At 70.5% G+C, this 115,343-nt stretch carries 84 protein-coding genes and 1 pseudogene (1 of these 85 running past the window's edge); 43 read left to right on the forward strand and 42 right to left on the reverse strand.

From position 1 onward, the window contains the following. Positions 1–123: 123 nt before the first annotated feature. The 4 genes from AB0G04_RS19280 to AB0G04_RS19295 are packed head-to-tail and all read right to left on the reverse strand — an operon-like array spanning position 124 to position 5,099. Positions 124–1,026, reverse strand: coding sequence for a substrate-binding domain-containing protein (locus AB0G04_RS19280; RefSeq protein WP_360983985.1), 903 nt, complete (start codon positions 1,024–1,026; stop codon positions 124–126). A gap of 52 nt (positions 1,027–1,078) precedes the next feature. Next, a complete protein-coding gene (locus AB0G04_RS19285) occupies positions 1,079–2,560 on the reverse strand; it encodes an FGGY family carbohydrate kinase (RefSeq protein WP_360983988.1) in 1,482 nt (493 codons plus the stop codon). Further along, positions 2,557–3,561 carry an ABC transporter permease gene (locus AB0G04_RS19290; RefSeq protein ID WP_360983991.1) on the reverse strand — a complete coding sequence of 335 codons (1,005 nt, stop codon included), beginning with the start codon at positions 3,559–3,561 and terminating at the stop codon, positions 2,557–2,559. Before AB0G04_RS19290 ends, AB0G04_RS19285 begins: the two co-directional genes overlap by 4 nt. Next, a complete protein-coding gene (locus tag AB0G04_RS19295; protein ID WP_360983994.1) occupies positions 3,558–5,099 on the reverse strand; it encodes a sugar ABC transporter ATP-binding protein in 1,542 nt (513 codons plus the stop codon). Before AB0G04_RS19295 ends, AB0G04_RS19290 begins: the two co-directional genes overlap by 4 nt. Before the next feature lie 129 nt (positions 5,100–5,228). On the opposite strand from AB0G04_RS19295, the gene AB0G04_RS19300 reads away from it, so the two are divergent. The 5 genes from AB0G04_RS19300 (at position 5,229) to AB0G04_RS19320 (ending at position 11,019) form a co-directional block, all read left to right on the forward strand. Beyond that, positions 5,229–5,744 carry a flavin reductase family protein gene (locus tag AB0G04_RS19300; protein ID WP_360983997.1) on the forward strand — a complete coding sequence of 172 codons (516 nt, stop codon included), beginning with the start codon at positions 5,229–5,231 and terminating at the stop codon, positions 5,742–5,744. 107 nt (positions 5,745–5,851) lie between these two features. Further along, entirely contained in the window at positions 5,852–6,574 is a 723-nt protein-coding gene (locus AB0G04_RS19305; protein WP_360984000.1) for a class I SAM-dependent methyltransferase, read from the forward strand. Beyond that, entirely contained in the window at positions 6,571–6,915 is a 345-nt protein-coding gene (locus tag AB0G04_RS19310; RefSeq protein WP_360984003.1) for a hypothetical protein, read from the forward strand. Before AB0G04_RS19305 ends, AB0G04_RS19310 begins: the two co-directional genes overlap by 4 nt. Further along, a complete protein-coding gene (locus tag AB0G04_RS19315; RefSeq protein ID WP_360984006.1) occupies positions 6,915–7,703 on the forward strand; it encodes a nitroreductase family protein in 789 nt (262 codons plus the stop codon). The genes AB0G04_RS19310 and AB0G04_RS19315 overlap by 1 nt, the downstream gene beginning before the upstream one ends. A 292-nt stretch (positions 7,704–7,995) precedes the next feature. Continuing rightward, positions 7,996–11,019 (forward strand): BTAD domain-containing putative transcriptional regulator, encoded by a 3,024-nt coding sequence (locus tag AB0G04_RS19320; RefSeq protein ID WP_360984009.1) that lies wholly within the window; start codon positions 7,996–7,998, stop codon positions 11,017–11,019. Positions 11,020–11,154: 135 nt separating this feature from the next. Here the strand turns inward: AB0G04_RS19320 and AB0G04_RS19325 are convergent, their stop codons facing one another. From AB0G04_RS19325 to AB0G04_RS19335, 3 genes are all read right to left on the reverse strand, one after another. Then, positions 11,155–11,310 carry a hypothetical protein gene (locus tag AB0G04_RS19325; RefSeq protein ID WP_109597081.1) on the reverse strand — a complete coding sequence of 52 codons (156 nt, stop codon included), beginning with the start codon at positions 11,308–11,310 and terminating at the stop codon, positions 11,155–11,157. Positions 11,311–11,484: 174 nt separating this feature from the next. Continuing rightward, positions 11,485–12,006, reverse strand: coding sequence for a DUF4262 domain-containing protein (locus AB0G04_RS19330; protein WP_360984013.1), 522 nt, complete (start codon positions 12,004–12,006; stop codon positions 11,485–11,487). A 279-nt stretch (positions 12,007–12,285) separates the two neighbouring features. After that, positions 12,286–12,624 (reverse strand): hypothetical protein, encoded by a 339-nt coding sequence (locus tag AB0G04_RS19335; protein WP_360984016.1) that lies wholly within the window; start codon positions 12,622–12,624, stop codon positions 12,286–12,288. Positions 12,625–12,738: 114 nt separating this feature from the next. Between AB0G04_RS19335 and AB0G04_RS19340 the strand changes: the two genes are divergently transcribed. The 5 genes from AB0G04_RS19340 (at position 12,739) to AB0G04_RS19360 (ending at position 19,120) form a co-directional block, all read left to right on the forward strand. Then, positions 12,739–13,212 (forward strand): MarR family winged helix-turn-helix transcriptional regulator, encoded by a 474-nt coding sequence (locus AB0G04_RS19340; protein ID WP_360984019.1) that lies wholly within the window; start codon positions 12,739–12,741, stop codon positions 13,210–13,212. A 153-nt stretch (positions 13,213–13,365) separates the two neighbouring features. Beyond that, positions 13,366–14,025 (forward strand): nitroreductase, encoded by a 660-nt coding sequence (locus AB0G04_RS19345; protein WP_360984647.1) that lies wholly within the window; start codon positions 13,366–13,368, stop codon positions 14,023–14,025. A 99-nt stretch (positions 14,026–14,124) separates the two neighbouring features. Next, positions 14,125–14,886, forward strand: coding sequence for an MBL fold metallo-hydrolase (locus AB0G04_RS19350; RefSeq protein WP_360984022.1), 762 nt, complete (start codon positions 14,125–14,127; stop codon positions 14,884–14,886). A 20-nt stretch (positions 14,887–14,906) separates the two neighbouring features. After that, positions 14,907–15,869, forward strand: coding sequence for a LacI family DNA-binding transcriptional regulator (locus tag AB0G04_RS19355; protein WP_360984025.1), 963 nt, complete (start codon positions 14,907–14,909; stop codon positions 15,867–15,869). A gap of 239 nt (positions 15,870–16,108) precedes the next feature. After that, on the forward strand, positions 16,109–19,120 hold the full coding sequence (locus AB0G04_RS19360; protein WP_360984028.1) for a BTAD domain-containing putative transcriptional regulator: 3,012 nt from the start codon (positions 16,109–16,111) through the stop codon (positions 19,118–19,120). Here the strand turns inward: AB0G04_RS19360 and AB0G04_RS19365 are convergent. The 4 genes from AB0G04_RS19365 to AB0G04_RS19380 all read right to left on the reverse strand — a co-directional run bounded on the left by AB0G04_RS19365 (position 19,083) and on the right by AB0G04_RS19380 (position 30,528). Continuing rightward, entirely contained in the window at positions 19,083–19,577 is a 495-nt protein-coding gene (locus tag AB0G04_RS19365) for a hypothetical protein (protein ID WP_360984031.1), read from the reverse strand. The two genes, AB0G04_RS19360 and AB0G04_RS19365, sit on opposite strands and share 38 nt — an antisense overlap. A 41-nt stretch (positions 19,578–19,618) precedes the next feature. Continuing rightward, positions 19,619–22,963: a TIR domain-containing protein gene (locus AB0G04_RS19370; RefSeq protein WP_360984034.1), complete on the reverse strand. Its 3,345-nt coding sequence runs from the start codon at positions 22,961–22,963 to the stop codon at positions 19,619–19,621. Between the two features lie 127 nt (positions 22,964–23,090). After that, positions 23,091–23,849 carry a hypothetical protein gene (locus tag AB0G04_RS19375; RefSeq protein ID WP_360984037.1) on the reverse strand — a complete coding sequence of 253 codons (759 nt, stop codon included), beginning with the start codon at positions 23,847–23,849 and terminating at the stop codon, positions 23,091–23,093. 28 nt (positions 23,850–23,877) lie between these two features. Then, entirely contained in the window at positions 23,878–30,528 is a 6,651-nt protein-coding gene (locus AB0G04_RS19380) for an RHS repeat-associated core domain-containing protein (RefSeq protein WP_360984040.1), read from the reverse strand. On the opposite strand from AB0G04_RS19380, the gene AB0G04_RS19385 reads away from it, so the two are divergent. Further along, positions 30,515–30,796 carry a hypothetical protein gene (locus tag AB0G04_RS19385; RefSeq protein WP_360984043.1) on the forward strand — a complete coding sequence of 94 codons (282 nt, stop codon included), beginning with the start codon at positions 30,515–30,517 and terminating at the stop codon, positions 30,794–30,796. The genes AB0G04_RS19380 and AB0G04_RS19385 overlap by 14 nt on opposite strands. Before the next feature lie 102 nt (positions 30,797–30,898). On the opposite strand, the gene AB0G04_RS19390 is transcribed toward AB0G04_RS19385, so the two are convergent. After that, positions 30,899–36,943, reverse strand: coding sequence for a LamG-like jellyroll fold domain-containing protein (locus AB0G04_RS19390; protein WP_360984046.1), 6,045 nt, complete (start codon positions 36,941–36,943; stop codon positions 30,899–30,901). A gap of 487 nt (positions 36,944–37,430) precedes the next feature. Here AB0G04_RS19390 and AB0G04_RS19395 point away from each other — a divergent pair, with 487 nt between their 5' ends. From AB0G04_RS19395 to AB0G04_RS19415, 5 genes are read left to right on the forward strand one after another with little or no spacing between them, the layout of a single operon-like run. Further along, positions 37,431–37,931 (forward strand): hypothetical protein, encoded by a 501-nt coding sequence (locus AB0G04_RS19395; RefSeq protein ID WP_360984049.1) that lies wholly within the window; start codon positions 37,431–37,433, stop codon positions 37,929–37,931. Then, positions 37,931–39,298 (forward strand): hypothetical protein, encoded by a 1,368-nt coding sequence (locus AB0G04_RS19400; RefSeq protein WP_360984052.1) that lies wholly within the window; start codon positions 37,931–37,933, stop codon positions 39,296–39,298. Before AB0G04_RS19395 ends, AB0G04_RS19400 begins: the two co-directional genes overlap by 1 nt. Continuing rightward, the gene (locus AB0G04_RS19405) at positions 39,295–40,593 is read left to right on the forward strand and encodes a VWA domain-containing protein (RefSeq protein ID WP_360984055.1); all 1,299 of its coding nucleotides are present in this window, start codon (positions 39,295–39,297) and stop codon (positions 40,591–40,593) included. Before AB0G04_RS19400 ends, AB0G04_RS19405 begins: the two co-directional genes overlap by 4 nt. A gap of 25 nt (positions 40,594–40,618) precedes the next feature. After that, positions 40,619–41,731, forward strand: a complete 1,113-nt coding sequence (locus AB0G04_RS19410) for an AAA family ATPase (RefSeq protein WP_360984058.1) — start codon at positions 40,619–40,621, stop codon at positions 41,729–41,731. A gap of 29 nt (positions 41,732–41,760) precedes the next feature. Then, complete coding sequence (locus AB0G04_RS19415) at positions 41,761–44,538, forward strand: DUF5682 family protein (protein WP_360984650.1); 2,778 nt, start codon at positions 41,761–41,763, stop codon at positions 44,536–44,538. A 215-nt stretch (positions 44,539–44,753) separates the two neighbouring features. Here the strand turns inward: AB0G04_RS19415 and AB0G04_RS19420 are convergent, their stop codons facing one another. Together AB0G04_RS19420 and AB0G04_RS19425 are read right to left on the reverse strand one after the other, a co-directional pair. After that, positions 44,754–47,411, reverse strand: coding sequence for an alpha-amylase family glycosyl hydrolase (locus tag AB0G04_RS19420; RefSeq protein ID WP_360984061.1), 2,658 nt, complete (start codon positions 47,409–47,411; stop codon positions 44,754–44,756). Between the two features lie 246 nt (positions 47,412–47,657). Continuing rightward, positions 47,658–48,332, reverse strand: coding sequence for a TetR family transcriptional regulator (locus tag AB0G04_RS19425; protein WP_360984064.1), 675 nt, complete (start codon positions 48,330–48,332; stop codon positions 47,658–47,660). Positions 48,333–48,410: 78 nt separating this feature from the next. Here AB0G04_RS19425 and AB0G04_RS19430 point away from each other — a divergent pair, with 78 nt between their 5' ends. After that, complete coding sequence (locus tag AB0G04_RS19430; protein ID WP_360984067.1) at positions 48,411–49,865, forward strand: DHA2 family efflux MFS transporter permease subunit; 1,455 nt, start codon at positions 48,411–48,413, stop codon at positions 49,863–49,865. Here the strand turns inward: AB0G04_RS19430 and AB0G04_RS19435 are convergent. After that, positions 49,781–50,479, reverse strand: coding sequence for a nicotinamide mononucleotide transporter family protein (locus AB0G04_RS19435; protein WP_360984071.1), 699 nt, complete (start codon positions 50,477–50,479; stop codon positions 49,781–49,783). The genes AB0G04_RS19430 and AB0G04_RS19435 overlap by 85 nt on opposite strands. 151 nt (positions 50,480–50,630) lie before the next feature. On the opposite strand from AB0G04_RS19435, the gene AB0G04_RS19440 reads away from it, so the two are divergent. From AB0G04_RS19440 to AB0G04_RS19450, 3 genes are all read left to right on the forward strand, one after another. Beyond that, positions 50,631–53,657 carry an FtsX-like permease family protein gene (locus AB0G04_RS19440; RefSeq protein ID WP_360984074.1) on the forward strand — a complete coding sequence of 1,009 codons (3,027 nt, stop codon included), beginning with the start codon at positions 50,631–50,633 and terminating at the stop codon, positions 53,655–53,657. Beyond that, the gene (locus tag AB0G04_RS19445) at positions 53,654–56,647 is read left to right on the forward strand and encodes an FtsX-like permease family protein (RefSeq protein ID WP_360984077.1); all 2,994 of its coding nucleotides are present in this window, start codon (positions 53,654–53,656) and stop codon (positions 56,645–56,647) included. Before AB0G04_RS19440 ends, AB0G04_RS19445 begins: the two co-directional genes overlap by 4 nt. A gap of 279 nt (positions 56,648–56,926) precedes the next feature. Beyond that, positions 56,927–57,580 carry an ATP-binding cassette domain-containing protein gene (locus tag AB0G04_RS19450; RefSeq protein WP_360984080.1) on the forward strand — a complete coding sequence of 218 codons (654 nt, stop codon included), beginning with the start codon at positions 56,927–56,929 and terminating at the stop codon, positions 57,578–57,580. 274 nt (positions 57,581–57,854) lie between these two features. Here AB0G04_RS19450 and AB0G04_RS19455 read toward each other — a convergent pair. Further along, positions 57,855–58,800 (reverse strand): annotated as a pseudogene (locus tag AB0G04_RS19455) (ATP-binding cassette domain-containing protein). On the opposite strand from AB0G04_RS19455, the gene AB0G04_RS19460 reads away from it, so the two are divergent. The 3 genes from AB0G04_RS19460 to AB0G04_RS19470 all read left to right on the forward strand — a co-directional run bounded on the left by AB0G04_RS19460 (position 58,765) and on the right by AB0G04_RS19470 (position 63,593). Continuing rightward, the gene (locus tag AB0G04_RS19460; RefSeq protein ID WP_360984082.1) at positions 58,765–59,703 is read left to right on the forward strand and encodes a ribose-phosphate pyrophosphokinase; all 939 of its coding nucleotides are present in this window, start codon (positions 58,765–58,767) and stop codon (positions 59,701–59,703) included. The pseudogene AB0G04_RS19455 and the gene AB0G04_RS19460 overlap by 36 nt on opposite strands. Positions 59,704–59,761: 58 nt before the next feature. After that, positions 59,762–61,783, forward strand: coding sequence for a response regulator (locus tag AB0G04_RS19465; RefSeq protein WP_360984085.1), 2,022 nt, complete (start codon positions 59,762–59,764; stop codon positions 61,781–61,783). A gap of 136 nt (positions 61,784–61,919) precedes the next feature. Beyond that, positions 61,920–63,593, forward strand: a complete 1,674-nt coding sequence (locus AB0G04_RS19470) for a protein kinase (RefSeq protein ID WP_360984088.1) — start codon at positions 61,920–61,922, stop codon at positions 63,591–63,593. Between the two features lie 25 nt (positions 63,594–63,618). On the opposite strand, the gene AB0G04_RS19475 is transcribed toward AB0G04_RS19470, so the two are convergent. Further along, positions 63,619–63,960 carry a PLD nuclease N-terminal domain-containing protein gene (locus tag AB0G04_RS19475; RefSeq protein ID WP_360984091.1) on the reverse strand — a complete coding sequence of 114 codons (342 nt, stop codon included), beginning with the start codon at positions 63,958–63,960 and terminating at the stop codon, positions 63,619–63,621. Between the two features lie 63 nt (positions 63,961–64,023). Next, complete coding sequence (locus tag AB0G04_RS19480; protein WP_360984094.1) at positions 64,024–64,797, reverse strand: SGNH/GDSL hydrolase family protein; 774 nt, start codon at positions 64,795–64,797, stop codon at positions 64,024–64,026. Between the two features lie 244 nt (positions 64,798–65,041). On the opposite strand from AB0G04_RS19480, the gene AB0G04_RS19485 reads away from it, so the two are divergent. Continuing rightward, complete coding sequence (locus AB0G04_RS19485) at positions 65,042–65,416, forward strand: hypothetical protein (RefSeq protein ID WP_360984097.1); 375 nt, start codon at positions 65,042–65,044, stop codon at positions 65,414–65,416. Positions 65,417–65,538: 122 nt separating this feature from the next. Here AB0G04_RS19485 and AB0G04_RS19490 read toward each other — a convergent pair whose 3' ends face one another. Continuing rightward, a complete protein-coding gene (locus AB0G04_RS19490; protein WP_360984100.1) occupies positions 65,539–66,108 on the reverse strand; it encodes a CGNR zinc finger domain-containing protein in 570 nt (189 codons plus the stop codon). 92 nt (positions 66,109–66,200) lie between these two features. Here AB0G04_RS19490 and AB0G04_RS19495 point away from each other — a divergent pair, with 92 nt between their 5' ends. The 3 genes from AB0G04_RS19495 (at position 66,201) to AB0G04_RS19505 (ending at position 67,572) form a co-directional block, all read left to right on the forward strand. Continuing rightward, positions 66,201–67,034 carry an SDR family NAD(P)-dependent oxidoreductase gene (locus tag AB0G04_RS19495; RefSeq protein WP_360984103.1) on the forward strand — a complete coding sequence of 278 codons (834 nt, stop codon included), beginning with the start codon at positions 66,201–66,203 and terminating at the stop codon, positions 67,032–67,034. 75 nt (positions 67,035–67,109) lie between these two features. Next, positions 67,110–67,325, forward strand: coding sequence for a DUF2795 domain-containing protein (locus tag AB0G04_RS19500; RefSeq protein WP_360984106.1), 216 nt, complete (start codon positions 67,110–67,112; stop codon positions 67,323–67,325). A 76-nt stretch (positions 67,326–67,401) separates the two neighbouring features. Further along, on the forward strand, positions 67,402–67,572 hold the full coding sequence (locus AB0G04_RS19505) for a hypothetical protein (RefSeq protein WP_360984109.1): 171 nt from the start codon (positions 67,402–67,404) through the stop codon (positions 67,570–67,572). 134 nt (positions 67,573–67,706) lie between these two features. On the opposite strand, the gene AB0G04_RS19510 is transcribed toward AB0G04_RS19505, so the two are convergent. Beyond that, complete coding sequence (locus tag AB0G04_RS19510) at positions 67,707–68,726, reverse strand: LacI family DNA-binding transcriptional regulator (RefSeq protein WP_360984112.1); 1,020 nt, start codon at positions 68,724–68,726, stop codon at positions 67,707–67,709. Positions 68,727–68,860: 134 nt separating this feature from the next. Here AB0G04_RS19510 and AB0G04_RS19515 point away from each other — a divergent pair, with 134 nt between their 5' ends. The 5 genes from AB0G04_RS19515 to AB0G04_RS19535 are packed head-to-tail and all read left to right on the forward strand — an operon-like array spanning position 68,861 to position 75,943. Beyond that, complete coding sequence (locus AB0G04_RS19515) at positions 68,861–70,831, forward strand: beta-galactosidase (RefSeq protein ID WP_360984115.1); 1,971 nt, start codon at positions 68,861–68,863, stop codon at positions 70,829–70,831. Beyond that, positions 70,828–71,691 (forward strand): sugar ABC transporter permease, encoded by an 864-nt coding sequence (locus tag AB0G04_RS19520; RefSeq protein WP_360984118.1) that lies wholly within the window; start codon positions 70,828–70,830, stop codon positions 71,689–71,691. The genes AB0G04_RS19515 and AB0G04_RS19520 overlap by 4 nt, the downstream gene beginning before the upstream one ends. Next, on the forward strand, positions 71,688–72,521 hold the full coding sequence (locus tag AB0G04_RS19525; protein ID WP_360984121.1) for a carbohydrate ABC transporter permease: 834 nt from the start codon (positions 71,688–71,690) through the stop codon (positions 72,519–72,521). Before AB0G04_RS19520 ends, AB0G04_RS19525 begins: the two co-directional genes overlap by 4 nt. A 39-nt stretch (positions 72,522–72,560) precedes the next feature. Then, positions 72,561–73,877, forward strand: coding sequence for an extracellular solute-binding protein (locus AB0G04_RS19530; RefSeq protein WP_360984123.1), 1,317 nt, complete (start codon positions 72,561–72,563; stop codon positions 73,875–73,877). Next, positions 73,874–75,943: an alpha-galactosidase gene (locus AB0G04_RS19535; protein WP_360984126.1), complete on the forward strand. Its 2,070-nt coding sequence runs from the start codon at positions 73,874–73,876 to the stop codon at positions 75,941–75,943. Before AB0G04_RS19530 ends, AB0G04_RS19535 begins: the two co-directional genes overlap by 4 nt. A 63-nt stretch (positions 75,944–76,006) precedes the next feature. Here AB0G04_RS19535 and AB0G04_RS19540 read toward each other — a convergent pair whose 3' ends face one another. From AB0G04_RS19540 to AB0G04_RS19550, 3 genes are read right to left on the reverse strand one after another with little or no spacing between them, the layout of a single operon-like run. Then, on the reverse strand, positions 76,007–76,750 hold the full coding sequence (locus AB0G04_RS19540; protein ID WP_360984129.1) for a ferredoxin reductase: 744 nt from the start codon (positions 76,748–76,750) through the stop codon (positions 76,007–76,009). After that, positions 76,720–77,319, reverse strand: coding sequence for a sulfite oxidase-like oxidoreductase (locus AB0G04_RS19545; protein ID WP_360984132.1), 600 nt, complete (start codon positions 77,317–77,319; stop codon positions 76,720–76,722). The genes AB0G04_RS19540 and AB0G04_RS19545 overlap by 31 nt, the downstream gene beginning before the upstream one ends. Positions 77,320–77,356: 37 nt before the next feature. After that, complete coding sequence (locus AB0G04_RS19550) at positions 77,357–79,096, reverse strand: S8 family serine peptidase (protein WP_360984135.1); 1,740 nt, start codon at positions 79,094–79,096, stop codon at positions 77,357–77,359. 125 nt (positions 79,097–79,221) lie between these two features. Between AB0G04_RS19550 and AB0G04_RS19555 the strand changes: the two genes are divergently transcribed. After that, a complete protein-coding gene (locus AB0G04_RS19555) occupies positions 79,222–79,656 on the forward strand; it encodes a nitroreductase family deazaflavin-dependent oxidoreductase (protein ID WP_360984138.1) in 435 nt (144 codons plus the stop codon). On the opposite strand, the gene AB0G04_RS19560 is transcribed toward AB0G04_RS19555, so the two are convergent. The 7 genes from AB0G04_RS19560 to AB0G04_RS19590 form a co-directional block, all read right to left on the reverse strand. Next, the gene (locus AB0G04_RS19560; protein ID WP_360984141.1) at positions 79,653–80,837 is read right to left on the reverse strand and encodes an adenylosuccinate synthetase; all 1,185 of its coding nucleotides are present in this window, start codon (positions 80,835–80,837) and stop codon (positions 79,653–79,655) included. The genes AB0G04_RS19555 and AB0G04_RS19560 overlap by 4 nt on opposite strands. Then, positions 80,834–81,790: a hypothetical protein gene (locus AB0G04_RS19565; protein WP_360984144.1), complete on the reverse strand. Its 957-nt coding sequence runs from the start codon at positions 81,788–81,790 to the stop codon at positions 80,834–80,836. Before AB0G04_RS19565 ends, AB0G04_RS19560 begins: the two co-directional genes overlap by 4 nt. 9 nt (positions 81,791–81,799) lie before the next feature. Further along, positions 81,800–82,828: a molecular chaperone DnaJ gene (locus tag AB0G04_RS19570; RefSeq protein ID WP_360984147.1), complete on the reverse strand. Its 1,029-nt coding sequence runs from the start codon at positions 82,826–82,828 to the stop codon at positions 81,800–81,802. Positions 82,829–83,023: 195 nt separating this feature from the next. Continuing rightward, on the reverse strand, positions 83,024–83,437 hold the full coding sequence (locus AB0G04_RS19575; protein ID WP_360984150.1) for a PIN domain-containing protein: 414 nt from the start codon (positions 83,435–83,437) through the stop codon (positions 83,024–83,026). Continuing rightward, on the reverse strand, positions 83,434–83,655 hold the full coding sequence (locus AB0G04_RS19580) for a type II toxin-antitoxin system VapB family antitoxin (RefSeq protein WP_360984153.1): 222 nt from the start codon (positions 83,653–83,655) through the stop codon (positions 83,434–83,436). The genes AB0G04_RS19575 and AB0G04_RS19580 overlap by 4 nt, the downstream gene beginning before the upstream one ends. Before the next feature lie 123 nt (positions 83,656–83,778). Next, positions 83,779–84,528, reverse strand: coding sequence for an NUDIX domain-containing protein (locus AB0G04_RS19585; protein WP_360984156.1), 750 nt, complete (start codon positions 84,526–84,528; stop codon positions 83,779–83,781). Positions 84,529–84,695: 167 nt separating this feature from the next. After that, entirely contained in the window at positions 84,696–84,986 is a 291-nt protein-coding gene (locus tag AB0G04_RS19590) for a DUF1540 domain-containing protein (RefSeq protein WP_106323506.1), read from the reverse strand. A 327-nt stretch (positions 84,987–85,313) separates the two neighbouring features. Between AB0G04_RS19590 and AB0G04_RS19595 the strand changes: the two genes are divergently transcribed. Next, a complete protein-coding gene (locus AB0G04_RS19595; protein ID WP_360984160.1) occupies positions 85,314–86,018 on the forward strand; it encodes a hypothetical protein in 705 nt (234 codons plus the stop codon). 147 nt (positions 86,019–86,165) lie between these two features. Here the strand turns inward: AB0G04_RS19595 and AB0G04_RS19600 are convergent, their stop codons facing one another. Then, the gene (locus AB0G04_RS19600; RefSeq protein WP_360984163.1) at positions 86,166–88,373 is read right to left on the reverse strand and encodes an IPT/TIG domain-containing protein; all 2,208 of its coding nucleotides are present in this window, start codon (positions 88,371–88,373) and stop codon (positions 86,166–86,168) included. 368 nt (positions 88,374–88,741) lie between these two features. Then, the gene (locus AB0G04_RS19605; protein WP_360984166.1) at positions 88,742–89,353 is read right to left on the reverse strand and encodes a hypothetical protein; all 612 of its coding nucleotides are present in this window, start codon (positions 89,351–89,353) and stop codon (positions 88,742–88,744) included. 533 nt (positions 89,354–89,886) lie between these two features. Here AB0G04_RS19605 and AB0G04_RS19610 point away from each other — a divergent pair. From AB0G04_RS19610 to AB0G04_RS19625, 4 genes are all read left to right on the forward strand, one after another. Continuing rightward, the gene (locus tag AB0G04_RS19610; protein ID WP_360984169.1) at positions 89,887–90,444 is read left to right on the forward strand and encodes a DUF4142 domain-containing protein; all 558 of its coding nucleotides are present in this window, start codon (positions 89,887–89,889) and stop codon (positions 90,442–90,444) included. Positions 90,445–90,622: 178 nt separating this feature from the next. Continuing rightward, the gene (locus AB0G04_RS19615) at positions 90,623–92,491 is read left to right on the forward strand and encodes a S8 family peptidase (RefSeq protein WP_360984172.1); all 1,869 of its coding nucleotides are present in this window, start codon (positions 90,623–90,625) and stop codon (positions 92,489–92,491) included. A 124-nt stretch (positions 92,492–92,615) separates the two neighbouring features. Next, on the forward strand, positions 92,616–94,898 hold the full coding sequence (locus AB0G04_RS19620; RefSeq protein WP_360984175.1) for a S8 family serine peptidase: 2,283 nt from the start codon (positions 92,616–92,618) through the stop codon (positions 94,896–94,898). Positions 94,899–95,002: 104 nt separating this feature from the next. After that, a complete protein-coding gene (locus AB0G04_RS19625; protein WP_360984178.1) occupies positions 95,003–96,886 on the forward strand; it encodes a S8 family peptidase in 1,884 nt (627 codons plus the stop codon). Positions 96,887–96,913: 27 nt separating this feature from the next. Here AB0G04_RS19625 and AB0G04_RS19630 read toward each other — a convergent pair whose 3' ends face one another. Next, positions 96,914–97,642, reverse strand: coding sequence for a hypothetical protein (locus tag AB0G04_RS19630; RefSeq protein ID WP_360984181.1), 729 nt, complete (start codon positions 97,640–97,642; stop codon positions 96,914–96,916). A gap of 384 nt (positions 97,643–98,026) precedes the next feature. Here AB0G04_RS19630 and AB0G04_RS19635 point away from each other — a divergent pair, with 384 nt between their 5' ends. Beyond that, complete coding sequence (locus tag AB0G04_RS19635; RefSeq protein ID WP_360984184.1) at positions 98,027–98,320, forward strand: hypothetical protein; 294 nt, start codon at positions 98,027–98,029, stop codon at positions 98,318–98,320. Positions 98,321–98,380: 60 nt separating this feature from the next. On the opposite strand, the gene AB0G04_RS19640 is transcribed toward AB0G04_RS19635, so the two are convergent. The 6 genes from AB0G04_RS19640 to AB0G04_RS19665 form a co-directional block, all read right to left on the reverse strand. Then, positions 98,381–99,142, reverse strand: coding sequence for a class I SAM-dependent methyltransferase (locus AB0G04_RS19640; RefSeq protein WP_360984187.1), 762 nt, complete (start codon positions 99,140–99,142; stop codon positions 98,381–98,383). A gap of 32 nt (positions 99,143–99,174) precedes the next feature. After that, positions 99,175–100,338 carry a VWA domain-containing protein gene (locus AB0G04_RS19645; RefSeq protein ID WP_360984190.1) on the reverse strand — a complete coding sequence of 388 codons (1,164 nt, stop codon included), beginning with the start codon at positions 100,336–100,338 and terminating at the stop codon, positions 99,175–99,177. A gap of 111 nt (positions 100,339–100,449) precedes the next feature. Continuing rightward, positions 100,450–102,822, reverse strand: a complete 2,373-nt coding sequence (locus AB0G04_RS19650) for a DUF5682 family protein (RefSeq protein ID WP_360984192.1) — start codon at positions 102,820–102,822, stop codon at positions 100,450–100,452. After that, on the reverse strand, positions 102,815–103,876 hold the full coding sequence (locus AB0G04_RS19655; protein WP_360984195.1) for an AAA family ATPase: 1,062 nt from the start codon (positions 103,874–103,876) through the stop codon (positions 102,815–102,817). The genes AB0G04_RS19650 and AB0G04_RS19655 overlap by 8 nt, the downstream gene beginning before the upstream one ends. After that, on the reverse strand, positions 103,873–106,767 hold the full coding sequence (locus AB0G04_RS19660) for an SWIM zinc finger family protein (protein ID WP_360984198.1): 2,895 nt from the start codon (positions 106,765–106,767) through the stop codon (positions 103,873–103,875). Before AB0G04_RS19660 ends, AB0G04_RS19655 begins: the two co-directional genes overlap by 4 nt. A gap of 303 nt (positions 106,768–107,070) precedes the next feature. After that, positions 107,071–107,976 (reverse strand): EamA family transporter, encoded by a 906-nt coding sequence (locus AB0G04_RS19665; RefSeq protein ID WP_360984201.1) that lies wholly within the window; start codon positions 107,974–107,976, stop codon positions 107,071–107,073. Positions 107,977–108,058: 82 nt separating this feature from the next. Between AB0G04_RS19665 and AB0G04_RS19670 the strand changes: the two genes are divergently transcribed. Next, positions 108,059–108,541, forward strand: coding sequence for a MarR family transcriptional regulator (locus AB0G04_RS19670; RefSeq protein ID WP_360984204.1), 483 nt, complete (start codon positions 108,059–108,061; stop codon positions 108,539–108,541). On the opposite strand, the gene AB0G04_RS19675 is transcribed toward AB0G04_RS19670, so the two are convergent. Beyond that, positions 108,515–109,528, reverse strand: a complete 1,014-nt coding sequence (locus AB0G04_RS19675; RefSeq protein ID WP_360984207.1) for a glutathione S-transferase C-terminal domain-containing protein — start codon at positions 109,526–109,528, stop codon at positions 108,515–108,517. The two genes, AB0G04_RS19670 and AB0G04_RS19675, sit on opposite strands and share 27 nt — an antisense overlap. A gap of 526 nt (positions 109,529–110,054) precedes the next feature. Here AB0G04_RS19675 and AB0G04_RS19680 point away from each other — a divergent pair. From AB0G04_RS19680 to AB0G04_RS19690, 3 genes are read left to right on the forward strand one after another with little or no spacing between them, the layout of a single operon-like run. Beyond that, positions 110,055–110,741, forward strand: a complete 687-nt coding sequence (locus AB0G04_RS19680; protein ID WP_360984210.1) for a response regulator transcription factor — start codon at positions 110,055–110,057, stop codon at positions 110,739–110,741. Continuing rightward, positions 110,734–112,089, forward strand: a complete 1,356-nt coding sequence (locus AB0G04_RS19685; RefSeq protein WP_360984213.1) for an ATP-binding protein — start codon at positions 110,734–110,736, stop codon at positions 112,087–112,089. Before AB0G04_RS19680 ends, AB0G04_RS19685 begins: the two co-directional genes overlap by 8 nt. Before the next feature lie 35 nt (positions 112,090–112,124). Continuing rightward, the gene (locus AB0G04_RS19690; protein WP_360984216.1) at positions 112,125–112,589 is read left to right on the forward strand and encodes a hypothetical protein; all 465 of its coding nucleotides are present in this window, start codon (positions 112,125–112,127) and stop codon (positions 112,587–112,589) included. A gap of 6 nt (positions 112,590–112,595) precedes the next feature. Here the strand turns inward: AB0G04_RS19690 and AB0G04_RS19695 are convergent, their stop codons facing one another. Next, entirely contained in the window at positions 112,596–113,366 is a 771-nt protein-coding gene (locus AB0G04_RS19695; protein WP_360984219.1) for a DUF5995 family protein, read from the reverse strand. A gap of 176 nt (positions 113,367–113,542) precedes the next feature. Beyond that, on the reverse strand, positions 113,543–115,343 hold the 3' portion of the coding sequence (locus tag AB0G04_RS19700; protein ID WP_360984222.1) for an AAA family ATPase. The gene runs 1,010 nt beyond the window's last position; only the last 1,801 of its 2,811 coding nucleotides appear in the window; its start codon lies beyond the right edge, outside the window — the gene reads right to left on this strand; its stop codon occupies positions 113,543–113,545.

The raw sequence follows: 115,343 nt of genomic DNA on the forward strand, positions 1-115,343 counted from the left end.
GTTTAAAGGGGGTTTCACCTCCCTTGGGGGGGCGCGCCCCCCCCCCGCCCCCGGGCCCCCCCCCCCCCCGCGGGGGGGGGGGCCACCGGCGGCGGTTCAGGGTGGCTGACCCGCACCGCGGCACTACGACGTTCGGCCGACCAGGGTGCCCGGCACGGTGTACTCCCGCTGGGCCGGCTGTGTGCCCTTCAGCATGTCCTCGACCAGCGTCGCGGTCCGTTCCGCGATCGCACTCCAGTCCTGCTTCACGGTGGCACGGAACGGCCCGCCCGTCTTGATCGCGGCCAGCGCGAAATCCTGACCGTCCACGCCGACGACCGCGAGATCGACACGTTTTGCCTGTTCAGCGGCCTGTGCCGCACCCAGGGCCGGTTCGTCCCAGGCCGCCCAGATGCCGTCGAGCCCGTCCTGCCCCGGATGGGCGGTCAACAGGTCGTCGGTCACCTTGCGGGCGGCTTCCACCGGACCGGGTACGGCGACGTGCTCGCTGGCCACCACGGTGATTCCCGCGGCGGTGAACGCCTCCCGGGCGGCGGCGGTGCGGGCCCGTACGCCGGGATGCGGGTCATGGGTGAGCATCGCGATCCGGCCACCACCGCCGATCGCCGCCACCAAGGCATCCGCGCTCTTGCGGCCGAGGTCGGCGTTGTCGCTGGTCACGTTCGCGGCGATTCCGTCGGCGACCGCGGCGTCGATCGAGAACACCGGCACCGAGGAGCTGCGAGCGGCCTCCAGTCCGAGGCCCATCTGCTGCGGATCACCCATGCCGAGAACGATCGCGTCCACCTTCTGGTTGGCGGCGTTCTGCATCTTGCTGTTCAAGGCGCTGAAGTCACCGGCGGTGTCGGAGACGGTCACCTTCCAGCCGCGCTTCTCGCCCGCCTCCTGGAACTTCCCGACAACCTCCTTGGTGGCGGCGTTGGCGAGATAGGGGGTGAGGACCGCGATGACCGGCTTGTCGTCGCCGGCCTGCGCGGTGCAGCCGGTAGCGGTCAGCGCCACGACGCCGGCCAGCAGATATCTCATCAGGTGCACGTTTTCTCCTGTCGGTACGACAACGGCGCGCGACGGTGTTCCGCTACGCGGGAGGGGTGGGACGCGCCGCGCTGCGGAGGGCGCCGAAGACGTCCGGCAGCGCCTGATACAGGGCCGCGTATGCCGGGCGAAGTGCCGCGTACCGTGCCGCGTCGGGCCCCGGCTGCACCGTCCGGCCGATGCCCCGGGCCGCCAGCGGAACAGGCGCCCGGCCGGTCACCGCGCGCCACGCTGTCCGGGCGGCACCGAACGCGGCCGCGGCCCCGGCGTCCTCCGGCGCCAGCGGAACCACCGGGCGGCCGGTGACGTCGGCGAGGATCTGCAGCCACAGCTGGGACCGGGCACCGCCGCCGCAGACCGGTAGCGGTCCGGTCCGGTCGGGCACCGCGTCCAGCAGCGAGGCCAGGGCCAGTGCGACACCCTCGAGGACGGCCCGGTACATCTGCGGTGCGGTGCTGGACGGAGTGAGGCCCACGAAGACGCCCCGCGCATCCGGGTTGCGCAGCGGGTAACGCTCGCCGTCCAGCGACGGCAGGGCCAGCAGCCCGGACGGCCCGGACCCGGCGGCCATCCGGTCGGCCGCCGCGGGAGTCGTGCCCGGCAGCAGTGTCCGCCGGGCCCAGTCGGCGGCACCGCCGGCGGCGAGCACGGCGCCGATGAGCAGATCCTGTCCCGGCTGCGGCAACAGCAGCCGGTGGGCGGCGGGAGGGCGCCGCGCGGTGTCGACGACCGCGGCCAGCCAGCCGCTCGTGCCGAGGTAGGCGTACGCGGTCCCGAGCTCGTCCCCGACCACCCCGGACGTGGTGGAGGCGGCGTCGCCGCTGGCCAGCAGCACCGGGATGCCGGCGGGAAGGCCGAGTACGGCAGCCGCGGAGGCGCCGAGGTCACCGGTGACGCTGTCTCCCGTCACCAGCTTGGGCAGCAGGCCGCCCGCCCCGGCGGCGTCGACTGCGGCCGGCCACCAATCGCGTCGCCCGGCGTCGAGCAGACCGGTGGTGCTCGCCGTGGTCACATCGCAGGCCGCCACTCCAGTGGCCCGCCAGCAAAGGTAACCGCCGGCTCCCAGCAGCAAGGAGTCGGCGGACGTCAGCGAACCGGGCTCCGTGCGGGCCAGGAAGCGCAGCTTGCCGGGCAGACTGGTGGCATCGGGCTCGTTGCCGGCCCGGACGCTCCATTCCGGACCGAGCTCCGCCGCGATCTCGTCGTGCTCGGCGCCGGCCCGGGCATCGCTGTAAAGGATGGCCGGGCGTGACACGCCTTTCCCGCCGGCAAAGATGAGGTCCTGCATCTGCCCGGTGACGGCCAGGGCCTGTGCCCCGTCCCGGACCGGACCGCAAGCGGCCAAGGCGCCGGCGGCGGCGCGCCACCAGTCCTCCGGCTCCTGCTCGGCGTGCCGGGGAGCGGGCCGGGAGGTTCTCAGCTCCACGCTGCCGCTGCCCAAGATCCGCCCGTCAGCGGCGACCACCAGGGCCTTGACCGCGCTGGTGCCGACATCGAGGGCGGCGACAGCGGGAACCCGCGTCACCGCGATCTCTCCCCGCGCCGGGAAAGGGCGACCGCGCAGACGATGATGACACCGGTGAGCAGCTGCTGCACATACGTGTTGACCTCCAGCAGGTTCAGGCCGTTGTCGAGCACCCCGAGGATGGCGACGCCGAGAAGGGTGCCGGCCACGGTCACCCTGCCGGTGGGGGACGCGGTCATGCCGAGGAAGACCGCCGCGATGGAGGTCAGCATCAGTCCGTCCCCCGCCGTCGGATGAGCCGACGCCAGGCGGCTGGTGAGCAGCACGCCGGCGATCCCGGCGCCGGTGCCCGCGATCACGAAGGCGGACATCCGGACCAGCCGCACGTCGATGCCCGCGTACCAGGCGGCCTCGGCGTTGCCGCCGACGGCGAACCACCGGCTACCGGCGCTCGTCTGGGCCAGCAGGAACCCCACCGCGGCCACCGTCACCGCGCAGACGATCACCAGCACCGGTACACCGGCGATCCGCTCCCGGCCGGGAGCGACGAAGCCCGGCGGCAGGCCGAACAGGGTGGCACCATCGGTGAGCAGGAGTGACGCCCCGCTCAGTGAGGTCAGCACGGCCAGGGTGGCGATGAAGGCAGACAGCCGCAGGTATGCCACCAGCACACCGCTGACCGCGCCGGCCAGGGCGCCGGCCGCTATGGCGGCAAGCACCGCCACCCCGGCCGGCAGGCCGTCGAGCATCAGCCGGGCGGCCACCACGCCGGCGAACGAGGCGAGCGCGCCGACGGAGAGGTCGAAGTCGCCGACCGCCATCACCACTGTCTGCACCGCGGCCACGACGGCCAGGATGGCCACCTGCTCCACCATGTTGCGGAGGTTGCCGGCCCCGAGGAACGTCTCCGGCCGGAGCACCGAGAAGAGCAGCACCAGCGCGGCGAAGGCGAGAGGTGTGCCCGGCAGCCGCCGCCGGGCGCGGGGGGCGCCGGTCTCTTCCGGAGCGGTGGGCGCCGGCGTGGTGTCCACCGCCGACGTGCCGGCGAGCGACTCGGTCATGCGGGCGTACCTCCGTAGCAGTGGCGCAGAATGGATCGCTCGTCGGCGGTGGCCGCGTCGAGCTCGGCGACCAGGCGCCCCTCGCGCAGCACCAGGAGCCGGTCGGCGAGGGCGATCAGTTCGTCGAGCTCCGAGGTGACGACGATGACCCCGGCGGTGGCAGCGACCCGTGCCACCAGTTCCCGGATGGCGTGTTTCGTCCGTACGTCGACCCCGCGGGTCGGCTCGTCGAGCAGCAACACCGCCGGGTCGCGGTGCAGGACCCGGCCGAGGATCAGCTTCTGCTGGTTGCCGCCGGACAGCTGCCATGCGGGCTGTCGCGGACTGCTTGCCCGGATGTCCAGCTGCTCGGCCAGACTTCGGTAGGCGGCCCGCTCCCGGGCGCGGCGGCGGATCCCGCCGCTGCTGAGCTGAGCGAGACTGGCCAGTACGAGGTTGTCCGTCACGTCGGCGTCCGGCAGGACCGCCTGCCGCAGCCGGTCCTCCGGTACGAGGGCGATACCGGCCGCGAGGGCCGTACGCGTCGAACCGGGCCGCACCGGCCGGCCGTCGCGCCGGACCGTGCCCGATCGCGGGCGCTGGGCACCCGCGACCAGCCGCAGAAGCTCGCTGCGTCCGCTGCCGGCGATGCCCGCGATGCCCACGACCTCGCCGGCCCGGAGAGTGATGGACACATCGCGCACCCGGTTGCCGCTCAGGCCGTCCACGTTCAGCACCACCGGCCCGGCGGCCGGACGGGCGAGCGCGGCGGTGGGCCGGGGCGTGCCGGCGTTGGCCATCAGCCGGACCAGTTCGTCGGCGTCGGTCTCAGCGGGTGCCACGGTGGCCACCGCACGGCGGTCGCGGAGCACGGTGATCCTGTCGGCCAGCTCGAAGACCTCATGCAGACGGTGTGTCACGTAGACGATCGCGGTGCCACCGGCGCGCAGCCGGCGGAGCAGGCCGAACAGTACGGTGGTCTCCTGATCGGTGAGGGCCGCCGTCGGCTCGTCCAGGATGAGCACCCGGGCGTGCGCGGACATCGCCCGGGCCAGCGCCACGCAGGTCTGCTGGACGGGCGACAGCTGTGCGACGGGCCGGTCGAGCGGCACCTCCGGGCCGACCGACGCCAGCCATGCTCGCGCCGTGTGCCGGGCCGCGCGCCGGTCCAGCAACAGTCCGCGCGCCGGCGATCCCCGCAGGCCGGGCAGCGTTCCCCGGCGAGGCATCGGACGGCCGAGGAACAGATTGTCGACGGCGTTCAGCCCGCCGACCAGCCCCAGGTCCTGCTGGACGGTCTGGACACCGGCTGCCCGCGCGTCGCGGGCACTGCGGAAACGACATGGCCGGCCGTCCACCTCGATGATGCCGCGCTCGGGGCGCAGTACCCCGCTGATCGCCTTGATGAGGGTGGACTTGCCGGCACCGTTGGCGCCGAGCAGGGCGTGGATCTCGCCGGCGGCGACGCTCAGATGCATGTCGGTCAGTACGGGCTCGGTCCCGTAGCGGTGGTGGAGCCCGGTGACGCGCAGGGCCGGCGTCGCGTGTTCGGCCGCCAAGAAACCCGTCTCCCCCCGTGGATTGTTCTAGAAGTATGGCCTGCGTTCTAGAACTCCAATTAGGATGTGCGGGCACCTCGGCGATGTCAAGGGGATGGATGCCGGTCGACGGCATGGAGGAGGGTCGCGGTGTCGGACGCGGGAACCAGCGGAAATCGCGACTTGCGGGATGCCTTCGGCAGGTTCGCCACCGGGGTCGCGGTGATCACGGCGTACGAGGACGGCCGTCCCACCGGCCTGACCGTCAACTCGCTGACCTCGGTCTCGCTGGACCCGCCGCTGCTGCTGTGGTGCCTGCGGCGCGCGTCGCAACGGCGTGACGTCTTCGCCCACGCTCAGCACTTCGGGGTCAACGTGCTCGCCGCCGATCAGCGCCCGGCGTCACGCTGGTTCGCCGCCGACCGGCAGCCGTTCGACCGGGTCGCCTGGCACGCCGGGCACGCCGGGGTCCCCCTGCTGGACGGTGCGATCGCGCACTACGTCTGCCGCCGTGCCGGTGACTTCGACGGCGGCGACCACATCATCGTCCTCGGCGAGGTGGTGCGGTTCCGGTGCACGGACGGCGAGCCGCTGGTCTTCCACAGCGGGGCATACCAGGCGGTCCGCGCCCTGCAGCCGCAGGAGGTCACCGCCCCCGCTCCGTGACCCGGCCGCCGGAGCCATCCGGTATCTGCTCCGTTAGCGCTGTGATCATGCGGGGTATGACGTCCCAGGGATCGATCCTTGTGCGGCGAAGGAACAGGGCCAACGACATGAGCAGCACCGGCACCACGCGCTCCCGCGCAGGCCTGACCCGGCGCGACACCGAGTCACGGGAGTTCATGGACGCCCCGGACTGTGACCCCGGCCGGCTGGAACGCACCTACCGGCAGTTCCGTACCGTCAACCGGCTCTTCTCGGGCTGGCGACGCATCTACCGGCACTGGATCCGGCCGCACCTGGACCCCGACCGGCCCACGACCATGCTGGACATCGGCTTCGGCGGCGGGGACATCACACGCGCCCTCACCCGATGGGCGGCGCAGGACCGGCTGATGTTGCACACGACAGCCATCGACCCCGACGAAAGAGCACTCCATCATGTACGCCGGCGGCCGGCGGCCGGCGTCCGGTTCGAGCAGGCGTCGAGTGCGGACCTGGTGGCCCGCGGCGACCGGTACGACCTGGTGATCTCCAACCACCTCCTGCACCACCTGGAGCCGGACGGGCTCGCCGCCCTCCTGGCCGACAGTCAGGCGCTGGCGCGACGGCTCGTCGTTCACAACGATCTGTCGCGCGGGCGTGCGGGCTACGGTTTCTACGCCGCGGTCACGTGGCCGTTCGCCCGCGGCTCGTTCATTCATCAGGACGGGCTGCTCTCCATCCGCCGCAGCTATCGGGCGGCGGAGCTGCAGGCGGTCGTCCCGCCGGGGTGGCAGGTCAGGCCGATGTTCCCGCAGCGCTTGCTGCTCACCCACGCACCGGCGCAGCGATGAGCAAGCATGCGCCGCTGACCGCACGCCTGATCACCGCTGCGGCCGTGAGCTACCTCGGCAACGCCACCTTCGGCGCAGCCGTCGCCACCGGCGCCGTCGACAACCGGCGCATCCGCTGGGTCCACCACGCCCTGTACGTGGTGACCTCCTCGCTGACCACGAGCGCGCTCGTCGCCAGTGCCATCGAGCGCCGGGCCGCCGGTCTGGCGCTGCTGCCGGCGGCCGGTCCGCTCATTGCCCTGCCCTATGCCGGCGGAAAGCTGCGCCGGCACGCCGCCGTTGCCGGGTCGGCCGCGCCCGCGTACGCCATCGCCCTTGTTCTTGCCTGGAGGAATCGCTGATGGACTTTCTCGATGTGGTTCGCCGCCGACGGACCACCAACGGCGCGTTCCTGCCCGACCCGGTCTCCGAGGAACACCAGCGCCTGCTGATGGAGGTGGCGGGACGCGCCCCGTCGCAGCTGAACAGCCAGCCGTGGCGGTTCGTGATCGTGGAGGATCGCGGGACGATCGAAACCATCGCGCGGATCAGCGGCGACAGCATGACCGAGGCGATGTCCAACGGCACTTTCTTCGAGCGTTACAAGCCGTACTTCCGGTTCAGCGAGGAGGAGATGGAACGCTGCCGCGACGGGATGCTGTTCGACCGCCTGCCCGCACCGCTGCGCCCGTTCACCAGCCAGGTGTTCACCTCCCGCGGCCAGAAGCTCATGAACGCCATGCGGGTGCCGCAGACCCTCGGCGCCGAGAACCGCAAACTCGTGGCCGGCTCCCCGCTGCTGCTCGGTGTGATGCTGGACCGGTCCGAGTACCGGCCCGGCGAGCTGTCCTCGTTCTACTCGGTGTTCAGCATGGGCGCCGCGATGGAGAACGTCTGGCTCACCACCGTCGAACTCGGCATGGGCATCCAGTTCATCTCCTTCCCGATGGAGGTCCCGGGGCGCTGGGACGAGATCGTCCGCCTGCTCGAGGTGCCCGACGATCTGGAGCTGATGGCCGTCTACCGCCTGGGCTACCTGCCCGAGACGCAGCGGCGGCCACCCATCGACTGGACGAGTTCCCAGCGCAAGCTTCCATCGCAGTACGTCTTCCGCGGCACCTGCGCCACCCCGCAGGAGGGCTGGGACTAGGCGGCAGCGCGGCTGGCCGTGACCGGCCAGCCGCCCGCCGTTCTCGAGCCCGGCCTGGCTTGTTGCGTCGTGCTCCGGGCACCCACCCATTTCGCCGGCCTCGCCGGCGAAGTGGGCCCCCGATAGCTGTGGCTCCGGTGCGCGTCGCAGGTCATACCGGGCATCGCGTGGACTTCACTCGCGTGTGCCCATCGTGCCCGATGCCGTCATCGTTTCGTCCTCGATCGGTCCTCTCACCGGCCGGCAGCCCCTCGTACACTGCGCGATAGATCGACGAGGGTGAGGGCGCGGCATGGAGTTCGGGATCCTGGGGCCTCTCGAAGTCCGGCACCACGACGAACCGATAGCGATGGGCGGGACGAAGCAGCGGCGTGTTGTCGCGACGCTGGCACTCCATGCCGGCCGGGTGGTTTCGCTGGGCCAGTTGGTGGACGCCGTCTGGGATGGTGAGCCTCCGATCACGGCCCGCAAGCAGGTCCAGAACGCGGTGTCGGCGCTGCGGCGTACACCTGTGGGCGGGGCGCTGGCAGCAGCGGGTTCCGGGTACGTCCTGCAGGTCCCGGCTGAGCAGGTGGATGCCGGGAGATTCGAGCAATGCCTGGCCGAGGCGCATGCGGCCCGGACCCGGCGTGAGCTGACGCACGCGGTGGAGACACTGCGGGCGGGGCTGGCGATCTGGCGTGGGCCCGCTCTTGCGGATGTCGGGGGCAGAACCCTGTCGGCTGCCGCGGGACAGCTCGAGGAACGGCGGCTGGCGGCAGTCATAGCGTGGGCCGAGGTCTGTCTCGAACTGGGACGGCATGATGCCGTCGCCGATGAGCTGAGCGCCGAGATCGATCGGTATCCGCTGTGTGAACCGTTGGCCGGCCTGCTGATGCTGGCGCTGTACCGTGCCGGGCGGGCCGCGGAGTCGCTGGTGTGCTACCGGCGGGCCCGCCACACGATAGCGGAGGATCTCGAGGCGGACCCGGGTCCTGAGCTGCGCACCCTGTATCACCGGATCCTCGCCGCCGACCCGGCGCTGGATCATCGCCCGGAGCCTTCGGTACCCCGCAACTATCTGCCCCGCGACGTCGGGCACTTCACCGGCCGATCCACCGAACTGGACCTGCTCATGTCCGCCGCCGACGCGGGCGGCGTGACGGTCATCCAGGCCATCGACGGCATGTCCGGGGTCGGCAAGACGGCGATGGCGGTGCATGCGGCACACCGGCTCGCCGGGCGGTTCGGTGACGGCCAGCTGTTCATAGACCTGCATGGGCACACCGCCGGCCGTGATCCGTTGACGGCCGACGAGGCCCTCGACGTGCTGCTGCGTGCCGTCGGGGTCTCCGACGCCCGGATTCCCAAGAGTCTCGATGAGAGGGCCGCGATGTGGCGGGCGGAACTCGCCGGACGGCGCGTCCTGGTGGTCCTCGACAACGCCTTGGACTCGGCCCAGATCAAGCCACTCCTGCCGGGATCAGCCAGTTGTGCCGTCCTGATCACCAGCAGAAGGCGATTGACCGGCCTGAGTGGCGCGGAGGTGTTGTCGCTCGACACGCTGCCCACGGACGACGCCGTTGCCCTGTTTCTCAGGATCGCCGGGCCGGACCGTCGCGAGGCCGAGCCGGCGGCAGTCGTCAAGGTCGTCGAGCTCTGCGGCCATTTGCCGCTCGCGATAAGCATCGCAGCCGCCCGGTTCCGCGCACGCCCGCAATGGAGGATCCTCGATCTGGTCCAGCGGCTGGCCGATGACCACGGCAGGGCGAGGTTGCTGCAGTCGGAGGACTGGGGCATCACCGCTGCCTTCGCCCTGTCGTACCAGCACCTTGCCGACGCTGAGCAGCGAATGTTCCGGCTGCTCGGATTGCATCCGGGCGCGGACATCGACGTCTTCACCGCGGCGGCGCTGGCCGGCCTGCCGGTGGACGAGACGGAGCACCTGCTCGACGCCCTGTGCGACATGCACCTGCTGATAGCGCACCGGCCCGGCCGATACCGTCTGCATGACCTGGTGCGCGACTTCGCCCGGGCCGGCGTCGAAGCCGATGAGCCCGTCTCGCAACGGTCGGCCGCATGTGACCGTCTCCTCGACTACTACGTACATGTGACTCGCATCGCCACCGAACTGGACAACCCCAGTCGTCCCCACCTCGGCGCGAGCCCGCGATACCGGCCGGCCGCCGTTCCTCAGCTCTCCACGACCTCGGAAGTCCGGTCGTGGGTCGACGCCGAACACGCCAACCTCGTGGCTGCCGCCCGGCTCGCGGCGCACCATCGGGCCGGCGATGACGGGTGGCAGCTCCCTCGCAACGTGGGCGCGCTGCTGTACGAGAACGGCAAGCACTCAGCGAGCCTGGAGGTTTTCACGATTGCGCTGGCCGCATGCGGGACGGAAACCCCGCCCGAGGTGAAGGCCGCCTGCCTGCTGGACGTCTCCCTGATGCACAAGGTGCTGGGTGAGTACCGGCTCGCACTCGACTTCCTCAGCCGGGGCGCGGTCCATGCCGTTCATTCGGGCGATCGCGACGGGATCGCCCGTTCGCTGATCCACAAGGCTGATCTGAGCAATCTCGTCGGGTCGTTCACCGATGCCGTTACCTACGCCACCCGCAGCATGGAACTCTATCGCGAGCAGGGTGACGTGTGGCGGGAAGCGGTGGCCTTGACGGTGCTCATGGACGCTCTGAGCCGGCTGGGACGCGATCGTGAGGCGATCGAGGCGGCGGATCAGGCAGCGCTCACCCTCGACGGGTTCGCGAACCTGCGACAGGCGAGCGCTGTGCTGAGCCGGCGGGGCACCGCCCACAGCGGGCTGGGCGAACACGACCGCGCGATCCGGCTGCTCGACCGGAGCGTGGACCTTGCCCGGCAGGGCGAGGACCGGCGCTTCGAAGCCGACTACCTGCACCGGCTCGCGGAGGCCACCCGGCGGTCCGGTCAGCCTCACGCGGCACTGACGTACGCGAACGAGGCCCTCGCCATCCTCGACGAGATCGCCGACCCGGTGGATCTGGCCGAGACACACAATGTGCTGGGTGCGATCCACAACGACATCGAGGAGTACGAGGTCGCGCTCACCCACTACCGCCGGACGCTGGAGATCACGGCGGATGTCGAGTACCGGGTGGCGAGGGCGCACGCTGACAACGGGATCAGCCGGAGCCTGACAGCGCTCGGGCATCCCGGCGCACAGAAGCACCGGCAACGTGCTCTGGCGGTCTACGCCGAGCTCGGCGTGCCGGACGCCGATCGAGGCCATCCGGCGGCGTCGGCGTCGTCACGAGGCGAGCGCCTCGGTGGGGTCAGCCGGGCGGCGTGGACCGGCGGATAGCTACCTGAGAAGCGTTTGCTGGTGCCGCGACCAAGACGTTCATGCCGGCGTCGCGGCGTTCCGGGGGTACGCGAAAGGGCGCCCACCCGGAGGTGGGACGCCCTTTTCAGCTTCGCCCAGGCCTTGCGGTCAGGTCTAGAACCAGACTTTTCGACCACCGACCGGGCGGCCGACGGCACCGAGGATCCAGAGCACGGCACCGATCACCAGGAGAATGATGCCGATCGTGTAGAGAATCGACACCTTCAGGAAGATGCCCAGCAGCAAGAGGATGAGCCCCAGTACCAACATGACTTTGCTCCGTTCCACTGGCGGGCGTCTCCCGCCGACCGCCTTGTACCCAGCACAACGAAAAGCTAATCAGGGCGGCGGTCCACCCCGTCCCTCGCGCTGCGTACCTCATGGCGGCGGTCCACTTCGGAGTCCGGTATCCGGCGGGCTCCAGCCCTCGGTGCCTTCCTCGTTTCAGACGTCCTGGGTCCAGACGCCCCGCACATGCTCGGCGGGTGGAAGCCAGAGGTGTGGCTGGGCGAGGCTGCCGGTGTCCCAGGGGAGAGCGCCGTCCCGATCCGGCCAGACGACCTCGAGAAACGGAATGGGCGGGCGGCGGTAGAACCAGATGGCCTGGCCGAAGAAGGCCCGGTACCAGGACGGCTCGACGGTTCTCAGATGCACCGGGTAGCCGTTGACGACATCATCATGAGCCTGGCCGTCGGCAAGGTCGTCCCGTTGCCCGAGGATGTTCAGGCAGGACTGCATGACACGCAGATCGAGGCCGAACATGGCGAGTTCCGGTTCGCCCCGGCTGTGCCAGCGACCGATCGTGTACGCCCAGCCCGGCCCCTGCTCGTCCGCGGGAACGCCGGTGACGCTCCACCCGAACTTCTCCACATTGCCGATCACGCCCTGGTCACCCGCGTCGTAGTCATCCCGGTCGCCGTAGTCGTGACAGATGACGCAGCGGCAGATTCGCGAGGCCTCGAACACACGCAGAGCGTATGTGATCACCCCGGTGCATCCGGCAGCGACGGGCTTCGAGTGACGGAGGACTCGGTCCGCGCGCGTGCTCCGCGGCGGATCCCGACGGGTCAGCCGGGGAATCCCCTCGACGGGTCGATCGTCATGGTCCGGGCCTCCGGATCCGGCGACAACCATCCGGTCGATCCGTCCGCGGGAAGCAGCGCCGGCCAGTTGTACCCAGAAGTCCCGCTCGTCCATGGCAAACGCCTCCGGCCAGCCGGAATCAACGAAAGCGGTGGCACAGGATCATGGCGTGGCGCGTTCTTCCCGCTTCCTGCTCGCTTCGTCCCACTTCTCGGAAATCTCCGGAGGGCGCTGATGGCCGCACTCGACGGTGTTGCCATTGGCGTCGGTCACTTCGGCATAAGGATTTCCGCGCTGGATGACGACCGTCACGTTCTCGATGCCGGCCGCGCGATCCTCTTCATCGGCCCAGGAGTCGACCAGGAAGTCGAGTTCGTCGCCGTTGTAGTCGGACCGGATCCGGAACGTCTCGCCGGGTCGCAGCCATCGGCCCTCGCCCAAGGGCTCAAGCCACAGCGTGAGCCATCCCGTATTGCTGTTCGTGATGTCCAATACCCCCACGGCCGCGCAGTCTACGTCAGCGAATCGACCTTCCGTCGCCACGGCCGCAGGAGCGTGGTAGAGGGATTCGCTACGATGGCGGACATTGTCCTACCTCTCTGGAATTGAGGCCGTGTGAATTCCGGTGTCGTGCCCGCGACCGCCGATCCTTCCGTCGCGGCAGATGCCCTTGCCGCGCAGCCGATAGGCTACTGGAGCGGTGCTTTGCACAAGGCTGTGGTCAAACGGTTACGTGACGCAATGGCCCGCATCGATGTGACGCAGCCGCAATGGTGGACTCTCACCCGGGTCGACGCCGGCGACGGACTCACCCGCGAGGATGTCGCAATCCAACTGGCGGATGTAGCGGACAGTCCGGATGAGGTGCCTCGCGCCATCGATCAGCTCCTGCACCGCGGGTGGATCGGCGCGGACGAGGCGGGGAAACTGCACCTGACCGACGAGGGACGGGTGGCTCAAGGCCGGACAAGGGACCTGGTGGCGGGGCTGCGAGCGCAGATTCATGAGGGGATCACGGACGAGGAATACGTCACGGCGCTCAAGGTCATGCGCCGGATGATCTCCAACATCGGTTCCGCGGCCGACTGACCAGCGGTACGGCACCGTGCCGAGATGACATCCCATCCGGGCCGGCGCCTGTAGCTGCTCCGCGTCCCGGGCCCGCTGTACGGCCGTGCACCCCGCCGCCGCCCGGTAAGGTTGCCCGCCGGTCGTCGAGGGAGAGGCGGGAATGCCTTGGACGTGTACGAGGCCGTGCGCAGCCGCCGGGCGGTGCGGGCGTTCAGCGACGAGCCGGTGCCGATGGAGGTGCTCGGACGGGTGCTGGCGGCCGCGTCGAGGGCACCGTCGAGCGGGAACCTGCAGCCATGGCACCTCTTCGTCGTGACCGGCGAGCCCCTGGCCGTACTGAAACGGCGCGCGACGGCCAGGGCGCTCGCCGGCGATCCGGGGGACGAGCGGGAGTACCCGATGTACCCGGCCGAGCTGGTCCCGCCGTACCTGGACCGCTTCTCGGCCGCGGCGGCTCAGCGTTACCGCGCCTTGGGAATCGAGCGGGACGATCCTGACCGGCCCATGAAGGTCGCCGCCCGGAACTCGGCGGCGTTCGGGGCGCCGGTCGTGCTGTTCTGCTACCTCGACCGGACGATGGGGCCCGGCCAGTGGGGCGACGCGGGGATGTATCTGCAGACCGTGATGCTGCTGCTCCGGGCGGAGGGACTGCACAGTTGCCCGCAGGTCATGTGGACGATGTACCGCGAGACGGTGAGCCGTCTCGTCGGCGTCGGTGACGACCTCGTGCTGTTCTGCGGTGTGTCGGTGGGCTTCGAGAAGAGCGGCGTGCCGCCGCTGGAGACCGGCCGGGCGGCCCTGGCCGAGACGGTCACCTTCATCGGGACCTGACCCGTCCCGCCACCGGCAGGGGGTTGCCCGGCGTCGCTCAGCTCCGTCACAGTCCGGACGCGCCATCGTGGAGCGACGGAATTCCGACGGAGGAGTCTGATGGACCCCGCGACCCGCAGTGACCTACCGGTGGAGCCGCGATGGTTCCGGTTCACCGCCGTCGACGAGCGCACCACCCTCATCGAGGAACCGCACGTCCGTGACCTGCTCCGGGCCAACGCTTGGCACCGGCGCGGCCGCGATCGTGACGTGCTCGTGGACTGCGGACTGGGCGTCGCCGCCCTGGCGCCGCTGCTGCGGGAGCGATTCGGCCGCGACCCGGTGCTGGTCATCACCCACGCGCACCTGGACCGCATGGGATCGGCGTACGAGTTCGACGAGGTTTGGGCACATCCGCTGGAGGCCGTCGGCGACCCCGCTCCGGGTTCCCTGCGCGGGCCGGTCCTCGCCGCGCAGCTCGGCATGGACTGGGTGCTGCCGCCGATGCTGCTGAACGCCCGTCCGGACCGCGGCTACGACATCGACGGCTATCGGGTACGGCCGGCGAAGCCGACTCGTGACCTGACCGACGGCGACGTCGTGGACCTGGGTGATCACACGCTGACCGTCCTGCATCTGCCCGGTCACAGCCCCGGCAGCATCGCCCTGTTCGACGCGCGTGACGGCACCCTGTTCAGCGGCGATGTCCTCTACGACGACGAACTGCTCGACAACCTGCCCGGCAGCGACCCCGGACAGTACGCACGATCGCTCCGGCGGCTTCGCGGACTGCCGGTGAGCCGCACGCTGCCCGGCCACGGGTCCAGCTTCGACCGGCCGCGCCTGCACCGGCTCATCGACGACTACCTCCGGCACGGCTGATCGCCGGATATCGTCGCGGCATGACGGAGCAGCGACCCACCCTCGCCGATGTCGCCCGGGTTGCCGGGGTCTCGCGGGCGGCCGCCTCACGGGCGATGAACGGAACCTACGGTGCCTCCGAGGCCGTGCGGCGACGGGTCCGGGAGGTCGCCGCGGAACTCGGGTTCGAGCCGCACGCCGTGGCTCGTGCGCTGGCGACCGGGCGGAACAGTGCGGGCCGGCGCGAGCGCATCGAGGTGCTGATCGTCGATCCGGATCCGGAGGCGATGAGTGCCAAGCCGTTCTACGGGCGGGTGCTGACCGGTGCCATGCGTGCCCTCGGTGACCGCGACCTCGTGCTGGAGGTCCGCCGGGTGCCGGCGCTGCCGGTGGAGGACACCGATCCACCGTTCGGCCGGCTGCTGATCAACGTGCCGGGGGCCGCCGGGGCCGCGTACGCACGCCGTGGCCGTACCGTCGCCCTGGGCAGGTCCGCTCCCGGTGTCCTCTTCGTCGCGCCGGACAACGACGGTGGCGGACGTCAGGCCGCCACGCATCTGGTGAACACCGGCCGCCGTCGTGTCGGCGCCGTCTTCGGCCCGGCCACCCCGTGCGCCGCCGAGCGGAAAGCCGGGTTCCTGCGGGTGATGGCCAATGCGGGCCAGGCTGTGACCTGGGCCGACGGGGACTTCACGCGCGCCCGGGCCTATGCGGCGGCCAGGGAGTTGCTGGCTCGCGAGCCCGGCCTGGACGCGGTGTTCGCCTCGTGCGACGTCACCGCGATGGGCGTGCTGCGGGCGCTTCGCGAGGCGGGCCGCCGGGTGGCGGACGACGTCGCGGTCGTCGGTTTCGACGGCAGCGCCCTGGCTGAGGCGGCGGATCTGTCGTCGGTGTACATGCCGGTCGAGGAGGAGGCGGAGTCCGCGGTCCGGCACCTGCTCGATCCGGCACTTCCGCCGCCGGCCCGCCTGCCGACCACCCTGACCGTGCGCGGTTCCAGCTGAGAATCCTCAGCTGAGGGCACCCGCCGGAAGAGCCGGCAGGGCAGGTCGCTCGTCGCCATCGGGCCTCCTGTGGCGTCCCGATTCCCCCGTACGCTTGCGTAACCGGGCGAGAGCGACCTGTCCCCCCTGCAATGACGACAATGCTCGCTGATGGACCTTGTACGAAGCGTGGGAGACTGTCCCGGGACCTTGTGGATTTCTTGAATCCGCTGGTAGGGCAAGAGACGTGCGGAGGTCAATTGACGGCGGAGTTCGGTGTGCTGGGTGCGGTGGAGGCCCGGATCGACGGCCGGCCGGTCGACCTGGGGCATGCCCGGCAACGATGTGTGCTGGGTGTGCTGCTCGTGGAGGCGGGCCGCCCGGTCGCGGCGGACCAGCTGATCGAACGGGTCTGGGGGGACCACGCGCCGCAGCGCGCCACCGGCGCGCTCTACAGCTACCTGTCCCGGCTGCGGCGTGCGGTGGCCGGCGCGGGGGGCGTGGAGATCCGCCGTGATCCGGGCGGTTACCTGCTCACCGTGGACCCGCAGGCGGTGGACCTGCACCGGTTCCGCAGACTGATGACGCTGGCCCGGGCGGCCGAGTCGGACCGGTCGGCCGCGGCCCTGATCGAGCAGGCACTGCATCTGTGGCGCGGTGATCCGTTCGCCGGTCTGGACACCCGGTGGCTGGGCGCGACCCGGCGCACGCTGCTCGGCGAGCGATTCGCCGCCGAGCTGGACGGCAACGACGTGCTGCTGCGGCTGGGCCGGCACGGCGAGCTGCTGCCCGCGCTGTCCGCCGCGGTCGCCGAGCATCCGCTGGACGAGCGGCTGGCCGGTCAGGCGATGCTCGCGCTCTACCGGTGCGGCCGCCAAGCCGACGCGGACGAACAGTACCGGCGCATCCGGCGCAGCCTCGCCGACGAGCTGGGCAGCGATCCGGGCGCCGAGCTGCGCCGGTTGCATCAGCAGATCCTGGCCGCCGACCCGGCTCTGGCCTTGCCCGCGGCCGAGGTCCGGGCGTCGTCCGGCCCGCCGCCGGCCGCCGCGGCGACGGTACCGGCCCAGCTGCCGGCCGACGTGCGGGCGTTCACCGGGCGGTCCGGGGAACTCGCCGCGCTGGACCGCCTGCTGGCGCCGGACGGTGACGAGCCGCCGCTGACCGTCGCGCTGCTGTCCGGCACGGCCGGCGTCGGCAAATCGGCGCTCGCGGTGCGCTGGGCGCATCAGGTCCGGGAGGCGTTCCCCGACGGGCAGTTGTACGTGAATCTGCGCGGCTACGACGCCGAGCAGCCGGTGGCGGTCGCCGACGCGCTCGCCGGGTTCCTCACCGCGCTCGGGGTACGCGGCCCGGAGATCCCGCCGGGCACCGATGAGCGTGCCGCCCGCTACCGGTCCGAGCTCACCGGCCGGCGGATGCTGGTACTGCTGGACAACGCGTCCTCGGTGGAGCAGGTCCGGCCGCTGCTGCCCGGCACCGGCTCGTGCCTCGTGCTGATCACCAGCCGTGACTCGCTGCGCGGCATGGTGGCGGTGCACGGCGCCGAACGGGTCAACCTGGACCTGCTGCCGCTGCCGGACGCGGTCGGGCTGCTGCGCAAGCTGATCGGCGTCCGGGTGGACCGTGAGCCGGGCGCCGCCACGGAGCTCGCCGCGGCGTGCGCACGGTTGCCGCTCGCCCTGCGGATCGCCGCCGAGCTGGCCGCCGAACGCACCGACGTGTCACTGCCCGAACTCGTCGCCGAACTCGGCGACCACCAGGTGCGGCTGGACCTGCTGGACGCGGGCGGCGATCCGCACGCCGAGGTCCGGGCGGTGTTCTCCTGGTCGTACCAGAACCTGCCGGCCGGTGCGGCGCGCGCGTTCCGCCTGCTCGGACTGCATCCCGGCGAGACCGCGCATCTGGACGCGGTGGCGGCGCTGGTCGGTGCCGGTGACGGCGAGACGCGCCGGCTGCTCGACGTGCTGACCCGGGCCAGCCTGGTCCAGGCGGGGCGGGGCGGCCGGTACGGCATGCACGATCTGCTGCGGGCGTACGCCGCGGAGCTGGCCGCCCGGCACGATCCCGAACCGGATCGCCGGGCAGCGCTGACCCGGCTGTTCGACCACTACCTGACCGGTGCGGCCGCGGCGATGGCCACCCTGTACCCGTCCGGCGAAGCCGCCGGGGGCGACGCGGACTCGGCGCGCGCGTGGATCGAGGCGGAACGGCCCAACCTCGCCGCGGTCTGCACGAGCGGCGCGGCGCACGGCTGGTACCGGCACACCATCGACCTGGCCGGCACCCTGTTCCGGTACCTCGACGCGGGCGGTCCGGTCACCGAGGCGGTGACCGTCACGTCGTCCGCGGTGGCCGCGGCCCGTGCCCTCGGGGATCACGCCGCACAGGCGCGGGCGCTGTCGCATCTGGGCCGGCTGCACCGGCGGCAGGGCCGTCTGCACGAGGCCGCCGAGACCTATCGCGAGGCGTTGATCTTGTACGCGGATCTCGGTGAACCCGCCGCCGAGGCGCTGGTGCTGCGGAACCTGGGCAGCGTCGACTGGCGGCTGGGTGACTACCGGCGCGCCGCCGACCACTACCTGCGTGCCCGGACACTGTTCGGGCATCTGGGTGACGACGCCGGCCGGGCTGACGCGCTGGTCCGCCTCGGGCTGGTCGACGCCCGCCTGGGTGACGAGACGGCGGCCGCCCGGCGGTTCGATGCCGCCCTAAAGTTGTACGCCGTACTCGGCGACCGGTTCAGCGAGGCGTACGTGTTGTCCTTGCTGGCCCGGCTGCCGCACCGGCCGGCCCTGCTCGACCGGGCGGCCGCGCAACTCCAGGACAGCCTCGCCGCGGTCCGCCGCAACGGTGATCGCACCGCGGAGGCGTACGCGCTGACCGATCTCGCCGCGATCGAGGCCCGCCGGGACCGCCTCGGGGAGGCCGGCGTCCACCTGCGTCGCGCACTCGTGCTGCTCCGCCGGATCGGGGACCGCGCGAGTGAGGCCGAGGCGCTGAACGACCTCGGTCAGGTGCTGCGTGCCGCCGGTGACGCGTCCGAGGCGCGCGCCCAGCACGGTCAGGCGCTGGAGCTGGCCGAGGAGATCGGCGACCGGTACGAGGAGGCGCGTGCCCATGACGGTATCGCCGCGGCCTTGCGGGACGCCGGTGACAGCGGCCGCGCCGGGCCGCATCGGGAACACGCCCGCAAGATCTTCGCCGATCTGGAGGTGCCGGCCGCGCCGCTGATCAGTCGCGGTGCACGCCCTCGATCCACAGAACCGTGACCGGGCAGCCTCGGAATCGGGCGTAGGCGACGACGTCCGCGGTCCCGCCGAGGCCGCGCGCCGGCAGGCCGTCCCACAGCGCGAACAGGTGGTCGCAGCGGTCCACCAGAGCCTGACCGGCGGCGAGATAGCCCTGGTCGGAGGGCGTCTCGCAGGGCAGTGTGATCACCGTCGTGGCCGCGCGCACCAGGTCCTCGAACCGGGCCCGGCTGCCGTCCGCCGTCAGCGATCCGGCGTAGTCCGGCCACGGCAGGACCGCCTCGAGGGTGCCGCCGGACGCCAGCACGTGAGTGGCGAACAACTGGTCGGCGCCGTCGGCGAGGCTCGACACCCCGAACAGGGCGGCGCCGGTGGGCAGCACCCGGCGCCAGTGGTCCATCGCGTGATCGGCGATGCCCGGTGGGAGCACCCGGTGACCGGTGACACCGAACCGCACATTGACCTCCGTACGAAGCACTATGAAGATACGGCTTCCGTGCCCTGTCCGGGGGGCCGTCCTCAGCAGGTGGGCCGGTGCGGAAGTTCGGGGATGTAGCGGGCCCATTCGTCGGCGTTGAGTCCCCGGCCGCTGACCGTGCAGGCGTTGCCCACCGGATCGGCGGCGAGGTCCTTCGGCACCGTGGGATCCCAGAGCATGATGTCCCTGGTGTCGGTGTTGATGGCGCCGCCGGTCACCAGGGTGCGCCCGTCCGGGCTGAAGACCATGTAGAGGCTCTGCAGACCGGGGTCCTTCAGCACGGCGTAACGCAGCGGGGTGGTGGGATCCACGACGTCCCACAGGACCACGGAGTTGTTCAGGCCCGAGGTCGCCAGGGTGCGCCCGTCCGGGCTGAACGACGACCAGAGCACCTGGCTGCTGATGCCGGGCAGGATGCCGATCCGATGAGGCTGGGACGGGTCGGCGGCATCCCACAGCATGGTGATTCCCCGGTCGCTGGTGCCGACGGCCAGGGTCCGCCCGTCCGGGCTGAACTCGAGCGAGGTGGCGCTGTAGCCGGTGTAGTCGGTGAGCGGGACCGACGTGAGCCGTACCGGAGCGGATTTGTTCGTCACGTCGAACGTCGTGACGTTGAAACCCTCGCCGACGGCCATGGTGCGCCCGTCCGGGGTGAACGCGATGGACATCAGCAACCTGCGGAGCGGGAGCTCGACGAGTTTGACGGGCCGCGTCCGATCGGTCATGTCCCACAGGGACGTCCTGCCGTCACCGCGGCCGACGGCCATGATCTTCCCGTCCAGGGTGAGCGCCGCCACCCAGACGGCCGCGGCTCCCGGTTCCTCGATCCGGGACAGGACCACGGGATCGCCCGGCCGGCTGATGTCCAGAACCGTGAGCACGCTCGCGGTGTTGACGGTGACCATGGTGGTCGCGTCGCTGGTGATCATCATTCCCTCGAGCTCGCCGCTCTGCAGTTGCATGAAGTCACCACGGACCGGCTCGGCGGGATCGGACACGTTCCACGTCAGGGCCGTGCCGTCCCGCCCGGCGCCGAGCAGCGAGCGGCTGTCGGGCGTGAAGGAGAGCCCCGCGAGCCGGGCCGGGAACGGATTGGGGATCGAGGCGACCGGCCCGCGGGCGTACCGGCCCCTGGTGTTCCACAGGGTCGCGGTCAGGCGGTCGCCGGCGGTGGCCATCGTGCGCCCGTCCGGACCGAAGGTCATCGACCGGACCGGGCCGCCGCGGGCGACGAGCTTGGCGACCTGCGCCGACATCCACGGCCATCCGTTGTTCGGCTCGACGCTCAGCACCGTCGTGGTGCCGTCCGAGTCGCCGATGGCCAGATTGTTGCCGTCCGTGCTGAACGCGAGCGTGGTGTGGTCGGTGTCGCCGGGCCCGCCGGCCTCGGAGTCGCCCTGCCGTGGCGCGGCCGGATCGGAGAGGTCGTAGAGGTAGATGTAGTCGTACGGGCCCTCGACGGCCACGATCGGCAGCTTCGGATTGAACTCGATGTCGGTCTCGCCGACCATGGTGCCGAAGTCGAACGCGATCGTGGAACGGCGTACCGGGGCGCTGCGATCGGCCAGGTCCCAGACGGCGACCTGGGCGCCGCTGGTGACGGCGATCCCGCCGTCCGGGCCGAACTTCAGCGGGTACGCCCCGGTCAGCGTGGACAGGGCGGCCGGCGCGGGGCCGGCGACGTCCCACAGGACGGTGTTCTTGTCCCGGTTGCTGGTCGCGACGGTGCGCCCGTCGGGACTGACGTTCACCGCCGTGATCCCCGCCGGGTCGGTCAGCGGGGCCAGCCGTACCGGAGCCGCCGGGTTCGACACGTCCCACCGGGTCGCCTCCGGGCCGCCGTCGAACGCGACGAGGATCTTCCCGTCACGGCTGGCCGCCAGCGTCCGGTCCGCGGTCCCGGCGGCGGGCAGGGTGGAGATCCGCACCGGTCTCGCCGGTTCCGTGGTGTTCCACAGCGACACCGTGCCGTCGTCACCGCTGGTGGCGACGACCTGCCCGGCGAGAGCCTCGACGTCGGCCACGTCACCGATGGAGCCGCTGTACGGGGTCGACATGGCCAGATGGCTGAGCTGCTCACGGGTCGCCGGGTCGTCGTGCAGGCGCTGGGCGGCCACGCCCAGCATGAGCGCCTTCCGCGGGTCCTCGGAGAGGATCGCGCGAGCCCGCGCCATCAGCCGCTGGTTGATCACGATGCGCTGCTGCAGTTCGGCGGCCTCCCGCTGGCGGCGGGCCTCCTCGGCCGCCTCCCGGGCGAGCCGCTCCTGCCGCTTGCGCTCCTCCTCGGCTCTGCGGGCCTGCTCGCGGTGGTGCTCGGCGAGCCGCTCCTGCTCCTTGGCCCGGTCCGTCGCCTGGTTCGCCAGTTCCTGCTGGTAGCGAGCGTTCGCCTTCTGCTGCTCGGCGTTCTTCCTCTGCCGTTCGGCGTCGGCCTGCTGCTGGTCCGCCTCGGCCCGGTACCGCCGTGCCACATCCTGTTCCCGCCGCGCCTCGGCGGTGGCCTCCTCGGCCAGCGACTGCTGCACCTTCGCCTCGGCGGAGGCCTCCCGGGCGAGCGCCTCATGCTCGCCGGCCAGCTGCTCCTGCCGCCTGGTCTCTGCCTGCGCCGCCCGCGCCCGGTCCTCGTTGACCCGGGCGTTCTCCTGCTGGCGCTGCGACTCCTCGGTGGCACGTTCCGCGGTGCCGCGCTGCTCCGACGCCACCCGCTGCTGCAGCCGGGCCTCCTCGGCGGCGGCGCCGGCCCGGTCGGCGTAGCGCACCGCGACCACACCGGTCAGCGAGGCGACCAGGGTCAGCAGCGCCAGAGTCGCCGCGGCCACCGCCGACAACCGTCGGGCCCGCCGGTGCTGCCGGACGTCCTCGCCCTCCAGCTCGTCCTTGCTCACCCCGTGCATCGGTGCGGCGAGCTGCGCGATGGCGTCCCGGAACCGGATGTGCTGCAGGCTCAGGTGCAGATCGTCGCGTGCCCACCGCAGGTCCAGGAAGAGCGGTTCCTCGGTGAAGACACCCCGCAACGAGGCCGGAACGGCGGTGGAGCCGGCGGTGAAGTCGCGCGCGGCGTGGTCCCAGTTCCACTCGCCGTCGGTCACCACCGGCAGGATGCGGTCCGGTGACTTGGTCGCGAGCCAGTGCTCGATCTCCCGGTTCACCCACGGCGATTGCGCCGCCTCCGGCGAGGCGAGCAGCACGAAGTGTGCCGAGCCGTCCATCGCCTCCTGAATGGACGTCCACAGCTTCGGGGTGACCGCCAGGCCGGTCTGATCGCGGAAGATCCACAGGGCGCGACGCCGGTGCCAGGGCTTCGCCAATCGGTGCAGACCCCGCTGTACGGCGGGCGCGAGCCGGCCGTCGGCGGCGTGACTGTACGAGATGAACCCATCGAATGGCATTGCTGTCCCCGCGGGTCGGCGTGATAGACGGGGGACGATTCTCCACGGCGCCGGGCCGCGGGTAAAGCCGCGTGGAAAGCGGAACGCCCGGACCCGTGGGCAGCGGATCCGGGCGTCCCGTGCGATCTCAGTCGCGGTCTTCCACCGTGAGCTGCAGATAGCCGTCCGTCGTCTGGAGCGACCCGATCGTGGACCCCTCGGAGGGTTCCACCCGGATCGAGAACGCCTCACCCTCGACCAGGTCGAGGGACAGCTCCTCGCTGCCGGTCCAGTCGATCAGGGCACGTACGGTCCGCTGCCCCGCCCGGGTCTCGACGAGGATCTCCCCGCCGTACTTGAGCTCGCCGACCTGTTCGCCGTCGATCTCCACCCGGTACGCACGGAACCTGTCCCGGAACTTCACCGCGGGGCGGTAGAACCGGATCGCGGGCGATCCCGCGTAGGAACCCTTGGGCCTGTCCGGCCGCCGGGCGGGAACCCGGCGGCCGGTGGGCGCCACCTGAGGCGTCACCCGCGCAGCGGGAGCACCGCCGCGCAGGTGTGGCGGCACCGCGAAGTCGAACGCGGGCAGCCAGGCCACCAGCGGGAGCGCGCAGGCCAGCGCGCCCCCGAGCAGGACCAGGGAGCGAGCAAGCCCCAGCGACCCGGTCGACAGGCCGTCGACCTCGGCGATGTCGGTGTAGATCACCCCGGCGAAGACCGAGGTCAACGCGAGGATCATCGGCAGCCAGGCCCGGTTGCGCCAGCGAACCTCACTGGCCGACCAGGTGCCGCGCCACCACGCCGGGATCCGCGTCAGGTAGAACCCGCAGACCAGGAGACCGATGACCACGCACCAGAACCCGAAGTCGGCGTACCAGATCGCCGGATCGCCATTGCTTTCCATCGTTCAGCACTCTTTCCTGGTCAGGACGCTAATCGAACATGGACCAGATCTTATCGACGGCTTTGTGGGCCAGGCCGCCGCCGATGACTCCGCCGACGGCACCACCGACCACTCCGCCGACCAGTGCTCCCACGGGTCCACCGATCGCCGCGCCGGCAAGTGCGCCCATCTTGGCTCCGGCGGCCGCTCCGGCGAGTGCTCCGGCGAGGTTGGCACCACCGGCCGCGATGGCCTGCCCCCGGCTCTTCCCCTGTTCCATCTCGGTGTTGTAGACGTCCACGGCGCCCACGACGTTGAGCGCCAGACCGATTCCGGGCACGACCTTCATGCCCTTCATGGACTGTTTGCCGAACGCGCTCGCTCCGAGTGGGATCCTCGGGCCCCGCCACTCCGCCGAGTTGACCACGCCTTTGGCGAAGCCGTTCTTGTTGAACCAAGTCTTGATCTTGAAAGCCTCGGACTGGTTCGTCTTGTTCGTATCGAAGAGGGCGTCGGCCAGCCAGTGGTTCTTGAACGCGTTGGTGGCGTACTTGTTCTTCGCCATGTCCTCCGCGGCCATCTTCCCGGCCTCGGCGCCGCCGGTCCAGCCGTCGGTGACGCTGCCACAGCCGGCCTGGTAATACGTGGCGACGGTGACCCTGGTGCACGGACTTGCGATGCTGTCGCTGATTCCGGTGGCCAGCGGATCCTTGAACTTCGGCTTGGGCGGGGGCGGAGGCAGGACCGGAGGCTTCGGCCGAGGGATCGGGACGTTGTACGACGCCGACCCGCTGCTGGTGCTGGGAGTCCGCGATCCGCCGGTGTTGGGTGTGCTGCTGCCCTTGCTCCCGCTCCCGCTGCCGCTGCCGCTGCCGCTGCTACCGCCACCGATCTTCTTGCCGGTCGCGTCGCGGCCGAGGACCCGATCCTCCGGGGGAAGCATCTTGCCGCCCGGGTCGCTCGACAGGATCGGGTTGCTACCGGCGTAGGTGTAGCCACCCAGCTGGTTCGGGTCGGACGGGTCGAGGACCGGGTCCGCGCTGATGAACCGTCCGAGGGCCGGGTCGTACTTGCGGGCGCCGAGGTCGGAGTATCCGGTGGCCTCGCTCTTCGGTTTGCCGAGGTAGCCACGCGTCTGATCCGGCCATGGTGATGGATTCGCGTTGGTACGCGACTCACCGTACGGCTTGGTCTGCTGGCGCGAGATCTGCTGGGTGGTGGTGTCCATGGCCAGCACGCCGGTGCCGTGCCGGTCGTTGATCAGGTACTGGACGCCACCGCCCGGCAGGGTGGACCGCACCGCGATGGCGTCGGTGTCGCCGCCGTGCGTGTAGGTGCGGACCGCGCCCAGGACCACCGCGGGCGTCACCGAAGTGTTGACGACGACCTGGGTGTCACCGGCGAACAGCGTGGTGCGTCCCGGGTCGCGGCGGATCAGCTGGTTGCCGTCCGCGTCGTACAGGTACTTGGTGACCGTCGAGCTGCTGCCGGTCGTGGTGACCTCGGCGAGCATGCCCTCGTCGTCCCACTTCAGGTTCTGCCCGGAACCGCTGGCCGCGGCCCTGGTGAGCAGGTTGCCCGAGACGTCGTAGACGAACGTGGTCGGATCCACGCCGGTCGTCGACGTGAGGGTGTGCGGCTGGGCGCCGGTGCGGTTGCAGCCGGTGGTGCAGCCGTTGGTGTAGCCGGTGGTCACGTCCGCGCCACCGTTGGTGGAGTGGTCGACCAGGCTGGTGCGGTTGCCGATGGCGTTGTAGCCGAAGGACTGCCAGTAGGCGCCGGGTCCGGTGGCCAGCGTGCCGGCGGCCGGTTCGGCGGTGCCCACGGTCGGGCAGGTGTCCTTGGCGGTCCACGCCTGGGACAGCCGGTTGAGGGCGTCGTAGCGGTAGCACTGCGTGTCGACGAAGGTGCTGCCGGTCTCGGACTGCTCGTTGGACACCGAGAGCGGGTTGCCCGAGTCGTCGTACGTGTACTTCATCTCGTCGACCAGCGGGCCGATGCCCTGGCTGCGGTGCACGGTCCGGCCGGACAGCCGCAGCGTGTACTCGTCGTAGGAGTAGAGCACCTGCGCCTCGTTGCTGGAGGCGCCCATGGTCACCCGGGACAGCTGACCGAAGTCGGTGTACAGGGTGCTGCCGATGTACGTCTCGATGCCGGCGGTCCGGGTCGGGGCGCCGAGCAGGTTACGCCCGTACGAGATGGTCTCGCCGGGGAGACCGCCGACCGCGGGCGCCTCGTGCTGGGCCAGCGCCTCGGTGTCCGGCGTGTAGCGGAACTTGTTGGTGAACTCGACCGGCAGCGGGCTCTCCACCGAGGGTAGGGTGATCGTCTGTCCCAGGGGCTTGCCGAGCGTGCTGTAACCGGTGTACGAGACCGTGTAGCCACCGGTCACGCCGGACACGTACCGGGTCGACGAGGTCACCTTTCCGATCCGGATCGTGTCGTACTCGTACGACGCGAACTTGAAGTTGTTCCTGGACTTGTTGACCGCGGTCAGCTTTCGGCCGGCCAGGTCGTAGGTGTAGTTCAGTTCGATGCCGCGGGCGTCCTTGGTGGCGCTGATGTTTCCCGCGTCGTCGTATTTCGTGTAGAAGAGCCCGGTGTCCGGGTCCGACTGCGAGATCTCGCGACCGCGCAGGTCGTACGTGTAGGACCAGGTCGTGTCGTCGGCACCGATGACCTTGGTCCGCCGGCCGCTGTGGTCGTACTCGTACTTCGTGACGTTGGCCGTGCCACCGGTGGCGGTGTAACCCGTCCGGTGGCTGCCGCCGACGGCCGGGGTGACCGTGTACTGCTTGAACTGCACCAGCCGGTCGCGGGCGTCGGTCACCTTCGTGTGGATGACGCCACCGGTCGCCGGGAACACGGTTTCGGTGTCACCCGTGTACGCCGTGCGGGTCTGCCACTTGGCCACACCCTTGTGGTGCTCGGTGACCCGGGTGGACTGGCCCATCGCGTCGTAGTCGGTGGTCGTCGTGGCCGGGATCGAGACCTGCGAGAGACGGTCCGAGACCAGGCTGTCGGAGGGGTTCCCGACCGCCGCGTAGGCGTTGTTGGTGAGCACCACCTGGCCGAGCGAGTCGTACTGGGTGTCCGAGACGACGACCGTGCCGTTCTCCCCGGTCTCCTGGGTCTCCAGCTTTCGCAGCATCGCGTCGTGGAGAACCTTGCTGACCCGGTACTTGGGGGCGTCGCCCAGCTCGGCTGCGTCGACAAGCGTCTTGGTGGTGGTGACGCTGGGCGAGGTGGCCGAGTTCTTGTACTCGTAGATCATGTTGGCCGGGGCACCGGCCTCCTTGCTCTTGTTCGCGAGCCAGACGGCGGTGAGCCGGCCGAGCGCGTCGTACTGCATGGAGGTCACCCCTCCGGCGGCGTCGGTCTCGGTCATCACGTCGCCGCGAGCCGGGTTGAGCACCTCGGTGGAGAGCTGGCACTCCTTGCTCGACGTGGTGACCGCCGAGCAGTCGGCACCCGGCTGGACCTGGGTCACCGTGGTCACGGTGACCGGCAGCGCACCGGAGGCCGGCGCACGCCGGGTGTAGACCGTCTTGGCCAGGCTGGTCGTGCCGTCGGCCATCTTCGAGTTCGGGTTCCGCGTCTCGGACGTCTTGCGGCCGTACGCGTCGTAGGTGATCGTCGAAGTGGTGACGAACGCCGTGGCGGTGGCACCGGAGGCAGCGGTGGCCTCCTGCACCGTGGTCACGTCGCCGCGGGTGGGCCGCACCGCGTTCGCGTCGCCGTTACGGGCGAACGGGTTCCCGTCGTAGGAGGACCGGGAGTGTGAGATCAGCGTGCCGGACGGGGTGGCCCCCGCCGTAGCACAGTCCTGCTGCGTGACGATGACCTCGGCCGGCTTCACCATGGTGGTGGAGGTGCCGTCGAGGTAGCGGGTGAACGTGCACTTGGCGATGTTGCCGGCCGCGCCGGCCTCACCGCGGTCGACGCTCTGCACCGCGACACCCGTGGTGCTCTGGCCCAGGGTGGTGTTGTAGAACGTCCGGCTCTCGGTCGTGCGCCAGCCGTAGGACACCTTCTCCCGGGCGACCTCGCGGAACGGGCGGACCATCTGCGCGGTCAGCGCCGGCAGGCCGTCACGGGCGCGCGACGCGGTGGGGCCGATGACGGTGGGGACCGTCACCTTGGCGGAGTCGATGGTCCCGCCCACCCCGGTCAGCTTGACGACCTCGAACGTCTGCCCGGCGAACCGGTTGTCGTCCGGGACCGAGATGCTGCCGTCGCTGCTGGTCAGGTTCTTCGCGGGGCGGGTCTTGCCGTCCGGCAGGGTGTCGCCGTTCATGCCCCGGAAGTAGTAGGTCGTCGACGACGTCCGCTGGTCGTGGACCGGCTGGCCGTTGACGTAATGGAAGACGGCCGGATCACCGGTGCGTGTCTCCACCTCGCCGTAGCCGCGGAACTGTCCCCAGGTCCGGTTCTTCTTCTTGACCAGCTCGTTGTCGTCGTAGTGCCAGGCCGCACCGCCCTTGTAGAGGTACTCGGTGACCAGCCGGGGCTGGGTGCCGTCCTGGTAGGCGTTGTACTTGTCGATGGTGCTGACCCGGGTGACCGGGTGGGTGTAGAACCAGTCCAGCAGCGGCCGGGGCTGGCCCTCGGGCGCCCAGTACACCGGGAAGCAGGCGGTGGTGTTGGTGGAGGCGAACTCCTGCGCCTTGGTGTCCTTCTCGTCGTTCAGGTCGCTCGCCGGCACGCCCGAGCAGTTCGGGGTGCTGTAGTCGACGGTGGTCTCCGCACCCGCCTCGGACGTGACGTTGCGGATCCGGTTGTACTGCAGCGGGGGCAGTCCGGGAACCGTTCCGACCCGGTTGGGCAGCTGGATCGGGTTGAAGCTCACCGTGCCCGCCGAGAGGTCCCGGTCGCCGCCGCCGAGCCGGTCGAGTCCGGTGTGCTTGATGGACTCGAGCCACAGGGTCGGGGCGTGGTCACCACCGTCCGGGAAGGTCTGCACGAGGTCGTACCGGCTCACCGGCTTGACCGCGCCGTTCACCCGCACCTGGGTGACGATCGAGGTGAGCCGTTTGCGTGACCAGAAGCTGACGCCGTACTTGTCGCAGTCCTTGCCGCTGACACAGTTGAGGTCGACCGGGGTGTCCGGCCAGTACTCCGGGTGCGAGACGGTGAACTGCTCGTTGGTGCACTCGTTGCCGGCCGGGCGGCCGACGATGCAGCGCTCGGCGGTGTTGAAGAGGATCTGCGCCGGCACGGCGGCCGAGAAGATCGTCGACGCCCGCATGCCGTAGTCGATGCGCTTGAGCACACCGTCCCGGACGTACGAGACCGGCTTGTCCTTCTTCTTGTTCGCGCCGTAGTAACCGATCTCCGGCGCGTAGTAGTACGCCGTCGCGTTGGTGTAGGGGTCGACGACGTAGTCGAGGTTGAATCGGTATCCCAGCGTGCAGGCGGTTTCCCCGAAGTCGCCGGTGGGGCAGTCGCTCACGCCGCCGTTCGCCTTGTAGACCGGCATGGTCCACACCGACTTGGTCTCGTCCTCGTCCGCCGACCAGCCGGGCAGACGGTTGAGACCGAAGTAGTACTGGACACCCTCGATGGTGACCCGGAAGTGCTCACCGTTCTTGGTGCCGTTGGTGGCGCCCGTGAGCCGCTCGATCTTGGTGTTGGCGCTGTCCTCGGCCGGACGGAACGTCTTGGTGTCGTCGTCGTAGACGATCTGGGTCGACGAGCCGTCCAGTGAAAGTGTCAGGAGCTGCCCGGCCCAGCACAGGTCACCGCTGCCGGTGGGGGCGCCCGAATCCTTCACGTCCCGGCACGCCTTGTAGGTGCGCTCGATGTAGTGCTCGCTGCTCTTCCAGCCGTCACCGATCCAGGACGACTGGTTGTTCGTCGCGGAGGTCCGCGCGTCCACCGCGCTCGAGTTGTAGGAGAGCTCGATCTCCGGAGCCGCGCCGCCGAGCGGCGGTGGCGCGCTGATCGGGTACTTGTAGGTGAATCCGCCGGTGCTTCCGCCGGCTGACCAGGTGCCGCCGGCCGAGAGGCTGGTGGCCGAGAAGTCGCCGCTGGAACCCTCGCTCGAGGACGTGGCCGCCAGCACCGTCATGGAGCTCGCCGCCAGGGCGTTCGCGCTGGCACCGGTACTCGCGCCGCTCAGCGGCAGATCAGCTGACAGCGGTGACCCGGGCTTGGTGGTGAGCGGAGTCTGTGTCCGGCACCGGTCCAGGTCCGGCGTGGTCAGGGCACAGGCCGGCAACTGCACGAGGCGCAGCCGGGAGGCGTACCCGCCACCGTAGGCGTTGCGGAACGTCGAGGTGTCGACGTTGACACCGACGCCGCCCGAACCGGACGTGCTCTCGACGGTGAACAGGACACCGGTGACACCGGCCGCCTTCGCCTTGGACTCCTCGACGGTGCGCACGCGGACCTGGGACGGCGCGGAGCCGGAGGTCGCCCGGGCCAGCGACACGGGGGTGTCACCGGCGCGGATCCAGGAGCGGCTGTTCGCGGCCGAGGTGCCACGTGCCGCCGCGGTCTCCGGCAGCTTGACCGTGGCCGACTGCGCCGCCGGCAGCTTCGACCGCTCGGCGGGATCGAATTTCTTGTACGGCTTCGTGGTGGTGACCTTGCGCGGCTCCCGTGCCTTGCCGAGGGCGATCCGTTCCTGGGCGGCGGGTTTCGGGAACGGCTCCTTCCGCGGCGAGGCGGAGGCGGGAGAGGCGGTGTATCCGAACATCGCCGGCGTGATCAGCGTCAACAGAATGGCGGCTGCCGGCCGCCGCCATCCCCGCATCAATGAGGTATTTCTACCTTTTTCGGGCAGCATCTGCCCGTATGTGGACAACACTGACGTAGGCCCTTCCCCGTTTGAAGAACTTGTCGCCCATGCCACCGGCGCTGGAAAGTCGCCTGTGGAATGCGATGATCTTCGATCAAATACGGACAGCGTACGGGGGTGCCAAGCGTTTGTCGTCGATGCCCTGGAGGGCCATTGTTGCATTTGAATAACGCAATGTTTCTACCGGCGATAAGACCATTTCACGGGATTTTGTACGCACGAAGGGGGTGCCCGGCACAGCCGGACGCCCCCTTTTTCGTGCTTGGTGTTACCGGCTGCTGAGCTCCTTCACCGTCTCGGGCGTGATCACGCCCTGGTAGGCCCGGACGGCGTCCAGGTCACCGGGGAAGAAGTCGCTGACGTGGTCGTCCCAGCGGGTCCGGCCGGCCGTGAACGCGCCAGCGGCCTGCCACGGCGTACCCGTGAGCTGACCCTCACCGGCCAGCTCGCCACCGACGTACAGCTGGATCCTGTTGGTGTTGGCGTCGAAGGTCGCCGCCAGGTGCGTCCAGGTGTTGAGCGAGGCCTCCGAGGAAGCCTCGGCGATCGCCACCCCGGGCAGGGCGGTATCGGTCTCCATCATCATGAAGCGCCAGCACTTGCAGTCGTTGCCGCGCTGGAGCATGAACCGCGCGGAGTGCTCGCCGTCCTGGCTCAGCGCCGTGTGGTTCCAGGTCCCGGCGGTCAGCCTGGCCCAGGTCGAGACCGAGAACGACTGGTCGGTACGGAGCAGCGCGGGCGACGTCACGTGTGCCGTGGTGCCGTTGAGGCGCACGGCGCCGACGTCCCCGAAGTCGTTGTAACCCGGGTACGTGTACGCCGCACCGCCGGTGAGCGCTCCGTCGTTCTCGTGGAAGCTCCAGTCCTTGGCGATCGTGGTGTCGCTGTCGTCCTCGAACTGCCAGTTGACCATCAGCTCCGGCTCGGAGTACGCGGCGATCTCCGCCTCGTTGGTGGCCCGGTTCCACACCCGGACGTCGGCGATGTCGCCGGCGAACCAGGTGCTGCCGCTGCGGCCGATCCACGTCGGACCGGTCAGGTCGTTGAACGTGGTGACCTCCTCGACCGAGGTGTCGGCCGAGCCGTTGACGTAGAGCGTGATCGACTTCAGCTCCGCGTCGTAGACCGCGGCCAGGTGCGTCCACACCCCGGTCCTGGCCGGCTCCGACGACTCCGCGTTGTGCCAGACGACATCGGACCCGGAGGTGGCCGACGGCATCTGGGCGAGCCAGCGGTCGCTGGACTGCTGGTACTGGAAGTACAGCGAGGAGTTGCCGCTCGCGTCCCGCGTGAAGATGGTGCGGTCGGCGGACTTGTCGGCCAGCTTGACCCAGGCGCTCACCGTGAAGCTGCGCGTGGTGTTGAGCATCAGGTCCGTGCCGGCGTAGCTGCTCGTCCCGTTGAACTTCGCGGCCTTACGGCTGGTCAGCGGACCGTCCGTCCAGGTCACGTTGTTCAGCGTCGCCGGGTTGAGCGTGCGGTTCGAGCCGACGCCCCAGCCGGTGTCCCGGGCCGTGGTGCCGGTGCCGTCGTCGAACTTCCACTCCGCAACGGCCTCCTGGACCGGGGTCGGGTCGTCGACGATCCAGTCCGACGGGTCCGCCTCGGTGACGTACTGCTGGGCGAGCGTCACGTAGTAGTAGTCGCTCGGGTACGTCGTGGTGCCGTCGTTCCACAGGTAGTCGTCGTGGATCTTGTCGGAGAGGTGGTCACCGTCGACGGAGACCGCCGCCGCGAAGTTGATCACGTCGTCGGCGTACCCCTGCAACTGGTCGGAGGCCGGGTCGCTGCCGAGGATGAACTCGTTGACGATCTCCCGTGCCGCCTCCTGGACCGCCGTCGGCGTCTTGGCGAACGGGGGCAGCGTGGCCACGTAGACCTGCAGGCCACCGGTCTTGTTCTGGAGTGTGACCGCCGGGTTGGACGCGTCGTCGGTCTTGAACTTGCGCAGCTGCGAGGTGAGCGCAATCAGCCTGTTCTTGACCGGGGTGGCACACGCGTCGGCGGTGGTGGCTGTGCAGGCCAGCAGGTCGCTGGAGCCGGCCGAGACGAGTACGGTCCGGACGTTGCTCTGGCTGAGGATCGCCCGGTCGACGGCGGCGATGGAGTTCTCCGGCGTCGTCGCTCCACCCACCGGCAGCTGACCCCGGTTGCCCCAGGAGCTGGTGCCCAGGTTCAGCACACCGAACGGGACCGTTCCGCTGCCGTTCGGCTCGTTCACCAACTGCTCGGTGATCCGGCTGTTGAGCTGGCTCTCGCCGTTGCCGCCGGCGGTGTCGCTGTTGATGGTCTGGTCACCGAAGAGCACCACCGAACCGGACGGATTCGCCGCCGGGGTGGTGACGTCGACGCCCGCCACGAACGGGACGCCGGTGATCGTCGACTTGGTGAAACTGGTGCCCGTCTTCTCGCCGGTGTGGTCGACGTTGTCCGCCGCGGTCACGTAGATCGGCGTCTTGCCGTCCTGGTGACCGGGCACCGTGGTGAGGTTGCCGCGGACCTTGGCACTGATCAGCACCATGGCACGGTCCGGGGCGCTGAACGCGACCGGATCGCTGAGGATGTCCGTGCCGCCCGCAAGCGTGACCGATTTCGATCCGCCGAAGGTCAGCGACACCGGCGTCGCGGCGGCGTTCGCCTCGCCGGCCGTGGTGTCCCGCAACGCGATGGACACCGCGTCCAGGGTGACCGGGGTCTTGCCGAGGCTGTTCGCCAGGCGCACCCGGACCCGCTGGTCGTCACCGCGCGTACCGATGCTCAGATGCGCGGGGATACGGACGGTCTGGTTGTTGAGCGTCGCGTTGACGGTCGCGGCGCCCGGGGCCGGGCTCGACTGGATGTTCGGCGCGTCCTGCGCCGACGCCCAGCTGCCGACCCAGCGCAGCGCCGAGGTGCCGCTGCCGGTGGCCGACGTCGGGCGGATGCCGAGACCCAGGAAATGCAGCGTCGGGCGGCCGCCCTGCGCCACGTTGGTGACCATCGGGAGCGTGATGCTGGAGATCTGTGCGCCCGGGCAGGCCAGCGGGACACTGGTCGCGAACAGGCTGATCGGGAGTGCGCCCCGGGTCGCGTTGCTCTTGTTGTAGGTCGGTGCCGTGAAGACCGCCTCGTTGGGCGGCGTCGCCGTCCAGTCGGCGATCGACTGCAGGGTGTACGACTGGCTCTTCATCCCGCAGCTGGTCGTGGCGTAGTTGATCGTGCCACTGGCGTTGCGGGCCGGGCCGTGCGTCGCGAAACCGACGAAGACCAAGGCGTTGCCCCGGTTCACCACGCCGGTACCCGGCACGGTGACGACCTGTCCGGAGGACAGCATGTTGTCGTTCTTGCCGTCGCCGAACGTGGCCGGCAGCTTGATCGCCGCGCCGTTCACGGTGACCGTGCCGCCCGGGTTCCAGCCCGCGGCCTTCAGGTGCGCGGCCTCGAAACCGGAACCGACACCGTCCGCGTTCGACGTGGTGACGGTCGGGGTGGTGCCCTCGGTCAGGGTGCTGATCGCAACGTTGTTCTGGCAGCCGGCGGTGTTGTTGATCGGGCAGGTCGGCACCGGGGCGATCCGCAGCACGTCGATGCCGGCCTGATGTCCGCCGGACGCCGCGTTCTTGCCGGTCACCTGCAGCGTGAGTGTGTGCACGCCCTGGCTCAGAGTGATCCCGGCGCCGTTGCTGTCGCGGACGACCCCGAAACCGCGGTACTTGACACCGTTCCGTGCGCTGTAGGCGTCGAAGTTCTGCACCAGCAGCGTCTCGGTCGGCAGCCCCTTGTCCAGGGTGAGCGTGTAGGTGCCGTAGTCGGTCGCGGTCATCAGGCTAGCGCCGAGCTCCCACAGGCCCTGCTGGGGAATGTTGAAGCGGAACGTCGCGGTGTCCCCGACGGCGACCTTGCTGGTGGTGCTCTTGTTGGCCAGCATGCCCTGGTAGCCGTTGTAGAAGTAGTAGCCGGCGTAGCTCGGCTGGCTGATCAGATGGCCGGTCGTGCTGGTCGTGGTGGCCTTCGGCACCGTGGTGTAGGTGCCGTCGGTGTTCCACGCAGACCAGCCGTCGATCATGAGATTGCCGGCCGCGTAGAACGGCGTCGAGGTGCCGGCGTTGAAGCTGTAAGTGGTCTGCGGGGAGGTGGAGCCGGCCTGGTCGACCGCCTTGGCGAAGACCCGGTGCGCCCCCGCGGTGCCCGGGGCGAAGTTCAGGCCCGCGGTGCCGTTGATCACCGTGGTGCCGTACCCCCAGGCGTTGTCGGCCTTGGCGAAGTAGATCGTCCCGGGGGTGGGGACGGTCGTCGACGTCCACGCGGTGCCCTTGTTTGCCGCGTAGGTGACGTTGGCCAGGTCACCGTCGAGCGAGAACAGGTAACCGATGATGTTGTTGGTCTTGTCGTTGCCGAGCTGGAACAGACCCCGGTCGGTGTAGGAGCCGCCCATCGCGTCCGGCGGGAACTGCGTAGAGACGATCGACGGGGCCTTCGGTGCCGTGGTGTCGACGGTGAACGTCTGGGTCTGCGACCAGACGCCGCCCCACACCCCGGACGCGTTCTTGATCGCGGCCTTCCAGGTATAGGTACCGTCCGCCAGCGCCGGAGTGATCGTCCAGGAGCTGCCGTTGAGGTTGTAGCCGGTGGCCGGGCCGTACCCGGAGCGGATCTTGGTCCCGGCCTTGTCGAACACCTGGTAGGCGATCTGCACGTTCTCCTGCAGGCCGTTCATCTTCGGGCTGTAGCCGTGCGCCGTGATGGTCGGCGTCTTCGACGTGGTCAGGATCCGGCCCTGGTCCACCACGGACGGGCTGATCCTCGGGTTGCCGGTGCCGTTGGTGAACTTCGGCTTGTAGCTGTACCGCACCGACAGCGTCGCGCCGCCGCCGTAGCCCAGCTGCTTCCAGTTGTACTTGTCGTCCATGTTCTTGGCCTCGACCATGAACGTGGCGTTGCTCGCCTTGTCCGTCTGGGCGACGGTCTTGATGTGGCTCAGCACGTTGAACTTGAAGCTGGCCGGGCTGGGCCGCACCTTCTTGGTGCCGCAGTCGAGCTCCTGACCGTTGATCGTGGACAGCACGCCGGTCCGCTTGCCCGGCTGCTTGCCCCAGTTCAGGCCCGAGGAGTTCCAGCTGGCGATGCTGCCCATGCCGTAGATCACGGCCGCGGTGTTGTAGCAGGACGCCGACCAGCGGTGCACCACGTACATGTTGGCTTCGAAGATCTCGGCGCCGCGGATACCGGACGTGTTCATCTGGTAATAGGTGCGGGCCCGCTCGGCGTCGCCGCCCGGCCAGTTGTCATAGCCGATCCGGGCGCTGGTCGAGCCGGTCGTGGACGTCGAGTTGTAGACGTTCCAGCCGTTGCTGGAGATCCGGGCCCACTTCAGCTGCGACTTGCCGGGGGAGCCGGACCAGTACGGGTCGATGTAGACCGGGTACTTGGTCGTCCTGGCGGTCAGCAGCTTCTGGTCCGGAACCAGGATCTGCTTGCCACCCTCGATGTCGACCTTGACCTTCGCCCGGTTGCGGCCCATCTCGCCGGCGGCGATCCGGGCTTCCTGGGGGGTGAGGTCGGCACCGGGCGCCGGCTCGGTGTCGCCCTCGGCCGGGGTGCTGTCCCACATCAGCGCGGTGTCGGTGTGGAAGATCCGCTCACCGGACTTGGTGTCGACCGCCTCGGCGCCGCCGTTGCTGGTCTCGCCGAGCTTGACGCCGGTGCCGGTCAGACCGAAATCGATCTTCTTGAGCTCCGGGTTGGCCGCTGCCTCGGGCGTCTTGACCACAAGCATCGAGGAGTAGCCGGTCGCATCCGCGATGACCTGGAGGTCCACGTCCGGGAGCACGTTCTGGTACGTGGCCGTGTCGCCCGACACCACCGCGGGCGGCAGGTTCCGGTCCCACGAGAACTTCAGCGTCTTGCCGTCGTCGTTCATGGACAGCAGGTTCTTGCCGCCGCCCGCCGAGATCGACAGCCTGGTGTTCGCCGCCTTCGGGGCGTAGCTGCCGTCCTTCTGCCTGACCAGGGTGGTGTCGACCGGCACCCAGGCGTCATTCTGCTTCACCCGCTGCGGGGCGGAGGAGTAGATCGCGGTCAGCGATCCGTCCGGGTTCGCCGAGGTGGTCGAGTACTCGTCGGTCAGCGACGGCACCGGGATGGGTTCACCGCCGGAACGAGCCTTGTCGATCGCCGTGGCGACCGGGTCGGCCGGAGCCTGCGGGGAGAGTTTCGTGGGGGTGGGGGCTTGCGCCTGCGCCGGTGGTGACACGGCGACCGCTCCCGCTGTGAGCAATGTGGCGACCGCCGTGACCAGAGGCAGGCGGCGCCGATGCGTCAATCGAGACGACATGGTGCCTCGGAAAACCCTTCTGTGGGAGCAAAATCAGGAGTTCGTAAGGAACGCGATCTTGAAGCGCGTGGAGGACATCGTAAGGCCGGACCAATCGAACGCTGTGTTGGTCTGATCCGGACACTCTGCAGCTTCGGCGAAGATCGCGCTGCCCCGTTCCGCGGTCGGTTTCCCGTCACTGTGATCGATCGGTGGGACTGGTGCGGCCTGCGTACTCGAGTGAGCAGCGCGGATGTGGATCATGCCGTTCGGCACTGTGATCCAAAACCGACAAATCAAACCTGGTAGATCTCGCTGCACGGGCGCTTCCAGGTACGCCGGCCGCGTGCCGACGCTGTGGATCACGTCAGGCGACGGGCGCGCACCGCGGCGACGGCGGCCGGCCGGACGGCCCGTTTTTCGGAACACCCCTCCTCACCTCGGGCGACGCGGTTTTGTCGTACCGGTGGGATAGAACTTGCGCACCTGTTCGTGAGGAGGTCTGGTTGTGACCAGCGAAGGCGTCGCCCATGAGCGACGCAGCGCAGCACCCGTCATCGCTCCGGTGCGGCCGCGAAAACTGGCCAAGGTGCCGTTCGTGGAGCTGGCCGAGGGCCGCCTGCAGGGGGTGGTCTCGAGCGGATCCGACGTGGAGCGGGTCTACGTCTCGTCGATCACCTCCGGTGACCACGGCCTGAGTTGCAACACCAACAACAATCGGCCGTGCGGCGGCCTCGGCGGTGGCACCCATGCCTGCAACCATCTGCGTGCTCTGGCCGACGCCGCCGTCGCGCAGTACGGCCTGGATCGCGTCGCCCGATACCTGAGGGTGACCTTGCCGGACGACGCCGGCGACCTCTGGTCCGGGCTGCGCACCACGACGGCCCCCAACCGGGCCGCCGAGGTCTTCAGCGGGTTCCTGCGCCACCTGGCCTACCTCGAGGTGCCGGCCACCACCGACCCGCTGCCGGAACTGCACTGGTTCCCGGCCGCCGGGGCGGTGCGGTGATGCTGACCGAGGCCCTCCGCGCCCGCCCGCCCGGCTTCGATGAGACGTTCACCCTGATCGACGGCCTCGACGACGCCCTGATCCACGGCCTCGCCCGGCTCGACGAGGAGCGCACCGCGGCCCTCGAGTCGTTCGCCGCCGCGTTCACCGGCTCGCCGCTGGCCGACCGGGTCGCCGACTCGATCGGCAAGATCGTCGCCGGGACCGTCACCGACGAGCACCTGGCCGTGCTGGCCGGAGCCCGTGCCGCCCTCACCGGCGCCCTGCACGATGCCCTGCTCGCCCCGCTGGACGAGGCTCTCGGCCGGGTCCGCGAGCCGTGGCCCGCCCCGGCCGCGGCGGCACCCGCCGGACAGCTGCTGGCCGGCGGCCGGTCCTGGCTGCGCGAGCTGGCGATCGCCGGCTGGCGCGGAGTCGACCACGAGCTGGCCGGAGGCGGCGCCCAGGCGGTCCAGGCCCTGCTCGCCGACCCGGCCGGGCGGCGTGCGGCCGTGCTGCTCGACGGCTTCGGCGCCGAGCTGCGCAGCGTCGCGCCGGTCGCCACGCTCGACCGCATCCCGGTCCGCCGCTGGGCCGACCTCTGGTCACGGGCGGTCCTGCTGACCCAGGACGCGTTCCCCGCGACCGCGGCCACCCCGGCCGACGGCCGGCTCCTGCTGCTCGGCGTCGACCTGCACGAGCACCCCACGGTGTTCCGGGCCCAGGCGCACGGGCTCCTCGAGACCCCCGGCGGCGAGGTGCGGCTGGTGCGTGCCAGTGTGGCCGCCGCCAAGGTCGACACGATCAGCGGCCCGTCCGCCTGGCGGATGCTCGCCGCGTTCCCGGTGTTCCTTACCGCGCTCGCCGGGAAGCGGTCGGTGGAGATCTCCGGCATGCCACTCACCGCCGCCGGCGACCTGCTGTGGGACGAGACGCGGGCCGTGCCGGGCGAGCCGGTCGACCCGTTCGCGGTGGCCCGGGTCCGGCTCGGCGGGGTGACCGCCGCGGCGACCGCCCCGCTGGACCGGCACCCGGCCGTGATCGCCGAGCCGGTGCTGCTGGAGGGCTGGACGGCCGGAGCCGGGTCGTTCGAACTCGGCGGCGTGACGCTCGCCGTCGACACCGACCGGCTGCCCGAGGCCGGGCCGATCACCCCGGCTCTGGTCGCCTCCGCCACGGCCTGCATCGGCCTGCTCCGGTGGGACGGCGGACGATGGGCGGTGCAGCCGCTCGCCGTGCAGTCGGTGGTGCGTAAGAAGCCGATCGTCGCCCACTCCGGGGACTGGGCGCTCGGCCCGACCGAGGCCAAGGCGGCGAAAGCCGAGGCGGCCGCGGGCACGGCGGTCGACGTGCTGCGCGAGCGCGCGGGAAGGCTGCTGCGGAAATGAGCGCTGCGGAGACCCGCCGCCAGGTCCTCTACTGGCGGCTGCTGGCCCGGCTCTTCGACCCCGAGGAGCAGGCCACCCTCGAGTCGGCGAGCATGGCGGTCGTCGGTGACCTCGGCCTGCCCGCCGCGCTGCTCGACCCGTCCGTCTCGGTGGACACCGTGGTGCAGCGGTTCCCGCAGCTGGAGGCCGAGTTCGACGGTCTGATGAGCGAACCCGGGGACGACCGCGACGGCGAGGTCCGGCGGGCGGCACTGGTGTCGAAACTGCTGCTCAACGTCTTCGCCACCGGCACCGGCAATGTGACCGCCGAGCAACTGCAGCGCTGGCAGGCCGACGCGGGCCGGTTCGAGCGCGCAATGGGCTGCGAGCCCGGTCAGCTGCGCGGCCGTGCGGCCGGCAACACCCCCGGGCTGGGCGCGACACTCGCCGGCATCGAGGGCGACCTGGTCAGCCGGATGCGGCTGCGCGAGGTGCTGGCCGACAACCGGCTCGCCCGGCAGCTCACCCCTAGCATGTCGCTGATCGAGCAGCTGCTGCGTGACAAGGACAACCTCGACGGGGTGGCCCTGGCCAACGCCAAGGCGCTGATCCGCCGATTCGTCGATGAGGTGGCCGAGGTCCTGCGTACCCAGGTCGCCCAGGCTAGCACCGGCACGATCGACCGGTCCGTCCCGCCGAAACGGATCTACCGCAACCTCGACCTCGATCGCACGATCTGGAAGAACCTGCCGAACTGGAGCCCCGAGGACGAGCGCCTCTACGTCGACCGGCTCTACTTCAAGCAGACCGCCAAGCGGATCGAGCCGGCCCGGCTCATCGTGGTGGTCGACCAGTCCGGGTCGATGGTCGACGCGATGGTCAACTGCACCATCCTGGCCTCCATCTTCGCGGGCCTCCCGAAGGTCGACGTGCACCTCGTGGCGTACGACACCAGGGCGCTCGACCTGACCCCGTGGGTGCACGACCCGTTCGAGGTGCTGCTGCACACCCACCTCGGCGGCGGCACCGACGGCACGGTCGCGCTCGACCTGGCCCGTCCCAAGATCGTCGACCCGCGGAACACCGTGGTCGTCTGGATCTCCGACTTCTACGAGTGGCGGGAACAGGCCGTCTGGGACGGCATGCAGGCCGTGCACCGATCCGGCGTCAAGTTCATCCCGGTCGGTTCGGTCAGCAGCGGCGGCCACCAGAGCGTCAACCCGTGGTTCCGCCAGCGATTCAAGGACCAGGGCACGCCCGTGCTGTCCGGTCACATCAAGAAGCTCGTCACCGAGCTCAAGAACTTCCTCGTCTGAGACACATCCAAGGAGACCGTCCGCAATGAGTGACATGCTGCGCGCCCCCGCCGAGGTCAAGTACGCCGAGGAGCTCGACTGGCTGGAGTCCGTCGACGACGGCCCCAAGCCCTTCTCGTGGCGGCTCAGCCCCAAGATGGTGCGCCTGTTCATCCTCGGCTCCGAGCGCGCCGACGGCCTCGACCGGGAGATCCCGCAGAAATGGTTCGGTGACCGCAGCTTCGTCGAGCGGGCCATCGTCACCCTCGCCTCCGACCGTGGCCTGCTCCTGATCGGCGACCCGGGTACCGGCAAGAGCTGGCTGGCCGAACTGCTCTCCGCCGCGATCAGCCGCAACTCCACGCTCGTGGTGCAGGGCACCGCGGGCACCACCGAGGACCACATCAAATACTCGTGGAACGTCTCGATGGTCATCGCCAAGGGCCAGTCCCGGGCCTCGATGATCCCGTCGCCGATCATGACGGCCATGGAGAACGGCGTGATCGGCCGTTTCGAGGAGCTGACCCGATCCACGAGCGACGTTCAGGACGCGCTCATCTCCATCCTCTCCGAGAAGTACGTGTCGATCCCCGAGCTGGACGAGGACAACATCGTCTTCGCCAAGCCCGGGTTCAGCATCATCGCCACCGCCAACAGCCGCGACCGGGGTGTCAACGACCTGTCCTCGGCGCTCAAGCGGCGGTTCAACTTCGTCCGCATCCCGGTCGTGACGAACAAGAAGAGCGAGGCCGAGATCGTCCGGTTCCGTACCGAGGAACTGCTGCGCCGGCACAACATCGAGCTCGAGGTCCCGCCGACCCTGCTCGACGTGCTGCTGCAGAGCTTCGCCGACCTGCGCGCCGCCTCGGCCTCGGCCGGCAGTGACGACGAGCGGCTCGAGTCGGCGCTCTCCACCGCTGAGCAGATCGGCGTACTCGAGGACGCGATCCTGCACAGCAACTTCTTCGGCGCCAGTGCCCTGACGTCGGCCACCCTGGCGTCGTCGCTGGTCGGCTCGCTCGCCCGGCGCAGCCCCGAGGACCTCGCGATCCTGAACAAGTACTGGCACGGGGTGGTCGAGCCGCGCAGCCAGGAGCAGAGCGGCGAGTGGACCGGGTTCCTGGAGGGCGGGCGCCAGGCGATTGCGACCCTGTCGTGACCAGCCCCTTCGACCCGCTCCGCGCACAGCTGCTGGGCGCCGCCGAGACACTGGCGGACGGCCCGGCGGCATTGCCGGAGATCCTCGCCGGGATCGTCGACGACGTCGACCACGCCCTGCGGGAGCCACTGGAGATCTTCCCGGTCTGTCACCACTCGCCGGCCTCGGCACTGGCCATGCTGCGGCGGCTGCGGGAGAAACAGCCCAAGGTCGTCTATCTGGAGCTTTGCGAGGACCTGCAACCGCTGCTGACCGAGCTGCGCAACTGCCGGCTCCCGGTGGCGCTGCAGGCCTTCGCCTCCGAACTGGACGGATTCGCGAAGGAGTCGGCGCCGCTCTCGGTGATCGCGCCGATCACCGAGGCGTCCGCGGAGTACCAGGCCATCTCCTACGCGCTCGAGACGCCCGGCGTCGAACTGGTCCTCGTCGACCGGTCCACCGACCATGTCTTCCAGTGGCAACCCGACGTGTCGGCGGCGGCCGGGACTCCGGAGCCGGAGGACGACCTGCACGGCGACGCCGTCGGCGTGGAGATCGGCGACCTGCGGCCGCGATTCGCCGAGCTGGAGGAGCACCTGCTGCACCACGGCCGGGTGCGGCACTGGTCCGAGTGGTGGGACCAGTACGTCGAACAGCCGCTGGCCGGGGCCGACCACGAGACGTACCGGCAGGTCATGGTCCTGATCGGCAGTCTGTTCCGGAGGCTGGCCCCGTACGACACCCGGCGGTTCGCAAGTGACGAGGACCGGGAACGCTACATGTGGACCCGGATCCGTGAGCACCTCGCCACCTCCGGCGCCGACCCGGCCGACTGTCTCTACATCTGCGGCGCGTTCCACGCCGCGAGCCGGGTCGCCGAGGCCGGCTCCGACCCGGCCACCCCGGACTTCGAGATCACCCCGCGGACCGGCACCACCTGGCTCTACGGTCTGATCCCCTCCAGCCACTCGGCGATCGAGTCACAGTTCGGGCTGGCGCCCGGCTCGGTGTCGATCGCGGCCGCCACCTGGCAGAAACAACTGACCGCGCTCCGGCTCACACCGTTCCGGCTGGAGGGGCAGAAGGGCACCGGCCGGAAGTCGAAGAAGGCGCTGCCGGCGCCGGTCACCACGAGTACGGCGGTCACCGACCACCTCAGCGGCTACCTCGCCGGGCCCCCCGCGCTCGACGGGCTCGACGAGGAGGAACTGCGCGGCTGGTGCGTCGACATCGTCCGGCTCGCCCGCCGCAACGGCTATCTGGCGAGCACCGCCGACGCGATCGCGGTGTTCGAGACGTCGGTTCTGCTGGCCGGGATGCGGGGGCGGGTGCGGCCTACGCCGTACGACTTCCAGGACGCCGCGGTCACCTGCATCGAGAAGGAGACCGTGCCCGGCCGCCGCGACGTGCGGCGGCTCTGCGAGATCCTGCTCGGCGGGGACCGGATCGGTCAGGTCGGCTACGACGCCCTGCCACCACTGGCCCGCGACGTGTACGACCGGCTCGCCCCGCTCGGGCTCAACCTCGAACAGCGCAGCATCCAGCGGGCGCTTCTCGACCTGGCCGCCCGGCCCGAGCTCGGTGCCTGTTCGCAGCTGCTCTGGATGCTGCGGCACCTGCTGCCCGACCAGGCGGTCCGCCCGATCATGGGCAGCCGCCGCCTCGGCGAGAAGCACATCCAGGAGAGCTGGGACCTCGACCTCGGCCGGCACCAGCGGGCCGTCATCGAGCTGGGCTACGAGGGTGTCACCGTCGAGCAGGTCCTGGAACAGCGGCTGCGCCGGGACGCCTGGGACCCGAAGGCCACCGCGGCCGATGCCCTCAAGGCGGTGGAGAACTCACTGCTGTTCCTGGAGAGCCCACGGCTCACCGAGGAGTTGGGTGTCCGGGCGATCGAACTGCTGTCGGCTGAGCGCACCGTCGACGAGGCACCCGACGTGCTGCGGCGGATCCGGCGGCTGCTCGCGTACTACCGGGCCACCACTCCGGAGCTGCCGGGCTGGTCCCGGCGGTTCGTCACCGAGGGGTACGCCCACTACTGCACCCTGCTGCCCACCTCTTTCGTCGATGAGGAGACCGGGGTCCGGCAGGTCGGCGCGATGCTCGGCTTCCTGTTCAGCATGGAGAGTCTGGCCCTGTCGCTCGGCTGCGACCGGGCCCAGCTGGAGATCGCCGTCCGGCAGTCGCACCCGGAGAGCCCGGCCAAGATCGCGCTGCTCTGGGCCGCGCTGCACCAGCTCGGGTCGCTCCCGCTGGCCGACCTGCGGGCCCGAGTCGGTGACCTGCTCGGCAACCCGCTGGTGGTGCCGTCCTTCCCGCAGTACGTGAGCGGCTTCGTCCAGGCACTCGAACCGGTGCCGAGGCTCGCGCCGTTCGTGGTCGAGACGCTGTCCGAGGCGTTCGGCCGGCTGCCCGATCCGGTGCTGCTGCCCTGGCTGCCCAACCTGATCGCCACGCTGAAGCAGCACGCCGCCGAATTGGTGCCGGTGCTGACCAGAGAGGCCGGCCGCACCTTCCCGGGCACGCTCGCCGGCCTCGACTCGTGGACGCCACCGTGGAAGACGCCGGCCCGTTCCCGCCCGGCGGCCGGTCGATCGGGATCGGACCACGTAACTCGGTCCGGTCCGGCGGTTGCCGCCGCGGGGTTGCTGGCGGCGCACCGGCCGGCGGCGGACGCCGTGGCGGCGTTGCTCGGTTGCGCGGGGGAGTGGGCGCCGATCGATGCGGGTCCGGGGGCGGCCCGGCCCGGCGGCGAGATCGCCGCGGCGGCGCTGCTCACCGAGTACCCGGAGACGACGCGAGCGGTCGCCGGGCTGATCGGCGGGTGAACCGCGGCCCTGCCCGGCTGGTGCCGGACAGGGCCGCTGCACACCGCAACCCAGCCGCCGCAAACCCAACCCCGGCTGTCACATACCGCTGTCTCAACTCCGCTGAGACAGCGTGTGTGACAGCTGATTTTCGTTGGCTGGGCGGTACTGCTGTCTCCGGGGCGTTGAGACAGCGGTACCGCGCAGCTGGTGGGGTGTTGTGCGGGGTGGGGTGGTTACTTGAGATAGGTGGTGGCGGATCCGATCTTGCCGGGCGCCGGGGTGGCACTCGTCGAGAGGACGTACACGCGCAGGTTGCCCTTGGCGTTCAGGTCGATGGTCAGCGAGCCGCCGGTGACGGTCCTGGTGTCGCCGGTGACCGCGTCGACGTAGGTGCCGTTCGGGATGCCGCTGAAGGTGGCCCCGTTCGAGACCGCGATCAGTGCGAAGCTGTCGACGCCGTTCGCGGTGTAGCGGCGCTTGTAGGCCATGTTGCCGCTGACGCCCTCGGTCGAGTACTGCCCCATCTGCAGGGCGGGGACCGCACGGCGGATCTGGTTGAGCCGCTGCACGTGCTTGACCAGCGGCTTGGACAGCGTCGTGGCGACATGACCGCTGGCCGAGCTGACGACACCGTAGTCGCCGGCGGTGACGTTGCCGGCGATCTGATTGCCGTAGTAGGCGCGGCCGGTGGTCTCGAGCGGGCAGGTCGGGCCGCAGTCGATCCTCTGGCCGGCCTTGAACTCGATCTCCGAGCCGTAATACAGGGTCGGGATGCCGCGGAACGTCCACATCAGCGTCATGTTCTCGGCCCACGCGTCGGTGCCCCCGGTGTACCGGACCGAAGACTTGTTCGGCCCGTAGTCGTGCGAGTCGACGTAGACGACGTTGTAGGTGGCGTCGTTCACCGAGTCGTCCGAGTCCTTGCCGTTGTGGTACGCGTTGCTCGCATCACCGAAGTTCATGTGCATGCGCATGTCGATGATGTTCATGCCGGAGAACCTGCTGTGGTCGGGCGCGTGATAGCTGTTGCCCTGCAGGAACGCGTTGGTGCTGGTGGGCTGGTTACCGGTACCGAGATTGTTCTCCTGGTGGAACTGCTCGAGGGCCGCGGCGACATCGTCGGAGGAGTACGTCGCCCGCTCCTTCCAGGTGAAGAACTGGGCGGAGTGGTTGACGGAGCCGCGGTTCCACTTGTCGTTCACGAACGCGGCGACCTCGCCGAAGATGTAGAAGTCCCTGGCCTTGGCGGCGCCGTACTTCTCGGTGAGGGTCTGCTGGAAGGCCGGCAGGAAGCGACGGTTCCAGGTGACCCGCGGGATGTGCACGGCGGTGTCGATGCGGAACCCGTCCACACCCATGTCGATGTACTTCTTGTACGCCCCGATCAGGTAGTCCTGGACGACGGCGTTCTCGGTGTTGAGGTCGGCCAGGTCCTCGTGCAACCAGCAGGACCGGGCGTCCTCACCCTCCCAGTTGCCGATCCAGCACTGGTGGAACAGCTGGGACGGGAACATCTTGGCGGTCGGCGACGGCCACTGGCAGTGGTAGAGCTTGAACCCTTCGGCGCTCCGGCCACCGGTCGCCGTGCCGAAGCCGGGGCACGTGCTGCCGGTCGGTGCCGTGCCGCTCCACAGGTCGCCGTTGTAGGGACGGCCCTTGGCGAGCGCGTTCTGCGCGGCGGTCAAAGCCGGGTCGTTGCCGGCGTGCTCCTCGAGCGGGTCGTACGTCTTACCGGCGACCTTCTCGCTGTAATACCACTTCCACTCGCTGTCCCGTACGCCATAGGTGGTTGTGGTGTGAAGGCCATCGGCGCCCCACCGGGAGGTGTGGTTGAGCACGATGTCCTGGTAGATCTTGAGGCCCTTGGCGTGGGCCGCGTCGATCAGATTCTGGTACGACGCGCCGTCCGACTCCAGGCGCGGGTCGACCTCGTAGAAGTCGTAGCCGTGGTAGCCGTGGAAGTCGTAGTCGGAGCGGTTCAGCACGACCGGCGTGATCCAGATGGCGGAGAAGCCCAGGCCTTTGATGTAGTCGAGTTTGTCGACCAGGCCTTTGAAGTCACCGCGGAACATCGGGTCGTCGGCGGCCGCGTTGCCGGACCTGACGTGCTGGCTGCCGCCGCGGTTGTTGCCGCTGTCGCCGTCGTTGAAGCGTGCCGTGAGGATGAAGTAGATGCTGTCCTTGCGCGGGTCGCCGCCGAGCATCTCGCCGCCGGCCGGGGCCGGGACGGCGGCGCCGGTGGTGACGGTCGCCGTGGCGGCGGTGGAGAGGTTGCCGGCCGCGTCGAGCGCCTGCACCCGGTAGGTGTACCGGGTCTCCGCAGTCAGCCCCCGGTCGGTGTATCGGGTGGTGGAGCTGCTCAGCACGGTGCTGCCGCGGGTGATCCGGTAACCGGCGACGCCCACGTCGTCGGTGGAGGCGGTCCAGCCGAGCGTCACGGTGGTGCCGGCCGCGGTGGCGGTCAGGCCGCCCGGGGCGGACGGGGCGGTGGTGTCGACCGGTGCCGCCGCACAGGGGGCGGTCGCGTTCGCGGTGACCACGCCGCCGTCGACGGTGATCGTCCCGGTGCCCAGCGCGTAGTTGCGGCCGGCGTTGTTGTCCCAGGTGCCGGAGCCGTTGTTGAAGACGACCTGCATGCCGGTCGCGCTGCCGAGGTCCAATTCCTTCTTGTACCAGCCGGCACAGGGGCGGTAGGCACTCATCGCGACGCCCGGGACGGCGGTCCAGGCCCCACCCGTCGGCGCATAGTGGATGTTCACTGCCGGCCAGGACGCCGGCGCGTGGTAGTAGACGGTCACTGTGGTTGCCGCGTGCGCGGCGGGCAGATCGGTCAGGAGCAAGAGGGGTACGGCGCACAGCGCGGCCGGCACCCTGCGGAGCATTCGGGACATGGAGCCTCCAACCACCTCGGGGACGGCGGTGTTGCGGGGGAGAGACGCGGGCGTATCACGGCGGTAATCCCGCGTTCACATGTCGTGGAAGTTAGCAACTTCTTTCAATGTCTGGGAGAGCGCTCAGTGCTGCTGCAAAAAGATGCAGGGCGCTGGGCATGCCGACGGGCGGCAGACCGGAGGGCATGCCGCTGCGGGGTGGTACGTCTCAGTGGCCGATCCGGCCGGACGCTCCTCGCCGGACGGTCACCGTGGACCCGGTCGTTTGAGGGCGGCTGCCGACTCGACGCCGGCGATCAGCAGGTCGACACAGAAGGCGTAGTAGCGGTCCATGTCGGGCTCGTCGCGATAGGACGCGGCGAGCTCGATCATCATCGGGAATCGGTCGGACGGCAGCGTCTCGAGGTCCAGCCGCTTGCGCCGGCGCCACTCGGGTTCCTGGTCGGCCGGGGTGCCCGGCGGGCATCCGGGCTGGCCGCTGACGGCGCCGATGCAGCCGTTCAGCAGGTACATCGCGACCCAGTACCCCTCCTCGATCGTGAACCCGGCGTCGGTGAGGAGGGCGAGCGTGTCGTTCGTCGCACGGGTGAAGCTCTCGGTCCGCGTCTTGTCGACGGCGTTCAGCAGGCCGGGCAGCGAGGGGTGCTCCCGCATCACGCCGACCACGGTCTCGACGACTTTCCGTAGTCGTTTCTGCCAGGGGTTGCCGGCCTCGGGGTCGGCGCGGACTCCGGAGAGCACGTGGTCGACCATGCCGAGCAGCAGCTCGTCCTTGTTCTTGAAGTGCCAGTAGAGCGCCATCGGTGTGACGCCGTTCTCCTTGGCGACGCGACGGATCGTCACCGCGTCGAGGCCTTCGGTGTCAGCGAGCCGCAGGGCGCACTCGGCCACGGTCGCCTTGGTGAGTCGTTCTTGCGTCACTTGACAACTGTACAACGTACGGGTCTCATGTACGAGGTACATGTACAACGTACAAGTACGCCGTACAGGGGAGAGCTGATGGAGAAGAACCGACGGTGGTGGGCGCTGGTCGCGGTAGCGCTCGGCACCTTCATGACCTACCTCGACAACAATGTCGTCAACGTCGCTCTGCCGAGCATCCAGCGCGACCTGGGCCTGAGCATCGCCGGCCTCGAGTGGATCACCAGCGCGTACATCCTGGTCTTCGCCGGACTGCTGCTGGCCGGCGGACGCGTCGCCGACGTCGTCGGCACACGCCTGGCGTTCCTGTCCGGGCTCGCGGTCTTCACCGTGGCCTCGGTCGCGGCCGGTCTCGCCGACACCCAGGAACTGCTGATCGGGGCACGTGCCGTCCAGGGCATCGGCGCCGCCCTGCTCGCCCCGGCGTCGCTGGCCCTGCTTCAGGAACTGTTCCCCGACCCGAAGGAACGCGCCACCGCGATCGGCGTCTGGGGCGGCGTCGGTGCGCTCGCCCTCGCGGTCGGGCCGTTCACCGGCGGGGTGCTCAGCGAGTACGTGTCGTGGGGCTGGATCTTCCTGATCAACCTGCCGATCGGGATCGCCACCCTGGCGCTGACCCTGGCCAGCGTGCCGGCCCGCCGCGTCGCCGCACAGTGGACCCTGCGCCGCCTCGACCCGGCCGGGCTCGTGGCGTCCTCACTCTCGCTGTTCGCGCTCACGTACGCCCTGATCGAAGGTGATGCGGAAGGCTGGACCTCGCCGCTGATCCTGGCGTCCTTCGCCGGTGCCGCCCTGGCGGGTCTGGTCTTCGTGATCCTGCAGAACCGCAACGCCGACGCCATGGTCGACCTGCGCTTCTTCCGGTCCCGGATGTTCAGCGGTGGCCTGCTGGCGATCGGCCTGTGGGCCTTCGGGGTCTTCGGCATCTACTTCTACATGGCCATCTACCTGCAGAACGTCCTCGGCTTCACGCCGACCGGTGCGGGCGCGGCCTTCATCCCTATGGCGATCATCACGGCGGTCGGCGCGGTCCTCGCACCCCGGTTCGAGCTGCGTTTCGGCGTGGCCCGGGTGACCGCGTTCGGGCTGGCCGTGATGGCGCTGGCGATCGGCGGCATCGCGCAGTACGGCGCCGGGACCACGTACGGCGATCTGCTGCCCTGGTTCCTGCTCTACGGTGTCGGCGGTGGCCTGCTGATCCCGCTCAACACCGTGGTCGTCGACGCGCTGCCGCGTGAACGGGCCGGCATCGCCTCCGGCATGCTCAACGTCTCCCGTGAGGTGTTCGGCCTGCTCGGTGTCACCGTGCTGGGCGCGATCCTGAGCAACCGGGTGAACGCCTCCGGCGGCGACTTCCTCGAGGGCTACCGGTACGCCCTCGTGGTCGCCGCCGCCCTGGTCGCCGCCGGGGTGCCGGTCAGCCTGTGGATGCTGCGCCGCGGAACCGGTCAGGCCGGGACCGGCTCGGCGGCCGACACCGAGCGGGAGATCCGCAACCAGACCACGAAGCCCCAGATGACGAAGACCGCGTAGACGGCGTAGAGGATCGCCGACGGGTAGTAGCCGAAGTGGAGCAACTCCGGCACCCCGACCAGGTCCACGGCGATCCAGCACAGCCAGAACTCGACCCAGCCCCGCGCCATCGCATAGGTGGCGAGCATCGACCCCACGAAGATCCACGAGTCGGCCAGGTAGTACCACCACGGCACCGGGAAACCGGCGCCGATCTCACGGAACACCACGAAACAGACGCCGACCGCGGCCAGCGCGAGCGGGATGAAGATCAGGCGCTGTCGTGGGCTCGCCCAGTGCGGGACCACGGCAGTGCCGTGGTCCCGCCGCCGGTTGCGCTGCCAGGCCCACCAGCCGTAAATGCTGGTGACCAGGAAGAACACCTGCCGGGCGGCCTGGCCGTAGAGCGGGGTGCCCTGGTCGTTGCCGATGGCCTGACCGACGAAAATGCTGAACAGCAGGATGTTGCCGACGATCCCGACCGGCCAGGCCCACGCGTTGCGGCGCAGCCCGAACAGCGCCGAGCCGAGCCCGAACGCGTTGCCGACGATCTCCCGCCAGTAGATGGCCTGGCCGTCGGTCACCTGCCACTTGGCGTGATAGAAGGCGGTCAGCAATTGATCGATCCAGGTCACGACTCATCCTAGGCCGCCACCACCCGCCTCGGGCTCTACCTCTTCCGCAAGCGCCGGGGCCGGCTGTGAGGCGGTTGGTTCGCGGCTGTCCACAGGGGTCCCCGCGTGGCGACCTGATCGCGTAACGTCCCCCCAAACCGGGGGAGGGTGGATGTTCGCGCTCGTCTTCGGCGCTGTGCGGACCCGCGCCGCGCAGGTGCTGACGATTCTGGTGCTGACCGCGCTGGCGGCAGCCGTCGCCGCGGCCGGCCCGTGGTATGGCTTCGCCGCTGTCGGCAAAGCGGCCGACGCCTACCTGGACGCGGCGCCGGCGAGTCAGCGCATCATCGCCGTGTCCACCCGGGTGGACACCGACGGTGAGCCGGACAGCGCTCTGGCCGCATTCACCGAGCAGGTACGAGCCGGGTTGCCCAGCGCCGTCCCGGCCGGCGTCGTCGGGCTCTCCGCCTCGATCAACGTGCAGGCCGAGGGCTCCAGCGCACCCATCGACGTGGCCTACCGCGAGCGGTTCTGCGAGCACGTCCGGTTGGACGGGGCCTGTCCGGCGACGGGCGGTGAGGTCGCCGTCAGTCACGACGCCGCGCGGGCGCTTGACGTCCGGCCCGGCGACACCGTGCCGGTCAACACCACCACCTCCGGTGCGCCGCTGAGCCTGAAGGTGGTCGGGCTCTACGCGCTGTCCGATCCCGCCGGGACGTACTGGGCGAACCGGCTGTACCGCTCCGAATCCGGCCTCGATCCGATGTTCACGCCGATGGACACGTTCACCCACGCCCATCTGGACAGTCCGACCCTGGGGTTCGACGTGGTCCTGCCGAACTCGTTGCTGCGCGGGGACGGCGGATTCGACCTGGCCACCGCGATCATCACCGCCGATCGCACGCTCGGTCAGTCCCAGCTGCGGCTCTCCAGCCAGGCGGCCCCGCTGCACCAGGCGATCGTCCGGGACCGCGGCACCATCCTGGACGGGATCTCGGCCTCCGGCGCACAGCTGCTGATCCTCACCTGGTTCGCCCTCGGGCTCGCCGGGTGGTACACGCTACGTGACCGGCGAGCTGACGCCGCCCTGCTCAAGCTGCGTGGGGTGAGCCGGTCCGGGCGGCTGCGCCTGGCCCTGGGCCAGCATCTGGTCCCGATGCTCGGCGGCGCCCTGATCGGCGCACCGGCCGGATATCTGGTGGCGTGGGCCCTGGCCGGGCCGGTGCCGGTCGTGGTGGACCGCCGGGACGCCCTCGCCTACAGCGCCACCGCGGTCGGCGCCGTGGTGCTCGGCGGTCTGGCGGTGCTTGCCGCCGTCGAGGCGACCGTGCTCGGCCGGCCGGTCGCCGCACTGCTCCAGCGTGCCGCACCCGGCCGCGGCACCCTGCGCCCCGCCCTCGTCGACGTCGTGCTGCTCGCCATCGCGGCCGCCGCGCTCTACCAGGTCCGCGCCGACGGTCCCGCCGACGGTCCCGCCGACGGTCTGGGCCGGGCCGCCCTCGCCCTGGTCGCGCTCGCGGTCGGGCTGGTCGCCGCCCGGGTGCTCAGCCGGGCCGCCGACCGGGGCGGCGCCGCGGCGCTGCGCTCCGGGCGGCTGCGAGCCGGCCTCACCGCCCTCCGGATCTCCCGCTCACCCGGCACCGACCGGCTGTTCGTGCTGGTCGTCGTGGCCGTGGCGCTGTTCGTCACGGCGGCCGGCGGCTGGGCCGCCGAAAGCGAGGCCCGCACCGTCCGCAGCGGCACCGACCTGGGCGCGAGCCGGGTCCTGACCGTGGCGGCGCCCAACCGCACCGTCCTGCTGAACGCGGTCCGCAGCGTCGACCCGGACGGCCGCGAGGCGATGGCCGTGGTACGCAACCGGACCGACACGGTGCAGGTCCTCGAGGTGGACACCACGCGGCTCCGGGCGGTCGCCGTCTGGCGGCCCGAGTACGGCCCGGTCACCGCCCTGCCGGACGCCGTGGCCGCCGCCTCCCTGACCCCGCTGCCGCTGGTCACCGGCGACCGGCTCACCGTGACCGCCCGCCGCGACGGGACCGTCGGCGCCGGCCTCACCCTGCACCTGCAGCATGAGGCGACCGGGCTGCCGGTGACCGTCGGCTTCGGTGCCCTCCGGCCGGGCGAACAGACCGTCACCGCACCGGTGACCGGCTGCACCGTCGCACCCGGGTGCCGGCTGGTGCGGTTCGACCTGACCGCGCCACCGACGGGTAAGGAACGGCCCCGGCCACCGGCCGACGGCGCCTCGATCACCGTGACCGGGCTCCAGGAGGCAGGCTCCGGGCGAACCGTCCTCGACGGTGCCACGCTCGGCGACATCGGCCGGTGGCGGGTCGGCACCGTCGGTGCGGCGCTCGACCTGGTCGCCGCCAGCAGCGGACTGCGGCTGAGCGTCGACGACAACGCCACCGACGAGGACCGGCTCGGTATCGAGGCGTGGGCCTCCGAGCATCTGCTGCCGCTGCCCGCTCTGCTGGCCGGTCCGGTCCCGGACCGGTGGCGCGGTGACGAGGCACTGCTTCCGGCCTACGGGGAGCCGGTGCCCGTACAGGTCGCCGGCACGGTGACCGCGCTGCCCGCGATCGGTGCCGCCGGTGTGATCGTCGACCTGGACACCACCCGCAGGCTGGCCGCCGACACGGACCCCGGCGGGCAGTTCCAGGTGTGGCTGAGCCCCGGCGCCCGCGCCGGCATCGTCGCCGACCTGACCACCGCCGGCGTGACCGTCGTCGCCGACGCCGACGTGGCCGCCCAGTCGGCCCGTCTCGGCACCCAGGGCCCGGCCGTCCTGGTCCGGTTCGAGCTGCTGGCCGGTGTCGCCGCGCTGCTGCTCGCGGCAGCCGCCGTGGCGGTCGCGGCCACCGTGGACCGCCGCTCGCTCGCCGAACAGTCCGCCGCCCTGCGGCTGCAGGGCCTGTCCCGCCGGGCCGCGGTGGGCACCGGCCGGGCCGGCACCGCCGCGCTGATCCTGGCCGGCCTCTCCGGTGGTGTCCTGGCCGCGCTGCTCGCCGTGAAGGTGACCGACCGGACCGTCCCGCCGTTCACCGACGGCTGGGCGGTCCTGCCGCCGCCCGGCCCGCTCGACCCCCTGGCGACCGTGCTTGCCGTCGCCGCAGCCCTGACGGTGCTCGGGCTGACCGGCCGGATCGCGCTGCAGCCACTGATGAGAAGCCTGCGCGACCGGGAGGCCCGCCGATGATCTCCCTGGTTCTGGCGATGGTCTGGAACCGGCGCGGCCAGGCCGTGACCCTGGCGCTGCTGGCCATGCTCGCGGTTGCCTCGGCGGTCGCCGCACCCGCCTATCTGATCGCGGCCGAACGCGCGGTCGCCGAAGGCCAGATCGCCACCGCCACCCCGAACGAGTTGAGCATGGCGGCCCGCCGCACCACCGACCGGAACGATGACCCGTCCGCCGGGATCAAGTTCCCCGATGTCGGCCGGGTGCTCCTGCTGGGGGTCAACGGGTTCACCTTCTACCACTCCGCCGAGGTGCCCACGGTCGGCCTGGAGAAGCTCAACGAGTTCCCGACCCGTCTGGTCTTCCGTCAGGACATCTGCGCCCACGTGCGCATCCTCACCGGCCGCTGCCTGGCCGGCGAGGGTGACGTACTGCTCGGCGAACACACCGCCCGACGGCTCGAGCTGCGCGCCGGCGACACGATCGAGCTGACCGCGGCGCGGATGAACGGCCTGACCCGGCCACCGGTGTACGAGCCGGACGGCGCACCCAAGACCCTGACCGTGACCGGCACCTACCGGGCTGCCGACCCCGCCGATGCGTACTGGGGGCTGCACGGCTACTTCGTCTCGATGGCCGGTTTCGACGTCGGCCCCGGCGAGCCGGCCTTCACCAACGCGGTCACGCTCGACGCGATGCAGCGGACCATCACCGCGATGGCGATCGACGGCATCGCCGAGCCCGGCACCCTCGACGCCGACCGGCTCGGTGCCGTACGGGCCGACATGAACCGGCTCAAGGCCACCGCGGCCGAACTCGAGGAGTCACTCCAGTTCGACAGCGGCATCCCAGGCCTGCTCGACCGGATCGACGAGGGGCAGTCCGGAGCGCGGCTGCTGGTACCGGTGCTGTCGGTGCCGCTCGTCCTGCTCGCCTGTTTCACGATCTACCTGGTGGTCGGTTACGGCGCTGAGGGCCGGCAGAGCGAACTGGCCGTGGTGGCGCTACGCGGATCCCGCTGGTGGACGCGATGGTGGCTGGCGACCGGGGAGAGCCTCGTCGCGGTCCTCGCCGGAGCCGTCGCCGGCTGCCTCGCCGGGCAACTGCTGGTCAACGCCGCGGCGGCGGTGCTCTACCCCGGTGTCGGCTCGGCGCCCGCCCTCTCCTCGCTGCGGTACGCGCCCCTCGCCGCGGTGGCCGCCCTGCTCGCGGCGGTGGCGGCCCAGCGGCGGCAACTGGTCAGCCCGGTCGCCAAGCTGCTGCGGCGGACCCCCGCCGCGGACCGCCGGCGGCTGGCCGTGACCGAGGCGGTGCTCGCGGCGCTCGCCGTCGCCGCCGGTGTGCAGTATTACCTATCCGAGCAGTCACTGACCGGGGTCGGGCTGTTCGCCCCGGCCCTGATCGTGCTGGCGCTGGCCCTGCTGGCGGCCCGCCTGCTGCTGCCGCTGGTGAACCGGTACGCGGTCCGGGCCCTCGGCCGCGGCCGTCTCGGAACCGCGCTGGCCGGCCTCCAGCTGTCCCGCCGCCCCGGTGCCGGGCGCCTGTTCGCGCTGCTGGTCGCGTCCGTCGCGGTCGCCGGGTACGCGGCCTGCACGGTCGACACCGCAGCCCGTGGCCGCGACATCGAGGCCCGGGTCGGCACCGGCGCCGAACGGGTCCTCACCGTCCAGTCCACCGGCCGTCAGCAGCTGCTCGCCGGCGTCCGCGCCGTCGATCCGCACGGAAACTTCGCGATGGCCGCCGTCCGCATCCCGGCCGGCGCCGGAGCGGCCCCCGGCATCGCCGTGGACACGCTGGCCCTGCCCGCCGTCGCCGCCTGGCCGGACGGCACCGCCGACCAGAGCGGGCTGCGTGACCTCCTGCACCCGCCGGCACCCGCGCCCCTCACCTTCAGCGGTCCGGACCTCGTCGTGGAAGCCGACACGAAGAGCAGCGGACTGCTGCGGCTCGCCGTCTCGGTGTCGTCGCTGACCGGGCCCGGCGGGCAGGTCGTGGACCTCGGCGACATGCGGCAGGGCTCGCACACGTACCGCCAGAGTGTGGCGATCTGCGAGGACGGCTGCCGGATCCAGGCCGTCAAGATCGCCGGAGTGGGCAGCGGCACCGGCGTGACCGGTGAGGTGCTGATCCGCGGCATCAACACCGACACAGCCGCCCCGCTCGGCGAGCCAAGCCGCTGGCGGGCCAACCAGCATGCCCGCCTCGCGAGCACACCGGACGGCCTGCTGGTCATGGTCACCGTCTCCGGCGCGGTCGCCGACACCGCCTATTTCCAGCTGATCTCCACCCCCTATCCACTGCCCATCGGGTACGCCGGACCGCCGCCCCCCACCGGGACGATCGCCGACTCGGGGCCCGCCACCATCGCGATCGCACCGGTTGCCGGGCTGCCGGTCGTACCCGGGATCGGCCGGCACGCGGTCCTGGTCGACCTCGAGTACTCCGACACGATCTCCATCGAACCGAAACTGGCACCCGAACCACAGGTCTGGCTGAACGCCCGCGCCCCGGCGGACATCGTCGAGCGGCTCGCCGAACACGGCCTGACGGTCGTCTCCGAGACCTCGGCCGCCCAGATCAAGGCCGGGCTCGACCATCAGGGTCCCGCCGTCGCCCTCTGGTTCCACGTGATCGCCGCGATCCTGGCGGGGCTGCTGGGAGCCGGAGCACTGGGCCTGACCGTCGCCGTCGACCGGACCCGCCGCACCGAGGACCTGGCCGCCCTGCGGATCCAGGGACTGCGGCCACGCCCGGCCGGGCTCGCCACCCTGTGGACGTACCCGGTACTGGTCATCATCGCCACCGCCGTCGGTCTGCTGGTAGCGGTCGCGGCGTGGCGGCTCACCGGATGGGCGCTGCCACTGGCCGGCGTCGACCCACCCGACCTGCCACTGCCGTCCTGGCCGCGGCCGTCCGCACTGCTCGGTGCGGCCGGGGCGGTGCTCGCCGTGCAGTTCCTGGTCGCGATCCTGAGCGGCCGCAACCTCCGCCGCCGGATCGAGTCCCGATGACCGCCGTCCGGCGGCCGCGGGTCGTGGTTCCGGTGGTCACCAGCGCCGCGGCCGGGCCCCGGCTCGTCGTGTCTGCGGTGGTGGTACTGGCTGTCATCGGTGCTGTGGGCGTGCCGGGCCGGTCCGGTCCGCCGGTTGTGGTCCGGTCCGCCGCCGGCGCCCGCGATTGTCGGCGGACCGGCGATCGCGGAACGTGCGTTTCGCCGGCGGTCGTGAGAGCTCGGCATCTGCGGGTGGCGACACGAGAGAGTGGGAGACGCTGCTGATGGGGAGACGGCGATGGGAACGCTGAAGGTCGAGGAAGCCGAGATCGGGTACGGCGACGGTGTCCCGGTGCTCAGCGGGGTGACCGTCACCGCGCGCCCCGGTGAGGTGCTGGCGGTCACCGGTACCTCCGGCGCGGGCAAGACCACGCTGCTCAACGCCATGGCCGGCGTGCTGACACCGCTCGCCGGTTCGGTGGCGGTCGACGGAGTGCCGCTGACCGGGCGGGATCACGCCGTGTCGCTCAAGGTGGTGCTGATCCCGCAGGAGAACGGCCTCGCGGCGATCCTCACCGCGGCCGAGAACATCTCGGTGGCGGTGCTCGCGACCGGCGGTACGCCTGCCGACGCCCGGCGCCGGACCGCTGAGTCGCTCGAGGCTCTCGGTCTGTCCGGGCAGGCGAACCAGCTGATCGACGAACTCTCCGGCGGTCAGCAGCAGCGCACGGCACTGGCCCGCGGGCTAGCCCTGCAGGGTGACGTAGTGCTCGCCGACGAGGTGACCAGCGAACTCGACGCCGCCAACCGGCAGCGCGTGCTCGACCTGCTGCGCGCCGAGGCGGCCCGGGGTGCGGCGGTCGTCTTCGCCACCCACGATCCGGAGGCGGCCGCGGCCTGTGACCGCGAACTGCACCTCGCCGACGGCGCCGCCACCTGGGCCCGCCCCTGACCGCGCGGTGACTTACGGCGCGCCGGTGGGCGTAGTTCGCCAGGGCGGGAGAGGGCGCTGCGTGGTGATTGGCGGCGCCCTGGTGGGCGTGTTTCACCACGGCAGCAGTGTGGCGGTGCCGTGTTGTGGCGGTGCCGTGTTGTGGCGGTGCCGTGTTGTGGCGGTGCCGTGTTGTGGCGGTGCGGACCGCCGGTGCCGGACCGGTGGTGGACCGGCGGCGACGTACCGCCGAAGGGGTGAACCTCGCGCCGCGAAAGCGCAACCGAACCACGAATCAGATGGGCAGGTCGTGCCCGGACGGCACCAGCGTGACCTCACCCTCGACGTGCTGCACGGTGAACAGCGTGCCCGGCGGGTAGGAGCCCAGCACCTCCGGCGGCAGCTGCACCGTGCCGTCCCCGGCGACCACCGCGAAGTCCTGGCCGTCGCGGCCTTCGGCGCCGACCCGGCCGTCGCGGATGGTGACTGCCCGGCCGAGGCGGGCGCCGACCTCGTTGTCGTGGGTGACCACCACGATGGTGGTCTGGCGTTCGGTGTTGACCGTTTCCAGGGCGTCGAGGACCTCGTCGCGGCCGGCGGTGTCGAGGCGGCTGGTGGGCTCGTCCACGAGGAGCAGGCCGGGGCCGGTGGCGATGCCGACGGCGAGGGCGGCGCGCTGCTGTCCGCCGGGGGTGAGCTCGTCGAGTTTGCGGCGGCCCTGACCGGGGAGTCCGACCAGGTCGAGGATGCGGTCGGGGTCGTCGAGCTCGATGCCGCGGGTGTGTGCGGCCCGGCGCTGGGCGAGCCAGATGTTGCGGTGCAGCGTGGCGTACGGCAGCAGGTTGCGGGAGGCGCCCTGCAGGACGACGCCGATCTCGGTGCCGCGCAGCCGGGAGATCTCGCCGTCGGAGAGTTTGCCCATGTCGTAGGTGCCCGATGTTGATGCGCCCGGCGGACGGGCGCATCAGACCGGCGAGCAGCGCGATCAGGGTGGACTTGCCGGAACCGGACGGGCCCACGAGGGCGAGGGTCTCACCGGGCGCGATCGACAGGTCGACACCTGCCAGCGCGACCACGTCACCGGCTTCGGCGCGATAGATATGGACCACGCGGCGGCAGGCGACAGCGAGACCATTCACAAAGGTCAAGCTAGCCGAGCCGGACCGGAGTTTCGACCCCGCCGGACGGCCTCTTATCCTCGGGCCGTGCGTGACATCGCGGTTTTCACCGGCTCTGCCCATCCTGACCTTGCCAAGGAGATCTGCGAGCACCTCGGTGTGCCGCTGCTGCCCACCCGTATCTCCCGGTTCGCCAACGACTGCATCGAGGTCCAGCTGCAGGGGAACTGCCGGGAGCGGGACGTCTTCCTGATCCAGCCGCTGGTTCCGCCGACCCAGGAGAACCTCGCTGAACTGCTGTTCATGCTCGACGCCGCCCGCGGTGCCTCGGCCGGCCGGATCACCGTGGTGCTGCCGCACTACGCCTATGCCCGCAGTGACAAGAAGGACGCCCCGCGCATCTCGATCGGCGGCCGGCTGGTCGCCGATCTGCTGACCACGGCCGGCGCCGACCGGGTGCTGGCGATGACCCTGCACTCACCTCAGGTGCACGGGTTCTTCAGCATCCCGGTGGACCACCTGCACGCGCTGCGGGAGCTGGCCCGCCATTTCCAGGGGTACGACCTGAGCAACACCGTGGTGGTGTCGCCGGACCTGGGTAACGCCAAGGAGGCCGCGGCGTTCGCCAGGATGCTCGGCATCGAGGTGGCGGCCGGCGCCAAGCAGCGGTTCGCCGACGACAAGGTGGTGATCAGCTCGGTGATCGGTGAGGTCGCCGACCGGGACGTGATCGTCCTGGACGACGAGATCGCCAAGGGCAGTACGGTCTTCGAGCTGCTGGCCCGGCTGCGGGAACGCAACGTGCGCAGTGTCCGGGTGGCCTGTACGCACGGCCTGTTCACCAACGACGCGGTGCAGCGGCTGTCCGCGGAGAAGGAGATCGAGGAGATCGTCTGCACCAACACGGTGCCGATCCCGCAGACGAAGACCACCGACAAGCTGACGGTCATCTCGGTGGCTCCGGCGCTGGCCGAGGCGATGCGGCGGATACACAACGGGGAGTCGGTGAGCGCGCTGTTCGCCTGATTCCGCGAATCGGCCGCATCTCGCGTGACAAACGCGAATCATGATGCTCATGGGTGTCATGGCTTACCCCCTCCGGTACGCGCTGGCCGACCTCGCCCTCGCGCTCAGCCGAGCGGCGACGGATCCGGCAGAGGTCCGTAACACGGCCGCCCGCGCCGCCGCCGACATGATCGGTGACGGCGCGGGTGTGCAACTGCTGCGTGACGACGGCCGGTACGAGGAGATCTCGTACCACCATCTCGACAACGAACGTTCGGCACCGCTGTCCCGGGCCCTGTCCCGGGCCGGTGGTGCCCCCGATGACGAGTACTCGACCACTCTGGCGGCGAGTCGTCGCCCGATCGTGCTGGCCGGCGAGTCGGCGTCCGGTCTCGCGGCACCCGAGCTGGGGGTCACGGCGGCGGTGATGTGCCCGGTGATCGTCGACAACACGTACTCCGGATATCTGATCCTGACCCGGCACACGCCGGAGGCCTTCTATTCGACGCAGGAGGTGGAGCTGGCCCGGGACATCGCCGGCGAACTGTCCCTGGCTGTCTCGTCGGCCCGGGCGCAGGAGCGGCTCCGCGCGGCCGAGGAGCGCTACCGCCGGGTGCTGGAGACGATCCCGGAAGGTGTGCTGCAGCTGGACCCGAACGGTGTCGCCACCTATGCGAACGAGCCGATCGGCGTGGTGCTCGGCATGCCCCGCGCCGAGCTGATCGGGGTGTCGCTGCGTGGGTTCCTCGACAACGTGGGGCAGAAGGATCTCGACCGGCGGATCAACGACTGCCGGGGCGGGAAGTCGACGGTCGGGGCCACCCGGCTGATGCGGGCGGACGGTTCGCGGCGCAGCGTACGGGTCAGCATGATGCCGGTCCAGGACGAGAACCACGAGTTCACCGGCGTCCTCTGCATGATCACCGACACCACCGACCACATCGACGCGCGCGGTCTGAAGCGGCAGCTCGACCACCTGCGCCGGCTGGACAGCCTGGGTCATCTGATCGGCGGCCTGTCGCACGACTTCAACAACCTGATGACCGTGGTCGCCGGCTCGGCCGACATGATCATGGGCAGCAGTGAGGAGGGGTCGCCGCACGCGCAGCTGGCCAAGGACATCCTGGACGCGGTGGGGACCGGCCGGACGCTGACCCATCAGCTGCTGGCGTTCGGCCGCAGCGAGGGGCACCGGCCCGAGGTGATCCCGATCCCGGACCTGCTCACCGACGTGCAGGCACTGTTCAGCCGGACCCTGGGCGAGCGCATCGGCCTGGACCTGGCGTTCGGCCCGGACGTGTGGCCGGTGAAGGCCGAGCGCGGTCCGCTGGAGCAGGCACTCGTCAATCTGGCGGCGAACGCCCGGGACGCGATGCTGCACGGCGGCATGGTGCGGGTGACCGCCACGAACGAGGTGGTGGAGCCGGGTCAGCTGGCCGAGGGTGCGCCGACCGGCAAGCTGGTGCACCTGGTCGTCACCGACACGGGCGTCGGGATGGAGGACGAGGTACGCCGCCGCGCGCTGGAGCCGTTCTTCACCACCCGGCCGACCGCGGCCGGGCTGGGCCTGGCCACCACCGCCGGGATCGTGCACAACCTGGGCGGGCACATCGAGCTGGAGTCGCAGCCACGGATGGGCACGACCGTGCACATCTACCTGCCGGCCGCCGAGCAGAAGGCCGGTACGTCGGGGGAGCGGCAGCAGAAGACCGCGGTGATCGGGCGGGTGCTGATCGTCGAGGACCAGCCGGACGTGGCGCAGCTGGTGCGGCGGCTGATCGAACCGGCCGGGTACGAGATCGCGGTGGCCACCGACGCGCTGATGGCGGTCACCCAGGTGGCCTCCGGCACGCGCCCGGACCTGCTGATCACCGACGTGGTGATGCCGACGATGACCGGCCCGGAGCTGGCCGGGGCACTGCGTACCCATCAGCCGGACCTGCCGGTGCTGTACATGTCCGGTTACACGGCGGCCTCGCTGGGCCCGCAGTTGCACCTGGACGACAACAGCATGCTGCTGGAGAAACCGTTCACCCGGTCGACCCTGCTGGGCGCGATCAGATCGCTGTGCGGTCCTCAGCCACCGGCTTCACAGCGCTGAACGACCTCGGCGGCGGGGAAGTGACGGCGGGCCGCAGATTCCACCCAAAGGGTGCGAATCTGGGCCCGCCGACTTGCCGAACAACTGGATAAAACGCAGTATTCCGGGGCATTGCCGTCGGCGGAAGGACCCCGGAGTGACTCAGGATCCCACGGGCTTTGCCGGGCGCTGCGTCGGGAACTCCTACCGCCTCGTCCGGCCCATCGGCCAGGGCGCGACCGGAACCGTGTGGCGCGGCGAGGACAACGCCAGCGGCGAACCGGTCGCCGTCAAGCTCCTGCACGACAGCCTGCTCCGGCAGCCCCGGCTCGTCACCCGGTTCGTCCAGGAGCGGACCATCCTGCTGATGCTGCGGCACCCCAACGTGGTCCGGGTGCGCGACCTGTTCAGCGTCGGCGAGACCCTCGGCCTGGTGATGGACCTGGTCGACGGCGGCAACCTGCGCGACCACCTGCACCGCAGCCGTACGGTCGCACCCGGCGAGGCCGCCCGGCTCGCCGCGCAGATCGCCGCCGCCCTGGCCGAGGCGCACGAGCTGGGCATCATCCACCGTGACCTGAAACCCGACAACGTCCTGCTCGACTCCGACGGGCAGACCCGGCTCACCGACTTCGGCATCGCCCGCATTCTCACGCTGCCGAGCATGACCACGCCGAACGCGGTCGTCGGCACCCCGCACTACATGGCGCCGGAAGCCTTCCACGGGACGACGCCGAGCGCGGCCACCGACGTCTACGCGCTCGGGGTGCTGCTCTACGAACTGGTGTGCGGGCGTCCGCCGTACCGCTCGGACAGCATCCCGGAACTCATGCGCCTGCACGCCGAAGGCGAGCCGGAACGCCCCGGCGGCGTTCCCGACCAGCTCTGGCGGGTCGTCACGCAGTGCCTGTCCACCAAGCCGCGGCTGCGCCCCACCGCCGCCGACCTGGTCGCCGACCTCACCGCGCTGGCCGCCAACCTGGCCTCGATGCCGGCTCTCCCGCCACCGGGCGCCGCCGCCGAACCGCTGCGTTCCCCGGCGCCCTCGCTGCCCGCCCGGGGCGTCCCCTCGGTCCCGGGGCCGCGCCGGCGCCGTCCCCGCAACGACGCCCCGGCCGGCCGCTGGTCCCGGCTCGGTGGAATCGCCGCGCTGACCGCCGGCGCCATGATCGCCTCCGGGATCGCCACCACCGCCTGGCACCTGGGCCGGTCCGGCGGCGAACCGGCGAATCCCGCGACGATCGTGGTGGCTCCGAGCGTGCCGCGGCTCACCGCGACCACCCCGCCGACCGGCAGTGCCTCGCTCCGGCCGCCGGACCGGCGGATGCCGTCGGATCAGCAGATGAGACAACGCAGGCCGGTCCGCAATGTCGCGCTTCCCGCGCCGAGGCCCAAACCCGCGGGCGTACGGGCGACGCGCGCCGCCTCCCCCGGGACACCGGGCCGGTCGCCCCTGCCGGAGGCGAAGCCCCACGGTCCGTGGCAGTGTTCCCAGCGACTCGTGTTCGACCTGCCCAGCCGTACCGCACTGGGTCCGCGTCCGTGTCACTCGATCGGCCGGGACATCCGCTTCCAGGGCTCCCTGACGGCTGCCGGTGGTGGTCGCGCCCGGGTGGAGGTCAGCCTGCAGGACGCCGGCACGGGTCGTACCGTGGCCGGGCCCGAGCGCTGCGATCTGACCTTCACGAAGGGCGCCTACACCCGTTCGTGCGGTCCGGGCGGCGCGAGTCCCCGCCGGGGCCGCAGCTACACCGTGGTGATGACGTACCGCTACGTCCGCGACGGCCGCACCACCACCAGCACGACGAAGGGCAACGCCTTCACGTGGTGAACCCCACCCCGCCAGCCGGATGCGGTCACGGCTTGCGGACGGTCTCGGCGAGCATGCGGACGAACTCGGGATCGTCCTCGGGGCCGATCGGGGTGACAGGGCGGACCGGGCGAGTGCGGCCGCTGGCGCCGGGGGCGGTGGGACTGGGCTGGGCGGTGGCGGTCGACGGGGCCAGGCGGCCCGGTACGACGCGTCCGGCACGGAACCAGGCGAGCGCCCCGAAGACCGGGCAGAGCAGGATGAGCACGGTCCACGCCCCGCGCGGGAACGACTGCAGGAGTGACCGCTCGGTACGCAGGCAGTCGATCAGGGCCACCACGCTGAGCGCGACGACGAAGAGGAAGAGCAGCGTGTTGAGTCGGGCCATGGGGAGCAATCCTGGCTGCCGTGGGCGGCGGTACCGGTCCGCCCACGGTGCCGGTGAGTTGCTTCAGCCGGCGGATCCGTTCAGGGCCGGCAGGTATCCGCTGGCGTACCCGCTGCTGTTGGGGTGGTAGGAGTTCTGCGGAGGGACGATGGTCAGCCCGTTGAGCCACGGCCGGGAGGAGCACACCCCGTGCCCGGTGAACTCGTCTCGTACGTCGGAGAAGACGAACCCGGCCGCCTCGGCACGCTGTTTGATCATCTCGTCGAGGACGCGGGCGCCGTCGTTGAGGGATCGCCGTTTGGCCGTGCTCATCTCGCAGATCGGTGACGAGGTGTCGAAGATCAGCGGGTAGCCGAGCACCACGACCCGGGCGCCGGGTGCCTTCGCCCGGATGGCGGCGTAGGTGGCGTCCAGTTTGCCGGGGAGCGTGTTCGCCACGTACGTCTTCCCCTGGTTCACCTTGGCGGCGCACGCCGAGTCGCTGGAGGTGAGGCAGGTCAGGACGGTCGGCGCGAAACCGGCGTCGTTGCCGCCGATGGTGATGCTGACCAGGTCTGCGCCGTCGCGCATGGCCGGCACCTGCTTGGTGCGGACGTCGTCGGTGACGGCGCCGCCGCACGCCAGGAACTGGAAGGAGGCGGGACTGTTGGCTGCGGCCCACCGGGGGCCGTAGCTGTTGTTGCTGCGCAGGCACGTGCCGGACTGGCCGGGTGCGCCGACGCCGGAGGAGTACGAGTCGCCGAGGGCGACGTAATCGATGCTGCTCGCCGCCTGGGCGGGTGCGGCGAGGGCGAGGCTCAGGACGGACGTGGTGACGAGAACACTGACGATTCTCATCGATGGCCTCCGATGTTCCGCGTGGGGATCCGGGGACCGAAGCGCTTCGGTTACCGCAGAGTAGGCCGGGTATCCGAGAAAAGGAATCCGGTGAAATTCCGGTTACGAAGTAGTAACATGCGTCGATGTGACCTGCGGTTATCGCACTAGGTCATGTTTCGTGTGCGCTGCGTCCGAAAGGCCTCGCCCGGCGCGTCAAGCAGATCTTCAGCGTGCGTCCAGATCCGCGAGCTAGCGTCGGATCATGCAGGAGAGCCGGGCCCGCCGACTGGTGGAGAGACTGCGGGCACGTGACGTGTTCGCCCATCTGAAACTGCCGAGCGCCGGCCGATCCGGCTATGCCGTCCGCATCGTGCTGCCCGACGGCCGCGAGGCACTCTGGGGCGACGACGGCAGTGCCGCCCTCAAGGCTCAGGTGATGCGCGACGGCGTGCTGGTCGGCTTCGTCGACTCCATCCCCGGCTCCGAGGACTTCACCGACGACGAGGCCGTCGAGGCCATCGCGACGGCCGACTACGATCGCCCGATCGGCCGCTCCGCGCCACCGGCGGTCCGCCGCCACGTGCCACCGCCCCCGCCGCCGGGCATCGCCCAGCGCTTCCGCGGGCGGCGTGGCTGATCCTGCAGGCAGCTTCCGCGGCCGGGAGTTGCCTAGTCAGCCTCGTCAGGTCGCGACCCCATCTGCGGGACCTCGAGGAAGGTCTCGGCCGGGGCGGTCGCACCCCGTAGTGGACCGCGGTGTCAGCCGCTCTGACGCCGCCGGCGTAGTGCACGCATCGAGACCTGGGAGCCGCAGCCGGGACTGCAGTAGGTGGCGGACCCGTTGCGGGTGCGGTCGAAGAATCCGAAATGGCACGGTGGGTTGCGGCAGGCCTTGAGCCGGCCCCACCGATCGGTGGCCGCGATGTCCGCGACGGCTGCCAGGATCGATCCGAACGCCGCCGGGACTCCGGCCTGCCCGGAGACGAGCGCGAGGCCGCCGGCGCTGATGACGGGGATCAGCGGATGGAGTGCAGCGGCCCGGCGCAGGTGACTCTCCGCGGCGGGCAGCTCGGCCCCGGCCTCCCCGGAGTGGGCCAGCAGCACAGTCACCACGGCGTCGCGCAGCTCGCGTGCGGCGGCGGCGTCGGCGGCCGTGACGACGGTGCCCGGCTCGATCAGCCCGGCCCCGGCCAGCCATCGCTCGAGGTCCGCCGCGTCGCCGAGACGCTCGTCGTGGCCACCGTCGGCTTTGGTGTTGACGAAGTCCAGGACGAGCGCCGCTTGCGGCGGCGCGATCAGAGGGCTGCGTCGGCCGTTCCCGTCAGTCACGCCGCGAGCATACCCCGCTAACTCGTATCGAACACAACGGAGGCCGCACCTGGGCGGTTGTGTGTTGCTGGCTAAACCGTTACGGTCGCAACATGACAACGAAGACCTGGTTCATCACCGGCGCCACCTCCGGCATCGGCCATCAGCTTGCGGTGGCCGCGCTGCGGCGCGGGGACAATGTCGCCGCGCTTGCTCGTACCGTCGACAGCCTCGACGACCTCGCCCGCCGGTTCCCGGCAAACCTGCTCGCCGCGTCCGCCGACGTACGCGACGAGGCCTCGATCCGGACGGCCGTCCAGCGCACGGTTAAGGCGTTCGGCCGCATCGACGTGGTCGCCAACAACGCGGGCTACGGTCTCTTCGGAGCGGTCGAGGAGGCGGACGACGGCCAGGCCCGGGCCATCTTCGACACCAACGTCCTCGGCGTTCTCAATGTGCTGCGCGCGACCCTGCCGGTCCTGCGGGCACAGCGGTCCGGGCACATCCTGCAGGGGTCGTCCGTCTATGGCCAGTCCGCTCACGCCGGGGTGGGCCTGCTCGCCGCCACCAAGTACGCCGTCGAGGGCCTCGCTGACGCGCTCGCCGCCGAGGTCGCCCCGCTCGGCATCCGCGTCACGATCGTCCAGCCACAGTTCACTGCCACGAACTTCCTGGCCAACCTTCGGGTCGCCGAACCGATCGGGGACTACGACGAGACCGTCCGCGCGGTTCACCGGGCCATCGGCGAGATGCCGGCGGCCGCGTTCGCCGCACCGGAACAGATCGCCGAGGCCGTCATGGGGGCGGTCGACGCCGACAGCTCACCCCTGCGGCTGGCGATCGGCACCACCGGCGCCGAGAGCATGCGCACCGCACTGAACGCCCGCCTGCGCGACCTGGACGGCGCACATCCGGCGGGCCCCGGACGGGTGCGTCCGGCGGCCTGAGCGGCGCTCGCGTCCGGGCCCGGCAGGCTGGTCCGGCCGGTGTGTGTATCCCCTGCCTGCGGGTATGCGGCCGCCATGAGCACAGACACCTTCGCCGAAGTACAGAAGTTGCTCGAGGATCTCGACTTCCCGGCGGACAAGGACGCCATCGTCCAGCACGCCACCGGACGTGGCGCCCAGCAGGATTCGGCAGCGGTCCGGGCCTTGCGCGGCATGCCGCTGGCGACCTACCGGAACATCTCGGAGATCCGTAGCTCCGTCGACCTCGACCCGGACGAGACGCCGGGTTAGAGCACCGGCGGCAGCGGCCCGGCGTGTACCGGCCGGCGGCGGCAGAACCCCATTCGCAGCGATCCAGGAGGTAACCGTGTCGAAAAGTGTTGATCAGGAGAAGCAGCAGGCGGCCGTTCGTGAGGCGAAACGTCACGGCATGAGCGCCAGTGAGGCGGGCGTCAGCCAGGGCGCCTCCAAGCAGCGGGACCACCACACCAAGCAGGAGAGGAGGCAGGAGGACACGCCACGCGGCGGCAAGTCCTGAACGGGGCGGCAGTTCAGCTCACCGCAGTCCGGGCTCCGGGGTCCTCCCCGGAGCCCTTTGCGTGCGACCGATGCGGCCGGTGCACACCGAACCTGATCGTGGAGCCGGCTCGCCGGCCGTACCGGAGGGGGAAGTCAGGCCGAGTCGCGCAGCACCAGGGGCGTGGGCAGGAGCTGGCCGCCCGCATCGGGATGTTCGCCGCGCAGCTGGCGCAGCACGAGCTGGGCCGCGCACGAGCCGATCTCCTTGGCCGGCTGGTGGACCGTGGTGAGCTGGGGCTGGCAGCGGACGGCCCACGTGCTGTCGTCGAAGCCGACGACGCCGACGTTGCCGGGCACGCTGCGGCCGGCCTCGCGGAGGGCTTCCAGGGCGCCGGCCGCGATGGCGTCCGAGGCGGCGAAGACCCCGTCGATGGACGGGTCACGGCCGAGCAGGTCGCGCATGCCCTTGACGCCGGAGCCGTAGTCGTAGTGCGGGACGTCGGCGATCAGGGTCTCGTCGAACAGGGGGCCGAGGGCGGCGCGGAAGCCGGCCAGCCGGTCGATGCCGGAGTCGCGGTCGAGGGCGGCGGCGATCATGCCGATCCGGCGGCGGCCGCTGGTGACGAGGTGTTCGGTGATGGCCCGGGCCGAGCCGACGTTGTCTATCCCGACGAAGGGGATGTGCTGGTCGAGGTCGGGTGGGTGGCCGACGAACGCGGCGGGCAGCGCCAGGTCGCTGATCACCTTGATGATCGGGTCGTGGGCGCGGGCCGAGACGACGATGGCGCCGTCGACGAAGCCGCCGCTGAGGTAGCGGGAGACGCGTTCGGTGTCGCGGGCCGACTCGACGACGAGGCTGACCATCTGGTGGTCGGCAAGCGACAGCGCGGCGTTGGCGCCGAGCATGATCGAGCCGATGTTGGGGTCGTCCAGGAAGAGCGAGTGCGGCTCGAGCGCGACGAACGCGACCGCCTGCGACCTGCGCATCTTCAAGGCTCGTGCCGCGTTGTTCGGTACGTATCCAAGATCGCTCATCGCCGTCTCGATGGCGGCTCGCGCCTCGGCGGAGACGTATCCGCCGTTCAGGACGCGGCTCACGGTGCCCCGGGAGACGCCGGCCGCGGCCGCGATGTCGTGCACCGTGGCGCGTTTCTGGGGCTGAGGCCGGGACATGGGATCACAGTAGCCGCCGGGCTCTTGACCTCTTCGCAGGCCAGTCCTACTGTGTGCACGTTCACACATCCGTAACCGCCGTTTAGGCTCACGGAAATGTGTGCACGTGCACACATTCCTTGACCAGGAGTTCTATGAAAAGCGTGCGTATGCCGGTTCCGGGCGTCAGCCTGGGCTGCGACTACAACCCCGAACAGTGGTCGCCGGACGTCTGGCGCGAGGACGCCGCCCTGATGCGGCGGGCCGGGGTCGACCTGGTCGCGGTCAACATCTTCGGCTGGTCCAACCTCGAGCCGGGTCCGGGCGAGTACCGGTTCGACGACCTCGACGAGGTCGTCGAGCTGATGCACGCGCACGGCATCCGGATCAACCTGGGCACCGGCACCTCGTCGCCGCCGCCGTGGCTGACCACCCTCTACCCCGAGGTGCTGCCGGTCGCCGAGGACGGCACGACGCGCTTCCCGGGTGGCCGGCAGGCCTGGTGCCCGAGCTCTCCGGTGTTCCGGGACCGCGCTCTCGACCTGGTCGCGCGGGTGGCGCGGCGGTACGGCAACCACCCGGCCGTCGCCCTCTGGCACGTCTCCAACGAACTGGGCTGCCACAACGCCCTCTGCTACTGCGACACCAGCGCCGAGGCCTTCCGGAACTGGCTGCGCGGCCGCTACCGCAAGATCGAGACGCTGAACGAGGCGTGGGGCACCTCCTTCTGGAGCCAGCGTTACGGCGACTGGAACGAGATCCAGGTGCCGCGGCTCGCGCTGTCGCTGCGCAACCCGGCCCAGCTCGTCGACTTCCAGCGGTTCAGTTCCGACGAACTCCTCGGCCACTACCGGGCCGAGGCCGCCATCCTGCGCAAGCACTCGGACGTACCGGTCACCACGAACTTCATGGTCACCGCACACATCCGCAACCTCGACTACTGGTCGTGGGCGCCGGAGATGGACGTCATCGCCAACGACCACTACCTGGACCATCGCCTCGGCGACCCGGTGGCCGAGCTGTCCTTCGCCGCCGACCTGACCCGCGGCCTGGCCGGCGGACGGCCGTGGATGCTGATGGAACAGTCGGCCGGCGCGGTCAACTGGCAGCCGCACAACCTGACCAAGGCTCCCGGCGAGATGATCCGCAACTCGCTGACGCACGTGGCCCGCGGTGCCGACTCGATCTGCTTCTTCCAGTGGCGGGCGTCGGCCCAGGGCGCGGAGAAGTTCCACTCGGCACTGCTGCCGCACGCCGGCACCGACACGGTCGCCTGGCGTGAGGTGCTCAAGCTGTCCGAGACGCTGGACCGGATCGGCGAGGTGGCCGGCACCGAGGTCGAGGCCGACGTCGCCCTGCTGTTCAGCTGGGAGTCGTGGTGGTCGGCCGAGGGGGAGGCCCGGCCGTCGCAGGCGGTCACCTACCTCGACCAGGTGCACGCGGCTCACGGGGCGCTCCGGGAACTGGGTGTGACCACGGACGTGATCGCTCCCGACGCCGACCTGAGCCGCTACAAGCTCGTCGTGGTGCCCGGTCTGTACATGGTCAGTGACACCGACGCGCAGGCGATCGCCGACTACGTGGCCGGCGGTGGACGTCTGGTGGTCACCTACTTCAGCGGGATCGTCGACGAGCGCGACCGGATCCGGCTCGGCGGCTACCCGGGGGCATTCCGGGACGTGCTCGGGGTACTGGCCGAGGAGTTCGCCCCGCTCAAGCCCGGCGACACCGTCACCCTGAGCAACGGTCAGGCGGCGACGCTCTGGACCGAGCGCCTGCGCACCACGACGGCGTCCGTGATCGCGACCTACGAGGACGGGCCGATGGCGGGCGTCCCGGCGATCACGCGTAACGACTTCGGTGCGGGGACCGCCTGGTATGTAGCCACCAAGACAGATATGTCGGAGATCCTGAGCGAGGCGGCCGGCAGCACAGCCGGCAAGTCCGACAAAGAGGTGGTGCGCCGTCGCGGAGAGGGCCGCAGCTACCTCTTCGTCATCAACCACGGCACGGACACCGTCCACCATCCCGCGCGCGGCACGGACCTGATCACCGGAGAGGAAGTCGACGGGGTGCTGACAGTCCGGGGCGGCGGCGTCGGGGTCGTCCGGGAGGAAACCTCATGAAGGGCAAAGGGAAGGCACTGACCTTCTTCATCCTGCCGTTCACCCTGCTGTTCGCGGCCTTCTACCTGGCCCCGATCCTGTACGCGATCAAGCAGTCGCTCTACAAGGTCGAGCGCCAGGGCACGTTCGGCAAGGCCACCGAGGTGTTCGGCGGCCTGGCCCAGTACGAGCGGGTCTTCACCGACGGCCCGTTCTGGGAGTCGATCGGCCGGGTGCTGCTCTTCGGCATCGTGCAGGTGCCGGTGATGCTCGGCCTGGCCCTGGTCTTCGCCCTGCTGCTGGACTCGGGTCTGGTCAAGGGCCGGCGCTTCTTCCGGCTGGCGTTCTTCGTGCCGTACGCGGTGCCCGGTGTGGTGGCCGCGATCATGTGGGGCTTCCTCTACTCCCCGAACCTGTCCCCGTTCACCGCGATCACCAGCGCCGTCGACCTGCTCGACGCGGACCTCGTGCTCTGGTCCATGGCCAACGTCGTGACCTGGGTCTATGTCGGCTACAACATGCTGATCATCTACTCCTCGCTGCTGGCGATCCCGCAGGAGGTCTACGAGGCGGCGAAGATCGACGGCGCCGGCGCGTTGCGTACGGCCTGGTCCATCAAGATTCCGCTGGTCATGCCGGCGATCGTGCTGACCACCGTCTTCTCGATCATCGGCACCCTGCAACTGCTCGCCGAACCGGCGGTCTTCCGCACCTTCAGCTCCGCGGTCTCCAGCACGTACACGCCGAACCTGACCGTGTACTCCACCTCGTCGGTTCCCAACTTCAACCTGGCGGCGGCGTTCTCGGTGGTGCTGGCCCTGGCCACCTGCCTGCTGTCCTTCGGCTTCCTCAAGATCACTCAGCGGGGAGGCGACAAGTGAAGAACGCGAACCGCATCGCACCCATGCTCGTCATGGGCGCGGCCACGCTCTACTTCCTGGTCCCGATCTGGTGGCTGCTCGTCGCGGCCTCCAAGACCCGGGGCGAGTTCACCAGCACGACCCCCCTCTGGTTCGCCGATTTCGCGCTGATCGACAACCTGAAGGAACTGTTCGCCTACGGCGACGGCGTGTTCCTGCGCTGGATGCTGAACAGCGTCGTCTACACCGGCGGAGCCGCCCTGCTCGGCACCCTGCTGGCCGCCATGTGTGGATACGCCCTGGCCAAGTACCGCTTCCCCGGCCGCGAGGCGATCTTCAACATCGTCCTGAGCGGCGTCCTCGTACCCGCCACGGCCCTTGCCCTGCCGTTGTTCCTGATCTTCAGCCAGTTCGAGGCGACGAACACCTTCTGGTCGGTCTTCCTGCCCAGCCTGGTGAACCCGTTCGGCGTCTACCTGGCCCGGATCTACGCCACCGCGAGCGTCCCGGACGAGCTTCTCGAAGCCGCCCGCCTGGACGGCTCCGGCGAGATCCGCACGTTCTTCACGATCTCCACCAGGCTGATGTTCCCGGCGCTGGTGACGATCTTCCTGTTCCACTTCGTGGCCGTCTGGAACAACTTCCTCCTCCCGCTGATCATGCTCGGCGAGGAGAAGCTCTTCCCGGTCACGCTCGGCCTTTACTCCTGGAACACCCAGGTGAACCAGATCCCCGAGCTGCGGATGCTCGTGCTCACCGGCGCTCTCGTCTCCATCGTCCCGCTGGTGATCGCCTTCCTGCTTCTGCAGCGCTTCTGGCGCAACGGCCTCGGCTCCGGCGCCATCAAGTAATCCCCCTTCAAGAAAATGAGGATCAAAGTGCGTCCACCCATGCGATCGCTCAGCATCGCCCTGGCTTCGGCACTCGCCCTGACCGCCTGCTCGTCCGGCGGCGACGCGGAGGAGACCACGGCCGGTGCGGCCGCCTGCGCCCCGTCGTCCGGCCCGGTCACCCTGACCTACACCACCTGGATCCCCGGGATCGACAACGTGGTGAAGGTCTGGAACGAGAAGAACCCGAACATCCAGGTCAAGGTGCAGACCGGCCCGAACGGCAACGGCGGCACCTACGCCAACTTCTTCAACCAGCTCAAGGCCGGCAACGCCCCCGACCTGGGCCACATCGAGTACGACGCGCTGCCCAGCTTCCGCGTCCAGGACGGCCTCACGAACCTGGCCGACTGCTCGGAGGTGACCGCCGCCAAGGACCAGTTCGTCGACTGGACCTGGGGTCAGGTCACGTTCGGCGAGCAGAACTCGGTCTACGGCGTGCCGCAGGACGCCGGCCCGATGGCGCTGTTCTACCGCAAGGACCTGTTCGAGAAGAACAAGATCCCGGTGCCGACCACCTGGGACGAGTACGCCGCGGCCGCCGAGAAGGTGAAGGCCGCCGGTGGCTACATCACCAACTTCTCGCAGAGCGACATCAACCAGTTCGCCGGCTTCGCCTGGCAGGCCGGCGGCCGCTGGTTCGCCAACGACGGCACCAAGTGGACGGTCAACCTGCAGGACGAGGCCACCACCAAGGTCGCCAACTACTGGCAGGGCTTGATCGACAAGAAGCTGGTCTCCAGCGTTCCGCCGTGGACCACCGAGTGGGACAACGCGTACAACACCGGCCAGGCGTGGACCTGGACCTCCGCGGTGTGGGGCGCCAACTCGATCATGTCCGGTGCACCGGCCACCAAGGGCAAGTGGGCGGTCGCCCCGATGCCGCAGTGGACCGCCGGCGGCACCGTCGCCGGTAACTGGGGCGGCTCGGCCACCGCGGTGTTCAAGGGCTCGAAGCACCCGTACGAGGCCGCGAAGTTCGCTCTCTGGCTGAACACCTCCGAGGAGGCGCTGACGCTGCTCAACAAGGAGGCGCAGCTGTACCCGGCGACCAAGGCGGGCGCCAAGCTGCCGGCGCTGTCCGAGGGAGTCGAGTTCTACGGCGGTCAGAAGATCTACGATGTCTTCGCGACGGCCTCCACCCAGGTCGCGCCCGACTTCGTCTGGGGACCGACGATGACCAGCACCTACGCCACCGCTTCGGACAGCTTCAAGGGCGCCGTGTCCGGCTCCGGCACGCTGCTCGACGCGCTCAAGACCACTCAGACCAAGACGATCGAGAACCTGAAGTCCCAGGCCATCCCGGTCGCCGAATGACCGTGTTCCACCTGCGCGCCGCGGGCACCAGCCTTGTGCTGGACGCCCGCGGCGTTGCCGCGTCGATACTCCACTGGGGCCCGGACCTGGGCGGCCCGGACATTCCCGCCGATCTTTTCGTCCCGGCCGTGCCGCCGAGCTCGATCGACGTACCGCTGCGGTTGTCGCTTCTGCCCTCGCTCGCCGAGGGATGGACCGGGCGACCCGCGATGGAGGGCGGCCACTTCCGGACGGCCGAGGCCCAACTTCAAGATCAAACTATTTCGGTACGGGCTACGAGCACCGACGGCACGCAGGAGGTGTGCACGGAGCTGGGGATGTCCGAGCAGGGCGTCCTGCGACTGAGGCACCGCCTGACCAACCGTGGCGATGCCGAGCTGACCGTGCCGAACCTCGACATGCTGCTCCCCATCCCCGCCGAAGCCTCCGAACTGCTCGACTTCACCGGCCTGTGGTCGCACGAACGGCAGCCGCAGCGCGCTCCACTCCGGCACGGCGTGTGGAGCCGGGAAAGCCGGCACGGCCGCCCCGGCCACGACGACGCCTTCCTGATGGTCGCCGGTGAGCCCGGCTTCAGCTTCCGCAAGGGCCGCGTGTGGGCCGTCCACCTGGCCTGGAGCGGCGACAAGCGGATCTGGGCCGAACGGTCCGCACTCGGCTACCAGGTGCTCGGCGCCGGCGAACTGCTGGCCCCCGGCGAGATCCGGCTGGCGCCCGGTGACTCGTACGAGACGCCCTGGTTGATCGCGGTCCACTCGGACGCCGGACTCGACGGGCTCTCCGACCGCCTGCACCCGTGGCTCCGGTCGGCGTCCCCGGTGAAACTGCCTCGCCCGGTCGTGCTGAACACCTGGGAAGCCGTCTACTTCGACCACGACCTGCCCGCGCTGGAACGTCTCGCCGACGCGGCCGCCGAGGTCGGCGTCGAGCGTTTCGTCCTGGACGACGGCTGGTTCACCGGCCGCCGCGACGACAAGCGGGCCCTCGGCGACTGGCACGTCGACCCCGGCGTCTGGCCGGACGGGCTGCATCCGCTGATCTCCCACGTGCGCGAGCGTGGCATGGAGTTCGGCCTGTGGGTCGAACCCGAGATGATCAGCCCCGACTCGGCCCTGGCCGCCGCCCACCCCGACTGGATCCTCGGCCCTTCCGTCGCTCCCGGCAGCTCCGCCGGCCCCGGAGCCGCCGCCGGACCGACCTGGCGCTGGCAGCGGGTCCTCGACCTCACCAAAGCCTACGACTACCTGCTGGAACGCCTGACCGCACTGCTCACCGAGTACCCGATCACGTTCCTCAAGTGGGACCACAACCGCGACCTGCTCACCCCCGGCGCCGCGCACCGGCAGACCCGTGCCCTCTACCGGCTGCTGGCGGAACTGAAGGAGGCGTTCCCGCACGTCGAGATCGAGAGCTGCGCCTCCGGCGGTGCCCGTATCGACCTGGGCATCCTCCCGCTGATCGACCGGTTCTGGACCTCGGACACCAACGATCCGCTGGATCGGCAGTCCATCCAGCGCTGGACCGGGATCCTGATCCCGCCCGAATACCTGGGCGGTCATCTCGGTGCCGGCACCGCGCACGTCACCGGCCGCACGTCCGCGCTCGGGTTCCGCCTGGCCACCGCCCTGTTCGGCAGCGCCGGCATCGAATGGAACCTGACCACGGCCTCACCCGCCGAACGCGCCGACATCGCCGCGTGGATTGCCGAACACAAGCGCCTGCGCCCGCTGCTGCACTCCGGCCGTGTGGTCCGCGCCGACTCGCCCGACCCGGCCCACCTGCTGCACGGCGTGGTGGCCCAGGACCGCACCCACGCGGTGTTCGCCCTGGTGACAGTCGGTACCCCGGCCGCCGCCCTGCCCCCGCCGATCCGATTCCCCGGCCTGGACCCCGAACGCGACTACACGGTCCGCCCGATCGGCGCTCCGCCCCGCTACATGCAGGACGCCCCGCCCGCGTGGATGACGGCCGGCTCGGTCACGCTCCCGGGCCGTTTCCTCGCCGAGGCAGGCCTGCCCGCGCCGCTCCTGACCCCCGAACAGGCCCTCCTGCTCGAACTGTCCTAAACCCCAGCTGGACACCACCGCTGTCTCAGCTGCGCTGAGACAGCGGGTAGGGGCAGGTGGGGGTCAGGTGCCGCCGAAGCGTTCGGTGCGGATGCGTTTCGGGTCGTGGCCGAGAGCGACCAGAATGTCGGCGACCACCTCGACGAACGAGTCCGGGCCGCAGACGAAGCAGTCCGGCTGGAAGTCCGGCGGCCAGCCGTGCGTGTTGATCACGGCCACGTCCAGGCGCTTCACCGGGTGCGGCCACCCGTCGGGGGCGCGGCGCGTGTAGACGAAATGCACGTCGAGGCCGGGGTCCGAAATGGCGCGGCGGCGTAGTTCGTCGGCGTAGAGGGCGTCCTCGGGTGTCCGTACCGAATAGATCAACCGGAACGGCTGGCGACCCGCCTTCTGACCGCGTGCCCGGATCATCGCCATCAGCGGCACTATCCCGGACCCGCCGGCCACCAGCACCACGGGAGCCGCCGACGCGGAACGCCACACGAACCAGCCGCCGATCGGCCCGCGGATCTCGATCTGGTCGCCGGCCTCGACGACGTCGGTGAGGTACGGCGAGACCTCACCGTCCTCCAGCCGCTGCACCGAGATCTCCACGTGACCCGGCCCGGCCGACGCGATGGAGTAGCTGCGCTGGGCCTGGTAGCCGTCCTCGGCCGTGAGTCGGATGTCGATGTGCTGACCTGGAAGGTGGCCCGGCCAGCCGGGGACGTCCAGCACCAGGGTACGAGCCGAGCCCGTCTCCCACCGTGCCGACACGACCGTGGCCACCTGCCAGGTCAGTCTCCGTGATACCGCTGCTCGCGCCACGGGTCTCCGTACATGTGGTAGCCGGCGTCCTCCCAGAACCCGGGTTCGTCCTCGTGCATCATCCGCAGCCCGTCGACCCATTTCGCCGACTTCCAGAAGTACAGGTGCGGGACGATCAGCCGGGCTGGGCCGCCGTGCTCGGGGTGCAGGGGCTCGCCTTCGTACTCGTAGGCGATCCAGGCCTTGCCGTCGAGCAGGTCCTCGAGGGGGACGTTCGTGGTGTAGCCGCCGTAGCTGTGTGCCATCACGAAGTCGCCCGCGGTCTCCACGTCCTCGAAGAGCGTGTCGAGGGAGACGCCCTTCCACGTGGTGCCGAGTTTCGACCACTTGGTCACGCAGTGGATGTCGACCGTGATCTCCTCGGCCGGCAGGGCGGTGAACTCCGCCCAGTCCCACGTGTGCTTCTCGCCGGCCTCGGTGACGATGGTGAACTTCCACCGGTCGAGCGGGATCCGCGGTGTCGGCCCGGCGGAGAGCACCGGGAAGTCGTGCGCGAGGTACTGACCGGGCGGCAGGTCGGGCGACGGCTCTCGCCGCCGCCCGCCGAAACCCCGGGAGATGATGCTCATGGGGTACGAGTAAACCTCACGGCGCCACGAAAAAGCGTCAGAGCTTGACCGTGCCGCTGGTCACGCCCTGGACCGTCTTGGCCGCGGCCACCACCACGCGGTAACTGCCCGCGGCCAGACCGGTGATCTTGGTGCTGGACTTGACCGGAAGGGCCTTGACGGTCTTCCAGCCGCTGCCGGCCTTCCGCTGGAGCGTCATCTTCTGTCCGGCGGCACCGGCGGCCTTCACCGTGATCGTGCCCTTGGCCGACTTCTTGGCCGAGACCTGCGCCCGGACGGTGTAACCGACGCTGCCGGACACGGATTCGGCGACCTCGTTCTCGGCTACGGTGAGCCGCACCTGGAAAGCGCCGGTCGCGACGTGGTCGACGACGTAGTAGCCGTCCTCGTCGCCCTCCACCTCCTCGCAGTCCCAGCCGCCGCCGACCGAGACGCAGGCCTCGCCGGGCAGGCCGCCGATTCCTTCGCCGTCGACCGTGACCTGGAACTCGGTGCTGGTCTTGCTGCCGTAACCGACGAGCCCGCCCTCGTCGGCGGCGAGTTCCGGGGTGATGCGTTCCCCGTCGCCGCCGTCACCGCCGCCGCCGGCCGCCTCGATCGCGGCCGCGGCGTCGATCCGCCCGTACCCGAAGTCGGAGTCGAAGCCGTCGTCACCCAGATCGACGGCCGAGCTCTGGAGGGCCTTCTGGATGCCGTCCGGCGTGATGTCCGGCTGGACCGCCTTGATCAGCGCGGCCACCGCGGCGACGTGCGGCGACGCCATCGACGTGCCGTTGAGCTCGGCGTATCCGCCGCCGTCCTCGGAGAGTTCGGCGGGGTAGGTGCTGAGGATGCCGCTGCCGGGCGCGGCCACGTCCACGTACTCACCACGGTTGGAGTATTCGGCGACCTCGTCCCGCGCATCGGTGGCGGCGACCGCGATGACCCCGTCGAACGCGGCCGGGTAGCTGGTCGGGCTGCCGTCCTCGCGCTCGTTGCCGGCGGCTGCCACGACCGTGACGCCGTTCTCCACGGCGTAGGCGACGGCGGCCTCCTCGGCCTCGGTCGCGGTGTCCGACCCGAGCGACAGGTTGATGATCTGGGCGCCGTTGTCGGCGGCCCAGACGATGCCCTCGGCGGTGTCCGAGACGTACCCGCTGCCGTCGGCGTCCAGGACCCTGACCGGCAGGATCTTCGCACCCGGGGCGACTCCGGCGATGCCCTCACCGTTGCCGGCGACCGCCGCCACGATGCCGGCCACGTGGGTGCCGTGCCCGTTGCCGTCCCAGTCGCCGCCCTCGATGTCCTCGATGGCGTCGTATCCACCGAGGACCTGGCCGTCCAGGTCGGGGTGGACGCCGTCCACACCGGTGTCGACGACCGCGACCACCACGTCGGCCCCGGTGCTGCTCTCCCAGGCGGCCGGCATGCTGATCTTCTCGAGACCCCACTGCTGCTCGCTGTACTCGTCCTCCGACGACGCGCCGAGGGCCCGAACCGGGACGTCCACCTCGACGGCGACCGTGTTCTTCCGCGCGCGGGCGGTCTGGGCGATCCGGTTGGCGTGCGACTTGTCGGTGGCCTCCTGAACGGCGAAGACCGGGCGGCCGCTCGCGTCCAGGCTGGTCGTCACGATCCGGACCGGGGCGGCCGCGGAGACGGTGGCCGGCAGGGCCAGGCTGTACGAGACCGGGCTGAACGCCTGGCTCCCGGCGGGCAGCGCGAACGCCCCCAGAGCGGCGGCGGTGACCGCCGCGATCCCGACAGCGAGGAAGTTGCGCCGCACCGGCATCCGCATGTGGTTCCGCCCTTCGAAGCGGGCCGCCGTCCGTGGCGGCCCTGTTGCGACAAAGGTGGGGCCCGAGAAGTGCGAACCGGGCTCGGGGCGGGTGCAAGCCGGGTGCGACGGGTAGGGTCGGGATCATGCCGTTGACGGGTGAGTACGCTCCCAGCACTTCGGACTGGGCGCGCAAGCAGGCAGAGAAGTACGAGGCCACCGGCGGTGCCGAGGCCAACGACATCATGGGCAAGCCGATCATCGTGCTGACGAGTGTCGGCGCGAAGACCGGGCTGCTGCGCAAGACCGCGTTGATGCGGGTCGAGCACGGCGGGGAGTACGCGGTCGTCGGCTCGCTCGGTGGGGCGCCGAAACACCCGGTGTGGGTCCACAACTTGCGCAAGAACCCACGTGTCGAGCTTCAGGACGGCCCGCTCAAGCAGGACTACGTCGCCCGGGAACTCGAGGGCGAGGAGCGGCAGCTGTGGTGGGACCGGGCGGCGGCCGCCTTCCCGCAGTACAACGAGTACACGAAGAAGACCGACCGCGTCATCCCGGTCTTCCTCCTGACGCCGGCCTAACGGAGCTTCTTCTCCGAGGAGAGCGGTCCGTACGACTCCAGCAGTACCGGAGAACCCAGATGGGTGGAGATGGCGGCAGCCCAGTCGTCCGGCCGATACATCCGGCCGGGCCTGGCCTGCCGCAGCCGGGCGCCCAGACGCTCCTGGTGATCGAGGTCCCGCGCCGGACCCGGCTCGATCCGATCCCAGCCGCCCTCGTACGAGGTGCAGATCCGCAGGTCCGGGCAGAGTTCCGGGACGTCCAGGTGGGTGATCGCCAGAGCGTCGACGCCGCCGGCCACCTCCACGGCGTAACGATGCGCCACCGCGTCGAAGTGGCCGGTCCGGAAGGCGCCCTGCCACGGGTCCCGGCCGTTGTGCCGCTCGGGCAGGTCCAGCGTCCGGTCCTCGGTCACGAAGGGGCCGGCACCGTGCCGGGTCGTGTAGGTGCGGACCACCCCGAGCCGCCGCACCGAAGGGCAGAGCGCCAGCGCGTTGTCGAACGTCGTGGTCGACCAGGTCGTGTGCGGGTGCCAGCCGCGCCACTCGTCGAGCAGCACCCCTTGCGCGCCTTCGAAGACGCAATTGCCGGCGGCGAGAAGCCGGTCCGTGTACTCGCCGGAGACGATCCGGACCGTCTCCCCGAAAGCGGTGAACGCGTCCACCACGTCAGCAAGCGGGACCCCGCAGTCGCCGAGAGCGTCCCGCACCGCCGCGAGCCGTTGCCGCAGCCGCGACGGTGAGAGCACGTCCTTCACTCGCGGGGCGTCCGGGTGCTGCTCGGCGTACGCCATCGTCTCGCCCACGCCCATGCCGCACGAACCGTGCCGTTCCGCACCGCGCCCGGTCTCGTGCCGCCGGTTCGCGGCCCGATGCCACGGAGTGGCGAGCAGGGCATCCCCATCGACCGTCAGCAGGTGGAACGGGCTTCCCAGGGCTTTCGCCTCGCTCGCCAGGGCGAGCGGGTCGACCACCACGAACCGGGTCAGGTGGGTCGGGACGCCGCGCAGCGTGCCCGACCCGAACTGGGCGAACGTGTGATGCCGCCCCTCCTCGGTGATCACGTTGTGTGCGGCCTGCGCGCCCCCGTTGAACCGCAGCACCGCCCTGATCTCCTGGGAGGCGCAGAGGAAGTCGACCACCGTGCCCTTGCCGGCGTCGCCGTAACCGAGGTCGACGACAGCGATGTGCTCCGAGGTCACAGCCGCTGGTTCCCGCTGGGGCCGCCGGCGATCTCCAGCGCGGACCGCACCATCGACGGCCGCTGCAGCGGGGCCAGCGCCCGGCCGACCGAACCGCCGGCCCGCGAACCCACGTCGGTCAGGTCGGCGATGCCCTCGTCCAGGTCGATCGCGTCCTCACCGAGGCCGACCGTCAGCGCGATCGTCTCGCAGACCGCGTCCAGGTCGTCGAGTTCGAGCACGTTCTGCCCGAGCAGCTTGCGCCAGCGGGACAGCACCTCGCGGTCACCACTGTGGTGCGCTGCCGTCGGCAGGATGTAGTAGACCTCGTACTTGCGCTTGAGCTCGGCAAGGATCGCCTCGGTGCTGATCGGCTCGCTCAGGTCGTCGCCGATCACGGCCTTCACCTCGCGCGGCTTGACCCGCGGGTACGGCATCTCGTCGCCGATGATGAACAGGTATCCGCGCCGGCCCCGGTTCACCATCGAGTCCAGGATCGTGTGCCGGGCCATGAAGTAGAGCGCCAGCTCGTACGACTCGTGCTTCTGTCCGCCGCCGCCGCCCTCCAGGACGATCTTCGCGAGGTGGTCGTCCATCCGGTTGTCCGACTCGAACTGCCCGATCTGCAGCGGCGCCCGGTCGCAGGTGGCGTCGCCGATCGCCCCGAACATGATCTGCGGGTCGACCGCGTAGTTCTTGCGGGTCAGCAGGCCCAGCAGCTGCGGCAGCTTGGTCTGCAGCACCCGCGGCACGTTGCCCATCGAACCGGTCACGTCGAACAGCACCGCGATCGGCGTGCTGAACGGGTGCTCGTCGCTGTCGCGGCTCTCCCGCATGAACACGCCGTCCGGGTCCAGGTCCGGGTGAACCGTGCGGGCGCCCGAGTCGCTGTACGCGAAGGCACTCTTCCCGCTCGCCGCCCGATAGCTGGCGGCCGCCGAGTAGACGTCGGTGGACCAGTGTCCGCTTCCCATTTTGTCCTCCTAAGGAACGAACGGCCGGAATTTGCGGGGGCCGTAAAGCTGGTGGATGAGGTCGTCGAACTCGCCGAGCAGAACCCAGGCGTCCTGCGGCCGCATCCGCGGCGCGTCATACATGCAACCCGCGGCGAACCGCCGCAGCGAGACGGGGATCCGCGACCCGATCAGCCGCGTCATCAGCACCGTCGCCATGTAGATGTCAGTGGCGGGTCCGGCAGTGTGATCGTGGAGCACCTCCGGCGGATAGTGGGCGAGCCTCGCCTTCACTATCGCCTCCGGTCGATGCCCTGAATAGCACCAATCGACAAGAACCAGGCCGTGCTCCTCCGGATGGATCAGAACGTGCTCCGGAAGAATCGCCCCGTGGACCACGCCGGCCCGGTGCGCCCAGCCGATCGCGGTCAGCAGCCGCCGCCACATCCAGGCCGCGTCCCGCGGATCGATCTCACGGCGGATCTCGGCCAGGCTGATCATGCCGCGCTGGTTTTCCACGACGTTGATCCGGCGCCGCCGGCGCTGGTCGTCCTCGTGGACGAACGACTCGATCAGGCGCGGGGCGTAGGGGCGGAACCTCGGGTCGCCGTTGGCCCACAGCTTGCGCAGCGCGTTCGCCTCGGTCTCCATCAGGTCGCTGTCGCCCGGATTGCGCGGCACCTTGATCACCGCGGTGCCGTCCACGTACAGCTCGGCGATGTCGCCCTTCGCGAAAACCTTCCCCATGCGGTACGCCCGGCGGCGTCCCTGGATCACCAGGTCGTCCCTGTGTTCGGCCCGGACTTTGTAGAGTGCCGAGAGTTTCGCGAAGGCGTCCGTCGCGGTCGCGCGCTGCGACGGGCTCACGGCATCCGGGTGGACGAGCTTCGCCCATCTGCGGTACGAGGAACCTCCGGCCGCCCCGCCGCCGGTCAGGTCCGCGGAACTCCGCGCCACGCGGATCCGGGACACCGCTTGCTCGAACGTCATCGGTGCAGCCGCTCCGGCCCTGGCGCCGCCGGGCATGTGATTCTCGGTCTTGGCCGTCGTCTCGCTCATCGGCACGCGGTCCTCCCCGGTCGGACGTTCCCCTTGCCCGAGTCCTTCTAGGTGTGAGTATTTCTCCATCTGAGAACAACGTAGCGCGGTTGTGAATGCCCGTCAACGCCCTCGATGCCGGAGGTTCGGCCGGCCTTCCGGTGGCCGGCGGCGTATTCCGGCCTGCGCCTCGGGCCGGCCTGCCCGAACGGCAGGTCAGGGAAGGTCGAGAACGCGGCGCTCGGACAAGTCGGGAAGATGCCGGGCTGCGGTGACGAAGTCATTGCCGTCATGCAGGACGGTCAACCCGCCGACGGCGGCGCAGGCACAGATCAGAAGATCCACGCAGGAGAGCGCGCGATGCGCGCCAGCCCGCATCAGGCGGTACTGTGCCGAATCCATCCATTGCCAGGCGCTCTTGGGTACCGCGACATCCGGATAGAGGTCGGAAAACATCGAGGTCATCGCCTCGAATTCATCCCGTCCGCGAGCCGAGCGGCGGAACTCGGTGCGCTGCGGGCGGCACGATCCGATGGCATGGTCCGAGATGACGGCGGCCCATGCTTCCCGCAAGGCATCGTCCCGAAGGATCCGCCAGACCGCCGATGAATCGATCAGGTATCTGATCACTCGGTCGGTGCCTTGTCCGCGCGATGCAGTTCCTGCCAGCCTTCGTAGTCCCATCCTCGGGCGGCCGCCACGTGGTGGTCGAGCGCCGCGATCCGGCGATGACGGGCGGCATACTCACGAAGCGCCAGGTTGACCGTCTCCTTCTTGCTCTTCGCCCCGGACAGCCGCATCGCCTCAGCGAGCGCCTCGTCATCCAGATCGATCTGCGTGACGGCCATCGATCCTCCTGGTGGCGATGTTGGAGTAGGTAACACGTTACCAACATCGTCGGCCCGCTCACCCGTGCTGAGCGGGCCGCCCGTCGACGCGGATCCGGAGTGCGACGGCTCGCGGAAACCCGCTCATCTCACCGGTTCCTCCCTGGTGGGGCGGAGCAAGGCTGGGTGCAGCAGCCGGGCGTCACCGGCCCGGTAGAGCTTCGCCTTCGGCCCGCCCCGCTCCCCGCCTCTCGCCGTCGTCTCGCCGGTGCTCTCCACGAACCCCGGGACCGACAGCACCTTGCGGTGGAAATTGCCGGCGTGCAGTTCCTCGCCCCACACTGCGGCGTAGACCTGCCGAAGCTCACCGATCGTGAACTCGGGTCCGGTGAACGCGGTCGCCAGCGGCGTGTACTCGAGCTTCCCCCGCGCCCGTTCCAGCCCGTCGGCGAGGATCGTGTCGTGGTCGAACGCCAGGTCCTTGGCCTCGTCGACCGATACCCAGTAGGCGCGCGCGGCGTCACTGCCGGCGGTCGGCTCGGGCAGACTCGGAGCGAACGCCAGGTAGGCGACCGAGACGACGCGCATCCGGGGGTCGCGACCGGGATCCCCGTACGACCCGAGCTGTTCCAGATGAACCCGGTCCAGCTCTCCCGCGCCGGGGGTCAGGCCGGTCTCCTCAGCCAGCTCGCGCAGCGCCGCCGCATTCAGCGGCTCCTCCTTGACGAAGCCGCCGGGAAGGGCTCGGCGCCCGGCGAACGGCTGAGCGCCGCGCTCGACGAGAAGCACGCAGAGCCGCCCGTCGCGGATGGTCAGCGCCACCACGTCGACGGTCACCGCCACCGCCGCGTATTTCCGGGGGTCATATCCCGCCAGGAAGCTCGTCTCATCCATCGCTTCGTCCTTCTGGCTCAATCGTTCGCTTCGCCCGAGTGCATCTCAACCCGAGTCTTACTCAATATGAGGTGAACCTAGATCGCCAGGCCTGGGTCGTCAATCCCGCGCACGAGAAACCCGCCGTCTCGCGGCTGGCGAGGCGACGGGTCAATGGACGGAATCGGTCAGCTGTGCTCGTAGGTGAGGCAGTCGGCCTTGTCCGCCGAGGCGCCCACGGTAATTGCCGGAGCCTGACACTCGAGATCCTTGTTGTACTTGCAGTCGGCCCGCTTGCAGGCGCCGACCTGAGCGGTGGCGATACCCATTCCGCCCGAGAGCCCGGACCCCACGAATGTGCCGCACTCCGAGTTCACCTCACCGATAGTGATGGCGAACGCGGTGCAGCCGTCATGGTTGTAGCCACAGTCCGTGACGGTGCAGGTCTGGACGCGGGGCATGTTCATCATCTGGGTCACGACGGTTCTCCTCTGGCCAGGGTTACGATGCTCCGGAGAAATCTAACCATTATTTTGTGCTTCTACACGTTCTTGCCGGGACATTCTTAGAAAAGCAAGAATTGTTAGGCAAGGCTAAGTTTCGCTTTATTAGGTTAGCCATCCTTATATAAAACTGCCGCATATCTGCCGGCTGGGTGCGAGCGGTGAAGCACCTATCGACGCTCGTCGCAATCAAGACAGTCACTAATCGCTATTTTGCACCTTTTGGGCTGCTTAGGATGAGCTTCTGGAAGTCGGGTCCGTCCCGGGGCGGACCCGTCCGGCGGCGAATCATAAGGAACGATCATGAGCGAACCTGACGAAGACCTGACGAGGACCGCGGAATCGGCCAGGACGGGGAGCGGCCCACGGCGCAAGAAGGCGATAGCCGCAGCCGGCGCCTTGGCCGCACTGGCGGCCGGCGCCGGTGTGTTCATGGCTCTGGACGACGACCCGGCACGGCACGCGTCGCCGAAGGCCGCCAGCGAACCCGGTGAGAACGGGGAAATACGCGGCGGCGGCATTCCCGGGTCGGCCGGCGTGGAGGCGGTAGAGCCGGATGAGGCCGGCGAGAAGGCGAAGGCCCAGCCGGACAGCGCCAAGGAGCGCGTGGCTCGTGCGCAGAAGGCCGGTGCCGAACGTGGTGTGCCGGTCAAACGTCCCCTCCCGCAGAGCCTCACCGCCGTCGTGCCGGAAATCGACGTCAAGAAGATCGGTTCAGTCCAGAAAGGTGGGCAGGAGCTGCGCGTCGCTTCCGCTCGTGCTGATCTGACCGGGATGCGGGAACTGGCCTGGGTGGTCGGCTCCGGTGAGCCGTTCCGCTCCGTGCGGTGCTCCCAGACCTTCAAGCTGTCGAACGAGACGAAGCCGTCCAAGAAGCCGAACCTGCTGATCTGCTGGCGGACGAGCGCGGACAAGAGCGTCTACACCGTCATGGTGGACATCGACGGCGCACCGTCCAAGCAGAAGAGCGAGGCGGCGATCGCCAAGCGGTGGCGGCAGATGGAGTGAGGTGGGACGACAGTCGGGAATGGCCGCCTCCTGCCCGGGAGGCGGCCATTCCCAGGTTCGCGACCAATGAGACGCGGCCCGGAGTCGGAGCCTCCGGGCCGCTCGCTCACTGCTATTCAGGTGTCCGGCACCGAGGCGCCAGGTGGATCAGAACGGAGCCACCGTGAAGGTGGAGCCGCTGGAGGTGACGCTGGCGGTGCTGGCGTTGGCCGGGTCGGCGTCGCTGACCACGGTCACGTTGTAGGCACCAGCCGGAACCGCGTTGCTGGAGGCGACCTCGACCGAGCCTGCCACGATGGCCGTCGTGACCGGACGGGACAGCGTGACCGTGCTGCCGGACTCGTTCACGCCAGTGATGAAGGTGTCAGCGGCGAGGTTCGCATGGGCGATGTACGCGCCCACATCCGCAGCGCTGAACGAACCGGGCGAGGCGCTCAGCGAGGTGCCGTCCTGCGCGGCGTTGGAACCCGTGACGTTGCGTGTCGAGCCGATGTCGAACCCAGTCGTCGCGCCCGTTACCGAGGGCTCCTGCGAGAGGACGGCAGTCCGTTCGTCCAGGACATCAGTGATCACGGTGCCGACCGGGTAGTCGCCGGTTCCAGCCATGCTGATGGCCTTGCCGATGTCGGCCTTGGTGAAGTTGGCGTTCGCCGAGACGAGCTGGTACTGATCGTCCACCAGAGTGATGGCTTCGACGACCGTGCGGGCTCCGTTGGCGTTGGTGGTTTCGGTGCCGGCCGCGGTAAGTGCGTGAGCCAGATCAAGCGAGCACACCAGTTCGGTGTCACTCACCACCAGGACGTCGGTGCAGTCAGCGACCGCATTGACATTCGCCCGGTTCCCTGTGGTGACGTGCGCCGCGCCGTTCCACCGGCCGTGCACGAGGTAGACGTGCGCATCCGTGTTGGCGGCGTCGTTGAAGTTGTACTCCAGGAATCCGGTGCCCAGCACGTTGATGTCCTGAGCGATCGTGGTGTTGGGTGCAGTGTTCGGAATGACGGCGAGACTGTTCACATAGGTGAAGGCGCCGGAGAGCGTGGCTGTGCCGGACGCCGTCGTGATGTTGAGCGCCTTGCTTCCCAGGCTGTTGGGCGGGGTGACCGCGGTGAAGGTGGTCTCGTTCACCGGGGTGACCGTCAGCGGTGAACCGCCGAGCGTGGCCGTGATGGAGCCAGGAGTCGTCGGCAGGTTGGTGCCCTTGACGGTCATCGTCACGCCACCCAGCGGCGTGCCGGAGGACGGCGAGACGATCGTCAGTGTGGGCACCGCAGCGGCCGTGTAGGTGCCGGCGGCCAGCAGCCTTCCGGTCGTGGTGCTCGTCGAGCTGTAGAGGCAGATGCTGTAGGGGCCGTCACCGACATCCACGACGGCCGGCATGGTAACGGCGACCTTCGCGTTGGAGATCTTTCGGACGTCCGCAGCTTCGATGACACCGGGATCCACTGTCGTGTAGAGAGCGGGGCAGGGCGTCGCGGTCGTGGTCGTGGCCGGCGCGACCACCTCGGCGACCGGTTCTATACCGGTGAGGAAGGCGGTGGCACCGGTCAGTGTGACGGTCGCCAGCTCGGGGCCGACCGTGCTGCTCTGCGTCACCGCGCCGAGTGTCACCGAGTACGTCCCGACAGCGACGGGTGTTCCCGAGCCACCGCTCTCCGTGTAGACACACACGTTGAAGCCGGTGCCGTTAGGGCCACCCACGCCGGCCGGCACTGTGGCGGTGATCTGCGCCGCCGAGACCTTGGTGCTGGTCGCCGCGATGTTGGCCGGGTCCGTGTCGTTGGCGACCTGTCCACAACCCGTGGCGCTGGACGCGAAGGCGACAAATGGCGTGGCTGTGGTGAACAGCGACGTGACACCGGTCGGCGCGTTGATCGTGATGGTGTTGCCGCCGCCGCTCACGCCGCTCGTGGGCGTCACTGTGGCCGTCGGCGTCAGCACGAACTGCGTGGCGTCGTTGAGCACCGCGCTGGTGCCGACCGTCGTGCCGTTGTAGACACAGACGAAGTAGGGCTTCGGCAGGCTGCCGGTGTTGAGCGTCAGGCCGGACGGCACGGTGAACGACGCCGAGGTGGCGCTCAACTTGGTGGGGTTGGTCGCCGCGACGTTCGGCGCCGTGGTGTTGTACGTGCTGGGGCAGCTGGTGGCCGTGGTGAAGATGGCCCCCACGGTGGCGTTGGCGTTCGAGGTCAGGCCTTTGGCCACCACGGTCGAGCCGACCGGCCCGCCACCCGTAAGGCTGGTGAGCGGTGCGGCCAGGGCGGGCAGCTGGGTGCCGGCCATCGCGGTGACGACGGCACCGGTGACGAGCCCGGCCCCTACCAGCCGAGTTCGCCGTCGTTGCAGGGAGTTACGCATGCGAGGTCCTCCTACGGGTCCCTTGGACCGCGTTGCTTGGATTTAGTGGCTCGGCGCTCGAATGCGCGATGACGAGCCGTCTCGCCGTGAGCGTAACGTGGCTTTTGCAGCCAATAGGGCGAAGTGATTAATTTGAGTGTATTGCGGCTTTGTGTTTAAGCGATTGTTCGGGACCGGGTGATGAAAGCACCGGATTCCCTATAATCGCGACCGTTCGCCTGGCTTTCGGAGGGTGGTCGGCCGGGCTATCGGTGTTTCCATTTCCCTTCCGCAACTTCAGTAACATCTGCTCCGTGCGCGACGTTGTCGTGCGTTAATGAAGTCGCTGTCAGCTTTGGTGCTCGAACAGTGGTTCTGTCGCATTTGAATCATCCGAGCTTCGACCACTCATCGCGAATGATGGCTGCGACTGTCGAGGTATCGGGTTTGCGGTTCGGTGTCGCTGCCAGCGCCACCACGCTGCGGGTCTCGGACGTCCGCCAGCACAGGAGGACCCCGGCTCGTTCCTCGGCGGGGACGTCGGCGCTGAACCGGATCTTGCTGGTGCACCTGGTCCCGCCTTCGACGGGCCTGCCCTCATCCCCGGCGCGAAGCATCTCCGGCCCGCCCGACAGATCCCGTCCGGCGGTCGCGATGCGGATCGTTCCGTTCTTGATCTTCTGTGTCCGGACGTCGGCCGGTGCCGCGGCTCCGGTGCTCAGCGGCCGCATCAGTGCGACCCCGTCGGCCTCGGCTGATCGGCGTGCTTCGGCGATCTCCTTGCGGACATCCTCGGCGGACCTGGCCCGGCCCGGCGTGGGCTCGGGCTCCCTGGCACCCTTCGTGTCCTTCGGTGCCGCCTTTGCTGTGCCCGTGCGGTCCGCCGCCGGGGCCGCCGGAGCCGCCGAGAGCTCCGCCGCGGACGTTGGCTGACTCCCCACGTCCGGCTCAATGGGACGGGCCGCCTCGATCTCCCGGGCGGGTGGGTCGTTATCGCTCATGAGCCACGTGGTGGTCCCGTAGGCTCCGGAACCGAGAATCGCCGCCACGCCGAGCACCCCCGCGATCTGTTTGCTCCGCGGCCACGGGCGATGCCCAGCGGCCGGGTTTCGTCCGGCGCCGGCATCGTCATGCCCGTCGTCGATCATCCTGATCCCCCTTCGAGTCCCGGTTGCGGGTGCCGGTCGAGTAGTGGCTCCGCTACCCATGGTTCCAAGGTGAAAGCCGTGCCGGGCTGAATCAGGTGAGGACAATCCTGAGAGTTTGCCGAGACCGGTACTCGGCCGGGCCGTTGTATCGCCGGCCCGGCGTCCCGGTTCGACTCCTTGTCGGCTTCCGCGTTCCCGAAGTGCGGTGTAGCGCGGATTGCTAATGTTTGGCACGTGAGTGCGGGTGCGCCGAACGAGTCCGGCGTGCTCGGCGCCCGGCGGTTCCGCGTGTCGATTCCACGACTGTGACATCCGCCAGTTCCGCGGTTGAAGATGCTGTGGCCTCCCGGGAAAAACATCGCTGATAAACCTTTGAGGAGATTTCTGTGTTCTATTCCCGTGCCCTGCGAGCGGTCGGTATGGCGGGCATTCTGCTCGTCGCGGCGGCCCCCGCACCGGCGGCCGCATCGACCACTCAGGATGTGGCGTTCGCGCAGGCGGCGCACCAGAACAATCTGGCCGAGGTGGCCGCCGGGAAGGTCGCCTTCAGGAAGTCGAAGGACCCGGTCGTGAAGGAACTGGCCGCCACCTTCATGCGTGACCACATCCGGATGGACGCGGAGCTCGCCCGCACCGCACGGAAGCTCGAGATCCACCTGCCCGCCACGCCCAGCGACGAACAGCAGGCGCTTGTCCGGCGTTATGAGGCAGCCGGCGCGGACACCTTCGACGAGTACTACATCTCCACCCAGCTGGTCGCCCATCGGGAGGCCCACGAGCTGGCCGCCACGCAGGCCGAGAAGGGCGCCGATCCGGCTCTGCGGAACCTCGCCGAGAAGGCCACCGGAGTCATCGACGGGCATCGGGACCTGCTGAGGGCGGCAGCGGTGTCGGAGGGCATGGCGGGATACGTCGAGGCCTCGGGGCGTGCACCGCGTGATTGATCCCCGGGCCACCAGCGGGTGAGCCCATCGCAGAACGAACCCAGTGAAGCTCTTCTCCGGCCTCGTGCCTCCCGGCGCGGGGCCGGATGCTGCTACCCGGCCGCAACCAAGCGAAAGATAAGCGTCCCGGCGCTCCGGCCGATGTTCGTCCCCGACCGCAAGGGGAGGGACTCCGGGGATGAAGGTTCAGCTGCTCCGTTACGCCGCCGGGGCGGTGGCGGCGGGTGCGCTCGCCGCTGTCGGTGTGTATGTGCTGCCGACCGGCACCGCCGCATGGCAGCCGGTCACCTACGGGCTCACCCGAACCGCTGAGGAGCTGGTCCCGGCGACCGTCTCGGTGGCGGCGCCGGCCCGGGTGGTCAGTACCAAGGTCGGCCGCGACGGGAAACCGGTGGTCAGCGTCAAGGAGGCCACCGACCGGGCCGCCACCGCGAAGCTGATCAAGGACGGTCAGCAGGCGGACGGTGCGGTCAGTGTGGAGATCGACACCCCGGTGTACGCGCTGGGCGTACCCACCGGATCGGATCCTTATCGGTCTCAGCAGTGGGACCTCGCCAAGATGCGGGTGGCCGAGGGCTGGCAGAAGTCGACCGGCAGCGGGGTGACCGTCGCCGTCATCGACACGGGTGTGGACTCGTCGCACCCGGACCTGGCGGCGAACGTGCTCCGCGGCTACGACGCGGTCGCGAACCGGGCCGGCGTCATCACCGACGGCAACGGGCACGGTACGCACGTGGCGGGCACCATCGCGGCCGTGACCGGCAACAACGCCGGCGTCTCGGCGGTGGCTCCGGATGCTCGGATCCTGCCGGTCAAGGTGCTCTCCGACAACGGCAGCGGCTACTCGTCGGACACGGCCGAGGGGATCGTCTGGGCCGCCGACAACGGCGCCAAGGTGATCAACATGTCGCTGGGCGGGCCGTCGAGGAGCACGGCGGTCAGCAACGCGATCGCGTACGCGCGCAGCAAGGGCGTCACCGTGGTGGCGGCGGCCGGCAACGAGCGCCAGTCCGGCAGCCCGACCTCGTACCCGGGCGCTGACCAGGGTGTGATCGCGGTTGCCGCGACCACCTCGGCCGACGGTATCGCCTCCTACTCGAACGCCGGCAGCTACGTCGATGTCGCCGCTCCCGGTAGCGGCATTCTCAGCACGTACCCGATGAGGCTCGGAAATGGATATGCCTCGCTGAACGGAACCTCGATGGCCTCGCCGCACGTTGCGGCGGTCGCTGCGCTGCTCAAGGCCTATCAGCCGCTGCTGACGCCGGACCAGATCGAGGCCGCCCTGGAGAAGTCCGCGGTCGACCTCGGCACGAGGGGCTTCGACAGCGACTACGGCAACGGGCGGGTCGACGCCGCCGCGGCACTCACCGTGGTCACGCCGCCGACGACTCCGCCGACCACGGCGCCGACGACTCCGTCCACCGCGCCGACGACTCCGTCCACCGCGCCGCCGACCCCGACCACCGCGCCGACGACGAGCCCGGCTCCGAGCGGCAGCACCCCGGCCGCCCCGAAGCTCACCCCGCTCATCACCACGAACGTGACGACCCGCGAGGTGGCCTACGGAACCAGGGTTTCGGTCACGTTCACCGTCCGGGTCGGCGGCAAGAGCCTCAACCGGAAGCCGGTACGCCTCTGCGTCGCCGAAACCGGCAGCGAGGCCGTCTGCACCGAGACGACGACCGGTGCCACCGGGTCCGTGGTGCTCACGCGCACCGCTACGGCCGGTTTCAAGGTCCACGCCGAGGTCGCCGAGACCGCGACGACGAACGCTGCCAGGTCGGCGACGTCGACGTTCACGGTCCGGGCGAAGGTGACGCTCGCGCGCACCGCCAAGGGCGTGATGACGGTGGCGTTGCTCGGCGCCGCCGGACAGACCGTGCAGGTCCAGCAGTACGCGAACCGCGCCTGGCAGAACGTCGGCGAGTACACCGCGGCGCCGATGACGAGGGTGAGCGGCCTGATCCCCGGGCAGCGATACCGGGTGGTGGTGCCGGACACCGCCGCGATCCTGGGGACGGCAAGCATCCCGATCACCGCTTGAGAGCCGGGACCGCTGCGAGATGGCAAAGGTCGGACACCCGCTCCCCAGCCGCAACCACCGGAAGAATCAACGCCGGACTGACATCGCCGATCTCCTTCCCGAAGACGTACGGGGAGGGACATCAATGGTGAAGGTCAGACTGCTCCGATCCGCTGCTGGCGCGGTGGCGGCAGGCGTGCTCGCGGCGGTCGGTGTCTACGCGCTGCCGACCGGGTCAGCCGGATGGGAGCCGATCACCTACGGCCTGACGCAGGACCCGGGGACGCTGCTGCCGCCCGTCGTCTCGCAGACGCGACCGGCCCGGGTCGTCAGCACCACGGTCGGTGCGGACGGCAAGCCGGTGGTCCGCGTCAAGGAGGCCACCGACCGGGACGTCGCCGTCGAGCTGATCAAGGACGGGCAGCAGGCGGACGGTGCGGTCAGTGTCGAGATCGACGCGCGGGTGCACGCCCTGGGCGCCCCGACCGGGCCGGACCCGCTGCGCTCCCGGCAGTGGAGCCTGGCGACGATGCGGGTGGCCGAGGCCTGGCCGGTGTCGACGGGCGAGGGTGTCATCGTCGCCGTGATCGACACGGGCGTCGACTCGCAACACCCGGACCTGGCGGCGAACGTGCTGAGCGGCTACGACGCGACCACGGACGCACCCGGCGAGAGCACCGACGTGCATGGGCACGGCACCCATGTGGCCGGCACGATCGCGTCGGTGACCGGCAACAACGCCGGCGTCACGGCGGTCGCGCCGGACGTGCGGATCCTGCCGGTGAAGGCACTGTCCGACGACGGCAGCGGCCACATGTCGGACGCCGCCGAGGGCGTCGTCTGGGCAGCCGGTAACGGCGCCCAGGTGATCAACATGTCGCTCGGCGGGCCGGAGCGGAGTGCCGCTCTCAGCAATGCCATCGCCTACGCGCGAAGCATGGGTGTCACCGTGATCGCGGCGGCCGGCAACGAGCGTACGGAGGGGAGCCCGGTCTCGTATCCGGGTGCCGACGAAGGTGTGATCGCGGTGGCGGCGACCACGGCGTCCGACACGGTCGCCTACTACTCCAACGCCGGCGACTACGTGGACGTGGCCGCGCCGGGCAGCGGGATCATCAGCACCTATCCGGTGGCGCGCGGGTCGTACGCCTCGTCCAGCGGCACGTCGATGGCGTCGCCGCACGTCGCGGCCACCGCCGCGCTGCTCAAGGCATACCAGCCGGCGCTGACGCCGGATCAGATCGAGGACGCCCTGGAGCGGTCCGCCGTCGACCTGGGTACTCCCGGCTTCGACATCGACCACGGGTACGGGCGCGTCGACGCTGTCGCCGCGCTGGCCGCGGTCACCCCGGTCATCGAGCCGCCCACGGTCGACCCGACCACGGAGACGCCCACGGCTGAGCCGACGACGGAGGCGCCCACGGTTGACCCGACCACGGAGACGCCTACGGCTGAGCCGACTACGGAGGCGCCCACGGTTGACCCGACGACGGAGACGCCTACGGCTGAGCCGACGACGGAGACGCCTACGGCTGAGCCGACCACGGAGACGCCCACGGCTGACCCGACCACGGAGGCTCCTACGGTTGAGCCGACGACGGCGGTGCCCACGGTTGAGCCCACCACAGCAGTGCCCACGGTTGAGCCCACGACGGCGGCACCCACGGTTGACCCGACGACGGAGGCGCCCATGGTGCCGCCGGTGACGGACGTACCCGTGGCGCGGCCGACCATGGACGTGCCTGCCGCCGCTCCGCCGAGGGAGGCGCCCAACACAGCCCCGACGACGGCCCCCACCATGGGTGCCCCCACCACGAGCGCGCCGGCCACCGCTCCGACGGCCGGCCCCACGGTCGGGCCGACGGTGAACCCGACGCCGACCAGCACCCCCGCGCCGATGCTCAACCCGGTGGTCACCGCGAACGTGCGGAACTTGGAGGTGACCTACGGGACGAGAACGTCGGTCCGGTTCGCCGTCCGGGTGTCCGGCGTGGCCGCGGCTCGCCAGCCGGTTCGGATCTGCGTGTCCACGGGTGGCGCTCCGGTCACCTGCACCACCGCCATGACCGGTGCCGACGGTGCCGTGACGGTGTGGCGTACCGCGACCGCCGGGTTCCGGGTCCACGCCGAGGTCGCCGCCACCCGGACCACCAACGGCGCGACGTCGACGGTCGCGACGTTCACGGTGCGGGCGAAGGTCGCCGTCAAACGGACCGCCAAGGGCGCGATCACCGTGAAGCTGACCGGCGCCACCGGGCAGACCGTGCGGGTCCAGCGGTATGTGAACCACACCTGGCGAACCGTCCACTCGGTCAAGGCCAAGCCTGAGATGACGGTACGGGGACTCATCCGTGGCCAGCGCTACCGGGTGGTCGTGCCGGACACCGCCACGGTCCTGGGGGTGACCGGCACCGCGATCACCGCTTGAGAAGTCCGTAATCGCTGCTCCGGATCGGCAACGGTCGGACACCCGTGGTCACAACCCTCCCCCTCGAATCTATTGGCAGGTCGTTCGAGGGGGAGGAACACATTTTGAAGAAGGTCCAGATCCGCCAGTTCGCGTTCGGTGCCGTCGCCGCGGGGGCGCTCGCCGCCGTCGGTGTGTTCGCTCTCCCGTCGGGCAGCGCGGACTGGGCGCCGGTGAGCTACGGGCTGACCACGTCGCCGGAGCACATCGTTCCGGCGACTGTTTCCGAGGCCGCGCCGGCGCGGGTCGTGTCGACGACGATCGGCGAGGACGGCCGGCCGGTCGTCACCGTCAAGGAGGCCACCGACAAGGCTTCCGCGGTCAAGCTGGTCGAGGACGCGCAGCAGGCGAAGAACGCGGTCGGCGTCGAGATGGACGCCAAGGTGTACGCGATCGGCGTGCCCACCGGTTCGGACCCGAGCCGTTCGCAGCAGTGGGCGCTCGACAAGATCCGTACGGGGGAGGCCTGGCAGCGCTCGACCGGTGCCGGCGTGAAGGTCGCCGTCATCGACAGCGGTGTCGACGCCACGCACCCGGACCTGCAGAGCAACGTGCTCAGCGGCTTCGACGCGATCACCGACCGGGCCGGCAGCACCACCGACCGGCACGGGCACGGCACCCACGTGGCCGGCACCATCGCGGCGGTGACCGGCAACAACGTCGGTGTCACGGCGGTCGCGCCGGATGTCAAGATCTTGCCGGTGAAGGTGCTGTCGGACAGCGGTTCCGGCAACATGTCGGACACCGCCCAGGGCATCATCTGGGCCGCCGACAACGGCGCGCAGGTCATCAACATGTCGCTCGGTTCGACCACCAAGGTCGCCGCGGTGACGAACGCGATCTCGTACGCCAGGAGCAAGGGTGTCACGGTGATCGCCGCGGTCGGCAACGACCGTGAGAAGGGCAGCCCCACGTCGTACCCGGCCGCGGACGCCGGTGTCATCGGCGTCGCCGCGACCGACTCCAGCGACCGGATCGGGCACTACTCGACGGCCGGCAACTACGTCGACGTCGCCGCGCCCGGCACGAATATCCTGAGCACCTACCCGGGTGGCCAGTACAAGACGATGATGGGCACCTCGATGGCGGCGCCGCACGTCGCCGCGGTGGCCGCGCTGCTCAAGAGCTACCAGGGCGCGCTGACGCCGGACCAGATCGAGGCCGCCCTGAAGAACTCGGCGATCGACCTGGGCCAGCCCGGCTTCGACAACGACTTCGGCTACGGCCGGATCGACGCGGTGTCCGCCCTGAACGCGGTCGCCCCGGCCACCACCGCGCCGACCACGCCGCCGACCAAGGCTCCGACGACGCCGCCCACCACGGCGCCGACGAAGGCCCCGACCACCGCGCCGACGACCAGCGCACCCGTGACGACCCCGCCGACGACGGCTCCCAGCCAGCCCGGCACCACGGTCAAGCCGGTGATCACCGCGAACGTCACCGGTGCCGAGGTCGTCTACGGCACGACGGTCAGCACGACGTTCACGGTCACGGCCGGCGGACAGGCGTGGGCGGGCAAGCCGGTGCAGGTCTGTGTCGCCGAGGGCGGCGCCGGATTCTCCTGCACCGACACCACCACCAGCACCTTCGGCACCGTGCAGGTGAACCGCACCGCCAAGGCGTACTTCAAGGTCGTCGTGACGGCCACGGCCACCCCGGCAAGCGAGGCTGTCACCTCGACGCCGGTCAGCTACCGGGTGTGGGCCTCCGCAACTCTCGTCAAGACCGGCTACGGCCAGGTGGAGGCGACCCTCGTCGGTGCGGCCGGACGGGCCACCCAGATCCAGCAGTGGGCCGACGGCGCATGGCGGACCGTCGGTGCCTACACCGCCTCGGTGTCGCCGATGAAGGTCTCGCTGACCGGTCTGCGGCCCGGCCAGACGTACCGCGTCGTCGTCCCGGCCAGCGCCACGGTCATGGGCTTCACCAGCGCGTCGATCACCGCCTGACGCAGGCAACCGACGGGCCCGGCCGGCTCACTCCAGCCGGGCCCACTCCTGGGTGATCACATCGGCACACTCGGCGGCGAGGGATTCTTCCCTCGCCGCCGAAGTCATGGTGATCACACTGCGGGATTCCGACATCCGCCAGCACATCATGGTGGCCGGCCGGTCCAGCGGCACCTCGGGCTGGGACCTGAGTTCGGAGGTGCAGCGCACCCCGTTGCCGGCCGGCTCACCCGCGTCCCCGGGGAGCAGCATCTCGCGCTCGCCGGACAGGTCACGGCGTGCGGTGACCACCCGGATGGTGCCGTCGCCGAAGGGCCGGTCCGCCACGTAGGTGCGCTGACTGATGCCGAGCCGTTCCCGCAGGTCGGCGATGGCGTCCGAGGCGCGGGCCTCGGCTGCCGGGTCCGGGCTCGCCGGACGGCTCGCCTCGGCCGATACCACCGGGCTGCGTTCCACCGGTGCGGCATGCTTCGTGATTCTGGGCGTACGGGGGACCGGCTGCTCCGGCTCCTCGAAAGCGTGCGCGTCCGCTTCCGGCGACTGCGGCGCCAGCGCGGCCGGTTCGGGAACGCTCGGCTGCTCCTCGTTCATCAGCTGGGTCACCAGGAAACCGGCACCGGCAAGTACCGCCGCGGCGCCGGCGATCCCGACCACCGCCTGCTTGCGGCGCAGTGCCGACCGCTGCGGGGTGGCCGCGGCCGTGGACGCGTACAGGCCGCCCCCGGGTTCCGGATGGTCCTGCTCGTCGTAGGCCATGTCACCGTCCTCGCCCACTCGGGTCGGTCCCCTCGCCCGTGTTTCCCGCCGGATTGCCATCGGGCCACCAACCCACGCCCGGGTCGGTTTCTCGGCCCATGTTTCCAAAGAGCGGTACATATCGGGCGGGAATCCCTGTCTCGGTCAGGATGACGGGTGTCGGTGTGCCGTCACCGCGGGGCCGGCCGTCGTATCGCCGGTCCTCTCCGATGTCGGTCTCGCCGGTACCCTGCCCGAGCGCGCGGAGCCCGGAGACCCTGCGTGGTCGGCTCGGAACGACCGGTGCCGATGGCCCGGACGGGCGTCACCCGGACAAGCGAGCGACACCGCGAGGCAGTTGACCGCCGCACGATGCGCGCGCAAGGTGTGGTGAACGTGGGTGCGATGGCGGGCGGACCCCGGATGCAGCCGTTCCTCGTGCCCGCGCCGAAGAGAGCGGCCACGTGCATGACCGGGATCGGTGATCAGACGGAACACAGCCCCGCCCGGCCGTCCTGGGACTGCCTGTCATGTGGCCGGCCGTGGCCGTGCGACCCGGCGCGTGAGGAGCTGGCCGGCGCGTACGGCCGGCTGGATCTGGCCATGCACATGTGGAACCACCTCGAGGAGGCCGCCCGGGACATGCCCCGGACGCCCACCTCGGAGCTGTTCGACCGCTTCCTCCGCTGGACCGGCTGACCGGTCTCGCCCGGCCACCCGCCCGGGCCTGGTGGCGGGGCCCGGTCTTCGCGCTGCCGGTCAGCGGAGGCCGGCCACCGCCGCGTCGGTTCCGCCGCGCCAGATGATCCCCGCCTCCCGGAAGCCGGCCGTCCGCAGCGCCTCGACGTGCCAGGACGCGCGCGGCAGCCACTCCTGGCTGTGCCGCGCGGACGGATAGATCCGCTCCCGTTCGACGGCCTTCGGCGCGAGCTGCTCGTCGGCCGCGGCGAGCGCCCACCACTGTGTCCAGGAGGTGGCGGCGCCGGACGCGTACGCCGCCTCACGCCTGGCCCGGCCGTGGTCGCGAAGCTTGCCGGAGAGCTCCGGCAGGCCCTCCTCCGCCATCTCGTCCGCGTTCACGAAGATGCCGCCCGGACGCAGTACCTGCAGGATCTCGGCGTACAGCGCGCTCACCCGGTCAGCCGGCAGCCAGTGCAGCGCCGTAGCGGTCAGCACCGCGTCGAACGGCTCGCCCGGCAGCTTGGCCCGCCACCCGGGGTCGCTCAGATCGGCGTCGACGATCGTTGCCCGGTCCAGCAATGTGGACTCGGCGATCGTGAGCAGCACCGGGTCCTGATCGAGCACCGTGACCCGCGCGGCGGGGAAACGGGCCAGCGTACGCAGTGAGATCGTGCCCGTCCCGCCGGCCAGGTCGAGCAGCCTCGGTGGCTCGCCCCCGGTGACCGCGGCGACGGTGTCGAGCATCGCCGCGAACCGGTGCTCCCGGTCCGGCATGAACGCCTCCTGCTGGCGGTCCCAACTGGTCTGCCACGTCCAGGGGTTCTTCAGGTAAGCACTCATAGGCTTCACGCTACTTACATCAGGTGTTCCGATCAAGCCTCCGCCGCCTTCTCGGCGAAGGCCCGGAGATCACGTCGTTCGATCGCCGCGGCCATCAGACCGGGAAACATGTCAGGGGTGCAGGTGAACGCCGGGACACCGAGTGCCGCCAGTGCCGCCGCGTTCTCGTGGTCGTAAGCCGGCGCGCCCTCGTCGGAGAGCGCCAGCAGCACCACCACCTGCACGCCGGCGGCCGTCATCTCCGCCACCCGGCGCAGCATCTCCTCCCGGACGCCTCCCTCGTACAGGTCGCTGATCAGCACGAAGATGCTGTCCCGGGGCCGGGTGATCAGCTGCTGGGAGTACGCGAGCGCCCGGTTGATGTCGGTGCCGCCGCCGAGCTGGGTGCCGAACAGCACCTCCACCGGGTCGGCCAGCTGATCGGTCAGGTCCACCACCGCGGTGTCGAAGACCACCAGCGACGTGCGCAGCGACCGCATCGACGCCAGTACCGCCGCGAACACCCCGGAGAACACCACCGACGCCGCCATCGAACCCGACTGGTCGACGCAGAGCACCACGTCCCGTTGCACCGCGGAGCTGCGGCGGCCGTACCCGATCAGGCGCTCCGGGATCACCGTCCGATGCTCGGCCAGGTAGTGCTTGAGGTTCGCCCGGATGGTCCGGTCCCAGTCGATGTCGGCGTGCCGTGGCCGGCTGATCCGGGCCGCCCGGTTCAGCGCGCCGGTCACCGCGGCGCGGGTCTGTTGCGCGATACGCCGCTCCAGTTCCTCCACGACGGTACGGACCACCTGCCGCGCCGCCTCGCGGGTGGCGTCGGGCATCACGCGGTTCAGCGACAGCAGCGTGCCGACCAGATGGACGTCGGGTTCCACGGCGGCGAGCATCTCCGGTTCGAGCAGCAGCCGGGTCAGATCGAGGCGCTCGATCGCGTCCGCCTGCATGACCTGGACCACGGTGCTGGGAAAGTACTCCCGGATGTCGCCGAGCCAGCGCGCCACCTTCGGCGCCGAGGAACCCAGTCCCGCCGACCGTTTCGCGGGCCGCTCGTCCGCGGTCCCGGTGTCGTAGAGCGCGGCCATCGCGGCGTCCATCGCCCCGTCGTGGCCTTCGGCCTTGCCGAGCGACTCGTCCGCCGCCCCGCCGAGCACGAGCCGCCACCGTCGCAGCCGGTCCCCACCCACGTCCTCACTCATGCCCACCCGTCCTCCCGCCGTGGTGATCTGCGCCCGTATGCAAGCCCTGCCTCACCACGCTGCCGTCCGTTTCGCCATGTGTGGTGAGGTGCGGCTGGGCCGGGCCGCGGGTCACCACGCTGTCTCGTCGGATGTCAGGCGGCGGCCGAGCAGTGCGCCGAGTGTCGGCAGCGGAGCGGCGGCACGGTTGGCATCGATCGCGGCGGCGGTGCCGGTGGGCTCGGCCCGGCCGCCGGCGACCCGTTCGCCGATGGCCCGCCGTTCCCCGGCGTCGAACCCGCCGAACGTCCGCCGCAACAGCGGCAGCACACTGTCGAACGCGTCCGCCGGGATGTCCGCCAGCCAGTCGTCGACAAGCGACAACAGCGACTCGTCATGAACCAGCAGCAGCCCGCCGCCGGAGAGGAACCCCTCCACCCAGGCGGCCGCGTGCGCCGGTGGGGTGCCCACGGTCAGCGGCAGCCGGAGCCGGCGCCGCACCTCGGCCCCGTCCAGCCGGCCGGCATCGAGCAGCAGCCGGGTCAGCCGTCCCGCCGGGAGACCGTGCAGTCCGGGCCGGGTGGCAAGCGACCCGATCGTGGCGAGCCAGCGTTCCCGCAACGACTCGTCGGCGAGCAGGCCGACCGCCCGGTGCACCCCGTCCATGCCGTCGCGCAACTGCCGCGCGGCCTCGTCGGAGAGCGATCCGGCCGCCGACGGCAGCGCCGCGCAGACCCGGTCGAGCAGGCTCGCCGTCACGGTTGCCAGCCCGGTCACGTCGGTCTTGCGCACGTCGCCGTACCGCAGGGTGCGGGCCAGTGCCGGAATCGCCGCCATCAGATGATGCACATCGGCGTCGAGCGCGGCGCGGGTGTCGAGCGCGGCGAGCACCGGTGGGTACGCCTCCGCCAGATCAGCGAGCAGGCACACCTCCACCAGCTCGGTGACCTCGGCAAGCGTTGCCGCCTCCAGGGCCCGGCGGGCCACCCGGGCGGTGGCGGCCGACGCCACGGTCGTACCCCACATGCTGCCCTCGACCAGCCGGACGGCGAACTCCGGCTGCCACACCAGACGCCACTCCTCCCGGAAAGTTCCCGCTCCGCGCCGGGTCGTGGCCCGCTGACCCCACGGCACGGCCAGGACGCCGAGCCGGTGCAGCAGACGGCTGCGCCGCAGATCGTTCTCCTGCCGCAGATCGAGGTCGAGGTCGCGTTCGGTGGCGGCCGGCTTGAGGCGCAGCGACCGCTGCTGCGCGGTCAGGTCACGGACCAGCGGTACGGCCGGCATGTCGTCCGGCACGGCGCCGAGGCGCTCGCCGATCACCAGCCGGCGGGCGATCAGTTCCGACCGCAGCGGCTCACCGTCACACATCACCGCGTCCGCGGCCTCGGTCACCTCGGCCAGCCCGGCGAGCGGACGCCCGCGGAGGGTGGCCAGGGCCTCGGCGAGACGCGCGGCCTCGATCACATGAGCCGACGACGTGGGTACGCCCTCGGCGCGCAACACCCCGGCCGCGTCCACCAGCCAGCGGACCACCACGTCGTCGCCGGTCGTGAACAGATGGTGGTACCAGCCCGGCGACCGGACCCCCGCGCCGTAACCGGACCAGGAGGCGAGCCGTCCGTACGTCCACGGCACCCAGGTGAACGCCACCTTTCCCTTCGGCCGGCCCTTGAGCAGCGCGGTGTCGTCCTTGACCGGCACCTTCCGGGTCAGCGCGGGCACGTGCCAGGCCCCGCAGACCACGGCGATCTCCTCGTGCCGGCGCCGTTCCTCCCGCAACACCGACCGCATGTACGCCTCGCGCAGCAGGTCGTCCGGATCCTCCGGCGACGTGTCCCGGATCGCCGTCATCGCCTCGGCGATCGCCTCGAACACCGGCACGCCGCGATGCTCGACCACGTCCTCCCACCAGCGCTCCGGATCGTCGTAGCCGGCCGCCGCGGCGAGTTCCCGGATCGGGTCGACGGGCCGCGCGGGCTGCGGGTCGCCGGCCCTGCCGGACTCGGCGACATCCGGTACGGCCGTGTCCGTGTCCGCCGTGTCGGCGTCCGTCGTGTCCGCGTCGGCCGTGTCCGTGTCCGTCGTGTTCGTGTCCGCGTCGGCCGTGTCCGTCGCGGCCGGGACCGCAGGCAGCGCGGCCCCGCCCAGGTCACCGGCGGTGGGGGCGGGCACGGCCGGCGTGCCCGGAGCGACACGGTAGGCGTACGGCAGATCGAAGAACCGCACGCGGACGCCACGCCGGACCGCCCACCGGATCGCCTGCCATTCCGGTGAGAAGACCGCGAACGGCCAGAAGGCGGCCTTCCCCGGATCGTCCAGGCCATAGCCGAGCAGCGCCACCGGTGGCTCGAGTCCGCCGTCGGCCGCCCAGCGGACCAGGTCGTCGGCCTCCGGCGGCCCCTCGATCAGTAGCACGTCCGGCGGGTGGGCCTCGAGCTCGCGCACCACGGCACGTGCCGAACCCGGCCCGTGGTGCCGGACGCCGTAGATCCGCTCAGGCATCACGCGCGGCCCGGTAGAAGTCGAGCCACCCGGACCGCTCCCGCACCACCGTCTCCAGATACTCCCGCCAGACGACTCCGTCGGACACCGGATCCTTGATCACCGCGCCGACGATGCCGGACGCCATGTCGCCGGGGTGCAGCGTGCCGTCGCCGAAGTGGGCGGCCAGCGCCATCCCGTTCGTCACCACCGAGATCGCTTCGGCGGTCGACAACGTCCCGGTCGGCGACTTCAGCTTGGTACGCCCGTCCTCGGTCATCCCGGAACGCAGCTCCCGGAAGACCGTCACCACCCGGCGGATCTCCTCCAACGCGGCCGGCACCTCCGGAAGCTCCAGAGCCCGGCCGAGCTGGGCCACCCGCCGTGCCACGATCTCCACCTCGTCGTCGGCGCTGGCCGGCATCGGCAGCACCACCGTGTTGAACCGGCGGCGCAGCGCGCTGGACAGTTCGTTGACGCCGCGGTCCCGGTCGTTGGCCGTGGCGATCAGGTTGAACCCGCGCTGCGCCTGGACCTCGGTGTTCAGCTCCGGCACCGGCAGCGTCTTCTCGGACAGGATGGTGATCAGCGCGTCCTGCACGTCGGACGGCACCCGGGTCAGCTCCTCGAGGCGAGCGATCGACCCGGTCCGCATGGCCCGCATGACCGGGCTCGGCACCAGCGCCGCGTCGGTCGGGCCCTCGGCGAGCAGCCGCGCGTAGTTCCACCCGTAGCGGATGGCCTCCTCGGCGGTGCCGGCCGTGCCCTGGACGAGCAGTGTCGAGTCGCCCGAGATCGCCGCCGCGAGATGTTCCGACACCCACGTCTTGGCGGTGCCGGGCACGCCGAGCAGCAGCAGGGCCCGGTCGGTGGCCAGGGTGGAGACGGCCACCTCCATGAGGCGCCGCGGTCCCACGTACTTCGGGGTGATCTTTGCGCCGTCGCCGAGCAGATAGGTGACCACGGCCTGTGGCGACATCCGCCAGCCCGGCGGCCGGGGCCGGTCGTCGGCGGCGGCGAGCAGGGCCAGTTCCTCGGAGTACTGGTCCTCGGCATGCGGGCGCAGAGCGGTCACTGAAGCTCCTGAAGCATCTCGAGTCGGAAAATCAGGGTGCGGGCCAGTTCGGCCACCGGCCGTACCCGCGAGGGATCGACGATCTGGTCCAGCCGGGTGGCCAGGCGCCCGGCCAGGTCGGCGTACTCCGGCGGCATGGCGAGCCCGGCCGCCCGGCAGAGCTCGCTCAGCTGCCAGGTGTGCCGATCGGTCCGTGCACGCTGTTCCACCGTTTCCAGGACGGCCACCGACAGCCCGTCCGGCCACGGCCCGGGATGCAGCGACAGGAGCCGTTGCGCGGATCCGTCCTCGGTGCGCAGTGCCTCGGCGGCGAGCCGGGCCAGCCGGTCCGGCGGCAGCACCAGGTGCAGGTCCCACCGGACCGCCTCGCGCAGCACCCCGGCGTCCGCGGCCAGCAACGTCGTCGCCCACCCGGCGTCGCGCTGCACCACCGCGGCCTTGGCCCAGCCGTGCAGCAACGGGTTCGCCCAGTCGTGCCCGCGAGCCACGGTGAGCCAGCCGGCCGGGTCGAGGCCCGCCCACGTGTCCAGCGGAGTACCGGCGACCACCTCCTCCAGCAGCCACGCCCCCGCACCGACCCCGCGGACCGGCACCGCACCGACCCCGTCGCGGCTCAGGTCACGGTCGAGTTCGGCGGGCGGGTCGACGGTCAGCCGGTCGTCCTCGAGACGCACCGCGGCCCGTGCCCGGGCAGCCATCCGCCGGCCCAGCGCCGCTCCCGGCAGATGACGCAGCAGATCGAGCGAAGCCTCGCGAACCTCCTTACGGCGGTCGTCGAGGGCACGTTCCAGCAGCGGTTCGTCGCGTAGTGACAGGCCCGGCCCGAAAGCGGCGAGGAACCTGGCACGGGTCTCCCAGGACTCTTCGGCCCAGGTGCTCTCCACCAGCTCGCGGGCCGGCTCGGGGTCGCTGCCGCGCAGCGCCGACAGGTGTCCGAGCCGCTCGGCCGTGGTCGCGGTCGCCCAGTCAGCGGCGAGCACCGGCGCGGCCTCGTCGAGCAGCCAGCGCCAGTCGGCCCGCTGCCCGGCCAGCCAGGCGCCGCGCCGCCCGGACACCCGGGCCATGCCGGCTCGCAGCGACGTGTTGCGGCGACCCGCCTCGAGCAGATCCGGGAGGATCGCCGGCGGCACGATCCCCCCGCGGGCCACCGCCGCGGCCAGCCACTGGGTGAGCAGCTCCTGCTCGTGATGGCCGCCGCCGGGTGCCCCGCCACCGAGAATCCGTGCCAGCCGTGCCGACGCGGCCACCGGCAGGGGAGCGTCGGTCTCCGCGGGGGCGGGCGCAACCGGTACGTGCCCCGTCTCCGGCTCCACCCCCGCCCGCCGGCAGGTGAGGGCGACTGCCGCCGCCTCCAGCAGAGCAGCCGCTGGCCCGTCCGCCCCGGCCGTGGACGCAGCCGGCAGCTGCTCCCGGACGGCCGGCGGCGGGCCGGGATCAAGGCCGGCCGGCGGCGGGCCCGCGGGATCGGAGTCGACCGGTGGCGGCGGCCCGCCGGGATCGATGCCGACCGTCAGGGGGCCGACCCGCACCGTATGGCCCGACCATGGGCGGCGGCCGGTGCCGACCAGTGCGGCCGTCAGCAACTCGGGCGGCAACTCGGCCATGCGGTGGGCCGAGTCCGGCGCCGGCGGCGCGGTGGGGACGAACACGCCGTCCACCCAGGCGGCGAGCGGCCGCAACCCGCGCGGTGACCACTCCGCCGCGACGGTAACCGGTGCCGCCCCCGCTGCCGCGAGCAGCCACCACGGCTCCCGGTGTCCCGGCGCGAGCGGCAGGGCGGCACCCTCGCCGTCGACCAGGTGACCGCCGGACGTCGGCCGGACATCGGAAAGGAGCATCGGAGCGTCGTACCGCCAGGGTTCGGCGGCCAGCAGCGACGCCCACCCGGACAGACCCGCCCGGATCGGCCCGGCACCGTCCGGCGAGCCGAACGGCTCGGCCGCCGAGAGGCGCTCGGCGACGAGCGCCCGCAGCGGCGCCGCGCCCGGATAGAAGCAGAGGTCACCGCGGAATTCGGTGCCCGGCACCAGGTCGGCGGCGAGCGGCTGGCCGGGCGCCGCGAACGACAGCACCAGCGCGAACCGGCCGGACCCGGAACCGTGCAGCCACGTGCGGCGGCTGGTCAGGGCCCCATCGTCGGTCTCCACCTGGCCGAGGACCTGCCATCGGTCGGTGACGCGTGGGCCGGCCAGCACGTCCTCGGTCGCCGTCGGGAAGCCGATGCGCGAGCGGACGGTCGCGGCCAGCGCCGGATCGAGCGAGCCGAGGCGTGAGTGGCCGGCGACCAGAAGCCGTAGCAACGCCAGCTCGCCGAGCAGCCGGTCGGCCCATTGCGGGCCGACACCGGCGAAGCCGCCGAGCCGCCGGACCGCGTTGGCGGCACCGGGCGCCTGAGCGTCGACGAGCCGCGCGGCCATCGCCTCGAACGGCTGCGGACCGGACCGTGCCGCCCCGGCCAGCCCCTGCTCGACCTGGTCGTCGAGCCATCGCCGTAGCTCGGCCATGCCCCCGGCGACCCGATCGGCGCGGCCCTGAGCGCGTTTCGCCGCGGCCACCGGGTCGGGGGCGGCGGAGGATTTCGGCCGGGACCGGGCGGTCTGCCATTTCGTGGCGAACTCCGGTGCCGGAAAGTCACCCGAGCCGGCCTCGGCCCAGTGCAACAGCAGGCCGAGAACGTGTTTGCAAGGGATCTTGCGACTCGGGCAGGAGCATTTGAACGCAGGTCCGGCCAGGTCGGCGGCGACCTGGTAGCCCCGGCAGAGTCCCCAGAGGATGTCGCCGGTCATGCCGGTGGCGGCGAACTGGCCGGCGACGCCGCGCGCGTTGCGCAGCGAGGCGGGGTCGGGCGCGAGAGCCTCGGCCTGAGCGGCGGACCATCGTTCAACGGGCACGCAACGACCCTAGGCCCCGGGTACGACGTTTTCCGTCGCGGCGAGGCGGCACACCGAAGGCATGCGGGTGATCGTGTTCGGTGCGACCGGGATGGTCGGCCAGGGCGTGCTCCGCGCGGGTCTCCTATGACCTCCCGATGGCCGCGGCCCGGGCCCTCGCCCCGCTGAACCCCGACCTGACCTTCGTCTACATCTCCGGCGAGGGCACCGACGGGAATGTTGCCCGTACGGTTACGCGTGCCGCTCCAGGTTCATCCAGCCCACGCACGGCGTCCGGTCAAAGACCGGCTGGTACGACACCGCCTACCCGATTCTCGCGCCGCTCGTGGCGGTTACCGGGACCGGGTGGTGACGACGGCGGACATGCATTGATCCGCCGGTCGTCTGCCCCCACACGACCGCTCCGAAGGCGAGCGTCATCCCGGCCAGCTGCACCGGTGTCAGCGACTGGCCGAGGGCCGCCCAGCCGACCACGGTCGCGGTGAGCGGTGCGAACAGGCTGAGCAGCGAGACGCGGGAGGCCGGCAGGAGTTCCAGTCCGCGGAACCAGAGGGTGTAGGCCAGTGCCGTCCCGATCAGGGACAGATAGGCGTACCCGGAGATGTTGGCCGGCGACAGTGCGGGCGGCGGGCCCTCGACCAGCAGGGTGACCGGGACCAGCAGCAGGCCGCCCATGGTGAGCTGCCAGCCGGTCACGGTCAGCAGCGAGACACCGGGCCGGCCCCAGCGCTTGGTGAGTACCAGGCCGAGTGCCATCGACGCGGCACCGGCCAGGCCGGCGACAACCCCGACGGGGTCGAGGCCCGCGGTCGCGGTCAGCACGGCGAGGGCGACGCCCGTCACACCCATCAAACCCGCGATGAGCGTACGCAGGGGCACGCGCTCACCCAGCAGCGCCACGCTCAGTCCCGCCACCAGCAGTGGCTGCACGGCGCCGAGCACCGCCGCCATCCCGCTGGGCAGCCGGTAGGCCGTCACGAAGAGCAGGGCGAAGAAGATGCCGATGTTGAGTGCTCCGAGCACCGCCGACCGCCACCACCAGGCGCCGTGCGGCAGCCGGCGGGTGATGGCGAGCAGTGCCAGCCCGGCCGGCAGGGCCCGCAGCATGCCGCTGAGCAGTGGCCGCTCCGGCGGGAGGAACTCGGTGGTCACCGCATAGGTCGTGCCCCACAGCACCGGCGTGATCGCGGTGACCAGCAGAACTCGCATCGGGACCAACTCCCTCGACGGAAAGTATCTCGATGTAAAGATAAACTTTGTCGAGAAGCTTGTCACCAAGAGAATGGGATACGTGACAGACGACATCGATCGGATCCTCGCCCAGTGGGCAGCCGAGCGGCCCGACCTCGACACCGAGGCCATGGGCGTCTTCGGCCGTATCTTCCGCCTGGCCCGGCTCGCCGGCGACGCCACCGAACGTGCCTACGCGATGTTCGGCATCGCCCGCGCCGACTTCGACGTCATCGCCACGCTGCGACGCTCCGGCGAGCCGTTCCAGCTGTCGCCGGGAGCGCTGGCCGCCTCCATGATGCTCAGTACCGGCGGCACCACCGCCCGGCTGGACCGGTTGGAGAAGGCCGGTCTCGTCGCCCGTTCCCCGGATCCCGACGACCGCCGGGGCATCCTGGTCCGCCTCACCCCGAAGGGTCACGCTCTGGCCGACGAGGCCGTGACCGCCGGCCTGGCCGAACAGCAGCGTCTTCTCTCCCGGCTCTCGCCGGAGCAGGCTTCCCAGCTCACCGCCCTGCTAAGAGAACTGCTCGACGGAGTGTGAGGCCGGCACGCGCTCGGCGGGCCAGGGTTGGGGCGGGGGAGTGCCGTCCCCGAACGGGCGCCCGCCGAGCACGTCACGCCCGTGCGGGATCAGCCAGCCGGACAGGTCGGGACCGGCCGGGACGACGCCACTGGGATTGATGTCCCGGTGCACCTCGTAGTAGTGCCGTTTGATGTGCACGAAGTCGACGGTGTCGCCGAAGCCGGGTGTCTGGAACAGATCCCGCGCGTAGGCCCACAGCACCGGCATCTCGGACAGCTTGTTCCGGTTGCACTTGAAGTGGCCGTGATAGACGGCGTCGAACCGCACCAGCGTCGTGAACAACCGCACGTCCGCCTCGGTGATCGTGTCACCGACCAGGTAACGCTGCCGCTCCAGCCGCTCCGACAGCTCGTCCAGGCGGGCGAACAACCGCTGATAGGCCTTCTCGTACGCCTCCTGCGTGCCCGCGAACCCGGCCCGGTAGACGCCGTTGTTCACGTCCTTGAAGACGCCCTCGTTCACCTCGTCGATCTGCTCGCGCAACGCCTCCGGGTACAACTCCGGCGCGCCGGGCCGGTGGAATTGCCGCCACTCGGTGGACAGGTCCAGGGTGATCTGCGCGAAGTCGTTGGTCACCACCTCGCCGGTGGGCACGTCCACGATTGCCGGGACGGTGATCCCCTTGTCGTAGTCGGGGTAGCGGGCCAGGAACGCGTCCCGCAGCCGCTCGATCCCGAGCACCGGATCGCGGCCGCCCGGATCCAGGTCGAAAGTCCAGCTCCGCTCGTCATGGGTCGGCCCGGCGACGCCCATCGACAGGGCGTCCTCCAGGCCGAGCAGCCGCCGTACGATGATCGCGCGGTTGGCCCAGGGACACGCCCGTGCCACCACCAGTCGGTAGCGGCCCGCCTCCACCGGAAATCCGTCCCGCCCGTCGGCGGTGACGCGGGTGGCGATGTACCGCTGGTCGCGGGTGAACTCACCGGTCGGATTCACGTAGGCCATACCCTCATCCTTCCCAGCTTTGGCTCCGGTTCACCCTCGAATCAATGAGACCGCCGGTTCGTCCGCATGGGGGAGAAGGGGCGGTCCGGCGGGTGAACGCCGACGGGCCCTTGCGCCGGTGGAGGGGTGGGGCGAGGCATCCCCCCGTGTGCGATGCCTCGCCCCGCTCGTGAGGGCGGCCACGCGGGCACCGTCCAGTCCGTAGGGCGCACACGCTCGCGGTCCGGTGGCGGTGGCCCGGTCGCCCCGGCTGTCGCCTTTATAGCACGAAGGGAAAGCGCTTCCCGACCAATTGCGGGAGCGGCCCCAGTGGTTGACGGCCGCTGGTCATGGCCAGAACGATGCCGATGTCACACGCTCGGATCTACACGGACAGGTCACCCGGTCGAGGGCCCGAAAACCGCAGATCCCCCGGCTGGCCCGGACCGTTGTCTGAGGCCGGTTGAGGCAGCGGTGGTGTCCAGCTGGGGGTAGGCCTTACCTTCCTCGAACAATCGGGGCAGCCGGTCGGCGGCATGATGGAGCGGTGACGGACGCGGGAAAGGGACTCGTCCTGGTGGTCGAGGACGAGCGGCCGATCGCTGACCTGGTCCGGCTCTACCTGAGCCGCGAGGGCTTCGGGGTGCAGGTCGAGCACGACGGAACGGCCGGCCTGGACGCGGCCCGCCGGCTGCGTCCGGTCGCGTGCATCCTGGACATCGCCGTGCCGGGGATGGACGGTACCGACATCTGCCGCCGGCTGCGTGCCGACGGGGACTGGACTCCGGTGATCTTCCTGACCGCGCGGGACGACGAGATCGACCGGATCGTCGGGCTCGAGCTGGGCGGCGACGACTACGTGACCAAACCGTTCAGCCCGCGTGAGCTGGTGACGCGGGTCAAGGCGCTGCTGCGCCGCTCGGCCGTCGTCGCCGAGACCGATCGGGTACGCGTCCTCGGCCCCCTGGTCCTCGATCCGGGCCGGCGGTCCGTCACTGTGGCCGGTCACCCGCTGACCTTGACGGCGACCGAGTTCGATCTGCTCGCGCACCTGCTGGGCCGTCCGGGACGAGTGTTCACCAGGGAGGAGTTGCTGGCCGCGGTCTGGGGCTACGCCTCGCACGCCGGTACTCGTACCGTCGACGTGCACGTGGCGCAGGTGCGCGCCAAGCTCGGTCCGGCCGCCGGCCTCGTCCGCACCGTGCGCGGGGTCGGGTACACGGCGGATGCGTGACTTCTTACGTACGCTGACCGGCCGCGCCGTCCTGGTGACGGTGGCCACCGCGGTGGTCGCCGTGATCGTCACCGCCATGGTGGCCGTACCGATCGCGGTCACCTCGGTGAACACGCAGATCCGCGCCGAGCTGATGGACAAGACGGTCCTCGCGGTGGAGCTGCTCACCGATGAGCGTCCGGCGGCCCGCAGGCGGATCGCTGAGCGCCTGCGCGCCGAGGACGTCGAGATCTACGTGATCAGGAACGGTCGCGTCGACCGGGAGGGCCTGCCGCCGCGGGTGGTTCGCCGGGTCACGGCCGGCGAGACCGTCGACATCCGGGCCCAGGTCGATGGCCGGCCGTCGTTCATCGCCGGGCGTCCGCTGCCGGGTGCGTCGAGCGGTGTCGTGCTCACCCGCCGGATGGCGTCCGGGATCGCGTGGCGGGTCCTGCGCGGTGTCTGGGTGGCGCTGCTCGCCGGCCTGCTCGGCGGTGTGCTGGCCGGCGCGTTGCTGGCCCGGTTTGTGGCCAGGCCCATCCGGCTGGCAGCGTCGGCCGCGGGCCGTCTGTCCGCGGGGGACCGTTCGGTACGGATCGCCCGCCGCGGCCCGGCCGAAGCGGTGCGTCTCGCCGACGCGTTCAACCAGCTCGCGTCAGCCCTGCAGACCAGCGAGGGCCGGGAGCGCGACTTCCTGCTGTCGGTGTCGCACGAACTCCGCACACCGCTGGCCACGATCCGCGGATACGCCGAGGCCCTCGCCGACGGCGTGATCAGCGGCGACGACACGGGCCCGGCCGCCTCGACGATGCTGGCCGAGGCACAGCGCCTGGACCGGCTGATCTCCGATCTTCTGGTGCTGGCCCGGCTGGAGGCCGCGGATCTGCCTCTCGACGTCACCGGGGTCGACCTGGCGGAGCTGGTCCGGGAGACGGGGCAGGCGTGGGTGACGCGCTGCGCCGGCAACGGGCCGGACCTCACCGTGCGGGCGCCGGCCGGGCCGGTTGCCGTCGACACCGATCCAGGGCGGATCCGTCAGGTACTCGACGGCCTCCTCGAGAACGCGCTGCGGGTGGTCCCGGCCGGCGCGCCGCTGGTCCTCGAAGTCCGGTCCGGCGAACATGCCGGGATCATCGAGGTACGCGACGGCGGTCCCGGCTTCACCGACGACGATCTGGCGGTCGCCTTCGACCGGGGCGAGCTGAACAGGCGGTACCGCGGGGTGCGCAAGGTGGGCAGCGGACTCGGCCTGGCCCTGGCCGCCCGCCTGGTGACGCGGCTCGGCGGGCGGATCTCGGCCGGTCACGCCCCCGAGGGCGGGGCGATGTTCACCGTCGAACTCCCTTACGGAACTCGAACACTTCGCTGATCGGGCCCGATCGGTACGGCCGCAGAATCGCTCGCATGACTCGTACAGCGAAGATCGCCGGTTTTGCCGTTGCCCTCGCTCTGACCGGATGTGGGGCGCCGGCCGCCGATGCCGCCGGTGCAACCGCCGAGATGGTGGCGTTGCAGGAGGTCGGGTACACCGCGGACGCGGCGGGGGACACCCGGGCCGAGCGGCCGCGCGCGGTGCGCAAACTGTTGCGGAAGAACACGTTGCACGGCGAGGTGGTGGTGCGCAGCCGCAAGGGCGAGGATCGCACGATCGTGGTGCAGCGTGGCGAGGTGACCGCCGCCGACGACAAGGGTTTCACCGTCAAGTCGGCCGACGGTTACGAGCTGACCTGGGCCTTCGGGGAGAAGGCACGCGTCGTCGAGAAGCGGGAGAAGGCCGAGCGCAGCGCGGTGCGGCCCGGTGTGAAGGTCGGGGCCGGCGGGATCCGTGAGGGCTCTGCCACCACGGCCCGCCTGATCATCATCGGTTGACAGCCGTCACTGCAGGAAGCCGCCGAACGGTGACAGCAGCAGCTTGCCGAGGCCGGTGGCGGTGTTGTCGAGGCGACGGCGTTCCTTGTCGAGTGCGCCCAGGTCGTGCCGGATCGCCCAGATCTTCTGAGCGTTTCGCCATGCGACATTGCGGGTGTACTCCACCATCTCGCCCTGCCACCAGTCGTCCAGGTCGCCGTTCATCGTGTCGATGAGCAGCTGCCAGCGGTCCAGATAGCCGCGGCGAAGACCGGGGATCTCCTCGGCGAAGATGTCGTTGACCTGCAGATAGTCCTGATGCTGGTCGCTGCCGTCGACCGGGTCGCTGCCCAGGTGGTCGAACGTGGTGACCAGCGCGAACGGCAGGTCGAAGTTGATGTGCGCGTTGACTCCGGCGATGGCCGACGGAAGCGCGCGTGCGTCCGGGCCGGGGACCCGGCAGAACAGACCGGCCCACACGCCCGGGCACGCCGGGCTGCCCTCGGTCCAATATCGCAGCGCGTCGAAGTAACGGGCGGCGAATTCGACATCGAGCCGGGCGAGGAACGCGGGGTCCTTGAACTTGCCGGCGTAGAGACGCTCGAGCACGTTCTCGGTGATCGTGTGGTAGAGCTTGTTGAAGTCGGCGAGCGGGTTGCTGTCGAGCAACGGCGGCACGCGGCACAGGACGACCTGCACTTCAGCGAGTAGCTCGACCACTCCGGGTACATCGTCGGGGTGCCGTTGCAGGAGATCGGACATCTCCCGCTGAACGGGGCCCCAGATGGGCTGGGTCATGGGTTCCTCCGTGGGTGATGCAACACAACGGAGGGCCCCCAGCACCGCCCGGCGACACTTCCGCCGCCGGGCGGTGCTCCCCCGTGGCACCTACCCTTCCACCGGGGGTCCGTCATCGGATCGGTAGAACTACTTATTCCGTGTACGTATGTCACGGCGAGATAACGATCGCCTGGTCAAGCCGCAGTCAGGAAGACACGACTGGCCTGTACGCGAGTGCGTACCTGCAATTTGTCGAAGATGTGCCCGAGGTGCACGCCGACGGTGCGCTCACTGATGAACAGCAGCTCACCGATCTCGCGGTTGGTCAGGCCCTCGGCCACCGCGGCCAGGACCTCCCGCTCCCGCCCGGTCAGCGTGGACAGCTCGTCGGCGGCCCGTTCCGGACCGGCCGGTGTCAGCGCCTGCACGTCCTCGCCGAGGGTGACCTTGAACCGCTGGGCCACCCCGATGATCTCGTTGGCGAACGGGCGGGCACCCATCGCCGTGGCCGCCGCGTACGCCTGCCGGAGCCCGGTGATCGCCGCCGGCCGCCGGATCCGGCGCTGCAGCGACACCTCGGCATGCCGCAGCCGGGAGTAGGCCGCCGGGTACGGCTGCTGACGCCGGTCCCAGGTGGCGGCCGCCCGCGCCCACGGTTCCGGATCCTGCCGGTCCTCGACCCGGCTCAGCTCCGCGGTGCACAGGTCGAGGTATCCGTCGACCACCGCACGGACCGCGGGCGGCGCGTCGCCCACGCCCTTGACCAGGCGTTCCATCACCGTCCGCAGGCGGCGGAGCGCACCGTGATCGTTCGGCTGGCCGGCCACGTACGCCTCGGCCTCGGCCCGCAAGCCGTGCCAGGCCAGCACCCCCATCAGCACCAGATCATCGGACCGGGTCTCGGTGAGGCCACGCTGCACCGCCGCGCGGGCCTCGGCGTGCTCGCCCTGCCACATGGCCAGGCCCGCCCGGAGCGTCAGCATCGGCAGCACGTGCCGGGCCCCGCCGCCGGCCAGCAGTGTCGCCACCGCGTCCAGGTCGCGGCGGGCATTGTCGACCTCGCCGAACCCGACCCACAGCTGCGAGCGGGCGAGCAGCAGCTCGACCGCGTCGGCACCGGACGGGTGGTTACGCATCGCGGTCTCCAGCACCGCGTACGCCTCGGCCCACTGACCGTTGCGGAACAGTCCCTTCGCGGCGATCGCCAGCAGCCGGGTCTGGTAGGTGCGGCCCACCCCGCGGGCGGCCAGCAGGTCGGCACCGCGGCGCGCCACCAGCACGCCCTCCTCGATGCTGTTGAGCGGGCCGGCCAGCAGTTCCGCCAGGTGCAGGTAGGCCACACCCAGGTCGTCCGGGTGGCCGGAGCGTTCGGCGATCTCCACGGCCTGCCGGATGACGGCCAGGCCGGCGTCCGGGTCCTCGCGGAACGCCGCGCTGAAGCCCAGCGCGGCACTCGCCCGCACCAGGTCGGTGGTGGCACCGTTCACCGCGGCCAGCTCGAGAGCCTCGCGGGCGTGCTGGTTGGCGTCGGCGTACCGGCCCAGATGCAGGAGAAGCTCGGCCAGGTACGCCGCGGCCGACGCCCGCCGGCGCGGAGTGCAGTCCGGCGCCTCCAGAGCACGCTGGTACTCCACCTCGGCGGTCGCCGACCGGCCGGCCGCGGCCAGGTAGCGGGCCCGGCGCAGATGCAGATCGGACTGACCGGGCGCGTCCGGACGACCGGCCAGCTCCTCGAGCCGGGCCAGCGCCAGCAGGTGCTCACCGCACTGGTGGGCCGACTCGGCGGCGTGCCCGAGCAACTCGGTGCGGCGGCGATCGGTGTCGGTCGACAGCTGCAGCGCGATGGTCCAGTAACGGTGGGCCTCGGCGAAGCCGTACATCCGCTCGGCGGCGCGGGCGGCGGCCACCACCGGCGGCAGCGCCCGGTCCGGCTCACCGGCCTGCTGCCAGTGGAAGGCCAGCCGCGCGTTGTCCGGCTCGCCGTCCAGCGACTCC

Source organism: Actinoplanes sp. NPDC023801 (assembly GCF_040639655.1).
Classification (GTDB): domain Bacteria; phylum Actinomycetota; class Actinomycetes; order Mycobacteriales; family Micromonosporaceae; genus Actinoplanes.

Bases quoted from the DNA above. Each gene is read 5' to 3' on its own strand.
- AB0G04_RS19280 (WP_360983985.1), bottom strand. From the start codon at position 1,026: ATGAGATATCTGCTGGCCGGCGTCGTGGCGCTGACCGCTACCGGCTGC.
- AB0G04_RS19290 (WP_360983991.1), bottom strand. From the start codon at position 3,561: ATGACCGAGTCGCTCGCCGGCACGTCGGCGGTGGACACCACGCCGGCG.
- AB0G04_RS19305 (WP_360984000.1), top strand. From the start codon at position 5,852: ATGAGCAGCACCGGCACCACGCGCTCCCGCGCAGGCCTGACCCGGCGC.
- AB0G04_RS19310 (WP_360984003.1), top strand. From the start codon at position 6,571: ATGAGCAAGCATGCGCCGCTGACCGCACGCCTGATCACCGCTGCGGCC.
- AB0G04_RS19315 (WP_360984006.1), top strand. From the start codon at position 6,915: ATGGACTTTCTCGATGTGGTTCGCCGCCGACGGACCACCAACGGCGCG.
- AB0G04_RS19320 (WP_360984009.1), top strand. From the start codon at position 7,996: ATGGAGTTCGGGATCCTGGGGCCTCTCGAAGTCCGGCACCACGACGAA.
- AB0G04_RS19325 (WP_109597081.1), bottom strand. From the start codon at position 11,310: ATGTTGGTACTGGGGCTCATCCTCTTGCTGCTGGGCATCTTCCTGAAG.
- AB0G04_RS19350 (WP_360984022.1), top strand. From the start codon at position 14,125: ATGGACCCCGCGACCCGCAGTGACCTACCGGTGGAGCCGCGATGGTTC.
- AB0G04_RS19355 (WP_360984025.1), top strand. From the start codon at position 14,907: ATGACGGAGCAGCGACCCACCCTCGCCGATGTCGCCCGGGTTGCCGGG.
- AB0G04_RS19370 (WP_360984034.1), bottom strand. From the start codon at position 22,963: ATGCCATTCGATGGGTTCATCTCGTACAGTCACGCCGCCGACGGCCGG.
- AB0G04_RS19375 (WP_360984037.1), bottom strand. From the start codon at position 23,849: ATGGAAAGCAATGGCGATCCGGCGATCTGGTACGCCGACTTCGGGTTC.
- AB0G04_RS19380 (WP_360984040.1), bottom strand. From the start codon at position 30,528: ATGTTCGGATACACCGCCTCTCCCGCCTCCGCCTCGCCGCGGAAGGAG.
- AB0G04_RS19390 (WP_360984046.1), bottom strand. From the start codon at position 36,943: ATGTCGTCTCGATTGACGCATCGGCGCCGCCTGCCTCTGGTCACGGCG.
- AB0G04_RS19400 (WP_360984052.1), top strand. From the start codon at position 37,931: ATGCTGACCGAGGCCCTCCGCGCCCGCCCGCCCGGCTTCGATGAGACG.
- AB0G04_RS19405 (WP_360984055.1), top strand. From the start codon at position 39,295: ATGAGCGCTGCGGAGACCCGCCGCCAGGTCCTCTACTGGCGGCTGCTG.
- AB0G04_RS19410 (WP_360984058.1), top strand. From the start codon at position 40,619: ATGAGTGACATGCTGCGCGCCCCCGCCGAGGTCAAGTACGCCGAGGAG.
- AB0G04_RS19420 (WP_360984061.1), bottom strand. From the start codon at position 47,411: ATGTCCCGAATGCTCCGCAGGGTGCCGGCCGCGCTGTGCGCCGTACCC.
- AB0G04_RS19430 (WP_360984067.1), top strand. From the start codon at position 48,411: ATGGAGAAGAACCGACGGTGGTGGGCGCTGGTCGCGGTAGCGCTCGGC.
- AB0G04_RS19440 (WP_360984074.1), top strand. From the start codon at position 50,631: ATGTTCGCGCTCGTCTTCGGCGCTGTGCGGACCCGCGCCGCGCAGGTG.
- AB0G04_RS19445 (WP_360984077.1), top strand. From the start codon at position 53,654: ATGATCTCCCTGGTTCTGGCGATGGTCTGGAACCGGCGCGGCCAGGCC.
- AB0G04_RS19450 (WP_360984080.1), top strand. From the start codon at position 56,927: ATGGGAACGCTGAAGGTCGAGGAAGCCGAGATCGGGTACGGCGACGGT.
- AB0G04_RS19465 (WP_360984085.1), top strand. From the start codon at position 59,762: ATGGCTTACCCCCTCCGGTACGCGCTGGCCGACCTCGCCCTCGCGCTC.
- AB0G04_RS19475 (WP_360984091.1), bottom strand. From the start codon at position 63,960: ATGGCCCGACTCAACACGCTGCTCTTCCTCTTCGTCGTCGCGCTCAGC.
- AB0G04_RS19480 (WP_360984094.1), bottom strand. From the start codon at position 64,797: ATGAGAATCGTCAGTGTTCTCGTCACCACGTCCGTCCTGAGCCTCGCC.
- AB0G04_RS19485 (WP_360984097.1), top strand. From the start codon at position 65,042: ATGCAGGAGAGCCGGGCCCGCCGACTGGTGGAGAGACTGCGGGCACGT.
- AB0G04_RS19495 (WP_360984103.1), top strand. From the start codon at position 66,201: ATGACAACGAAGACCTGGTTCATCACCGGCGCCACCTCCGGCATCGGC.
- AB0G04_RS19500 (WP_360984106.1), top strand. From the start codon at position 67,110: ATGAGCACAGACACCTTCGCCGAAGTACAGAAGTTGCTCGAGGATCTC.
- AB0G04_RS19510 (WP_360984112.1), bottom strand. From the start codon at position 68,726: ATGTCCCGGCCTCAGCCCCAGAAACGCGCCACGGTGCACGACATCGCG.
- AB0G04_RS19515 (WP_360984115.1), top strand. From the start codon at position 68,861: ATGAAAAGCGTGCGTATGCCGGTTCCGGGCGTCAGCCTGGGCTGCGAC.
- AB0G04_RS19520 (WP_360984118.1), top strand. From the start codon at position 70,828: ATGAAGGGCAAAGGGAAGGCACTGACCTTCTTCATCCTGCCGTTCACC.
- AB0G04_RS19530 (WP_360984123.1), top strand. From the start codon at position 72,561: ATGCGATCGCTCAGCATCGCCCTGGCTTCGGCACTCGCCCTGACCGCC.
- AB0G04_RS19535 (WP_360984126.1), top strand. From the start codon at position 73,874: ATGACCGTGTTCCACCTGCGCGCCGCGGGCACCAGCCTTGTGCTGGAC.
- AB0G04_RS19545 (WP_360984132.1), bottom strand. From the start codon at position 77,319: ATGAGCATCATCTCCCGGGGTTTCGGCGGGCGGCGGCGAGAGCCGTCG.
- AB0G04_RS19550 (WP_360984135.1), bottom strand. From the start codon at position 79,096: ATGCGGATGCCGGTGCGGCGCAACTTCCTCGCTGTCGGGATCGCGGCG.
- AB0G04_RS19555 (WP_360984138.1), top strand. From the start codon at position 79,222: ATGCCGTTGACGGGTGAGTACGCTCCCAGCACTTCGGACTGGGCGCGC.
- AB0G04_RS19565 (WP_360984144.1), bottom strand. From the start codon at position 81,790: ATGGGAAGCGGACACTGGTCCACCGACGTCTACTCGGCGGCCGCCAGC.
- AB0G04_RS19570 (WP_360984147.1), bottom strand. From the start codon at position 82,828: ATGAGCGAGACGACGGCCAAGACCGAGAATCACATGCCCGGCGGCGCC.
- AB0G04_RS19580 (WP_360984153.1), bottom strand. From the start codon at position 83,655: ATGGCCGTCACGCAGATCGATCTGGATGACGAGGCGCTCGCTGAGGCG.
- AB0G04_RS19585 (WP_360984156.1), bottom strand. From the start codon at position 84,528: ATGGATGAGACGAGCTTCCTGGCGGGATATGACCCCCGGAAATACGCG.
- AB0G04_RS19595 (WP_360984160.1), top strand. From the start codon at position 85,314: ATGAGCGAACCTGACGAAGACCTGACGAGGACCGCGGAATCGGCCAGG.
- AB0G04_RS19600 (WP_360984163.1), bottom strand. From the start codon at position 88,373: ATGCGTAACTCCCTGCAACGACGGCGAACTCGGCTGGTAGGGGCCGGG.
- AB0G04_RS19605 (WP_360984166.1), bottom strand. From the start codon at position 89,353: ATGAGCGATAACGACCCACCCGCCCGGGAGATCGAGGCGGCCCGTCCC.
- AB0G04_RS19615 (WP_360984172.1), top strand. From the start codon at position 90,623: ATGAAGGTTCAGCTGCTCCGTTACGCCGCCGGGGCGGTGGCGGCGGGT.
- AB0G04_RS19620 (WP_360984175.1), top strand. From the start codon at position 92,616: ATGGTGAAGGTCAGACTGCTCCGATCCGCTGCTGGCGCGGTGGCGGCA.
- AB0G04_RS19630 (WP_360984181.1), bottom strand. From the start codon at position 97,642: ATGGCCTACGACGAGCAGGACCATCCGGAACCCGGGGGCGGCCTGTAC.
- AB0G04_RS19635 (WP_360984184.1), top strand. From the start codon at position 98,027: ATGGCGGGCGGACCCCGGATGCAGCCGTTCCTCGTGCCCGCGCCGAAG.
- AB0G04_RS19640 (WP_360984187.1), bottom strand. From the start codon at position 99,142: ATGAGTGCTTACCTGAAGAACCCCTGGACGTGGCAGACCAGTTGGGAC.
- AB0G04_RS19645 (WP_360984190.1), bottom strand. From the start codon at position 100,338: ATGAGTGAGGACGTGGGTGGGGACCGGCTGCGACGGTGGCGGCTCGTG.
- AB0G04_RS19650 (WP_360984192.1), bottom strand. From the start codon at position 102,822: ATGCCTGAGCGGATCTACGGCGTCCGGCACCACGGGCCGGGTTCGGCA.
- AB0G04_RS19665 (WP_360984201.1), bottom strand. From the start codon at position 107,976: ATGCGAGTTCTGCTGGTCACCGCGATCACGCCGGTGCTGTGGGGCACG.
- AB0G04_RS19675 (WP_360984207.1), bottom strand. From the start codon at position 109,528: ATGGCCTACGTGAATCCGACCGGTGAGTTCACCCGCGACCAGCGGTAC.
- AB0G04_RS19685 (WP_360984213.1), top strand. From the start codon at position 110,734: ATGCGTGACTTCTTACGTACGCTGACCGGCCGCGCCGTCCTGGTGACG.
- AB0G04_RS19690 (WP_360984216.1), top strand. From the start codon at position 112,125: ATGACTCGTACAGCGAAGATCGCCGGTTTTGCCGTTGCCCTCGCTCTG.
- AB0G04_RS19695 (WP_360984219.1), bottom strand. From the start codon at position 113,366: ATGACCCAGCCCATCTGGGGCCCCGTTCAGCGGGAGATGTCCGATCTC.